The following is a 115,343-nucleotide window of genomic DNA, read 5'->3' as shown; positions in this document are numbered from 1 at the left end:
TGTTACGTTCTTTCAAATACGACTTGTTTTAGCAAGGGGAGGTGGCGATGCATGAATCTGGAGAGGCATTTACAGCAATACTTCGGGTATCGCATATTTCGTCCGGGACAGAAGGAGATCATTTCTTCTTTGCTAGATGGTAAGAATACTTTGGGGATGCTTGCGACCGGGACCGGGAAATCATTATGCTATCAGCTTCCCGCTTATTTATTAGAAAAACCGGTTCTGGTGGTGTCACCCTTGCTTTCATTAATGCAGGATCAGGCGGAGCAATTGAAGAGGAAGGGAGAAAAAAGTGTGCTGACGCTGAATTCTTTCCTCACTCCAAGACAGAAACGCGAAGGTATAGAAAATATCCAAAGGTATCGTTTTATCTATCTGTCTCCAGAAATGCTTGCTGCCCACGATGTGTTGAAGGCGTTAAAAAAATTGGAGATCGGGTTGTTTGTTATAGATGAAGCGCATTGTATTTCTCAATGGGGCTATGATTTCAGGCCGGATTATTTAAGTCTCGGCAAGGCGAGGCGTGAGCTTTCAAATCCGTTAACTCTTGCTTTGACTGCATCCGCAACCGAAGAAGTCAGGAATGATATTATCGAAAAGCTTTATTTAGAAAAGGTTCACAAGGTTGTTTCGTCTGTGGATCGTGAAAATATTACCTTAACCGTGGAAACATGCTTTAGTTATGAAGAAAAGATGCAAAGGCTGCTCCATATCACCCGGGAAATCAATGGGCCTGGCATTGTCTATTTTTCAAGCAAAAAAGCAGCGGAGACGACTGCGTTGTATTTGAAACAGAACGGAATTGCGAATGTTGAATATTATCACGGCGGCATGGAGCAGGAGCAAAGGATGCTGATCCAGCAGCAATTCATTAACGGGCAATTAAGGGTTATTTGCTCTACAAGCGCGTTTGGCATGGGGGTCAATAAAGAAAATGTTCGGTTCGTTGTCCATTTTCACCTGCCATCAAGTATGGAGGCGTATGTACAGGAGACCGGCAGAGCCGGAAGGGATGGAAAACAAAGTGCTGCGATCCTTCTTTATTGCGATGGCGACGAGGGACTTCCTTTGTACCTGATGGAACAAGAGCTCCCGACAGAACCGCAGATAGAGGGTGTGTTTTCTTATCTGGATGTCACGCGAAAAATACCTGCGGCGATTCAAGAAACGATCATGCAACAATTTTCTTTAAGTGACATACAATGGAGGTTTATGCTGCATTTTATCACGACAAAGCCGCGAGTTAATGAATCAGAATTAAAGGAAACGATGAAGAGATATGTGTTCAAGCGTAAGGAATATAAGACGGCAAAAATCCGGGCATTCTTTCATTGGCTAACAGCGGTGAAGTGCAGACGGGAAGGGGTATTGAATTATTTCCAAGAAGAAAAAAATACCCAAAATGAACGATGCTGTGACCGTTGCGGACTGGCAAAGGATTTTTTGCAAATCCTTTCCGAAAGTGAAGCCGCAGTAGCGAAAAAGCCCTATGTCGATTGGCAGCAGGATTTGGCAAAATTATTGTTAAAGGCAGCAGACAATCATGAAAAATAAACAAGCCGAGATCATCAAAAAGCTATCTGATAAAGAGCTACATATCAATTTATTGTTTACTCAAGTTATCCTTTTAGCGCTCTCATTTATTTTAGGTGTGATTTTATTTAATGATGCCGCTTCCTTTATTGACTTATTTCAAATAAGGGACTGGAACATCCTTACAGTAGGCGGAACTGCAGCTATCGTGGTGATTGGCTGGGACTTATTTATGATGAGAATCTTGCCGGAGTCTTTTCAAGATGACGGGGGAGTGAATGAACGGATTTTTAAAAGCTTATCTTACCCAATGATTTTTGTTGTAGCGTTACTTGTTGCCGTGAGCGAAGAGATTCTCTTTCGGGGGGTTATCCAGACCCATCTTGGCTTGTTTTGGACGAGCTTGATTTTTGCATTGGTACATTACCGTTATCTGTTTAATTGGTATTTATTCATTAATATTACCCTATTAAGCTTTTTTATCGGTATCCTTTTTGAAGTGACAAATAATCTATTGGTTACGATTTTCGCGCACTTCCTAATTGATTTTATCCTCGGGATTATTGTGAAGTCGAAAAAGTAAGGTCCTCCTAAAAGGACAAACGCAGAAGGGCAACTACGGCTAATCTCCGCCTTACGGCTCGTCAATCGACGAGTTTTTTCAAAGGCTCTGTTAAATTCCATTGTTGATTTTCAAATGGTCATGGAATCTACTCGCTTTCCGCGGACGAACTGGCAAGCCTCCTCACTCGTACCTCGCTGCGGGGTCTTGCCAGCCCGTTTTTCCGCAGGAGTCTCGCAGATTCCCTTCCCAAAAACAACATTATCGTTTAACAGAGCCTTTTCAAAAGATAAGAAAGTATAAATTTTTCAACATGTATGGATGTCTAGCGTAAGCAGCCCAGCCCCTCGAGGTCATAAGAGGCAGGTGTTCTTCCTGCCCCCCTTCGGAAGGGGGTGACTTATGCTTGTCGGAGGCCCACAGGATGTGGGTCAGAACGACGAAGACATAACGATGTGGCGGTCTTCGTCGTTCTTCTTTACTTGCAGGGCGCTTGCGCTTTTCTTATCAAAAGGAATAATTTGCGGACAAGCAAAATATATATTTGTGAATATATGTTGCTTTTAGAGGGGGACCAATATGGAACCAAGTATTTTATTATTGGATGGGCATACAGACCAGGCAACGAAGAAAATGCTGCAAAATGTAATCGATAGAAAAAGAAAATTCGATAAAGCAAAAAGGAATCACATGATCAGTATTTGGGCTTCCTTAGGGATGGCGGCAATTCTGCTGCTGTATGTATATTTTTATATAGCCCATCCATATTCGTACTCATTTTTTGCCATGTTCAGTGCGTTTGTAAACCAATCCAATCATTTCATTTTTTTAGTCGTGACCATCGGCTTATACGGATACATGAATTTACTTAAATCTAAGCGGGATAAGGCCGAGAAAGAGTATCAAGGGCTTCGCTGTGAAATTGTTGATCGAAGCAAGGATCTTTGGAAGCGAGAAGATGCGTGGCAGAATCGCCACAAAGTATTTGATATGATGAAGAACAATTATGATATCAATTTATATCACGAAAATAAGTAGCCTGGCCATTTCAGAGAAGGAGTTCAAAAGAAAAAAGGAAATCAGCTTTTAGTATGGAATATATAAGGAGTAAAAGCTAGGAGTGAAGCGGATATGTTTGTGAAAAACATTATGATTTCGAAATATCATTGTCATACAGTTCCCTATCATGAGAATCTCGCAGTCGCGCTGCAAAAATTAGAAGAACATCAAATTGATGGCCTTCCGATACTGGACGGCGGGAAATATGCTGGTATAATCACCAGATATGATATTTATAAACAGTATTTTAAAACAGCAGGCGACCAAGAAATGTATTTAAACCATACATTGGTTAGCGAAATTGCCACACATCAGGATGATGTCCTGATCGGGGATGAAATCTTTGAAAAAACGCTGGTCAATTTGAAGGATTTCCCGATTCTTGCCGTCGTGGACGAGGATCGGAATTTTCTTGGGGCCGTCACAAGAAGCGACGTCGTTGAGACTTTCCAGAGCGCTTTCGGAGTGAACCGGCCGGGAGTCAGAATTGCTTTCACTTCTGTTGAAACAGAGGGAAGGCTTGCGCGTTTATCGGAAATTGCCCATCAGTATCATGAGCATATCATCTCTCTTGTTACTTTTGATGAAACCGATAAGCTTGTGCGGCGCATCGTCATGAAGGTAGAGAAAAACCCGAATATGGAGAAGTTCATCAAGAAGGTCGAGAATTCAGGATTCAGAATTTTAAGTATAAATGAAGATGAGTAGAATGGGCGGACACTCCCTCTCATAGTTATATGGGAGGGATTTTTTACGTGGATAAAGGGGTAGATTTAATACAGAATAGCAGATAATTTTTTTCCTCTGGAGGGTAATATGACGTTAATACTATTTAGTGTGGCCGCCATCATTCTTATTATCATCATTCTAATCATGGTCAGGACCGCGTTTCTCGATATAGTGGTTGAGAAGAATTTGTTCTTTGAAGATTTTCCGGATACATTTGGGACTATTAGCATCTTTTTTATTTCTGATATACATAGGCGCACCGTCTCTGCAAAGGTCATTGATGAGGTTCGTAGAAAAGCGGATATTGTCATCGTTGGCGGTGATATGACCGAGAAGGGCGTTCCGTTCGAGAGGGTTGAACGCAATATTGTAAAGCTACGGGAGATTGGACCGCTGTATTTTGTTTGGGGAAACAACGATTACGAAACAGATTATCACATGCTCGACGCGATTCTCTTAAAACACGGCGTAAAAATCCTTGATAATACAAGCTTCGCATTTGAATCAGACCAAGGAGAAAAAATGGAATTGCTTGGAATTGATGATATCGCCATGAAAAAGGATCGTCTTGATCTGGCACTTTCAGAAACCGATCACGCGGCTTTTAAAATTCTCGTCAGCCACAATCCTTTAGTTTCGGAACAGATAAAGGGTGAAGACCATATCCGCCTTATATTAAGCGGTCACACACATGGCGGACAAATCCGGTTTTTTGGATTCGGGCCATACGAACTCGGCGGGATTAAGAAGGTAAAGGAGACCATTCTTTTAACGAGCAACGGTTATGGTACAACCACAATCCCTCTCCGGCTGGGAGCGAAACCAGAAACGCATCTGCTTCATCTGAAAAAATTCTCTACTAACAATTCCTAACTGAATGAGAAGTCATGCAATGGATATGCACTCTGGATAAACACCTTCATATGATGTATGAAGATGTTATCCAGGGGGCATTTTTTTATGAAGCTTGAGCGATTAACCAACAACAAAATAAAAATTTTTTTAACTTTTGACGATTTAATTGACAGAGGGTTAACGAAAGATGATATTCATGGAAATTCGCTTAAGGTTCACAAGCTTTTTCAGGAAATGATTGAAGAGGCATGTGAGGAGCTACAATTAAAGATGAGCGGTTCCATTGCGATAGAAATATTCTCATTGCAGGCTCAAGGCTTAATCATTATCGTCACGAAAGACGATGAAAACAGCATCCTCGATGACTCCGGAGATGAATTCCTCGATTTGCAGGTAAAAGTGGACGAAAATCCGCATATTCTCTATACCTTTACTGATCTGGAGGATGTCATCCAGCTTTGCTATTCATTAAAATCGATTGGAACCTGGCGATCTACATTGTATCGATACGAAAGTAAGTATTATATTCTGATTGATTATGTGAAAGAAAAACAATATGATGCGGTGATCTCCCTGGCAGCTGAATATGGTTCTGTGTCAACGCTGACGCTGTTTCGTATCCAGGAATACGGCAAGTTAGTTATTGCAGATGAAGCGGTCAGGGTCCTTACTAACCATTTTCGCAAATAAATGATAACGCCGCAGAGGTTCACTGCGGGTTCCCGACCTCTGCATAGTTTTCAAATAAAGTTTGGATTAGAAATGACCAGGGAAAGAGAAAAGTATAATGAATCCGCTTTCTTTTATGACGAAAACAGGGGAAAATGACAAGTTTTCTCCTTTGCATAAAAGTGTCAAAAGTGTATACTATGTCATGGAAGGTGACCCTAGCCTATATATGATTTTTTAGGAGGTACACAGATGGTAGCCGAAAAAGGTACTGACCATACTAACCAAGAAGAAAAGCATGATGTGCTGAAATCGACTCAGACTGTTATACATAAAGCACTAGAGAAGCTCGGTTATCCAGAGGAAGTATACGAACTTTTAAAAGAGCCATTACGATTATTGACCGTGAAAATTCCGGTGAAAATGGATGATGGATCCGTAAAGATTTTTACTGGTTATCGCGCACAGCATAACGATGCTGTAGGACCGACTAAGGGCGGCATCAGGTTCCATCCTTCCGTAACGGAGAAGGAAGTTAAGGCGCTGTCTATTTGGATGAGCTTAAAATGTGGAATTGTGGACTTGCCTTATGGAGGCGGTAAGGGCGGAATCGTTTGTGATCCGCGCGATATGTCTTTTAATGAATTGGAAAAACTCAGCCGCGGCTACGTACGCGCGATAAGCCAGATTGTCGGGCCAACAAAAGATATCCCTGCGCCTGATGTATTCACTAATTCACAAATCATGGCATGGATGATGGATGAATACAGCAGGATAGATGAATTCAATTCTCCAGGCTTTATCACAGGCAAACCGCTTGTTCTGGGAGGTTCACACGGCCGGGAATCGGCTACGGCAAAAGGCGTAACCATTTGTATAAATGAAGCGGCCAAAAAGAAAGGCATCCAAATTGAAGGAGCACGCGTAGTGATTCAAGGCTTTGGGAATGCTGGAAGTTATCTGGCCAAGTTTATGCATGACGCCGGAGCGAAGGTAGTCGGCATCTCTGACGCATATGGGGCATTGCATGATCCGGATGGCCTTGATATCGATTATTTATTAGACCGAAGAGATAGTTTCGGAACCGTAACGAAGCTCTTTAAAAATACGATTTCCAATAAAGAATTGCTTGAACTTGAATGTGACATTCTTGTGCCGGCCGCGATTGAAAATCAAATAACAGAAGAGAACGCCCATAAAATACAAGCTAGGATCGTCGTTGAAGCAGCCAATGGGCCGACAACAATAGAAGCCACTCAAATCCTTACGGAACGCGGCATCCTTCTTGTTCCAGATGTTCTTGCCTCTGCAGGCGGCGTAACGGTTTCTTATTTCGAATGGGTCCAAAACAACCAGGGCTATTATTGGTCTGAAGAAGAAGTGGAAGAAAAGCTTGAAAAAATCCTTGTGAAATCGTTCAACAATATTTACGACACAGCACAAAAGCGCAGGATAGATATGCGTCTTGCCGCCTATATGATCGGTGTCAGAAAAATGGCAGAAGCATCACGCTTCCGCGGCTGGATTTAATTAAATCGCAATCATTTAATTGGTCTCCTACCATCATTGGATAGGAGATTTTTCCATTAATCGTATACAATTTTGTATGCATGGAACAAAAAGATGAGCAAACATGAGGAGTGACCTACTATGAATATAGAAGATGTAATCATTGTTGGAGGGGGTCCATGCGGGCTGTCAGCCGCCATTTCATTGAAAGAAGCCGGGAAAGAGGTCTTGGTTATTGAAAAAGGAAACATTGTAAATGCCATCTTTCATTATCCGACCCACCAGACGTTCTTCAGTACAAGCGAGAAGCTTGAAATCGGTGACATTGCCTTTATTACCGAGAACCGCAAACCGGTTCGTAACCAGGCATTGGCCTATTACCGGGAAGTGGTTAAGCGTAAGGAACTGCGTGTCAACACGTTTGAGAAAGTGGAGCGCATCGATAAACAGGATGATGCTTCCTTTATCGTCTTTACGAACAAAGCGGAATATAAGGCCGGACAAATCGTGATTGCAACCGGCTATTATGATAATCCGAATTTTCTCGGGATAAAAGGAGAAGAATTACCAAAGGTTTATCATTATTTTAAAGAAGGGCATCCTTACTTCAATACGGACGTAACTGTTATCGGCGGAAAGAATTCCAGTGTGGATGCGGCCCTGGAACTCGTCAAGGCAGGAGCGAGAGTCACTGTGCTTTACCGTGGAAATGCATATTCGCCCAGCATCAAACCTTGGATTCTTCCTGAATTTGAAGCCCTTGTACGAAATGGTACGATTACCATGGAATTCAACGCTGAAGTGGATGAAATTACGGAGGATAGCGTCATTTATCATGTCGAAGACCAAATAAAGACGATTAGAAATGACTTTGCTTTTGCGATGACAGGCTATCATCCGGACTATTCTTTCTTAACGCAGATGGGGATTCAAATCGAGAAAGAATCAGGCCAGCCTGTTCATGACAATGAGACGATGGAGACAAACGTGGAAGGAATCTATATCGCCGGTGTAATTGCTGCCGGCAATAACGCCAATGAAATTTTCATTGAAAATGGCAGATTTCATGGCGGTGTAATCGCAAAGCATATACTGAATAAAAAATAAGGAAAGAACATTGGTAGGGAGGTGTCAATCATATGGGGCGGAAAATATCGCTGATTACGACAGGCGGAACGATTGCAAGTAAGGAAACGAAAGACGGGATGCTATCTTCCGGAGCATTGAGCGGGAAAGAGTTGGCTGCTCTTTGTAAGCTCCCTGACACCATTGAAATCAAGATTGTAGACTTTCTGCAAGTCCCCAGCATGTTCATGGACTTCGAATCCATGTTGAAACTACGAGATGCAATCAATCGGGAGCTGCAAGACCCAACAGTGACTGGCATTGTTGTCACACATGGTACCGATTCCTTGGAGGAGACTGCTTATTTCCTTGATATTACCGTCAACGATAAGAGGCCAATTGTCGTTACTGGCTCCCAACGTTCGCCACAAGAAGTAGGGACCGATGTATACTCCAATTTAAGAAATTCAATTTTTGCCGCAGCACATGAACTTTTAGAGAATGTCGGAGTCGTTGTCGTTTTCAATGAGAGAATATATTCTGCCAAGTATGTAAAAAAAGTCCATGCCTCCAATCTCCAGGGATTTGAATCATATGGATATGGATATGTTGGAATTATTGATAATAACGTAGTTGGTATCTATCAAAAACCTGTACATAGAGAATTTTATGATATCCAGAGGAAAATACCGAGGGTGGACATTATTAAATGCCATACAGGTACGGATGGAGTTTTCATTGAAGCGTCATTAAAAGCTAGTGCGCAGGGAATTGTGTTAGAAGGAGTAGGCAGGGGGCAAGTCACACCTAGTATGGTTCCCTCCATTCAAAAAGCAATAGATGACGGAGTTGCCATTGTAATGACAACCAGTGCGGAAGAAGGCAAAGTGTATCCTGCTTATGATTATGTCGGGAGCGCGTTTGACTTAAAACAACGAGGCGTCATGCTTGGCTCGGATTACGATAGTAAAAAAGCAAGAATTAAATTGGCGGTCCTTTTAGCCAGTACCGACAAAGTAAATGAAGAAAATTTTGCTTACTAGTACGCAAAAAAATTGCTTTCCGTACCACTAGCTGTTATTATAAAAAAGAATTATTTTTGTTCAGTGTAACAGATAGTATAAGTGTGAACTTTTCGTCTTGATGATCACTTAGAGCAAGGATAGTAATACAATGTGTGTTTACACACTAGGAGGCAACAAAAATGGAACAAGGTAAAGTTAAATGGTTTAATGCAGAAAAAGGTTTTGGCTTCATCGAACGTGAAGGTGGAGACGATGTATTCGTACACTTCTCAGCGATTCAAGGCGAAGGTTTCAAATCACTTGAAGAAGGCCAAGACGTGACTTTTGAAGTAGAACAAGGTCAACGTGGACCACAAGCTTCAAACGTACAAAAAGCATAATAGCACTACCAGATAGACAGGCCCCCTTTTGTGGGGCCTGTTTTTTTAAAAAGATAAGAAAGTATAAAATTTTCAACATGTATTAATGTCTAGCGTAAGCAGCCCAGCCCCGACTCACAGGACGTGCTAGTGCCGACGAAGACATAAGGCCGTGGCGATTTTAGTCGGCATCGAGGTCATAAGAGGCAGGTGTTCTTCCTGCCCCTCTCCGGACTTCCACAGGACGTGGTGACATCAGCGTTCGTAACAGGACGTGACGGATTTTATCTGCTCCAGCCCGTTTTCCCCTAGAGTAACTCCTTTGCGTAAAACAGGACCTTTTGGTGATGTTTTGCCCAGGATTGTCTAACCTCATTATTCAAACCCGAGATTTATCATCCAAACTCCGGATTTATTATCCAAACTCAGATTTTACGAATGATTATTTAAATTTAGAGTGATAGCTTGAATTTACGAACGATTATCCAAATATTCGACTGAAGACGCCAATTTTATTAAATGGGGAACTGTCTGCTCGCGGTTCCTCGGGATAGACTGGCATCGACGTAAGACATAACGATGTAGTCCATGATCCTTACGGTCCGGGTGACTTGTTTTTCCTAAGAATGAAGGGATATCCGTATTGTTCTTTTCCCCTATTCCGTGATACGATTATTAAAAAGATGAAAAGAGGTCAGCCAATGCTGGTCATATTCTCAGCTGGTATGGCTCCGGGTCTGGCCTTGCTCAGCTATTTCTATTTAAAAGACCATTATGAAACAGAACCTATTTCAGTTGTAACAAAATCCTTTCTATTTGGTGTTTTCCTCGTTTTTCCAATCATGTTTTTTCAGTATATATTAGAAACGGAACATATCTTTCAGAGTGATCTGGCACATGCTTTTCTTTGGGCTGCGCTTTTAGAGGAATTTTCTAAATGGTTTATCCTCTTCTTTCTCATTTATTCTCATGTGGCTTTTGATGAACCGTATGACGGAATCGTCTACGGGGTTTCCGTCTCGCTTGGATTTGCGACGATGGAAAATATTTTGTATCTGATTGCAAACGGGGTAGAGCATGCCTTCACAAGAGCCATTCTTCCGGTTTCCAGCCATGCGCTGTTTGGAGTCATCATGGGATACTATCTGGGTAAAGGCAAGTTCACGAAGAAAAGGAAGAAAATGTACGTATCCCTCGCTTTTGCGGTGCCGTTTCTTTTGCACGGAGTATATGATTACATTCTGCTTACGCAGGAATTTTGGCTCTATTGGATTATGCCATTCATGATTTTTTTATGGTGGTTGGGTCTAAAAAAAGTCAAAAAAGCAAGAGTGCTTTCGGATTTCCATGCATCCGGTTCATTATAATAGATCTTTATATTTAAAGGAGACAGACTTATCCATAGTCAGTCTCCTTTTTTAAATGATATTAATTTGAAAAAAATGTTTAGCTACCCCGATGTGGCAGGTTTAGTCGATGTCTTTTACTTACAGGGCGCTTCCGCTTTTCTTATTGAAATTATAAAATATATCCTCTTTCAGTGAAATAGAATAAAAACCTCTTTTAAGAAGAAAATAGGGTTAATGTCAATATAAGAAAAGAGGGAGTGTTTTGATGAAAGGGATTTCGTCAAAGAGCAAATTTTTGCTTTGGTTATTGTGCCTATCAGTCAGTATCTCTCTGACTTCTGAATCTACGGCACATGCATTCTCCGGCCAGGTGATTCAAAGAGGAGCCGTAGGGAATGATGTGATTGAACTTCAGGCACGCTTGCAAAACATTGGCTTCTTTAATGGTAAAATTGATGGCGTTTATGGCTGGGGAACCTACTGGGCTCTTCGGAATTTCCAAAAAGATTTCGGACTTCCCATTGATGGGCTTGCCGGTCTGAAAACGAGAACCAAACTAGTTAACGCTTCTAATTTTAATGGTAAGTTTGTCCATGAGCAAATTGCAAAAGGGAATGAATTTACTTACTACGGTAATGTTCCAATTGAAAAACAGGTAAAACCGAGAAAGAAGACAAATGCTTCCGGGACAGCAAAGGCACCACCGAAACAAGCTGCAAAAGGTGGAGGAGCAAAAACAACACCAACAGCGACAGCTGCAAACGTTCCGGGAGGATATTCCCAGAACGACATTCAACTGATGGCGAATGCAGTTTATGGAGAAGCCCGCGGAGAGCCGTATATAGGTCAGGTTGCCGTTGCTGCAGTTATTTTGAACAGGATTGAAAGCCCATCATTTCCGAATACCATTTCAGGCGTCATCTTTGAGCCGCGTGCCTTTACGGCCGTTGCGGATGGCCAGATTTGGCTGACACCGAATGAAGGGGCTAAGGAAGCCGTTGTTGATGCTATCAATGGCTGGGATCCCACTGGAGAAGCTCAATATTATTTCAACCCTGATACAGCGACAAGCGGGTGGATTTGGACACGGCCACAAATAAAACAAATCGGGAAACATATTTTCTGTAAATAAAGGGGTGAAAAAATGATACGAAATGTAATAATCGGAGTTCTCGCTGTAGCACTAGCCGGTACTGGATTTTGGGGCTACCAGGAACATAAAGAAAAAAGTGCAGTTCTGGTTCAAGCAGAAAATAATTATCAGCGGGCTTTCCATGATTTATCCTATCAGATGGATGTATTGCATGATGAAATAGGGAATACACTTGCCATGAACTCAAGACAGTCACTGAGTCCCGCTCTTACAGATGTCTGGAGAATTACTTCAGAGGCACAGATTGATGTAGGCCAACTGCCTCTTACTCTCATGCCTTTCAATAAAACCGAGGAATTTTTATCAGATATCGGGAAGTTCAGTTACACGACTGCTGTCAGGGATCTCGAGAAAGAACCGTTAAACGACAAAGAATACTCCCGGCTTCAGTCGCTTTATAAAGAAGCCGGGGAAGTACAAGATGAGTTAAGGAATGTTCAGCATCTGGTAATCAAAAACAACCTGAGATGGATGGATGTCGAAACGGCTTTGGCTTCCAATGACCAAAATGCGGACAACACGATTGTCGATGGTTTTAAAACGGTTGAAAAGAAAGTGGCCGGCTACAGCGAGACATCTAATCTCGATCCGAATTTCACAAGCGGCCAAAAGAAGGATGAAAACTTTAAAAATATTAAAGGAAAAGAAATCAGCAAAAAAGAGGCAGTAGCGAAAGCAAAGCAATATGCCAATCTATCTGGTGATGTAAAAACCCGTGTGGAGGAAAACGGCAAAGGTTCCGATTATGGCTTTTATAGTGTTAGCCTGATTAATTCCAAGACCAAAACGGAAGTCAATATGGACATTACAAAAAAGGGCGGCTATCCAATCTGGTATATCAATAATCGGGATGTCAATGACACCAAAATCGATTTGAACACCGCAAGCAATAAGGCTGTGACATTCCTAAAAGACCACAACTTTGATTCTCTTGACTTATATGAAAGTGCCCAGTATGACAATGTTGGTTTGTTCAACTTTGTCACTACTGTAGATGGCGTAAGAGTTTACCCAGATTCAGTAAAAGTGAAAATAGCTTTGGATGATGGCAGTGTGATTGGTTTTTCCGCAGACGAATTCTTGAAATCCCATAAAATAAGAGAGATGGGTGAATTTTCTGTAACAAGTGAGCAGGCCAGGAAAAAAATCAATCCTAAAGTCAAGGTTATGGAAGAGCGGAAAGCGTTAATAGAAGGTGAAACCGGTGAAGAGGTCCTTTGCTATGAGTTCCTCGGCACGATTAATGATGACACATACAGAATTTTTATCAATGCCAACACAGGCCAGGAAGAAAAAGTTGAGAAGCTTAAAAACTCTGAGCCGGTTTATGAGGATTTATTATAAACAGCTCATCACGGGAAAAGTACATTTGTGCTTTTCCTTTTTTAATGTGTATTAATTAATGATTTTTTTGGATATTTAAGGTAAAATATACATAGGACTAAATATTTAGATAAAGAGACCATATTTAACTTGGAGTTGGGGATGAATGATTAAAGTTGGGGATACGTTAGTATTGGAGCCGAAATTTTCACAACAGCATGAACAATATAAATCAACAGTAGTCGAGATTAATGAGCAAAGCATTTTCATTGATTATCCCATCAATGCTTCGACGGGAAAAAGAGCGTTTTTAATCGATGGTACACAACTGAAAATCACACTTGTTGCCGGGAAAAAGGCTATATATGTATTTGATACAGAAGTCCTAGGAAGAGTGAAAGAACGGATTGTCATGATACAATTGTCGCATCCTCCCAAAGACTCGATCATCAAGATTCAAAGAAGGGAGTTTGTAAGGGTGGAAACGGCCATCGATACAGTCGTTCATCCGCTAGCTTCTGAATTTCAGCCTTTTAAAGCGATTACAGAAGATATCAGCGCGGGAGGTACTGCCTTACTGATATCCAAGGACATTATCCTTCAATCTGGTTCAAGTATTTTTGTCTGGTTCGCCCTGCCGCTAAAATCCGGTGAAATTCATTATTTCAAGGTGAAAAGCAAAGTTATCCGCATCAGTGAAGAAAAAGAACGATTTAATGTATTGTCTATAGAGTTCACTGAAATGAGCGAGGGCGACCGTCAGACACTCATACGGTATATCTTCGAACGAGAAGTCGAGATGAAGAAAAAACGTTTGTCACCCTGATTTTTTTAGTAATGTGAATGAAAAGCATGGCTCAGTTCCATACTGTCTAGAAAAGACGGTAAGGATGGGTCGCCATGAAATCCATTGAACGGATCATCATTAAGCTAATACTGATACAGGTGATTTGTCTGCTTGCCTTTCAGGCTGTTTTTCACCGTGCTGATTCCTTTTTAGAACTAAAGAAGCTGGCTGCTTATGAAGGCGTTACAAAAAATAACTATACCAAAATCATTGAAACATTTAATGATGAAAATTAGCAGGGGTCCCTTCCCCTGCTTTTTTTTGTTAAAGTTATTTTAAATAAGTTGTGATAATTGAACAAGGAGTTGATTACATGAAAAGAATTTTAGCTTTTGAAACAGCAGAAGAGGTTCATCAATATCAATCTACTACTGATAAGTATATGAAAAAACTTGAAGATTATCAGAGGATATTAACCGTTCAATTTCAATTAAACACTTTGCCCAAAGGGGTCATTTGGACGAGTACAGAATTGGCAACAACTTTTTATAAAGCAATTAGACGATAAAGAGCTGCACGAAGTACGAAATTTTTATAGGAACTATTCGGAAGAGCATTTATTCGTTGTATTAGCTCACGAACAAACGCATCATATTGATTTATCAAGTATTAGTTCGACTATTGGCGAAGTTATTTAAAAGTGAAAGAGTATATTGAAAAAGCTAATGATGATATCCATAAAGTATTTAACATTTATAGACATGGCATCGAAAAGGACGAACAATTAGCCTAACCATATTTTCAGGCGTATTTTGAAAATGAAATAAATTAAGCAAGTACTATAAAAAACCAAGGAAATTCTGACACCTCTTAAAGCACCACTTTTATTCATAATCATCTAACCTTTTGTGATAAACTAGAAATGCATTAAAAATGACAGCTTGACTGTCTGGATCTTGGGAGGATTTATGGAAAAGAAAATATCAGTTGCAATTGACGGGCCTGCGGCAGCGGGGAAAAGCACTGTCGCGAAAATGGTTGCGGAAAAATTCAATTACATATACGTAGACACAGGCGCTATGTACAGAGCGTTAACATATAAAGCGTTGAACGACGGGATTGATATCGGGAATGAAGCGGCCCTGACTCATTTATTGGATGATACAGCCATTGAGCTAAAGCCGAGTGAATCTGGGCAGCTCGTTTTCTTGGATGACCAAAATGTAACCGAAGCAATTCGCAATAACGAAGTCACTGCGTCTGTTTCAGAGGTATCGAAGCATAAGTCGATACGAAAAGAAATGGTAAGAAGGCAGCAGCTTTTCGGAGAACAAGGTGGTGTGGTAATGGATGGCAGGGACATAGGCACACATGTCCTTCCGAATGCCGAGGTAAAGATATTCCTGATTGCATCGGTGGAGGAGCGTGCATCTCGGCGCCATCAGGAAAATATCCAAAAGGGTTTTTCCTCCGATCTCGAGAAATTAAAAGAAGAGATTGCCTTGCGTGATAAGCTGGATTCCGAGAGGGAGGTAGCTCCGCTAAGAAAGGCTAGTGAAGCGGTTGAAATTGATACAACTTCTTTGTCGATCCAACAAGTGGCGGAAAAAGTAATGGTATTGATTGAAGAAAGGATAAGATGAATTTGAAGTTTTATACATTTGCCAAAAACGTTGTGAAAATAGTTTTAAGTCCCATATATAGGGTTAAAACAATAGGTAAAGAGGATTTTCCGAAAGAAGGCGGTGTTTTGATTTGTGCCAATCACATTGACAATCTGGATCCGCCGATAGTGGGGATCACCTGTCCCCGGGATATTCACTTTATGGCCAAAGATGAGGCTTTTCATGTTCCTTTATTAAAAAATATTCTACCAAAGGTTAATGCTTTTCCGGTGAAAAGGGGAATGAGTGACAGGGAAGCTCTCAGGAAAGGCCTTTCACTTCTTAAGGAAGGGAAGGTTTTGGGCTTGTTTCCTGAAGGAACACGAAGTAAAACGGGCGAACTCGGCGAAGCTATGGCAGGGGCTGGATTTTTCGCGTTGCGCTCTAATGCGAAAATTGTTCCTTGCGCCATAATTGGTCCATACAAAGCTCTTAATCCATTAAAAGTTGTCTATGGAAAACCGATTGATTTCACCGAATACAGGGAGAAAAAGATATCTGCCGATGAAGCGACAAAAATCATTATGGATGAAATCAGGGGCTTAATTTCTGCGCATAAATAATCCTTCTTGCTTGACAATTTCCTTTATTTATTAGAATTTATAAAAAAGGGGATTATTCCGAATTACGAATTTATTAGATAAGAAATTCTGCAGAACAGTCATGGGTTAAGGAGGAGTCGTAATGACAGAAGACATGAACCAAGTAGAGGTAAACAACTATGAAGTTGGCGATAAGGTAAAGGCCAGAGTATCTAAAGTTGAAGAAAAACAGGTGATTGTAGATGTTGAGAACAGCAAAACTGACGGAATCATTCCGATCAGCGAGCTCTCCAGCCTGCATGTCGAAAAGGCTTCCGATGCGATTTCTGAAGGAGAAGAGCTAGAGCTTGAAGTCATTAAAGTGGAAGAAGAGGCTCTTATCCTGTCCAAGCGCAAAATCGACGCATTAAAGGCGTGGGATGAACTGGAAAAGAAATTCGAGTCAGAGGAGGTCTTCGAAGCCGAAGTCAAAGATGTCGTCAAAGGCGGTCTCGTTGTTGACTTGGGTGTGAGAGGATTTGTCCCTGCTTCGCTCGTAGAAGATTATTTTGTGGAAGATTTTGCCGATTATAAGAATAAAACATTAACGTTTAAAATTGTTGAACTGGATAAAGAAAAGAACCGCTTAATCCTTTCACACCGCGCTGTTGTACAGGATCAGAAAGAGCTGAAAAAAGGAGAAGTGCTTGATTCCATTGAAAGCGGCCAGGTTATCGAAGGTACCGTACAAAGAATCACGGACTTTGGAGCTTTCGTTGATATCGGTGGTGTAGATGGGCTTGTTCATATTTCTCAACTCTCGCACGAGCATGTTGAAAAAGCTTCCGATGTCGTGAAAGAAGGAGAAAAACTGAAGGTTAAGGTCCTTTCCGTTGACCGTGATAACGAAAGAATTTCACTTTCTGTTAAAGAAACCCTTCCTGGACCTTGGACGGATATTGCGGATAAAGCCGCAAAAGGGGCCGTTCTTGAAGGAGTTGTGAAACGCCTTGTTTCTTTCGGTGCTTTTGTTGAAATCTTCCCTGGCGTGGAGGGACTTGTCCATATTTCGCAAATTTCTCATAAACACATCGGCACACCGCAGGAAGTCCTGAAAGAAGGAGAAACTGTGCAGGTAAAGGTTCTTGATGTCAATGAAGCGGAGCAGCGTTTATCGTTAAGCATTAAAGAGCTCCAGGAATCACAGGCTAAAGAAGACTCGAATTATGAGCTTCCAGAAGAATCCAATGGATTTCAGCTTGGTGATATGATTGGGGAGCAATTAAAGAAATTTAAATAATGCCAGAAAAGCTGCACCAAATCGGTTCAGCTATAGATTGTCGACAAAAGGGGTTCGGAATGGTCTCATTCCGAACCCCTTTTTAGTGATTATTTCTATTTTTGCTTATTTGGAGTGTGAGTGGACCTCACTTAGCCTTATTTATTAGGTCATTTCTGGACCTTGCCATGTCCAGTTTGCCATCTTCTTCAAATTCATGGCAGCGAAAGTAAGCATCGCCTGCATCGACAATTTTTTAAGTCCCCTTAACTTTGTCCAACGCATGCCATGCTTTTCTTTTGCATCTGCGAATAGGCGTTCTATCGTTTTTGCGTTTCGCATAGATTGGTTTTACATCCTTGTGGTGTCGCAAATGATCTGTTTCCTCTACATAATCCTGCCAAATATGCCTCGTCACCTCAATCATTTTATGTATCCATTTTAAAATAGATGTTAGGAACGTTCCATAGTAAACGTTTAAAAGCCTGTTGATTGGAGTGGAAGGCGCGAAGACTCCTGCGGGAGCAGCGGGACAGGTGAGACCCCGCAGGAGCATGCGACGAGGAGGCTCACCGCCCACCCCGCGGAAAGCGAAGCGCCTGGAACGGAAATCAACAGACCCCATTAACAGGCCAAATAAAAAAATAACTGCAGGCAAACTCGATTTCATCCAGTTTGTCTACAGTCTGAAGCTGCACCAAATCGGTGCAGCTTTTTTTACCTTTTATTTCTGTCGCGTCTATCCGCACTTTCCATTTTCGTTGCCCCCGGTTTATCCAAGGCTTGGTCTCTATCGGATTCCACGGTCCTGCTCTCTCGTAATTTTTTCTCCTGACGATCTTTGCCCATTTTAACACCTCCTAAGTTTAGCGTTGCTATAATAAAAGAATTTATCCCGCTTTAACGGGCAGTAAGACCCCCACTTTAAGACTTGAATGGAAAAACAAGGATAAGTGGGGGAACAACTGCCTGTAAAAGTCCGATTGGTTCAACTAACCATCGGTGGGGGATGAACAAAACCCACACCGATGGAAGTTTCACTTTATCCACCGATTATGGCCGGCTTTCCCGTTTAATTCTCCTAGAAAGAAGACATAATGTTTCCTATAGGAGGAAATAGTATGGATGGATTGTTTTTTTATTGGATTTTATGGATGGCCTGGGTAATCGTGATGTTTTTTATCCCGAAAACATTTCAAGGCCGTTATTGGTTTTTATTCCACTTGCTTGTGGTTATGGTTTTAGCTGCATATGAGCTTCAGGTATACCGTTACGTGATTCATATTTCCTCTATGTACTTATTATTGGTTTGTTGCTTTTATATAAGAAATCAGAGTTTATGGAGAACCATCGAATTTATCGTTAGCAGCTTTATCATTTCTTTAGGGTACGCGTGCTTTCAGCTTTATGCAATGTTGGACCCGGTGTGGCTGATATTCAAGGCGGATTGGATGTTCGGCGTGTTAATTAATTACCTTGTCCTTCTTATTATTCATGAATGGAAGTTACGATTTGGCGCCCTGTTAGTCGGAATGCTCATAGGAGAGACTATTTTTTCGGGATTGTTACTCGGTAACTCGATCCCATATAAAGCAGGGTCTTATGCATGGTTGGATAGTGCTGTCCTTGTTTTATTGATGAATTTGACTTGGGCTTCATTGGAATTTATCAGTCGCTTAATCCAGGGGATGATTGCCAATCAGGGCGCGGCAAAAGGAGCGTCAAGGGTGAGATGATGTAGACAATCATTGTTGGTTCCTGAAAAATTTGATACTATATGATAGTTAGTCAAGGTTATTCTAGGAAAAACAAGAAATCACATGGAAATTAATGAAATTTTAACATAATTAATTGAATTCCATAAACACAGATAAACAGGCTTGAAAGGGTGGAGAAATATGCCGAAACCGGTAGTGGCCATAGTTGGGCGTCCAAACGTAGGAAAATCGACTATTTTTAATCGAATCGTCGGAGAACGGGTTTCCATTGTCGAAGATGTCCCAGGCGTGACTAGAGATCGAATATACAGCTCTGGCGAATGGCTGACACACGACTTTAACATCATAGATACAGGAGGAATTGATATTGGCGATGAGCCTTTCCTCGAACAGATTCGCCAACAGGCAGAAATTGCGATAGATGAGGCGGATGTCATTATTTTTATGACAAACGGTCGGGAGGGAGTGACCTCCGCTGACGATGAAGTGGCGAAAATCCTTTACAAATCAAAGAAGCCGGTTGTTCTGGCGGTAAATAAGGTTGACAATCCTGAAATGAGAGACCAGATATACGACTTTTATGCACTTGGTTTTGGCGATCCGTTTCCCATCTCTGGATCTCATGGTCTAGGGCTTGGCGATCTTCTTGATCAGGTGGCCGCCCACTTCCCGCAGTTTAATGAACAGGATTACGATGACGATGTCATTAAGTTCAGCTTAATCGGGCGGCCTAATGTCGGAAAATCGTCACTTGTCAATGCGTTGCTCGGGGAAGACCGGGTTATTGTAAGCGAAATAGAAGGTACGACAAGGGATGCGATCGATTCACCTTACACATTTAATGACAAAGAATACGTCATTATCGATACGGCAGGAATGAGGAAAAAAGGAAAGGTATATGAAAGCACGGAAAAATACAGCGTGCTTCGAGCTTTAAGGGCGATTGAACGTTCAGATGTGGTTCTTGTCTTATTAAATGCGGAGGAAGGCATTAGGGAACAAGATAAAAAAATCGCAGGTTACGCCCATGAAGCAGGCAGAGGTGTCATCATTGTCGTCAATAAATGGGATGCCATTGAAAAAGACGAGAAAACGATGAAAGAATTTGAAGAAAAAATCCGGGCGCACTTCCTTTTCCTTGATTACGCGCCAATCGTTTATTTATCGGCAAAAACAAAGCAACGAGTGAACTCTTTGTTTCCTATTATCGATCAAGTCAGCGAAGCACATGCGCTTCGTGTTCAAACTAATGTCTTGAATGAAGTAATCATGGACGCAGTAGCGATGAATCCAACTCCCACTCATAACGGCAGCCGGCTAAAAATTTATTATACAACCCAGGTTGCAGTAAAACCGCCGACCTTTGTCGTATTCGTAAACGATCCTGAGCTTCTGCATTTCTCATACGAAAGATTTTTGGAAAACAGAATTCGGGATGCGTTCAACTTCGAGGGGACACCTATTAGAATCTTTGGTCGTCAAAGAAAATAATGAAGAGGTGCTGAACATGACGCAAAAAAAGCAAAAAATTGCCGTAATCGGAGCAGGAAGCTGGGGAACCGCTTTAGCTCTTGTGTTGGCAGACAATGAACATCATGTTAGGCTATGGGGCCATAATGAAGAACGAATTAAAGAAATAAATGAGAATCGTACGAACCGAAAATACCTTCCGGAAATTGAATTGCCGCCTGGAATCACCGGTTACACTTCTTTAGCAGAGACGCTTGACGGAATGACGGACATCATACTTGCTGTACCAACTAAAGCGATCAGGGAAATCCTTAGACAAATCGTTAAAATTGTAAAAACTCCGCTTACGATCGTCCATGTCAGCAAAGGGATAGAGCCTGATACGCTTTTACGCATTTCAGAAATGATCGAAGAAGAAATGCCTGCCGGACTGCTTGATGATGTCGTGGTGCTTTCCGGACCGAGCCACGCCGAGGAAGTGAGCCTGCGTCACCCTACAACCGTTGCAGTGTCTTCTAAGAATATGGCAGCTGCCGAAAGAATTCAGGATTTATTTATCAACCAAAATTTCCGGGTGTACACAAACCCTGATATAGTAGGTGTTGAAATCGGCGGCGCCTTAAAGAACATCATTGCTCTCGCCGCAGGAATAACAGATGGTTTAGGATACGGGGATAACGCGAAAGCCGCACTGATTACGCGAGGCCTGGCAGAGATTTCGAGATTAGGAACCGCGATGGGTGCCAACCCGCTTACTTTTTCAGGTTTGACAGGGATTGGCGATTTAATTGTAACTTGTACAAGCATTCATTCCCGAAACTGGAGAGCCGGGAATATGCTGGGAAAGGGACAAAACCTGATTGAGGTCCTCGAAAATATGGGAATGGTTGTTGAAGGAGTCCGAACGACAAAAGCGGCTTACCAGCTTGCCCAAAAATATGATGTCAATATGCCGATTACAAATGCTTTATATAATGTATTGTTTAACGGCATGAATGTGAAGGATTCAGTGGACACTTTGATGAACCGCACCAAAACCGATGAAATGGAAGACCTGATTCACATTCTCGGATCCAGACTGAATGATTAAGCTGAAGGAAAACAGTTAGGAAACAATTATTTTAGAAAAATAGGCATTAGAGGATGCGTCTCTTTCATATCGTGCATACAATGCAACGTAGTAAACTAGTATTCTGACCTGGTTTTATGGGGGATTTAGTCAAATCGCAGAAGATATTATGTCTTCTGCTTTTTTTATATTCCTGGGAATGCTGTACTCAAAGTTAGTTGTATTCGGAAAAGTCGGCTTGTGTTATAATACTTTCGAATAAAGGAGTGAGGATCTATGACACCAGCATTGCAAAAAATGTGGATTTCATTTGCTGCTATGGGCTTTATGTTTATTTCTATCTTAACCATTTATTTAAGCCGCTATAAGCTTAAAGGGTTCCTTCGGGTCTTTTCTGCCATTTTTGCCTACATATTAATGATATTGGCTGGTTTGATTATATTTTTTGTCGTATTCAGCGGACCGACAGCATAGGTGAGGGAATTAGATATGATAAGAGTTAAATTAACGGCAATCCTGTTGATCGTATCTCTTTTTCTGACAGGATGTTTGTATCCTGATCAGGAAATAGCAGAGAAACAGGTTCCGTATAAAGAGCAGATACAATCTGTTCAAAGCGCGATTAACCAGTTCAAAGAAGACGAAGGCGGGATTCTGCCGATTAAAACGAAGCCGGCGGAAACACCTTATTATCAAAAACATCTTGTGGATTTCAAGAAGATTGCTCCTAGATATATGGCGGAACCACCAGGGAATGCCTTTGAGACAGGCGGGGTTTTTCAATATGTGATCATTGATGAAGAAACAAATCCAACGGCGAAAATATTTGATGTGAGGATTGCCCAGGAGATTCAGGATTTAAACCTTCGCCTGACCGCCTATAGACAAAAAAACGGCTATCCCCCGTATAAAGAGCGCCTCTCTGATGAGGTTTTTACATTGGATTATGAGAAGATGGGACTTAATGATGCACCGACCGTTATGAGTCCTTATTCACAAAAACAGCTGCCGATTATCATCAATTCCGATGTCGAGCTGTATGTGGATTACACCGCTGACCTTTATGATGCCTTGAAAAAAACGAAAAAAGGTTACAAACCCGGTGAGGATATCCGTTCAGTTCTGACGGATGATTCAGAATTTGTACCGGCGTATTCGTTGCCTTATACAATCGATGAAAAAACAAAAAAACCGATATTTTTGAATAAAAAAGCGGAAACACCTTGAATGAAGGATATCGACGTTAGCGTTAAATGGAACCCTTCGGATATACTTAAGGCTTTGACTCTTTGGTGACAACTTGTGCCTTTTAAGGTGAAAATAGTGCGTAGTTGTGTATAATTACTCACTTTCCAAAAAGTCCAAAATGATCGACTGATTCAAAATTTATATGTTCATAACAACAAAATTGGCATAACCCTTTTTCTGCAAAATATATTGTAGGGGAAGGGTTATTTCTTTATTTTATCCGAAAATACTTAACCTTAAAAATAGAAGCGGGGATACGGATTCCAAAAATTCTGGAATATATATTTAGGACAACATCATACACATATACTGTCCTAGATTTTTAAATAACGGATGATGCTATCCCAGGAACTCTAAATATCGGGAGGGGATACCTTGGAAAAGGTAGATATTTTTAAAGATATTGCAGAACGTACCGGCGGAGACATATACTTAGGGATTGTCGGCGCAGTGCGGACCGGTAAATCTACATTCATAAAGAAATTTATGGAACTGATGGTCATTCCGAACATCAGAACAGAAGCTGACAGGGCAAGGGCACAGGATGAACTGCCTCAAAGCGCCGCCGGGAAGACAATCATGACGACTGAACCGAAGTTTGTTCCTAATCAGGCAGCCACCGTGCATGTTGCCGATGGACTTGATGTAAACATCAGGCTCGTCGATTGCGTCGGGTATACCGTGCCAGGAGCAAAAGGGTATGAAGACGAAAACGGGCCGCGTATGATTCATACACCATGGTACGAAGAACCGATTCCTTTTCATGAAGCGGCTGAAATCGGCACCAGAAAAGTCATTCAGGAGCATTCTACGCTGGGAGTTGTGATTACGACAGACGGCACCATCGGTGAGATTCCGCGCTTCGATTATATCGAAGCGGAAGAGAGAGTCATCGAGGAATTAAAAGAAGTAGGCAAACCCTTCATCATGATTGTCAATTCCGTTCAGCCGCATCATCCTGACACGGTTGCTTTAAGGGAAAACCTTCAGACGAAATACGATATTCCGGTTTTAGCGATGAGTGTCGAAGGTATGCGCGAATCCGATGTACTAAGTGTTTTACGTGAAGCATTATATGAATTCCCTGTTTTAGAGGTAAATGTAAACCTTCCGAGCTGGGTACTGGTTTTGAAAGAAGATCATTGGTTGAGAGAGAGCTATCAAGAAGCTGTTAAGGAAACGGTTAAGGATATCAAACGGTTAAGGGATGTCGACCGGGTTGTCGGACATTTTAACGACTTTGAATTCATAGATCGTGCAAGCCTTGCCGGCATTGAAATGGGCCAGGGTGTCGCCGAGATTGATCTGTATGCACCTGATCAACTGTATGATGATATTTTAAAAGAAATTGTCGGTGTTGAAATACGCGGCAAGGATCATTTGCTTTCACTCATGCAGGACTTTGCCCATGCCAAGACGGAATATGATCAATATTCCGATGCGTTAAAGATGGTAAAGCAGACCGGGTATGGAATTGCGGCTCCATCGCTAGTCGATATGAGCCTCGATGAGCCGGAAATAATTCGTCAAGGATCTCGGTTTGGCGTACGGCTAAGAGCAGTTGCCCCTTCAATCCATATGATTAAAGTGGATGTGGAATCAGAATTCGCCCCGATCATTGGGACTGAAAAGCAAAGTGAAGAGCTGGTGCGTTATTTGATGCAAGACTTTGAGGATAATCCTTTATCAATCTGGAACTCTGACATTTTCGGAAGATCGCTGAGTTCGATCGTGAGGGAAGGAATCCAGGCTAAATTGTCCCTAATGCCTGAAAATGCACGTTATAAGCTTAAGGAAACGCTGGAGCGCATCATCAATGAAGGATCAGGCGGATTGATTGCGATTATTTTATAACTGTTCAAAAGCGAAAGAACCAGACCGGTGGGCTGGTTCTTTCGTGCGTGTAAAACCCATATTTGACGCATAATGGACTAATATATGCAATTTTTATGAAAAGATACTCATAATTTCTTGAATTTCCTTGCTTAGGCAAACCCTTTGTGATAATCTACATACAGAAAACGCATTACAGCGCCATTCTGACCCATTTATTAATTTTTCCGATATTATTTTCGGAAGAATTCTAATTATTGTTTGGGATCAAAGGAATTTTCACCTAATAACAAATCTCTATTATACTGTATTGGTAATATTGATTTTTTATACAAATCCTTTTTGAGAGGAGGTGAATGGCATGAACAAGACAGAATTAGTTAACGCAGTTGCAGAAGCAGGAGAACTTTCCAAGAAAGACGCGACGAAGGCTGTTGATGCTGTTTTTGATACAATCCTGGACGCTTTAAAAAGCGGTGATAAAGTACAATTAATCGGTTTTGGTAACTTCGAAGTTCGTGAGCGCGCGGCACGTAAAGGCCGTAACCCGCAAACTGGCGACGAAATCGAGATCGCAGCTAGCAAGGTACCAGCTTTCAAACCTGGTAAAGCACTTAAAGACGCTGTTAAGTAAGTACATACAGTACTTTAGGAAAAGGGGTTCACACGATATGTGTGGGCCCCTTTTTTGCTTATATTTTTCGAAGTATGCTAATATTGGGTTATATGTTTTTGTAGGAGGAAGTAGGATGGCAAACGTTGATCACGCCAAATTGGAAGAAGCGGTAAAAATGATTTTGGAAGCGGTAGGCGAAGATCCGGAGCGTGAAGGGCTTCTGGATACACCTAAACGTGTCGCGAGAATGTATGAGGAAATCTTTTCAGGATTGAATCAGGATCCGAAGGAATATTTTGAAACAATTTTCGGTGAAGATCATGAAGAACTTGTTCTTGTCAAAGACATTCCCTTTTATTCTGTCTGCGAGCATCATCTTGTCCCTTTTTACGGAAAAGCTCATGTTGCTTACATTCCGAAAAACGGAAGAGTGACCGGCTTGAGTAAGCTGGCAAGGGCAGTTGAAGCGGTATCAAGAAGGCCACAGCTGCAGGAGAGGATCACGTCAACCGTCGCTGATTCGATAATGGAAACGCTGGAGCCCCATGGCGTAATGATAGTCGTTGAAGCGGAACATATGTGTATGACGATGCGTGGCGTCAGGAAACCTGGTGCAAAAACGGTGACTTCCGCTGTCCGGGGTGTTTTTGCGGAGGATGCGCGTTCCAGAGCAGAAGTGCTTTCATTCATTAAGGAATAGATAGGCGGAGGCAGACAAATGGAAGAAAAACAGATAAAGGATTTTGTCGTCATAAAAGCAATGGAAGATGGTGTGAATGTAATCGGATTGACTCGTGGAACGGATACCCGGTTCCACCATTCAGAAAAGCTGGATTCAGGTGAAGTGATGATTGCCCAATTTACGGAGCATACCTCCGCGATTAAAATAAGAGGGAATGCGAAGATCTATACCCCGTACGGAGAGATTGAAAGTGAAAGAAAGTAGATCAGGTTCCTTGTCCTGAACCAATCTAAATCTCTGGGGATGGCGATATAGATTGACGTTATTATCGATTACCGGCATGAATCGCCTTTAATAGGCTGTCTTTGCCGGTTTTTTCATTTCTGGATACATAGACTTTCTATAAAAATAGTTACTTCAAACTACCATCACATTATTTTTATGTTATAATGATTTGTGCTTTTATACTGGAAAAACCGCATGCTGCGGATGAAACTTATCTTACGGGGATGCAAAGGTGATCTCATTGTTAAACATAGATACTCTATTGACAGAATTGAAGGAATTGATAGAAACAAAAGCTAATCATCCTTATTTACTCATGTTTTTAGAAAAGCCGAGTATTGATGACGATAAGCTGCTCTTGCTTATGGGTTTGTTTAACGAATTAGAGTTTACAGATGCAGAACGTAAAAAATATATAATATCTACGATGCTTGTGCAAATGGCGTTGGATACACATGAATTGGTGACCAATACAACACTACAGGCTAAGGATAATGGTTCTCAAAAAATCAGACAATTAACGGTGTTGGCCGGGGATTATTATAGCGGCCTTTACTATCAACTTCTCTCCGAAGTTGAAAATATTCCGTTAATCCGGGTTTTGGCAAGCGCAATAAAAGACATCAATGAAAACAAAGTTTTATTGTATCAAAAGTCATTGAATGAAATATCCGGACTTCTCGAGGCTGTAAAAACGATAGAATCGTCTTTAGTCAAGAAAGTGTCGGAATCCTTCAATAAGCCGATTTGGAGTGATCTTTCCGCTGACATCCTTCTCTTGAAACGTCTTCATATAGAAAAAAAACGTTATTTAGAAGGCGGACAATCGATCATTTTCGAATCATTTAAAAAAATTGCTTTTCCAAAGAAAGATAAAGCAGGGTCTTTATCAAAAGAACAGGCCGCTCATGTTCTAAACAAAATGGATCAGTGCATTACGAGTGTGCAAGATTCTCTCAGAAAAAAAGTAGAAAAACTTGGTTCCCAAAATGAAGGCCTGATAATAAGAATAGGCAGCATTTTGGAATATACGGCCGTTACGGCAAATTCAACCGTGGAAGAAGGGTGACCCATGCAGCAGTCAAAAGAACAAAGAGTTCATCAGGTGTTTGAAAAAATCTCTGGCAACTATGACAAGATGAATTCTCTCATAAGTTTCAGGCTGCACATCAAATGGCGCAAATATACGATGGGGAAGATGAACGTCCCAGAAGCTGCGACTGCACTTGATTTATGCTGCGGTACAGCTGACTGGACCATTGCCCTAGCGGAAAAGACGGGTCCAAACGGCCATGTTACGGGCCTTGACTTCAGTGAAAATATGTTGAAAATCGGCCAAGAAAAAATAAAAGATCTAAAAATGGATGACTACATAACATTAATTCAAGGAAACGCGATGGAGCTGCCCTTTGAAGACAACACGTTTGATTATGTGACAATTGGGTTCGGCCTTCGAAATGTTCCGGATTATATGCAAGTATTAAAGGAAATGAACAGAGTCTTAAAACCAGGAGGCATGGCGGTTTGTCTCGATACTTCACAGCCAACCATGATCGGGTATAAACAGATGTATTACTTTTACTTCCGCTTTATCATGCCGGTGTTCGGAAAACTATTTGCTAAAAGCTTTAAGGAATACTCATGGCTGCAGGAATCGGCCCGCGATTTTCCGGGAATGAAGAAGCTGGCCGACATGTTTAAAGCCGCCGGTTTTCAAAATGTAAGTTACAAATCTCATAGCGGCGGTGCTGCCGCAACACATTTTGGCTATAAATCCAAAATAGACTAACATTTTATCATTTCCTAAACGACAAGAAATGCATTTGCAAACTGGGTGGAGTGTAGTATATGAAACTTAAAATGTTGTATTCGTATTTGAATACAGATCTGCAAATAATTGAAAACGAATTAGAAGCTACCATTCAGGCTGATTCACCTATTCTCAGACAAGCATCCTTGCATTTACTGCAATCAGGAGGCAAGCGGATTCGCCCAGTTTTTGTATTATTGGCTGGAAAGTTTGGCAATTATGACATTCATGTCATGAAAAATGCTGCGATTTCATTGGAACTGATCCATATGGCCTCGCTTGTCCATGACGATGTCATTGACGATTCTGATTTGCGGCGCGGGGTCCCCACAATTAAATCAAAATGGGATAACCGAGTCGCCATGTATACAGGCGACTACATTTTTGCCAGGTCTCTTGAAATCATGTCTGAAATTAACAATCCACTCGCCCACCAGCTGCTTGCCCATACAATCGTCGAAGTATGTAAGGGAGAAATTGAGCAGATTAAAGATAAATTTGATTTTACCCAAAACTTGAGAACCTATTTAAAGAGAATTAGACGGAAAACGGCACTCTTAATTGCCTCTAGCTGCCAATTAGGAGCGATTGCCGCAGGAGCAGATGAAAAGGTGCACAAACAGTTGTTCAGATTCGGGTATTATGTCGGGATGACATACCAGATTACGGACGATATCCTCGATTTTACGGCAACCGAAAAAGAACTTGGCAAACCTGCAGGCGGCGACCTTCAACAAGGGAATATCACGCTCCCGGTATTGATTGCCATGGAGCAACCGCATATAAAGTCAATGGTTGAAAAAGTGCATGAAAATATCTCGAAGGATGAACTGACAGCGGTAATCTATGCAATCAATTCATCGGGTGCGATTGAAAAAGCCGCGGAGATGGGAAATGCCTACTTAGAAAAAGCATTCAAGGTACTCGAAACATTGCCTGCGAACCGCGCAAAAACTACACTTTCTGAAATAGCAAAATTCATTGGCAAACGAAAATTTTAAATTTCTCTCTCGTTCAAAGAAATTATAATTTTATTAATTTTGACAGATGTCTAGCTATGTCGCGATTGACGTGGTGATCTTAGTGGCCAGCGCTCAGCTAGTTTTCATCTTCGAGTATCTCCGTAGACTATCTTGTGTAAAACATAAGGACGTGCCGACGTTCTTTAATCAAGGGTACTTTCACTTTTCTTTAAGGTTGCGGAATTTTCAAAACAATGATACTATTTTTGAGGATTGCTTTTAATGAGGCAAAAATATTCATACATAGTAGGAGTGGACACGCATGGAAAAAACATTTCTGATGGTTAAACCAGATGGTGTGCAACGCAACCTTATCGGGGAAATTGTTTCACGCTTTGAAAAGAAAGGCTTCCGCTTAGCCGGGGCAAAATTGATGGCGGTTACAAAGGAACTGGCTGAACAGCATTACGGCGAGCATAAAGAGCGGCCGTTTTTCGGGGAGCTTGTTGATTTCATCACATCCGGACCTGTATTCGCGATGGTTTGGGAAGGTGAGAATGTAATCGGCACCTCACGTCTAATGATGGGTGCAACGAATCCTAAGGACGCTGCTTCTGCTACAATCCGTGGTGACTTCGCTGTAACTGTCGGCAAAAACATCATCCATGGTTCGGATTCTCCGGAAAGCGCAGAACGTGAAATCGGTCTATTCTTCAAAGATGAAGAGCTTGTAAACTACTCAAAATTGATCGGTGAATGGGTATATTAATCCTTCCACATTCAATGAACCTGCTTCGCTATCAGCGAAGCTTTTTATTTTTTTAAAAAACTTAATAATTGTTCCCTAAAGTGTAAAATTATTCTGCTTCTATTCCGATATACGTAGTATGAAGTGGAAATAATTTGCGGGGGAGACGTGTTATGCATCAAGAGTACAACGAATTCATTATCCAAGTTAAAAAATTAACGGGAATCGACTTATTGCTTTACAAAGAAGCACAGATGAAACGCAGGCTGATATCGTTATATGAAAAAAAAGGCTACGCTTCATTCCACGAATATTACAAAGCGATTGAAAAGGATAACAACGTCCTGAATGAATTTTTGGACAGAATGACGATCAATGTGTCTGAATTTTACCGGAATGCAAAGAGATGGGAAGTGCTAGAGAAAAAAATCTTTCCAAGATTGCTAGAGTCTTCGCGAAAATTGAAAATATGGAGTGCAGCGTGCTCAACCGGTGAGGAACCATACACAATCGCCATGGTGCTCTCAAACTTTGTGCCTCTATCCCAGATTGAAGTGCAGGCTACGGACATTGACGAAAATGTACTGGCCCGGGCCAAGTTGGGGCTTTATCCGGAACGCTCCCTTACTGAGGTTCCTGCCGACATTAAAGCTAAATATTTCTCGAAAGATGGGGACTTCTATAAGGTTGCCGATGAAATTAAAAGGACCGTCACCTTCAAAAAACATAATTTGCTGGCTGAACCGTTTGACTCCCAATTTGATTTAATCGTTTGCCGCAATGTGATGATTTATTTTACGGAAGAAGCGAAAATCATTCTATACAATAAATTCAGCGCTTCACTTAAAAACGAGGGAGTTTTCTTTGTTGGAAGCACGGAACAAATCTTTAACCCGTCTCAGTTTCAATTAGATACGGAAGATACGTTTTTCTATAAAAAGCAAGCGATAAAAATTCTTTCATAGTGTCACGTAAAAGACTGAAGGGCTCACTCGTGAGCATCAGTCTTTTTTTTATGGAACTCAAGTAAGTATGTCATTCCTGTTCCCACTTTTCTTAAAATTATGGTATATTGATACATAAATCCTTTAAAGGGCTAAAAGGGGGAAGCGAATATGAGATATTTAACGGCTGGGGAATCACACGGACCACAGTTGACAACCATTATTGAAGGGCTGCCTGCTGGAATGCCGATTGCTCAGGAAGATATAAACAATGAACTTGCGCGCAGGCAAAAAGGTCATGGTCGCGGCAGAAGAATGCAAATTGAAAAAGACCAGGCCTTTATCGCTTCTGGGATCAGGCACGGTTATACATTAGGATCGCCGGTCGCTCTTGTGGTAGAAAATAAGGACTGGTCGCATTGGACGAAAATTATGGGCAGCGAGCCCCTCGATGATACGGAAGCAGAAGAAGTGAAAAGGAAGATCACCCGCCCGAGACCAGGACATGCCGATTTAAACGGTGGAATTAAATATGGCCACCGGGATTTAAGAAATGTCCTTGAGCGGTCTTCGGCAAGGGAAACGACGGTACGTGTAGCTGCGGGAGCCGTCGCGAAGAAGCTATTGTCATTGCTTGGAGTTGAAGTAGCTTCCCAAGTGATCGAAATAGGCGGAATCAAGGCAAATCCGCCAGCATATACATCCATCAGCGAGCTTCAGGAACGTACGGAAGCATCTCCGGTCCGTTGCTTTGACAGCAATGCTGAACAAGCGATGATGGATGCCATTGATGAAGCCAAGAAAAACGGCGACTCCATTGGCGGAATTGTGGAAGTAATCGTCGAAGGAATGCCTGTTGGTGTTGGCAGCTATGTTCATTATGACCGTAAACTTGATGCCAAGCTTGCCGCTGCTATCGTCAGCATCAATGCGTTTAAGGGCGTTGAAATTGGAATTGGTTTCGAAGCGGCCCATCTTCCAGGCAGTGAGGTTCATGATGAAATCATTTGGGAAGAAGGAGCAGGCTACTCCAGAAAAACAAACCGCCTGGGTGGTCTGGAAGGCGGCATGACGACTGGTATGCCAATTGTTGTGCGAGGTGTGATGAAGCCGATCCCGACCTTGTACAAGCCGCTGCAAAGTGTAGATATTGATACGAAAGAAGTGTTTGCCGCAAGCATCGAGCGTTCAGATAGCTGTGCAGTACCGGCCGCAGCGGTTGTCGCTGAAGCGGTTGTAGCCTGGGAGCTGGCATCCGCGCTCATCGATCAATTTCCATCCGACCGTTTTGAAAAGCTAACGGAGGCTATTGCAGCCCATAAGGATGAGGCAAAGGAGTTTTAATCTGCTATGGAAACCGTCGACATTAAAACACCATCAAAGTCTTATCCCGTATTTATCGGACACAATGCCACCGAGTCACTGCCTGACTTTATTAAAAAACAAGATCGCGAAATTGGTAAGATCATGATAATTACAGATGAAAAAGTAGCGACCCTTCATTTGGATACAGTTAAACAGCTGCTTGCGCTGACAAATATCCAGATCTGTGAATACATAGTTCCTGAAGGTGAGCACGCAAAAACCTTTGAAGTATTTTACCAATGTCAAAGCTTTGCCTTGTCGCAGAATTTAAATCGGAAATCGATGATTGTTGCGCTCGGCGGCGGCGCAGTTGGGGATGTGGCTGGCTTTGTGGCCGCCACTTTCATGAGGGGCATTCCATTCATTCAAGTCCCGACAACATTGCTTGCACATGACAGCGCGGTCGGTGGGAAGGTCGCCATCAATCATCCGCAGGGCAAGAATATGATTGGTGTTTTTCATCAGCCGGAAGCGGTATTTTTTGATTTATCCTTTTTAAAGACCCTGCCTGCTAAGGAGCTGCGTTCCGGGTTCGCGGAGGTTGTAAAAGAAGCCCTCATCCAGGATAAAGAATTTTACAAATGGCTAGTAGCTTCTGTGGATAATTTGAATGAGCTGACAGAAGATAAGCTTTTGTATATGGTTAAACGGGGAATCGAAATCAAGGCAGCGATCGTTGCCGAAGATGAGAAAGAAACAGGGGTCCGGGCGTATTTAAATCTCGGTCATACCCTTGGCCATGCGATTGAGGGATTGCGTGGATATGGAAAAATTTTACACGGTGAAGCGGTCATGATTGGAACGATTTTTGCCATACATTTGAGCCAGAAGAAATTAAACCTGGATTTCGATCTAGAGAAATTCATAGACTGGGTCGGGTCTCTTGGCTATGAAACCGTCGTTAGTGAGGAATGCAGTAAAACAGACTTGCTTGCTTTCATGAAACGAGATAAAAAGACGGTCAGAGAAGTGGTCACATTTGTCCTGCTTCAAATGGTGGGCCAGCCTAAACTCGTAAATATTCAAGACAGTGAAATTCTTGAAAATCTTTCTATCATGTACAGACATAAGTAAATGGAGGGGAACACTATGATTAGAGGAGTCAGGGGTGCAACAACTGTCGATAGGGATAATGAGCAGGACATTATTGATGCAACGGAGAAACTGCTCAGGGTAATGATTGCGGAAAATCAGATTGATCCGGATAAAGTCGCTTCGGTCTTTATTTCCGTTACAGACGATCTGAGTTCTGCCTTTCCTGCTAAAGCACTTCGTAAGATCGAAGAGTGGACTTATGTACCTGTCATGTGCATGCAGGAAATTCCTGTACCAAATTCGTTGAAATCCTGTATAAGAATCATGCTGCACCTTAATACCGAAAAAGCACAACACGATATATCCCATGTATACCAGGAAAAAGCAGTCGCATTACGCCCCGATTTAAAACAATAAAGATGGCAGGATAATTTTTGAAAAAAATTGCGATAACCAACCTGCCCGCATAAAGGGTGTGCTATACTATCTTTATACTCTGCCACTTTAAAGCGTTGAATTTATAATAGAGGTGATCATTATGAAATGGAAAAGTGCTGTTCTGTCTTTAAAACCTTACCAGCCTGGAAGATCGATTCAAGAAGTGAAAAAACAATATGGACTTGAAAACATTACGAAGCTTGCTTCCAATGAAAATCCTTTCGGCTGTTCAGCAAATGTTAAAGAAAAGATTCGCGATTTTAATGAGTTTGCGATTTATCCGGATGGTTATGCATCATCGTTAAGGAAGGCCGTTTCCAGTCATTTAGGGGTGAAGGAAACGGAGCTTATCTTTGGCAACGGATCTGATGAGATCATCCAGATAATCTCCCGCAGCCTGTTATATCCGAAACGAAATACGGTAATGGCGACCCCGACCTTTCCGCAATACCGCCATAATGCAGTAATCGAAGGAGCGGAAATAAGAGAAGTGGCGCTCGTGAATGGAGCCCATGATTTGCCGGAGATGCTTAAGCAAATTGACGAAGACACAGCTGTTGTCTGGCTATGCACACCAAACAACCCGACAGGCCTCTATATTACCGCAGAAGAAATGAGTGATTTCTTAACTCAGGTTCCAGAGGACGTGTTAGTCGTTATTGATGAGGCGTATTTTGAATATGTCGAGGCTGAAAATTTTCCAAATAGTCTACAGCTTATCGAAGCCTATAAAAATCTTATTGTGTTAAGGACGTTTTCTAAAATCTATGGACTTGCTAGTTTACGTGTTGGTTACGGGGTGGCAAACGAGGAAATTATCAAGAAGCTCGAACCGGCACGCGAACCGTTTAATACGAATACTTTGGCACAGCTTGCTGCAACGGCCGCTATTGTTGACCAGGAATTCGTAACAAAGTGCAAGCAGGAAAACCGGAAAGGGCTTCAACAATATTACCGTTTTTGTGACGAAGAGAAACTGAGTTATTATCCATCTCAAGGTAATTTCATTTTGATTGATTTTAACGCTGATGCTGATGAAGTGTTCCAATTTTTGCTGGAAAGAGGCTATATCGTCCGATCTGGAAAAGCACTTGGTTTCCCGACATCTGTCAGGATAACGGTTGGATCCTCAGAACAAAACAACGGAATCATTACAATCATGAGGGAATACCTTGCTTCTAAAAACCGTGAAGGTGTGGAAATGTAATATTCCCTAAGAAATTGAGGGTGTGTACAATGAAGGGTAACGTATTTATCATCGGTCTCGGTCTAATTGGCGGATCAGTGGGCCTTGCTATCAAAGATCACCATCGGGATGCTACGATAATCGGTTATGATGTGAATAAAAAAAATGTCCAGTTATCTAAATTGCTCGGCATCATTGACGATGATTCCGAATCCATAGAAGAAGGTGCTACGGGCGCCGATCTGATTATTATTTCCGTTCCGGTCGTCGAGACGGAAAAGGTTCTTCATACCCTTTCATCTATAAGTCTTAAGCAAGATGTCATTATTTCGGATGTTGGAAGCACCAAGAAGAAAATTGTCGATACAGCTACATGTCTGACCGACAAAGGGATATGCTTCATCGGGGGACATCCGATGGCTGGTTCTCACAAAAGCGGTCCGGGTGCCGCAAAAGCGCGGCTTTTTGAAAATGCTTTTTACTTATTGACGCCAAATGAGGAAACCGATCAAGAACAGACTGAAATACTTATGTCTTGGCTTGAAGGGACTCGGGCAAACTTCCTGGTTGTTAAGCCAGAAGAACACGACAGGTTAACGGGAGTCATTAGTCATTTTCCGCATATCATCGCTGCCGGTCTCGTCCGACAGGCTAAAAATTATAGCGCGGAAAACGGTCTTGTTTCCCGTCTTGCAGCAGGAGGGTTTCGGGACATTACGAGAATCGCTTCAAGCAGTCCGGTCATGTGGCGGGATATTTTAATCCAAAACAAAACGGTGCTTCTTTCTCTCATGGAGGATTGGCAGATCGAAATGGAACGGGTCAAGTCGGCGCTTCACCTAGCTGACGACGAAGCCATTCATGACTTTTTTAAAGACGCCAAGGAATTCCGTGATGAGTTGCCGGTGCACGCCAAAGGGGCGATACCGGCATTCTACGATTTGTATATTGACGTACCAGATTATCCGGGGATCATCTCCGAAATTACCGGTTATTTCGCTCAGGAAAGCATCAGTATTACGAATATCAGAATCATGGAAACAAGGGAAGAGGAAATTTACGGAGTGTTGGTAGTAAGCTTTCAGACGGACCATGATAGAATAAAAGCCGAAGAATGCATTAAGCATCACACAAACTATGAAACATTTATCGCATAAGAAGTTATATTTTATCCAAAGGATGATTTTATGGAAAACCTTACTTTGCAGACAAATGTCAAGTCGCTGAACGGCACGATTTCAATACCGGGGGATAAATCCGTTTCCCACAGGTCGATTATGTTCGGGGCTCTTGCCATCGGTGAAACGACCATCAGCAACTTTCTTGCTGGAGCGGATTGCTTAAGTACGATCGCTTGTTTTAGGAAGCTTGGTGTCAAGATTGAAGAAGAAGGATCGCTGATTCGTATATTCGGCAAAGGCTTTAATGGGCTCACGCAACCTGATGAAGCGCTCGATGTCGGCAATTCAGGGACGACGATCCGCCTGATGCTCGGTATTCTGGCCGGCCGTTCGATTACAGTAACGCTCGCCGGTGATAGTTCGATTGCCAAACGTCCGATGACAAGAGTTGTGAATCCACTGAGGCAAATGGGCGCGGTAATTGACGGTGAAAATAATGGCGAATTCACTCCGATTACAAGTCGCGGCGGAAAATTACAGGGAATTACTTATGAACTTCCGATGGCAAGTGCTCAGGTGAAATCAGCTGTTTTGCTTGCCGGCCTTCAGGCTGAAGGAGAAACGGTTATCATTGAGCCATCCAAAACAAGAGATCATACCGAAAGAATGATTGCTCAATTTGGCGGTCAAATTGAAAAGAACGGAAATAAGATAAAGGTAAAAGGAAACCAATCCTTTAAAGCAACACACATTGATGTGCCGGGGGATATCTCTTCAGCAGCTTTTTTTATGGTTGCGGCAGCCATCACGAAAGGCAGTGAAGTGAAGTTGCTGAATGTAGGCTTAAATCCTACGAGATCCGGCATAATCGATGCGATGCAGCAAATGGGCGCTGATATCGAAGTCGAAATGATCAAAACGGATGGAGAACCGTCTGGACACATTACCGTCCGTTCATCGAGCTTACAGGGAATTGAGATATCCGGGGAGCTTATCCCGCGCCTGATTGATGAATTACCAGTAATCGCCTTGCTTGCTACCCAGGCAGAAGGGGATACAGTCATTAAGGATGCCGCAGAATTGAAGGTCAAAGAAACGAACCGCATCGATACGGTTGCAAAAGAACTTTCAGCCCTCGGCGCGGATATTACACCGACGGAAGACGGATTAATTATCAGGGGGGGCGCTAACCTTCATGGCGGCACGGTTTCAAGCCACGGAGATCATCGCATTGGCATGATGCTTGCGATCGCAGGCTTGATTGCGCAGGGAGAAATGAACTTGGAGGACCCTTCGGCGATAGAAGTGTCCTATCCGCACTTTTTTGAACATCTTTCAAAGTTAATAGGTTAATGCCGGGGGATTCATTCCCCGGTTTTTTTATTCTATAATGGAACCTTTCCTTCATAAAGTTCATAAAAATTTCATAACCTTTATTAAGACAAGTTACATGATTGTTTGTACATGCTTTCCGGGTTCACAGTTAATCCTCAATATGGACAACCCTAAAATTTGGATTTTAAAACAAAAAATTGGCATTCATTCACAAAGAGGATATTTGCATGCCAATGGAGAATTAAGCTATAACTCAGTAGCGATAAAGAAAACTCGCCGATTGGTAAGCCTTTTAAGGAGAAGACAGAGACGTAGTTGCCGAAAGGAAAGTCACAAACTCTAATAATGGAATTGTTGCTTTTGATTATGATAAACTAATTGTCACTCACTGTTCAAATAGGGAGTTTTCGTTTCAAATTGTAACTTTTAAAGTTTTATCTCAAGGGAAGGTAAAGACAATGAATATAGTAGAGAAAACCGTACAACTCTTAAAAAAAGGCGAATTTGAAGAAGCTAGAATCCATGTTGAACGCGTAACTGCATCAGAATCCACCGAAGACATGCTTGAGCTTGCTGAAGAAATGCTGCAGCTCGGATTTATAGACGAAGCTAAGAATCTGTATCAGCAATTATTACGCTTATACCCGGGTGTTGGCGAATTGATCTTGTCACTGGCAGAAATTTTGATTGATAATGATCAGGAAGATGAAGCATTTCTGTTGCTCGAGCAAATTGGTCAGGATGATGAAGTGTATCCGAGCGCGCTTCTTCTTGAAGCTGATTTATATCAAATGCAGGGAATGGATGAAGTTAGTGAGCAAAAGCTGCTGAAAGCGAGCACCCTGCTTCCTAAAGAGCCTTTAATCGATTTCGCACTGGGAGAGCTGTATTACCAGCAGGGAAGAGACAATGACGCCATTACTCATTATCTGAAGGTTCTGGCCACAGAGACTGAAATCGCCGGTGTCAATTTGAATCAGCGGGTGGCAGAGGCTTTAAGCGGCTCGGGCAGGTTTGAAGAAGCCCTGGCTTATTTTCAAAAGGCAATAGATGAGAAACTTGAAATCAACACATTGTTCGAATATGGGTTTACTGCGTACCAAGCAGGTCTTTATGAGACAGCCGTTGATAAATTTAAAGAATTAAAAGAGCTTGATCGTGAATATAACTCCTTATATTTATATCTTGCGAAGGCTTATGAGCATCTTGAGGATCTAGAGAGCTCGTTAAGTACTGTAAAAGAGGGGATCAGGGTCGATGAATTTAATAAGGAGCTTTATTTTTATGGCGGAAAGGTCGCACTAAAAAAGGACGAACCCCGCGCGGCGGAGGAATTGTTCAGAGAAGCGCTCGCGATAGATCCTGGCTATTTAGAAGCCGCATTGACATTATTAAAGCTGCTGATGCAGGAAGAACGTTTTGAGGATGTGCTCGACTGCATCGAAGAGGTCAAGAAATATGGGGAAGAAGATCCGCAGTTTGACTGGATCTCTGCTGTAGGTTATCAAAAATTAGAACAATATGATAAGGCATTAAATTACTATCATAAAGCATATAATTCTTTTAAGAACAACGAAGAATTTTTAGAAGACTACGGATTCTTTTTAATGGAAGAAGGAGACCGACCCAAGGCTAGAGAAATATTTAATAAGCTTGTTTTGAAAAATCCATCAAATGACGAGTACATGATGATTTTAGAACGTCTGACAGATGACAAGGATCACTTGTAGATGCCCCAAAGGGACAATATTAATACAGAGGAGGGAACTCATGGTGGCAGCCCCTGTATCTGTGAATGAAAAGAAAGATTTTATTCGCTGGTTTTTGAACCATTATCAACTTAAACGTAGAGAGTGTGTCTGGATTTTGAACTATCTGATGAGCCATGACCAACTCATGAAGAAGGTTCACTTCGTAGAAAACGCACAATATTGCCCCCGAGGGCTCGTTATGTCAACACATTGTGTTGACGAAGCGCCATTCCGGTTTTATAAGTCCAACATCATGACGACAGATGCCGAAAAGTCCTTTCACGATATCAGATTGAATCGCGAGGAGGAAATTTATATCCAGCTTAACTTTAAGTCCGCTTATTCTTCTTATCAATACGCTGCGGTGTTGGAAACGAACCCGTTCATGCCAAAAAGCAGAACAATCAATGAGAGGGATAAGATTGTCGCTGAACAATTTTTAGAAAAAACGATCCTTTCATTCCAGCGGGAAAAAGTGTTAGCGCAGATTGACGATGCTTTAGATCGGCATGATGAAGCGGCATTCCTGGAATTTTCAGCGCAGCTAAGCAAATTAGGCAAACCAAATAAATAATCACAACAATTTTTCTTAAAGCCTTGCCCAAACGGGAAGGTTTTTATTTTTGATTTTATCAGCAGTAAAACCGATTATAATTGGCAAAGATACTATAATCTGAAGAAAAATGTTAATATAGTAAGGAATTTGATTCAACAAGTTTTTAGGAGGTATTTAGCTTGAGATGGACACCAAAGGATATTGATACATTTGAAGAGGCGCGTGAATATATTGACACAGTACTCATTCCGCTTGTGCCTGTTTCAATTGAAAAGGGAATGAAACAATCCGCGTCCATGTATGATTTTATCAACATGTTAACCGCCGCTATTGAAAATCAATTTAAAGGGCGGATCATGCTCCTGCCTTCATTGACATACTTGACCAGTCTTAGTATGGACAAAAGAATGGATCAGGTTAAAGCCTGGATGGCTGAAGTAGACAGTTTTAAAAATATCTGCTTTATCACTTCAGACAATGAGTGGAAAGCGCTTGAACAAGAGCTCGAAGGATCATTGATCTGGATGCCATCCATCCCGCTTGAACATTTAGACGATAACCAGATAAGGGCTATGATCAATGATCAGGCGCGTCAGGTGTTTGATTTGTTTACCCGGAAATGGAATGAATCATAATCTGTTTGTTTGAAATTTTTAAAATTAATACTCTTTAACGGACTTTTATGTTTATCAGGTTGTTGACCTTGGCGAATTATTGATATATCATTGTAATGTCCTAGTTTTATAGTGTTACTATCATGGTCCTTTGGACTTAAGTTTAGTGATAGAGGGGGGAAATGCATGAGTAAGCATAATGTTTCTAGACGTCAATTCCTTAGTTATACACTTACCGGAATAGGTGGGTTCATGGCAGCAGGCATGTTGATGCCGATGGTCAGATTTGCTGTTGACCCTGTATTGAAAGCAGGCGCGGATAGCGATTTTATCGCCACTAACCAAAAGGTGTCTGAATTGACAACCGAACCAAAGCGTGTCGACTTTTCATATGAGCAGGTGGATGCGTGGTACACGTCCGAAATAACCAATACCGCTTGGGTGTACAAGGGTGATAATGGCGAAATCGTAGCTTTATCACCGGTTTGTAAGCACTTGGGGTGTACGGTCGACTGGAATACGGACAAGTCAAATCCCAACCAGTTTTTCTGCCCTTGTCACTATGGCAGATATACAAAAGACGGTATGAACGTAGAGGGAACACCGCCTATATCACCTTTGGATGTTTATGATTTTAGAGAAAAAGACGGAATTCTTTATTTAGGTCAAGTAAAACCGCATAAGGGGGCGTAATAATTGTTAAACAAGATTTATGACTGGGTTGACGAGCGGTTAGACATTACGCCATTATGGCGGGATATTGCTGACCATGAGGTTCCAGAACATGTAAACCCGGCGCATCACTTTTCCGCGTTTGTGTATTGCTTCGGCGGGTTGACATTTTTCATTACGGTCATCCAAATCCTTTCAGGTATGTTCTTAACGATGTACTACGTGCCTGATATTACAAATGCCTGGCAATCAGTATTCTATTTGCAAAATGAAGTTGCTTTCGGACAAATTGTCCGCGGAATGCACCATTGGGGAGCAAGCTTGGTAATCGTTATGATGTTTTTACATACTCTTCGAGTGTTTTTCCAGGGTGCCTATAAAAAACCTCGTGAACTTAACTGGATTGTTGGAGTTTTAATTTTCTTTGTTATGTTAGGCCTAGGGTTCACTGGTTACTTATTGCCATGGGATATGAAAGCGCTATTCGCGACAAAAGTAGGCTTGCAAATTGCTGAATCTGTTCCATTCATTGGTACGGCTATTAAAACATTGCTTGCCGGGGATCCGACGATTATCGGGGCGCAAACGCTGACACGCTTTTTCGCGATTCACGTGTTTTTCCTGCCAGCAGCGCTTCTTGGTTTAATGGCGGCTCACTTCTTAATGATTCGCAAACAGGGTATTTCTGGCCCACTGTAAAAAAACAAATTCATTTGAAATTAATAACCTTTTCATAAAGGAGGGGATGGTTCGATGCTTCGTGGAAAAGGAATGAAGTTCGTTGGAGACTCGCGTATTCCAACGGCTGAACATCGTAAACCGAATATTCCTAAGGATTACTCGGAATATCCAGGGAAAACGGAAGCGTTTTGGCCGAATTTCCTGTTAAAGGAATGGATGGTTGGAGCAGTTTTCCTGATTGGTTATTTATGCTTGACAGTTGCTCACCCGTCTCCATTGGAGAGAATTGCTGATCCGACTGATTCAGCATATATTCCACTGCCTGACTGGTATTTCTTATTTCTTTATCAATTATTGAAATATACTTATGCATCCGGTCCTTATAATGTAATTGGAGCCCTGGTCATTCCTGGTCTCGCTTTCGGGGCATTAATGCTTGCTCCGTTTATCGACAGAGGTCCGGAACGACGTCCCGCTAAACGTCCGTTTGCGGTTGGATTCATGCTTCTGGCAGTTGCGTCGGTTATTTTCCTTACTTGGCAATCCGTCTCTACCCATGACTGGGAAGCGGCTAAGAAACAAGGTCAAATCGTTGCTGAAAGCTCGGTTGATAAGGAAAGTGACGGCTATGCTATATATGAAGCAAATGGTTGTATAAGCTGCCATGGCGCTGAACTCACCGGCGGCGCTTCAGCACCCACACTAGTAGATACCGGCCTTAAGCCTGAAGAAATTGCGGAAATCGCAAAAGAGGGTAGAGGCGATATGCCGGCTGGCATGTTCAAAGGTACTGACGAAGAATTAGAGGTATTGGCTAAATTTATCTCAGAAGCAAAAACAAAAGAATAAAGTATGAAAAACTGACGGAATCTTTTCTGTCAGTTTTTTTGTAATTATAGAAAGTACCTTTGAAAGATGTTCAGCTATGTATGACCTACAGGACGTGACTTGCGCCAGGTTCGCCACACCGATGTAACAGGGGCGTTGCGCTTTTCTTACATGAGAAAAACTTGGATTCAACGGAAAATGAAGGTAGAATGGGTGTATCGTAATTAATGCTTGATTGTGTACAGAAAGAGGGAAGAGAATGAACATCGTTTATGGAGTTCTTGCTAATAAAGCGACGATACTTTTACTTTTCGTCATCAATATAGTCGGTACGATATACGGATACTATTGGTATGGGTATCAATTAGAGGAAACGCCTGGCATCTTTTTGCCTTTTGTTCCTGATAGCCCGACCGCCAGTTTATTTTTTGTGTTTGTCCTGCTTGCTTTTTTATTGAAAACGAATTGGGGACTGTTTGAGGCACTGGCGATTGTGACGCTTTTTAAATATGGAATCTGGGCTGTTGTGATGAACCTATTAACGCTGTATACGACAGGATATTTGCCGTGGGAAGGCTTTATGCTTATGGCTTCACATCTAGGAATGGCGATCCAGGGAATCTTATATTCCCCGTTCTTCCGGATAAAAGTGTGGCACCTGATTATAGCGGCAATCTGGACCGTTCATAACGATATTATTGATTATGTATTCGATATGATGCCTAGGTACAGTGACCTCATGCAATATAATGACCGGATTGGCTATTTTACTTTTTGGTTAAGCATCCTTTCCATTTTTATCGGCTATTATTTTGGCATCAGAAAGAACCGGCACACCCTATCACTATAAGTGGGACGACAACTCTGTCTCTTCCTAAAAGGCTCGCCAATGGGACTTGCCCAGGACGAATACATAAAGATGTGGCAGGTTTTAGTCGATGTTCATTACTACTAGGGCGTTTGCACATTTTTTGAAAATAAGGTCTACTCTGAAATCCTCTCTCATATGGTGTAGTAGAGGAATGAGGAGGGACAAGGTATGATAAAAAAAATCCTGTTGCTGGTTTTCGTACTTTTTGCGGCTTCTTTTTCTAATGTTCATGCAGAATCCTCTTCTAGTTTAATACAATTAGATGAAATTTCTGATGAAGCGCTGCAGCTGACCAAGCTGAAGAGATATGAAGATACAGAAAAAATGCTGACTTATTTTTCAGAACGGTTTTTAAAGGTCACGGCGAAGGAAGAGATTTTTAGTATGGACGAACTTCGGATTATAACCGTGGCCCATAATCAGGCGCTGCAGGCCGTAAACAACAATGAAGCCTCCGTTGTGGAGAAAAATAATGCTGTGACTAAATTCCGGCTGGTGGTTGATGCCATTAAGTCGACACATCAGCCATTATGGACGGCCATGGAAGATCAGATGATGGTTACGTTCAGTCAGACAAGAGCTGCTGTAGAGAAACAGAACCCAGAGGAATTTCATGTACAGCTCAATACGCTGCTATCACAATATGACATGATTTATCCAAGCTTAAAGGTGGATCTCGCACCAGAAAAGATTCAAAAGCTGGATAGCCGCCTGCAATATATCAATCAAAATAGCACCCAGGTTTTTTCTGAGAAGGAAAGCCAAAATGAATTGGATGCACTGCAGCAGGATTTAAAATCTATTTTTGATGAGATGAACGAAGATGAAGCAGATCCTTCTCTTTGGTGGGTCATTATCTCTACAGGGAGCATCATTATTTTAACATTATCCTACGTTGGTTGGAGAAAATATAAAGGCGGCAAGGAAAAAACAATGAAAGAACACAATGATTGACACCTCCCTTCTGAAAACATAAAATTAAGATAAGACTATACAACTAGGAGGAAGACATGTATATTATCTACTTCGCGATTATCATTCTCATTCCGATATATGCCCAAATGAAGGTAAGGAGGGCATATAAGAAATATTCTCAAGTCCCGTCCTCAACAGGGATGACCGGTGCGCAGGTAGCAAGGCAGATTCTAGACGAAAACGGGTTATACAATGTTACAGTCGAAGAGACGCCTGGTGTTTTAAGCGATCATTATGATCCCCGTTCAAAAACAGTCAGATTGTCGTCAGGCAACTATCACGGCCATTCATTGGCTGGGACGGCCGTAGCCTCTCATGAGGTTGGACATGCCATCCAGGACCAGCAGGATTATGCTTTCCTTCGCCTCCGCCATACGTTAGTACCAGTGGCGAGTTTGGGATCCAACTTTTCTTGGATTTTGATCATGATTGGGATATTTGCCAACTTATCAGGGATGTTGCTGTTAGGTATCATTTTTATGGCAGCTGCCGTAGTGTTTCAAATTGTCACTTTGCCTGTTGAATTTAACGCTTCCTCAAGAGCGATGGATCAGGTTGTTTCTTTGGGAATTATCAGAAATGATGAAGAAAAAGAAACGAAAAAAGTTCTTGATGCCGCAGCGTTAACGTATGTTGCCGCAGCCGCTGTCGCCGTTCTTGAATTAGTGAGACTGGTTCTGATGTACACAGGAATGACTCGCAGTGAAGACTAATTAGCACGAAAAAACCAACTTCGGTAGTTAGCCGAAGTTGGTTTTTTATTTTCCGCTTTTTATCGTTCAATGGGATTTTTGTTTTCATCAAGTGTAAATCCTTCTCCCAAAACATCATGTACGATGCTGACAGATACGAAGGCGTGTGGATCTACGGAAGTGATTACGTTTTTGAGCCGGACAATTTCGTTCCTGCCTACGACGCAATAAAGCACTTCTCTTTCCGTTTTTGAAAAAGAGCCATATCCCCTTAGTACTGTGACGCCCCGGTCCATCTGCTTCATGATTTTTTCCGAGATTTCCGTATTTTTATCGGAAATAATCATCGCTCCTCTTGCCGAATAAGCACCTTCCTGCATAAAATCAATCACTCTTGCCCCAATGAAGACAGCTACGATCGTGTACATTGCTTCCCGGTGATCAAGATAGGTCAGGATCGAAAGTGCAATGACTACCGCATCGAATAAAAACATGGTTCTTCCCATGCTCCAGCCGGTATAGCGGAAAGCCAGTCTGGCAATGATATCGACACCGCCTGTCGTGCCGCCGTATCGAAACGTAATTCCGAGACCGATGCCGACACAAGCCCCTGCAAATAGGGCGGCGAGCATCAAATCGTCGTGAAGAGGTATATCAAATTGATATCGTTTGAAAATCCATAGCCATACGGAAAGGCTGACGGTTCCAATTATCGTATAAAAGAAGGCAGTCCTGCCAAGGTATTTCCAGCCGAGAAAGAAGAGAGGTATATTTAAAATTAGGTTTGAGTAGGAAGGGTTTATTCCGGCTAATTGGTAGATGATTAGTGTCAGTCCGGTAAATCCCCCTTCAGCAAGGTTATTTTGAATATTAAAATGAATCAGTCCAAAGCCGAAAATGGCGGAACCGAGCAAAATAAATAATATATTTTTTAACTTTAAGCCAGAAAACATGAAATCAGCTACCTCCCGTGCCATTTGAATTCCAATTCTTCGAATGAACACTATTATAAAGGAATAATCAGCCAGTAGCAATCCGGGCTGCGGCGGCGAAAATGTTTGTCAGAACCGAAAGTTTTCGCTAACATTAGAACAGGATATAGCAGAGAAAAAGGTGATCATTTGGAAAACAGGAAAACATTAAAAGAACTTCAGGCAGAAGTGGATCAATACATAAGCCAATTTAAAGAAGGATACTTCAGTCCGCTCGCTATGCTTGCCAGGCTTTCAGAAGAGTTGGGGGAACTGTCCCGGGAGGTTAACCATTCTTATGGTGAAAAGCCGAAAAAATCGACGGAAGATGAAAATACCGTGGAAGCAGAGCTTGCAGATATGCTATTTGTGATCATATGCTTTGCCAACTCTTTACATATTGATTTACAGTCTGCTCATGATGCGGTCATGAACAAATTCAATACACGTGACAAAGACAGATGGACACGAATCGGGAATCAAACAGAGGGGATCGATGACAGTGGAGAAAATTAAAATTATCATAGCCGGGCCAAGGGGAAGAATGGGCAGCGAAGCCGTTAAACTGGTTCACGAAACAGATGAATTTGAACTCGTAGCCGTCCTTGATCGCAAGCATGACGGGATGAATCTAAAAGATATCGAAGGCTTTCAAGGAATGGATGCACCCGTATTTTCCGATGCGGAGCAATGCTTTTCAAACGTTAATGCGGATGTGCTTATTGATTTAACGACACCCGAAACGGGAATGTTGCATACTGAACTGGCCTTAACTTCAGGTATCCGCCCTGTTGTCGGGACAACGGGATTTTCGAATGAGGATTTAGAACGGCTTGATAGGCTTACAAAGGAAACGGGGCGCGGTTGCATCATCGCGCCAAACTTTGCAATCGGCGCCATTTTAATGATGAAATTCTCACAAATGGCGGCAAAGTATTTCCCTGATGTCGAGATTATTGAACTGCATCATGATCAAAAATTGGATGCACCATCAGGTACAGCCGTTAAAACAGCTGAAATGATCAAGAACGTTAGACAACCGAAAGAACAGGGACATCATGCGGAGAAAGAAACGATAAAAGGTGCCCGCGGCGCCAATATTGAAGGCATGCATATACATAGTGTCAGGCTTCCGGGATTAATCGCGCATCAGCAGGTTATGTTCGGAGCCGATGGACAAATGCTTACGCTGCGTCATGATTCCTTTAACCGTGCCTCTTTTATGTCAGGGGTAAAACTGGCGGTTGAAACTGTGATGAACCTGGATAGCCTGGTATATGGTTTAGAGAATATCATCGAATAGGAGAGGATACGGTTGAAATTAGCTTTGATCGCCCATGATAAAAAAAAGGAAGATTTAATCAGGTTTGTGACTGCGTACAAAGATATTTTTGAACAGCATGAATTATATGCGACCGGGACTACCGGCAAGATGATTTCCGAGGAAGTATCCTTAGGCATACATCGATTCAAATCGGGTCCGCTTGGAGGAGACCAGGAAATTGGCGCGATGATTGCCAATAATCAAATGGACATGATTATTTTTTTCCGTGATCCGCTTACGGCTCAGCCGCATGAGCCGGATGTCACAGCCTTAATCAGGCTGTCAGATGTCTATAATGTACCGCTAGCAACCAATATGGGGACTGCAGAGGTATTGATTCACGGACTGAAGAATGGGTATATGTCATGGAGAGATATTGCCCGGGGACAAGGTAAGACGAATGGGAAATGATGTCGATATTCTGGCTTTTGGCGCGCATGCCGATGATGTTGAAATCGGAATGGGCGGGAGCCTCGCGAAATATGCTGCTCTAGGCAAGAAAATACTCATATGCGATCTGACAAAGGCGGAGCTGTCTTCGAACGGCACGGTCAAGAAACGTATTCAGGAAGCAAAGAGAGCGGCTGCGATTCTCGGTGTTGAAAGAATTTCACTTGACCTGCCTGATCGCGGATTATTTATGAACAAAGATGCGATTGATGAGATTGTTGCCATTATTAGGAGATACAGGCCCAAGCTCCTTTTCGCCCCTTATTATGAAGACCGCCATCCCGACCACGGTAATTGCATGCGCCTGGTAGAGGAAGCGGCCTTCTCAGCAGGCATAAGGAAATATAGAGAAGAAACCGGGCCGGGGGTGGAGGGGCCCCATAAGGCAAATCATTTATATCTGTATATGATAAATGGATTTCATAAGCCTGATTTTTTGATTGATATTTCCGAAACGATCAGTCAGAAGCTTGATAGCCTGCGAGCTTATGAAAGTCAGTTTCAAAAGGATGAAAACGCAGTGGAAACCCCGTTAGTAAACGGCTACATAGAAACGGTGGAAGCCAGGGAGCGATTGTTTGGCCACGGGGCAGGAGTCGCATATGCGGAAGGGTTTATTTCCAAAAAACCGCTCCTGCTCTCAGCTGACTTATTAGGAGATTAATTATGAAACTTAAAATTGGGATTACCTGTTATCCGACTGTAGGAGGCTCGGGAGTCGTAGCGACCGAGCTCGGAAAACTGCTTGCTGAAAAGGGACATGAAATTCATTTCATTTCTTCAAGCATGCCTTTTCGTCTAAACAAGATGTATCATAATATTTACTATCATCAAGTAGAAGTGAATTCTTACTCCGTCTTTCAATATCCGCCCTATGACCTTGCACTTGCGAGCAAAATGGCGGAAATAATCAAAAGGGAGAAACTCGATATCCTGCATGTGCATTATGCGATCCCGCATGCTGTATGCGCGATATTAGCGAAGCAAATGGCTGGAACCGATGTTAAGATCGTAACGACATTACATGGAACGGACATAACGGTTTTAGGTTACGATCCATCCTTGAAGGATTTGATTAAGTTCGGCATCGAAAAATCGGATGCTGTTTCAGCAGTTTCGGATGCATTGGTCACCCAAACGATGGAATTGATCGCCCCTGATAAGGATATTCACACCGTCTATAACTTTATTGATGAACGTGTCTATCAAAAAACGGATTCCCGTCATTTGCGTGAGCAATATGGCATCGCTGATTCGGAGAAGGTATGTATCCATGTCTCCAATTTCCGGGCTGTCAAACGGGTGAATGATGTCGTGCAGGCTTTTGATTTAATAAGAAAAAAAATCCCGGCCAAATTGCTATTGGTCGGAGATGGACCCGAAATGACGGTCGTTTGCAAACTGGTTAAGGATCTCAGCCTGGAAGACCATGTATTGTTTCTTGGCAAACAGGATAATCTGGAAGAATTATATTCAATCAGCGATTTGATTCTGCTGCTTTCTGAAAAAGAAAGCTTTGGCCTTGTTTTGCTCGAAGCAATGGCTTGCGGCGTTCCTGGCATCGGTACAAATGTCGGCGGAATTCCTGAAGTCATTGAGGATGGGAAGACAGGCTATATTTGTGAACTTGGCGATATTGAAGGCGTCGCCGAAAAAGCCGTTGAACTGCTGTCTGATCCTGAGCTGTATCAACGCGTATCCGAAGCGGCCGTGAGTAGGGTGCAAACCAAGTTCAGTTCCGATACCATCACTGCCAAATATGAAGCCATTTACCGTGAATTAGTGTCACAAAAAAATACATGATCAATAAAAGGAGGTTGTCCTCCATGAATCAGACATTTCTAAAAGCTGTACCCATCTTGACAAAAGTTGAAGAAGCGGGCTTTGAAGCTTACTTTGTCGGAGGCTCTGTCCGGGATTACCTTCTCGACAAAGAAATTAATGATGTGGATATCGCCACATCAGCGACTCCGTCGGAAATAAAATCCATTTTCCGAAAAACGGTCGATATCGGCATTGAACATGGTACCGTAATGGTCATTCAAGATGGAGAGGGATATGAGATAACCACCTTCAGGACGGAAACCGGCTACTCAGATTTCCGTAGGCCTGATACGGTCCAATTCATCCGGACGCTTGAGGAAGATTTAAAACGAAGAGACTTCACGATGAATGCGATCGCGATGAATAAAGACGGGGATTTGATTGATCCGTTTCATGGTAAAAAAGACATTGTTGAAAAACGGATCGTTACTGTCGGCAATCCTGATGAGCGATTTCGTGAGGATGCGCTCCGAATGATGCGGGCTATCCGTTTTGTCAGCCAGCTCACTTTTGAATTGGATGGACAAACGCTCGAATCACTGAAAAAAAACGGTTATCTGTTAGAAAATATTGCGGTTGAACGTATTTTCGGCGAGTTTGAAAAAATGTTAAAAGGCAAAGGCAGAAAAAAGGCTTTTGAACTGCTGAATGCAAGCGGCCTTTATACATATTTACCGGGGTTCTCCAGTCAAGGAAAAGCCTTGGAAGCACTTCAAGCCCTGCCGCTTCAGAAGACAGATGATCCGGTTGAATTATGGTCTTTGCTAATGATTCTCTGTCAGATCGATCATATCGAGTCTTTATTGAGAGCGTGGAAAATGCCTCTAAAACAGATAAGGGAAATTCAAAGTATAAGCCGACACGTAACAGCCGGCACGGATTTTACAAACGACAGATTGGCGCTTTTAACAACGGGAATGAAAGAAGCAGTAAAAGTGGTAAGGGTAATGGCGGTTCTTGAAAATAAAGACGAGCGTGAGTCTGAACGAAGGATTAGGGAAGCGGTTGAGAGGCTGCCAATTCATGATATGTCAGAACTTGCGGTCAATGGCAATGATCTTGTAACCTGGTATGGCAGGCGCCCGGGCTCCTGGATTAAGGAAGAATTACAGTTTATTCTAAAATCCATCCTTAACGGGGAAACAGTTAACCGACAAGAAGCGATAAAGGAGTGGCTTATGTTTTGCGATCGGATGTAAGAAGTAAACTCATTGAAGCATTTTCAAAAGCGGGCGGGGAATTTATCTCTGGCCAGGGTATCGCTGAATATATCGGCTGTTCCCGGACTGCGGTATGGAAGCATATCGAAGACTTGCGCAGTGAAGGATATGTACTGGAAGCAATCCGCAAGAAAGGCTACCGGATTGTCAGCAAGCCTGAAAAGGTGACCGCCGATGAAATCCATCTAGGCTTGAACACGAAAACTTTCGGAAAATCTGTCCATTATGAAGACTCAGTGGATTCCACTCAGAAAATCGCACACCGTTTAGCCGGAGATGGAGCTGTGGAAGGTACTCTCGTCGTAGCTGAAGAGCAGACATTTGGCAAAGGGAGACTTTCAAGAAGCTGGCATTCACCCAAATACTCAGGCATTTGGATGAGCTTGATCTTGAAACCGAATATTCCTTTTCAACAAGCGCCTCAGTTAACATTGCTTGCTGCCGTGGCAGTGGCTAAGGGAATCGAGGAAACAATCGATCTCATGCCAGGCATCAAATGGCCGAATGATATACTCATTCATGATAAAAAGGTGACCGGCATCCTGACTGAGCTTCAGGCAGAGGCAGACCGAATCCATTCAGTAATCATTGGTATTGGGATCAACGTAAACCAAACAATCGATGATTTTCCTGAAGAACTAAGGCAGAAAGCATCTTCCCTTTCTATAGAGTCAGGCGAGACGATTTCGCGAGCAAAGCTGATTCAGAACATTCTGGCGACCATGGAAAAACTCTATCAGCTTTATTTGGACAAAGGCTTTGCCCCGATAAAAATTCTGTGGGAAAGCTACGCCGTCTCTTTAGGGAAGGAAATTAAGGCATCCACCCTGACGGAAACGATTTTCGGGAAAGCGCTTGGCATAACCGACGACGGAGTGCTACTTCTTGAAGATGACAATGGAAAAATCCATAGCATCTATTCCGCGGATATAGAGTTGCCCTGACATGCCAGAAAATTTTCAGGTCCATATAAGTAGAACTAAAGAATTACACATTGATCAATAATATTGTTGATTTTTGGCACATTTGTGCTTTAACCTTTCAGCTATGCTGAAAGGCATGTGAAACCCCGGTTTCACATGAATGAGCCAAAAATATATGGGACAACAGCTTTAAATTCATAAACTAAACTTAATATAGTAAAGTATAGTGATAGCATTTTTAAAAGGAAATTGATATAATTTCATTGGGCAGTATCCTTGGAACTGCACCTGCTTGAACTTGAACCTGAAAATAAATTTCTGCCTTGATCCAGTATGCTGGACGGGGACGGAGGGATGAAACTTCTGGATGTTAACAAGAGGTTGACTTGGGTAGCGGTATGAACGGCCCTCCATGACGATATCGATGCAAGTTTTCTTGCTCATTATTGTTATTGCGGTGTTCGTTTATATCCTACTAGAGTCAGTCTCTTTTTTGAACAAACGAAGTAATCATGCGACAGCAGCTCAGGCGCTGGTGTTTCATCTCCTCTAATTATAAAGGAGGAAGAAGAATGAAATTATCCGGGAATTTTATGAAAATGAAGCAAAATGGTGAAAAGATTGCCATGCTGACAGCCTACGACTTTCCGACAGCTAAGCTGGCAGAACAGGCGGATGTTGACATGATCCTTGTCGGTGACTCCTTGGGCATGGTCGTTCTTGGTTATGAATCGACTATACCGGTAACGGTAGACGACATGATTCACCATACGAAAGCAGTTAAAAGAGGGGCGAGGGATACATTCGTCGTCACGGACATGCCTTTTATGAGTTATCACCTTTCGATAGACGAAACATTAAAGAACGCCGCCCGCATTATCCAGGAAGGTCAGGCAGATGCGGTAAAGGTTGAGGGAGCGGACGGAGTGACTGGAAAGATTGCCGCCCTTACAAAAGCAGGGGTGCCCGTTGTCGCCCATCTTGGCCTAACGCCTCAGTCCGTCGGGGTACTTGGTGGATACAAGGTGCAGGGGAAAGATGCGGAAGCGGCCGGGAAGCTGCTTGAAGATGCGAAGAAATGCGAGGAAGCAGGCGCGCTTGCCTTAGTGCTTGAATGTGTACCGCATCAAGTTTCCGAGATGATTACGAAAGCATTGAATATTCCAACAATCGGGATTGGAGCGGGAGTTGAAACAGACGGACAAGTCCTCGTGTTCCATGACGTCGTCAATTACGGGGTGGACCGTGTTCCAAAATTCGTGAAAACATACGGAGACGCAAATGCGTTAATTCTGGCCGCATTTTCCCAATATGTCAAAGAGGTAAAAGCTAAAGAATTTCCTGAAGAGAAACACATGTTTACCATGAAGGAAGAAGAAGTTTCAGCATTGTACGGAGGCAAATAATGAAAATCGTTACTACTGTCCGTGAAATGCAGCAAACGATTCGTGCGGAAAAGAAAACCGGCAAAAGCGTCGGTTATGTCCCTACGATGGGTTTTCTGCACGAGGGGCATCAAAGTCTACTGGCTAATGCCAGAAAAGAAAATGATCTTTTAGTACTCAGTATTTTCGTCAACCCGACGCAGTTCGGACCGAGCGAAGATTTCGAAACTTACCCGCGCGATATGGACAGGGACGAAACAATCGCGGAAGATGCAGGTGTTGATTACATCTTTCTCCCATCTGTACAGGAAATGTATCGTGGCCCGGCATCAGTAAAAATGACAGTTCAAGACCGAACTGATGTCTTATGCGGCAGCAAAAGACCGGGGCATTTCGACGGGGTTGCCACCGTGCTTACGAAATTGTTCAATATCATCAATCCGGACAAGGCCTACTTCGGGATGAAGGATGCGCAACAGGTAGCCGTCGTGGACGGCTTAATCAGGGATTTCCATTTTAACATTGAATTGGTTCCGGTCCTGACCGTTCGTGAAGAAGACGGCCTTGCAAAGAGTTCGCGTAACGTTTACCTCTCAGAGGACGAACGCAAAGAAGCAAAGGCATTATATCAAAGCCTCACGTCTGCCAAACGGGCAATAGAAGATGGGGTGGACAGTCCTGAACGGCTTATCGCCATGATGGGAGAACATATCGAAAACCATACGAGCGGTGAAGTAGATTATATCGAAATCCATTCCTATCCGGAATTAAAACCTGTAAGTAAGCTCCACGGCAAAATAATCATTGCCCTTGCCGTCAAATTCAAGAAAGCAAGATTGATTGACAATATAACCCTAACACTCTAAAAAGGGGGAGAACTTTTATGTTTCGTACAATGATGAATGGGAAAATACACCGTGCTCGTGTAACCGAGGCTAATCTGAACTACGTGGGAAGCATTACGATCGATGAAGATATCCTGGATGCGGTCGGGATGCTGCCAAATGAAAAAGTGGCGATCGTAAACAACAACAACGGAGCAAGACTGGAAACGTATATCATCCCAGGAGAAAGAGCAAGCGGTGTCGTATGCCTGAACGGGGCGGCTGCGAGATTGGTTCAGCCGGATGATATCGTGATTGTCATTTCCTATGTAATTGTCCCGGAAGAAAAGGTTCGCGACCATAAGCCTAAGGTGGCCATAATGGGCGAAAACAATAAAATTGTCGAGCTAATCGCCCACGAGCCTGAAGCGACGATTATGTAAGGATTAAGAGATCCCTCCATCTGAGGGGTTTTTTCTTTTCTGAGAATCACTGCGTTCCATTTGTAGGTATAAAATGATATGGTATAAAAAAGTGAACGAGATTATGATGGTTTTTGAGGTGTACGAAGTATGGCGCAGCGATTTGTAGTGATAGATTTAGAAACAACAGGGAATTCTCCGAAACGAGGCGACCGAATCATTCAATTTGCCGGAGTTGCGATCGAAGACGGCAAATTGGTTGAGACGTTTTCGACCTATATCAATCCGAAACAGGATATTCCAATATTTATTGAAGAGCTTACCGGGATAACGAATGATATGGTCAATGGTGCTCCTGCCTTTGAGGAGGTTGCCGAAAAAATCGCTGATTTCCTAAAGGATTCTTCTTTTGTTGCCCATAATGTATTATTTGATTTATCATTTTTGCAGGAAGAATTAGAACGCTGCGGTTACGCCGGCTTTTATGGATCGACGATTGACACGGTAGAGCTGGCGAAGATAACCAAGCCGACCTCTGATGGGTATAAATTGAATCAGCTTGCCAAGGAAGAAAATCTTGAACATGACCGCCCCCACCGTGCCGATAGTGATGCATATGTAACGGCGCTCTTGTTTTTGGAGCTGAAAAAGAAACTTCAAGCCCTTCCGTTAAACACACTTAAACAGCTGTACAAGCTTTCTTTTTCGTTAAAAAGCGAAATTTCCGATCTATTAGATTTATTGATTGCCGAAAAGCTAACAAAAAAAGAGGTGCGACGGCTTGATATCGAATCGTTCCGCGGCATTGCAATGAAAAAAATGAGGCGCAACCATACATACGATGGAGACGCAACGGCTGATTATCCAGTGAATGATGCGGATAAGTTACGGATAATGGGGCCGGACTTGGACTATAGGCAAGGTCAGCTTAAGATGATGGACACCATTTATGAATCATTTGAGGAAAGCAGCCACGCGATTATTGAAGCGGGTACGGGGATTGGGAAATCCTTGGGCTATCTTTTTCCGGCTGTCTATTTTGCGAAAAGACATAATAAAACAATTGTTGTTTCCACCTATACGATTCAGCTACAGGAACAGCTGCTGCAAAAGGAAGTTCCAAAAATCCAAGAAATGCTCCCGTTTCCGATCACTGCTGTTTTATTGAAAGGAAGAAGCAACTATTTAAGCCTGGCCAAATTCGAGCGGGCTCTGCGCCAAAAAGATGATAATTACGAAACAGCCCTTGCTAAAATGCAAATCCTCGTCTGGCTCACCGAAACGGAAACAGGCGATAAGGATGAACTGAATCTCTCGAGCGGCGGCCAGGCGTATTGGGAAAGGCTCCAGAGTGATGATTACACCTATAGGAGATTGCTCCAGCCTTGGGAAGCTGTCGATTTTTATCAAAGGGCAAGGGGAGTTGCGGAAACAGCGGATATTATCGTAACAAATCATGCCTATTTGATGGCGGATTTGCTTTCGGAAGATCGAATCATTCCGAATGAAGGGTATATCATTTTAGATGAAGCGCATCATTTAGAGCAGTCAGCTTCCAGGTACCTTGGAAAAAGGCTCGATTATATATCTGTAAAAACAGTCTTAAACAGATTAGGGACCTATGACCAGAAGCAGATGTTGTACCGCCTTGAAAAAATGACACGGCAAAACAAACTCGATGCGGCTGCTATTGATCAGCCTCTAAATGATTTTCTTTACGAGTTCGAGCAATTGTTTTATATGCTCGCAAGCAGGGCAGAAAAGCATTTGACAAAAGCTGGCCCTCAGCGCATGGCTTTGAAGGTAAAGGAAAGTGATGAATGGAAGCAGGTTTCCATGCTTGCCGAGAGATTAACTGATCATTTATTCATGCTTAATAAAGGCTTGCGTGAACGGGTGGCTGCTTTAAAGGAAGTTGAATCGTTAGGGAAAAATTCTTTGTTTTTTCTCAATGAATTAGAGCTTCTGGTTCATAGCCTTGAAAAGGTGAGGAGCACGATAGAGGAATTCTTCATTCATCCCTCAAACACATCCATTTACTGGCTTGATTATACACAAACAGCGCCGCATCACGGACTTTCTTTAGCCTCAAGACCCGTTTCAGCCGGCAGACTTTTATGGGAAACCTTCTTTGTTGCCCAAAAAAGCGTTGTAATGACATCAGCGACCTTATCGGTTAGAAAAACGTTCCGCTATTTTAAAAGGCAGCTCGGTATTGAAGACTTGGATATTAAAAGTGAAATCTATCCTTCTCCTTTTGATTATGAGAAGAACATGAAGGCGTTCATTTCAAGTGAGATGCCAGATATCAATGCCGTATCCCAGGAAGAGTTTATCGAGGCCGCTGCCGCACATCTTATTGCTGCAGCGAAGGCAGCCCACGGCAGGATGATGGTTTTATTCACTTCCTATGACATGCTTACGAAAACGTATCAAAATGTGAAAGAATCGGGGATGCTTGAAGAATTCACCCTGCTTGCACAAGGCATAACGGGCGGAAGCAAGATGAGATTGCTGAGGAATTTTCAAAGCTATGAAAAAGCACTGTTGTTTGGGACGACAAGCCTTTGGGAAGGCATTGATATACCCGGTGAAGCACTATCTTGTCTTGTTTTGGTGAGGCTTCCGTTTTCGCCGCCTGATGAGCCGATAACGGCAGCAAAAAGCGCGATTCTGAAAAGCCAGGGTAAAAATCCTTTTTCGGAACATTCATTGCCGGAAGCCGTCCTGAGATTTCGCCAGGGCTTTGGGAGATTGATTAGAACGATTGAGGACAGAGGGGTATTCATTGTCCTAGACCGCAGGATTGCTACTAGCCGATATGGAGAAGAGTTCATTTCGGCGGTGCCAAAGGTTGATTGGGAGGAAGTCACCTTACATGAATTGGAAGAAAAAATCAAGGATTGGTTATAACTCTAAAGAAATATAGGCAATCTATAAATATAGATTGGTATAGGCTGGAGGGATCACAGTGAAGCTGATTTTTTCGTTGATTATGGCAATTTCCGGATGGCTGCCAGGTTTGGGCGATGAACCTGCAATACCTGAAGAAATAGAAAAAATCGATTTAAACTTAACAGATAACGAATACGCCATGACTTTTTTTGCTTTGGATCAAGGAGATGCGGCCATCATCCAAGGAAAAGATTCGACAATCTTGATTAATACAGGACCTGCTACTGCGAGTGCGGAACTGAAAGCATGGCTTACACTTTATGATGTGAAGAAAATCGATGCCGTCATCCTGACCAAGACTGCAGAGAATTTACCGGATATTGTTGCTGATTATGACGTTACAAGAGTCATTGCTGGAAAGAAAATGCAGGAAGATGTAAGTTCTGTGCTGAGCGATTTTCCAGAAGTAGAAATCAACTCTTGGAGCCTCGAGCAATCGAAAGAAATGGTTATGGATGGAATTGAAATCAGTGTAGTTCATGAAAATGATACGGAGGGGTCTGAACTGGATTTGTCGATTAAGATTCAGGATAAACAGCTTCTCTACTTAACATCATCGTCTGAAGAACTAAAAAATAAGTTAATGAAATTAGATGCTTCAGGTATTCATCTCATAAAAGCGCCTATTAAGGGATTGTCGTTTGATGTTGCAAAACATCTGGATCCCCAGGCGGTGATTCTCTATGAACGTTATGAAAAAAAGGCTGAAAAAGAGATGATCCAGAAATTTCATGAACTGTGGATCGAGGTTTTCAATACCGCCGAACAGGGTACAGTGACAGCGAAATTCACGGAAAACAACCACGAAATATTTCCGATTAAAAATTTCGTTCATACAAAGAATTGAAGCATACAAAACACTGTTAAAGATATTGGCCTGAAAACGAAGAAATATTATCGTAAACATAGTCAAGCTGTTATAATGGTAAGGTGAAACGTCACGAACAAAAAAAAGATAGTTTTTTTATTGGAGGAATAACGGATGGAAAGCAAAATTGAAGTGCTTTCGACGGTTACAATTGAGAACTCGCCTGATTTGTATAAAATTGTCGATGCCCTGAACCGCACTTTGAAGGAAAAAGACTTAATGTTTGGGCTTGCGCTCGACTCAGAAGACCAAGATAAAGCGATATTTACGATTTATCGTACATAGAAAGAGTGACTGTACCTTGAAAAAATGGTTGATTATTTCTGCCATCGTTGTGCTTTTAATTTTCGGCATTGCAGCAGGTTCCTACATAACCGCCTTAGGGCCAAAAAATGATGCGAAAAGGGAAGCCTTTCAGTCTGCAAAAGAAGAAAGCGGACTTATCACGATGGACGAGTTTTATATTTATAACGGATTGGATTCCTATCATGTGGTGATTGGCGATACGGAAGCCGGCGAGAAAAAGATCGTTTGGCTGCCAAATGATAACAAAAATGAGCCAGTCACGGAAAATTACAAGGATGGAATACCTAAACAGGAAATACAGCAATTAGCCGAAAAGAAACTGAATCCAGAAAAAATCATTTCCATAAAACCGGGCTTGGAAAACAGCACACCGCTTTGGGAAGTGACATATCTTGATGAATCGAAACGGTATAATTATGCCTATTACGATTTCAAGACAGGGGAATGGCTTAAATATTATCGGAGCATATAGAATGGAGGATTTTTTCATGAAATTAGCTAGCCGCGTGCAGGCGTTAACGCCATCTTCAACGCTGGCCATCACTGCTAAAGCAAAAGAGCTAAAAGCAAAGGGTCAAGATGTGATCGGACTTGGTGCAGGGGAGCCAGATTTCAATACACCCCACCATATCATCGATGCAGCACTCCGCTCGATGAATGATGGACAGACGAAATATACACCTTCTGCTGGTCTTCCTAAACTGAAAGAAGAGATTGCGGGCAAGTTGAAAAGAGATCACGGCCTTGATTATAAGACTTCTGAAATCATCGTGGCTTCAGGCGCGAAACATGCTCTTTATACGTTGTTTCAGGCTATCCTGGATGAAGGCGACGAAGTAATCATACCGATCCCTTACTGGGTAAGCTACCCGGAACAGGTTAAGCTGGCCGGAGGGGTTCCGATTTATGCAGAGGGGAAAGAACAGAACGATTTTAAGCTGACAAAAGAACAGCTTGAAGAAAGCATTACCACTAAGACGAAAGCCCTTATCATCAATTCGCCTAGCAATCCTACCGGGATGATATATTCGCAGGAAGAGCTGCTCGCGATCGGTGAGGTTTGCCTTGAACATGATATCCTCATCGTTTCGGATGAAATCTATGAAAAATTAATATACAGAAACACTAAGCATACATCTATAGCAGAATTATCACCTGAATTAAAGCAGCAGACCATCGTGATTAATGGTGTGTCCAAGTCTTATTCGATGACGGGATGGAGGATTGGCTATGCTGCAGGCAATGAAGCAATCATTAAGGCGATGACCAATCTGGTAAGCCATAGTACATCCAATCCGACGACAACTGCCCAATATGGCGCAATCGCTGCCTACGGGGGTCCTCAGGACGATGTGGAGAAAATGCGCCAGGCTTTTGAAGAACGGCTTAACATCGTTTATGATAAGCTTGTTGCCATACCAGGAGTGACCTGCCTTAAGCCTCAGGGAGCTTTTTACTTGTTCCCGAATGTCAAAGGAGCAGCGGAATTATCCGGCTATAATAATGTTGACGATTTTGTGGAAGCATTGCTTGAAGAAGCGTTGGTCGCCGTCGTTCCCGGCTCAGGATTCGGAGCTGAAGATAATGTCCGCCTATCTTATGCAACAGCTCTAGACCAGCTTGAAAAGGGAGTCGAAAGAATCCATAAGTTTGTAAAAGGAAAGATGGCTTAAAAAGCTGTCTTTTCTCCATTTGGAGGGAAATATTTCATGAAAATTACCATTGCAGAAGTAAACAAATACGTTGATCAGGAAGTCACGATCGGAGGCTGGCTAGCCAACAAAAGGTCCAGCGGGAAAATCGCATTTCTACAGCTTCGGGATGGGTCAGGATTCATTCAGGGTGTAGTCGTGAAGGAAGATGTCGGCGAAGAAATTTTCGCTCGCGCAAAATCCGCAACACAGGAATCTTCACTGTACGCAACAGGAATCGTTCAAAGGGACGAACGTTCCCCTTTTGGTTACGAGCTGGTTGTCAAAAACATTGAAGTGATTCATGAAGCTGTGGATTATCCGATTACACCAAAGGCACATGGACCTGAATTCTTGATGGATAACCGCCATTTATGGCTGCGTTCCAAACGCCAGCATGCGGTCATGAAGATCCGCAATGAAATTATCAGGGCAACGTACGAATTTTTTAATAATGAGGGTTTTGTGAAGGTGGATCCGCCCATCTTAACAGGCAGTGCGCCTGAGGGAACCTCAGAGCTGTTTGCGACAAAATACTTCGACGAAGACGCTTATCTTTCGCAAAGCGGACAATTATATATGGAAGCAGCAGCGATGGCTCTGGGTAAGGTATTTTCATTTGGCCCGACATTCCGTGCAGAGAAGTCAAAAACGAGACGGCACCTGATCGAATTCTGGATGATTGAACCAGAGATGGCTTTCTTTGAATTTAAGGATAATCTCGAGGTCCAGGAGCAGTATGTTTCCTATGTCATTCAATCTGCTTTGAAAAATTGCGGGCTGGAGTTGAATACGCTTGGGCGCGATACGTCTAAGCTTGAACAAATCCAGGCGCCATTCCCGCGCATTACGTACGATGAGGCGATTACATTCCTGCATGAAAAAGGATTCGATGATATTCAGTGGGGCGATGATTTTGGTGCACCCCATGAGACCGCCATTGCCGAAAGCTATGATAAACCTGTATTCATCACCCATTATCCAACATCGATCAAACCATTTTACATGCAGCCGGACCCCAATCGCGAGGAAGTGGTGCTTTGCGCAGATTTAATCGCTCCGGAAGGGTACGGGGAAATCATTGGCGGTTCTGAACGTATCCATGATTATGCGTTGCTTGAAACGCGGATTGAAGAACATGGGCTGAGCAAGGAAGCTTATAAATGGTATCATGAATTAAGGAAGTACGGTTCTGTCCCGCACTCCGGTTTTGGGCTTGGCTTAGAGCGGACAGTCGCTTGGATCAGTGGTGTGGAGCACGTCCGAGAAACGATTCCATTCCCTCGCTTGCTGAACCGACTATACCCGTGACGAATATCATTTAAATATCGTAAAGAACGGTTATGCCCTGGAGAGGGCATGGCCGTTCTTTTTAGATTTTGTAGCCAGACTGGATTTTTGTAGCCGGAATATGGACTTTGTAGCCGACTTGCATCATATTGTAGCTGGAATACCGACTTTTGTAGCCGGAATTTCATTTTTGTAGCCAGGCGGGATTTCTGTAGCTGTTAAAAGTTTCATCTCATTTAGCACTAATCCGCCGGTTACTTTCATGTTATACTTAATTTGAGGTGTCTTAAAATGATAAAGGACAAACTATTTACATGGATGAAGGAAGGCACGATGACAATTCCTTCGTTTCTTTTTAGTAACTATAAATCGATGAATCTTAACGAACAGGAAGTCATGCTTTTATTACAGCTCCAGAATTTCCTTGAAAAGGGGAACAGCTTCCCAACCCCTGATGAAATCGCTGAACGAATGACTTTTGGGGAGTCAGAATGTTTATTTATGATCCAGCGTTTAATTCAAAAAGGGTTCATTGAAATTGAAGAGGAATACGCTGATTCCATCCGCCATGAGAAATATTCGATAGAACCGTTGTACGAGAAGATGATTGATTGCTTCCTGAAAACGATACAGGAAACGGAAAATGTCCAGGCTACTGTTGATAGTGAGAGCCTTTATACCATATTCGAGAACGAATTTGGGCGGCCTCTCTCACCTTTTGAATGTGAAACACTGGCAATGTGGATCGAAGAAAGCCACCACCCTGACATCATTAAAGCAGCATTACGGGAAAGTGTAGTATCAGGAAAATTGAATTTCCGATATATCGACCGCATTTTGTTTGAATGGAAAAAGAACGGCATTAAAACGCTTGAACAGGCGAAGAATCACGGAGAGAAATTCAGAATGCATCAAAGGCGTGAAAGAAAAACTGAACATGCTCCCGCCTCAAAGGATGTTCCATTCTATAACTGGCTGGAACAGTAATGTACGTTTAAAGGAGTAAGGTTATGCTTAATAAAGCGCAAATTCGTAAGTGTCTTGATACGATAGGGGAAATGTTTCCGGATGCCCATTGTGAATTAAACCACTCGAATCCGTTTGAACTGGTTGTCGCTGTGGCTTTGTCCGCCCAATGTACGGATGTGTTAGTCAATAAGGTAACGAAAAATTTATTTGAAAAGTACAAAACGCCCGAGGATTACATAAGTGTCCCGATCGAAGAGCTTGAGCAGGACATCCGCTCCATTGGTTTGTTCCGTAATAAGGCAAAGAATATTCAAAAGCTTTCGCGGATGATTATTGAAGACTATCATTGGAATGTTCCGAGAGACCGCGATGAACTGACCAAACTGCCCGGAGTCGGAAGAAAAACCGCTAATGTAGTTGTGTCCGTCGCTTTCGACATACCGGCAATTGCTGTCGATACCCATGTGGAAAGAGTGAGCAAACGACTCGGTATCTGTAAGTGGAAGGATAGTGTCCTTGAAGTTGAAAAAACGCTAATGGCAAAGGTTCCGAAAGAGGAATGGTCTGTCACCCATCACCGTTTAATCTTTTTTGGAAGATATCATTGTAAAGCCCAATCTCCCAAATGCGAAACATGTCCGCTTCTCGAGTTGTGCAGGGAAGGGCAGAAGCGCATGAAAAGGAAAGAAATGAAATGAGCGGGTTTATCACATGTAAAATTCCAATGGAGATGAAATCTTCGCTGTTTTTTTCGGCAGATGAAGCTAAGCTGTCTTCAGTTTTGTTAAAGGAATGGACCATTACGCGAGGCGCTCCATTTTTTCCTTACGAGTTATTATATTGGAACGATTTGGACGGTTATCGCCCATGGGAAGATCCAGGGAAGCCGATAGAGGAGCTCCTTTGCCAGTGGGAGGCAATCCAGGCAGAGGCTGGCGGCCTATTTGCGGAAAGAAAAGCACAGGAAGCAGAAGAGCTGATGAAAGAAGGGCTTTCTATTTATCTGTCCATTTTATTTTGGATGCATAATGGTCCTGTTGGTTTAAGGGACTGGAAAGATAAGCTGGAGGAGTTTTCTTACAAACCTGTTAACTCGGAAGAGAGATTAAGCTTTATCTTCTCCAGACCGGCCCTTTACCACTCCTTTGTTCAGCTTAGTCAATTATTTACGGAATTAAAAAAACTGTATTCTAAGATGAAAATTATATCCAAAAAAACGTCTAAGCATTGAGCTTAGACGTTTCAGACTGTAGACAAACTGGATGAAATCGAGTTTGCCTGCAGTTATTTTTTTATTTGGCCTGTTAATGGGGTCCGTTGATTTCCGTTCCAGGCGCTTCGCTTTCCGCGGGGCGGGCGGTGAGCCTCCTCGTCGCATGCTCCTGCGGGGTCTCACCTGTCCCGCTGCTCCCGCAGGAGTCTACGCGCCTTCCTCTCCAATCAACAGGCTTTTAAACGTTTACTATGGAATGTTCCTAAAATCTATTTTAAAATGGATACATAAAATGATTGAGGTGACGAAGATGCTTTCGAAAAACAATCCTATCCAGCGAGATCAATTAGAGATGGTTACTTTAGACCAGCTTGTCCCACAGGACCATTCTGAAGTATTCTACAATGAACAAGGGAGGCTATCGTGAGTATAAATCACCTAAGCACATTTGCGCTGGCTGCCCAAACTATCCCAATTACCGGAAGCAAGGACCATCAAAAAGTGGTGACGAGGCATATTTGGCAGGATTATGTAGAGGAAACAGATCATTTGCGACACCGCAAGGATGTAAAACCAATCTATGCGAAACGCAAAGAAACGATAGAACGCGTATTCGCAGATGCAAAAGAAAAGCATGGCATGCGTTGGACAAAGTTAAGGGGACTTAAAAAATTGTCGATGCAGGCGATGCTTACTTTCGCTGCCATGAATTTGAAGAAGATGCCAAACTGGACATGGCAAGGTCCAGAAATGGCCTAATAAATAAGGCTAAGTGAGGTCCATTCACACTCAAAATAAGCAAAAATAGAAATAATCACTAAAAAGGAGTTCGGAATGAGACCATTCCGAACCCTTTTTGTCGACAATCTGAAACGTCTAAGCATTGAGCTTAGACGTTTTTGCTTATACTAGTGATACACGATTACTGGTTACTTTCAACTGGTACGTCCGGCCCTCTTCCATTGCCGCCATTACCTGGGTTGCCACCTTCCTCTGGTTCCTCTTCCTCTTCGTCATCTCTATTATTACCATTACCATTCCCGTTGCCCTGTCCATTGCCATTACCCTGTCCATTCCCGTTACCTTCCCCAGGTGGTAATTCCCCAGGTGGCAATTCTTCTGGATCAGTTTCCGGCTGTTCTTCTTCCTCTTCATTTGGATCAGGAACTTGGACAGCTGCAGAAGCCGGTTCGCTCCTTTGATCGTCAGATATAGCGGTAACGGAGAATGTATATGCACCAGGAGCAGGATTAGCAATGGTTAATTCCATGCCATCATCCACACTCAACACTCTTTCACCCGCGCCATCAACGGCAACCTTGACCTCAAATTCAACATCCTCATCTGATTCAGGATAATCCCATTCCAGCTTAATTTCCTTGGATTCCTCATCAAATGACGCTTTTACATTTTGTGGACCTTCCAGTTTATCGAATTCCTTCGTTACTTGTGTCGGTTCGGTTCCTTTAACAAAGTATTCATAAACGATTCGATCTTTCGGCGTATACTCACTTGGCAGCATTGCCGGATCAGAGCCCTTAACAATGCCGACCTTCACGACACTGCTTGGTTTTTTAAAGTCTTTCGTTTCCTTCCCTTGAGAAACGTGTGACATTAATTTACGGAAGGCTTCTTTCGGGATCGCCTGGGAGCTTTTACCTAAAAAATTTCTTTTATTGTCATAACCGGTCCAAACGGCGGCGGTATAGTTTGTCGTATAGCCGACAAACCATGAATCCGGCGCACCTCCGGGCTCTACATTATAATCCCGCTTTTCTTCCTCGGTATAGTTGGTTGTCCCGGTCTTTCCAGCTACCGGCAACCCCGGTATATTAGCTGCTCTCCCGGTACCGTAGCCGGCTGTTAACACGCTTTTTAGCATGTCGGTGACGATAAAGGCAGTGGAATCTTTCATAACGGCCCTTGATTCCGCTTTGTTTTTAATTGTAGTGGTTTTATCCCTTAAAACGATCTTTTTGACGGTATGCGGTTCATTATAAATGCCGCCGTTTCCAAAGGCGCTGTATGCCCCAGCCATTTGGAGGGAGGAGACACCAAGACCTGCTCCGATGGCACCGGATTCCGTCATCGGTTTCTTGAATGGTATACCCAAATCTTCACCAAATTCCTGAGCCCGTTCCAAACCTACTTCCTGGGCTGTCTTGAGGGCAGGAATATTTAATGAGCGTCCGAGTGCTTCCCGGGCACTCACTTTTCCATAATGCCTTCTCGAAGCGTTATTTATCTTTTGACCAGTCGAGTATTTATAGGGTTCATCAAGAATTTGTTCATAGGTGGACCATTTCAAATGCTCAACCGCCGGCCCGTAATCAAGGATCGGTTTAATGGTTGATCCTGGAGAACGCTTGGTATCCGTAGCAAAGTTGAACCCTGCATTGAATTCATCTTTTCTTGAACCGCCGATGGCGCGGATTTCCCCGGTTTTCGTATCAAGGAGGGTAATCCCAGTTTGTAATTTTTCACTAGGGAATTGAATGACTTCATTCGTTGTCATCATTTTGTGCACATATTCCTGGGCATCCTTATCAATGGTCGTATAAATTTCAAGCCCATCAGCCGAGATATTATAATCACCCATATCCTCAACTTCCTTGATAACCTGGTCAACGAAAACATCGTAAGGAGAGGTATCGGCATTGTTTTTCCCTCGTTTTGCAAGTCCCTGTTCCACTGGGATTTCCTGTGCCTGCTCCATTTGATCCTTGGAGATAAAGCCATGTTTATTCATCAAATGCAGCACAACGTTCCGGCGTTTTTCCGCCCGGTCGGGATGAACATATGGATTATAACGGTTAGGGCTTTGGGGCAAGCCTACGAGCAAGGCCGCTTCTTGCAATTCCAGATCCTTCAAATCTTTTCCATAATAAACATCAGCCGCGGTCGCAATGCCGTTTGCCCGTTCGGAAAAGAAAATTTTATTAATGTACATCTCAAAGATTTCTTGCTTCGTATATTTTTGCTCAAGCTGTATCGAAAGCCACATTTCCTGGGCCTTCCGTTTTAACGTTTTATCTGGTGTTAAATAAGATCGTTTAACAACCTGTTGGGTCAGCGTGCTTGCTCCTTGTGAACCAAAACCGTCGGTGACATTGGCTAACACGGCACCGCCAAGGCGCCTGACATCAACACCGTGATGCTCATAAAAGCGTACATCCTCGGTTGCAAGGAAAGCATTTTCTACAAGCTTTGGGACATCTTCATAAGCTACATATTCCCGTTTTTCAGGGCCTACTTCAGTAATGACATTTCCTTCTTCATCTTTAATAATGGAAGGAACAGGATCCTTCAGCAACTTTTCATCAAGCTCTGGTGCATCACTGATGAAATAGGCGAAAGTTGCGCCTCCTGCAAGCATGCCGATAATTCCCAGAGTGATCAGAAAGAGAAAAATTCGTTTGAAAAGACCTTTTGGTTTTTTCTTCTGTTTCCCTTTTTTTTGCGCCTCATTTTGCTTTCGGCGCTCTTCTCGAGTTTTATATTTTTCAGCCATTACAGCTACCTGCCTTTCTAAAAAAAGAACCTAATTTTTTTCAGCCATAAGCAAGTCTATGACTTTAATATAGTCAATTCGCGGTTGAAATCCAAGCAACACCTTATGAGAGCTATCTTCGACTTCGTCTTTTGTGATCGACTTTCTCCCGCCTGACAACATCCGGTCCCAAAAAAGGGCTAGTGTAGTCGATCCCATCAGATATGTTTCGCTGGAAGCGGTAAATCTTATGATCACAAAAGCAATACCACCTTGCTTTACGACATGATTCATATGCTCTATCTGGTGTTCATGGAAATTTTTAAGCGGAAAGGATGTCGGGCTTTTTGTTTCCTTTGCTTCAAAATCGATATATTTCCCTTGATAGACACCATTGTAATCAGTTGTCGATGCTTGTTTGAAGTACGCCTCCTTAATGACTGCCGCACTTCTTTGCGGATAATGCACATCGACTATTTGAATTGGTACCGGTTTTTTATGGATGACGGCAATGCCATTTGCCAAATAGTATTCATTGCTGTCATTCAAATCATCCTCTAACGTTTTCCCGCGGTTGCTATAGCTCATTTGTTTCAATGGACGTGCATTCGCTTTTGAAGCGGCCTGAACAAACCTTCGTCCATTAGGGTAATGGAAAGCCATAAAACCCCTCCTTAGTTTAACACTCATCTATGATAGCAAAAAAGTAAGCACAGTGTTGAATAAAAGTGTTTACTTCTAAAAACGATAACATTGAACAACGTTTGGAACAAGGATGATTTTAAACGAAAGAAGTGAACCTGAGTGGAGCGTACCAATCCGTATAACGCTTTGACAAGATTTGAACAAAATCTCATTAAGAAAGTAAATACTTTAACAGAAAAATGGAATAAAGACAATATATCTAGAACAAAAGCCTATGAATATTATTTTTCCATCCACCCAGAAATTAAGTGGGCTTTTCTGGCAGGGATGGTATCACGAAATGCCGGCTGGAATATGTGCGATCTTGAAGGCAAATGGATGCCGAAGATCGTTTCCCCACGCTTTCGACATGTGTTGTTCATCACATATGAACGTGCCAATTGGCTCATTTTTCATGATGCGTTCCCCCAACTTTTGCTCTATCATTATTCGACGAAATATAAAGCATCTTTGTTTCACTTATTCAGATATTTTTCTATTTCCGAGTTCTCTGAGGAGGAATGGACATTATTTTGGAATAGCCGCGATGAAAGAAGATTGATCGATGCGCTTATTATCAATGAGCAAAATGTGATAGAGGAACCGGTCATCCGTCATGATTTTTACAATCCGTTTGTGTTTCATTCGCTTCTATTTAATTTTCAGGATTGGATGCATTTTAGCACGGTGCTTTTTCCGACGTGTTCCGGGGATATTTACGGGCTATCTGTATCAGACTTTCGTAATATTGACGCGCGGATTGAACTTGGAAAAAAACTTTCTTTGTTATTATTCGATCCAGAGCTGTTTCCGGCTTTTTATAAATTTGCACGTTCAACAGAGCCGACTGGGTCGAGACATGATTATGAAAAATATCTTCCTTATTATAGGCGAAGGGATACACCGTTGTTACGGATAGCCTACCCCGTTATTACCCATTCATTGCATGCGTGCAATCAATGGGACAGGAAAAAGCGCATCAAGAAAAAGTGGTTTAAAACACCGTCCCTTCCTTCAGCTATCCAACTGAATGACTGGTACCGGAAAAAACAAAAGCAACTACACTTTATGATCTATACAAAGGAATTGCTTTCAATAAAGAAGCAGAACATATGAAAAGCGCAAGTAACCTGGAAGTAAGGAACATCGATTAATATCCGCAACGTGCTGTGGCAAATGTAATCATGAGTTTGGCTAATAAAAGCTGAGTCTGGATAATAAAGTTAGACAATTCTGAGCAAGTCGAGCTGCGTAAGACATCACCTAAAGGTCCTGTTTTTAGGCAATTGATTGAACTGGCTGGCCGCCTATTGACTATGATCGTCCGTTACATCTTATGGCGACGTCGGCACAAGTCAAGTTCTGTACATCTTAGCTAGACATCTTTCAAAGTCAAAAAAGTGCTTCCTATCTGTATAAAAACGGGAAAGACTTCTCAGTCTTTCCCGTTTTATCCCAATTTGATTAAGTTGACGGACGGTCGGGTCCTGACAATTTGGGATTGCCCCGGCCGGCCTTAGTGGCTTCCTGCTTCTTAGCTTTTTTTTCCTTTTGTTGTTTGCTTTCATTCGAATTCATCCAAAACACCTCCTTGGCTTAGTTTTTGTAAAATGCATATAAACATTCCATTGGTTTGTCAAAACGAGTAGAACTTTAAGCAATATCTACTTTCTTTGCCGATTCCCTTCTAGTTTTGTCAGCTGTGAAGGTAAGCGCGTGAAAAGCAAAGAATATACATATAAAGAAAACTCGTCGATTGGCGATCCTAAAAGACGAAGTCAGAGGCGTAGTTAGGCCCACAGGATGTGTGGGTCACACAGGCGAAGACATAAGGACGTGGCGCATTTAGTCTGTGTTCTGCTTTATGCAGATAAGAAAATTTATACTTTCTTATCTGCTAAAACGAGGAGGAGGTTATGATATGGGAACGAGTAAAGCTGCCGTGGATATTTTGGAATTGTTTGGAGAGATTAGTGCCCGCTTGGACCAGTTGGAATCAACAATCGATGAGAGATTAAATACAGAACGCTGTCAGTTATGGGGAAATCAAATGGCGATGGTGAATTCCGTTCAGGAAGCCTTTGAAAAAGCGGAAAAGGATTGGAAAGTAAAGGAATTTGAAGACCAGGCATTTATCTTAAAAAGAGATAGCGTAATTAACAAGCAGTTTCCCATCAACCCTGAATTAGGATATTAGAGTAGGTAGGTTGCAGCTCCTTACAGCTGCTTTTTCTTTTGTAGCTTTCCGACATTTCATATATACTGTAGGCAACTCAAATTCTGGAGGAAAAAATGATTGATAAACCTAAAACACTAATATTGACCGAGACGTTAATCAGCATGTGTGAAAAAGCTGATCAAATATATGAAGAAGCAAGGTCAACCGGGCAGGAAAAAGACTTTTACAGTGAAGTTAAGCCTTTTGCTGATGAAGTCCATCAAACTTGTTTGGAATGGGCGGATAGAGTGAAGAGCTGGATGAATGAAGAAAGCTTCAGGCATCTTTTTCCTCAGCAAATCGACCAGGCGTCACAGAATCTATCTGATGTGGCCGTCCAAGCTTGTTTCCCAAAAACAAGCTATAAGAGATTTAAAAGCCATGTCCAGTCCGTCCATTTTATTCTGATAAGTACTTTAGCGGAAATTAAACGAAAAATGGATATGGAGTAAAGTTCAAGGTATCCATTTACTCACCAAATTTTTCTTTATCACATATAGTATATGAGCCAATGTGATGAGAAGGAGGGAAGTTTTGTGAATATCAGGAACTCCGTTTCCCGCCAGGAAAGACACAACGGTCATTACAGAAATGCAATGCCGGAGTTTTGGGACGGACATCCATACGTGCATGGACAGTATGCAGTACCACAGGAAATGAACATTCTAACACATGCAAACGGGATGGGGTATTACCAGGGCCATATGCACCCACCTCAATATGGGGCTGGAATGGAGATATATCCAGGTTCTCAGCAGGTACTGCAACAATATCCACCTCCGTACAATATGCCGGTGCCGCCCATGCCGTACACTCCGAATCCATTTCAGCAGCCTCCAAAGAAAATAAATTCGTTCAATCCTTTCGAAAATCCGCTGCAGCCGATTCAAAAAAGGCCGCCCGCAGGGGGACCTCAACATTTTGCCAATCCGTATCCAAAGCAGCAATTTATGAAAAAGCCTCATCCTTCCGGCCTTCAATCTGTTCTGAACCAGTTCAAATTGCAGGATGGCTCGATGGATATTAACAAGATGATGAACACAGCTGGACAGATGATGAATACGTTCGGCCAAGTATCGGCAATGGTAAAAGGTTTTGGCGATAAGCTTAAAGTTTAAAAAGATAAAAGGGCCTCAAACCCAGATCAGAAACTCGAAAGCCTAAGCAGGTTTCTCACGGTCTGAAGGGTATGGCCCTTTTACTGTTATTCATTTATGGAAATACGGGTTCCTCTAATTTTAGGAATTTTGATTTCCAGTACCCCGTCACGATGACTTGCTGTAGCTTTCCGTTCATCGATTGGCTTCGAAAGCGAGATGGTCCTCGAACGGCCGCTTGACGTATGTTTCTTTTTGGACAAGCGCTGGTTATCATTCGTTTCAATACCTGTCTCTAGATTCTTCACACTGATAATCACTCCCTGCGAGAGCATCTCTATATCGATTTGCTGTCTTTTTACACCGGGAAGAATGGCTTTAATGAGATAGTCCGTTTTCCTTTCAATAATTTCGACAGGAAAGCTCCGTTCTTGGGACGCACCGAAAAAATCATCCATTGATTGAAGAATCCCTTTCAACGGCTTTTCGGCAAAAATCCGGTCCATCGTCGTCTTGAATTCATTGAATACCTCACTCTGAGAAGGCTTTGGATTTTTTTTGTTTTCTGAATCAGACATATTTAATCTCCTTTCCAATACCGCTACTTATTAGGCTATGTCATGCAGAAATCAAAGGTGAATTCCCCCGCTACTTTTCCGCTCATATCTACGTGGATATTTCTTGGTATAAGGATAAGGATCAAAACATTTATATCTGCTTGAGTGCGACAACGCCTGATCGCCCCCTTAAAGAGGCTCGCCAATCGGCGGATTTTCTCTAAATAGTGTGATGTTCATCACGAAACTTCCATTTTATTGTTGGTATGATGGTTATGTTAATAATTAGGAGAGGGGAATAGATATGTTCTGTCATCAATGCGAGCAAACACCAACTGGTGGCTGTAAAGTGATCGGGGTATGCGGTAAGGATGAGAATATTGCGAGTCTCCAGGATACAATTGTATTTGCGTTGAAAGGTATCGCGGCCTATCGGACACATGCGGCACAGCTTGGCTATACCGATCCATTTGTTGATCAGGTTACACATGAAGCGCTCTACATGACTTTAACCAATTCCAATTTCAATACACAGGAACATATCGATATGGCGATGAAGGTTGGCAAGGCGGCAATTCGGGTTATGGAACTCTTAGATAAAGCGCATATAGAAAGGCTTGGGGTTCCTGAACCAATTAAGGTAAGCCAAAATAGAATTGAAGGAAAATGCATCGTTGTCACCGGACATAACCTGTTCGCGCTTGAAGAGCTGTTGAAGCAGACAGAAGGTAAAGGGATAAACATTTATACCCACTCGGAAATGCTTCCTGCCCATGGCTACCCCGCCCTTAAGAAATTTCCGCATCTGAAAGGAAACATTGGAAAGGCTTGGTTTGACCAGAGAAGACTTTTTGATAAATTCCCGGGGGCTATCCTTGCGACGACCAATTGTGTCATGCCGATTAAAGGCACTTACGCAGACAGATTTTTCTCTTATGAGGTGGCGGGGCTTGAAGGAGTCCGCAAAATTGAAAATGATGATTTTACAGCGCTTATTGAAAAAGCGCTGCGGCTGCCTGAAGCGAATATGCAATCCGATGAGACACTATTAACCGGTTTTCATCATCAAACGGTGCTTGGGATTGCTCCTGAGGTAATCGAAGCAGTCAAGGATGGAAAAATCAAGCGTTTCTTTGTGATTGCCGGTTGTGATGCCCCGGGAAAAGACGGAGAATATTATCGGGAACTGGCGACTTCACTGCCTCCGGAAACGGTGATTCTAACGACCTCATGCGGTAAATTTAGATTTAACGATGTAGACTATGGCACCGTACCCGGCACGAATATTCCGAGATACATCGATCTCGGCCAGTGCAACAATTCGGTGTCTACCGTAAAAATCGCGGCGGCGCTTGCGGAAGCATTCGATTGTCCGATTAATGAATTGCCTGTCAGTATTGTGCTTTCATGGTTTGAGCAAAAAGCGGTCGCTATTTTGCTGGGGCTGTTCAGTCTGGGTATCCAGGATATCCGAATCGGCCCAAAACCGCCTGAATTCATTTCATCGGGTGTATTAACAATTCTGCAAGATACATTCAATCTCAAACTGATTACAAACGCAAAAGATGATATGGAAACCATGCTTTCACTTTAAGAAAGTTGAATGAAACCGTCCGGTAAGCGGACGGTTTTTTCGCGCCTTTGTTTTCAACTTAAAAGGTTCGTCTCTTTAAGTTTGATAATCGATTAGTTTAGAATATAACAAGAAGGGAAGTAGGAAATAAATACCGCCATAAGGAGGAACATATGACTGAACTATCATACGAAGATTATGGAACAGGGACGCCGATTGTGCTTATCCATGGTTTTTGCGGGAACAGGGATTATTGGAAGGATGTCGTTCCATTATTAAAGGAAGATTTTCGGATTATCGCTGTCGATTTAAGAGGACATGGAGAATCATCCTGTGGAACAAATGAATTTGAAATCGAAGATATGGCCGATGACGTATACAAATTATTGAAGCGGCTTGACGTCAAGGATGTGTACCTTTTCGGGCATTCACTTGGAGGTTATATCACGCTCTCGTTCGTCGAACAATTTCCTGAAATGGTGAAGGGCTTCTCACTGGTGCACTCAACTGCATTGCCTGATAGTGAAGAAGCGAAGGCAGGTCGTTTGAAATCGATCGAAACAATCGAAAACGAGGGCATCAAAGCTTTTATCGATGGATTGATTCCGAAGCTGTTTGCGGATAGCGAACATAACCATATCAAGACGGCTAAAGAGATAGGATACAGAACAGGCATAAATGGCGCGACCGGTTCTTTGAAGGCGATGCGAAACCGGGGAGACCGCAACCATGTATTGGAGAATGCTAACGTTCCCGTTCTCTTGATTGCAGGCGGTAAGGACAAGCTGATTGCTCCGGAAAAAACATTTTCGGTTAAAGGCAAGGATTATATTAAAGAAGTCTTGCTCCCGGACAGCGGCCATATGGGTATGCTTGAAGATCCACAGAGAGTAGCCGGTGAAATCAAGGGTTTTGTACGACACTAAAAAGATTCTTACCCTGAGATAGATGACAATCATTTCCTGTATAAGGAAATGATTTTTTTCTTTTTAATCGAACGCTTATTCGGTAGAATGGAAGGGATGGGGTGAGGACTATGAAGTTACGGAAGAATTTACAGGAAATCATATTAGAATTAAAAAATAATGAAGCGTTTAAAGATAATATTGCGCACTGGCATACGATTGAACCGAGGGAAGCGTCAACCGTTCCTTTTCCGGAAAGAATGGATGAGCGGATAAGCAAGGCGCTTGAAAAGAGAGGAATACCTGGCCTTTACACTCATCAGGAGACCGCTTTTAATGCGGCAATCCGGGGGAAAAACCTTGTTGCAGTAACCCCTACAGCATCAGGGAAGACGTTTTGTTACAACCTCCCAGTGCTTCAATCCATTCTTGAAAACGAGAAAACGAGAGCGTTATATATATTTCCAACCAAAGCATTAAGCTATGACCAAAAGAGCGAGCTCCACGAGATGATTGATGAAATGGAAGTGGAGATTAACAGCTATACATATGACGGTGACACACCTTCTAATATCCGCCAGAAGATTCGTAAAGCCGGGCATATCGTCATTACGAATCCGGATATGCTGCATTCGGGGATTTTGCCGCACCATACGAAATGGGTATCGCTATTTGAAAATCTGAAATATGTTGTCATTGATGAGCTTCATATATACCGAGGCGTATTCGGGAGCCATACGGCTAATGTCATCAGGAGGCTGAAACGCATTTGCCATTTTTATGGGAGCGATCCGGTTTTTATTTGCACGTCGGCCACGATCGCAAATCCGAAGCAATTGGCTGAACATCTGACCGAACAAGAAATGGTGCTTGTTGACAACAATGGCGCTCCAAGCGGAAAGAAGCATTTTGTTTTCTACAACCCTCCTGTCGTGAACAAGCCGCTGAATATCCGCAGAAGTGCTGTTTTGGAAGTCAGGAGCCTGGCAATGGAATTTTTGCGGAATAAGATTCAAACGATCGTCTTTGCCCGCTCGCGGGTCAGGGTGGAAATCCTTTTGACTTATTTACAGGAGTTAGTCGCGAAACAGCTCGGGCCAAAATCGATCAGGGGTTATCGCGGCGGGTATTTGCCCAAGCAGCGGCGTGAAATTGAAAAAGGGTTGCGCGAGGGTAGCATCTATGGAGTTGTCAGCACGAATGCCCTTGAGCTTGGCGTCGACATCGGCCAGCTGCAAGTTTGTATCATGACAGGATATCCGGGGTCAATTGCGAGCTCCTGGCAGCAGGCGGGACGCGCAGGGCGCAGACATGAGGAGGCATTGATCATCATGGTCGGGAGTTCCGGCGCGCTTGATCAATACATGATCCAGAACCCTGAGTATTTCTTTTCGCGCAGTCCCGAAACAGCCAGGATCAATCCGGACAACCTGGTCATCCTCGTTGATCATATTAAGTGTGCCGCCTATGAACTGCCGTTTAAAAAGGGAGATACATTCGGCAGGGCGGAAATCATGGAAGTGCTTGAGTTTCTGACGGAAGAAAGGGTTCTTCATCAAAATGGTGACAAATGGTATTGGATGAACGATGCCTTCCCTGCCCATGATATCAGCCTCCGTTCAGCGTCCCAGGAAAATGTCGTCATCATCGATCAGACAGACGCTCCGGATAATAAGGTGATCGGGGAAATGGATACGTTCAGCGCGATGACTTTGCTTCACGATGAAGCGATATATTTGCACCAGGGAGTGCAATACCAGGTTGAACGGCTTGATTGGGAAGAGAAGAAAGCTTATGTCCGCGAAGTGAATGTTGATTATTATACAGACGCCAATTTAGCCGTCCAATTATCCGTGCTTGAAGTGGATAAAAGCAAAACCTACCACACGAATGAAGCAGCTTTTGGCGACGTATCCGTCAGGGCGATGGCAACGATTTTCAAGAAGATCAAATTCGAGAGCCATGATAATATCGGTTCTGGTCCGATCACCTTGCCGGAAATGGAGCTTCACACCAGTTCGGCCATGCTTTCGATACATCCCGGCATTCTTGATTGGAACGATAACCGCATGGAGCAGGGGCTGATCGGTGCCTCCCATGCACTGAACCACATGGTTCCGCTTTTTGTCATGTGCGATCCTCATGATATCCATGTGTATCCTCAGGTGAAAGCTGCCCATAATGAGAAACCGACCATTTTTATTTACGACAGCTACCCTGGCGGCATTGGCCTCAGTGAAAAGGTCTATGAAAATGTCGAGACGATTTTAACCGAGACACGGAATATGGTAGAGCGGTGCCAATGCGAAAGTGGCTGTCCTTCCTGTATCGGCACGGATGCTGCTTCTAAAACCGCGAAGCATGACGCGATACAATTGTTAAGCTTTTATGCTTCAGGTATTGTTTCTTAATAATGAGGTGAAACGATTGTCTTTAAAAAATAAACTGGGCCGGATGAAAAGCCACATGAACCTTTACGCGCAAGAAATAAAAAATAAGGTGGCTTTTCAAGAGGAAGTTTCTGAAAATAGAGCCTTTCCATTCATGGAAGAATGGCAGAAAAATGATACAACAGCGTATTGGTTCGATGGCGAACATTGTTTTATCCGGGAGGTACGCTACCCGATCGACTATCAGCACGGTAACTATTCCTTTAAGGAATTAAACACAGTTATCGATTTGTGGAACCATACATCACTTGACCATCCGCTATCAGCGAAGGGACTTTCAAGCGAGGATTTATTTTTCTTTGATACGGAAACGACTGGTCTTGGCGGCGGTGCCGGAAACACGATTTTTTTGCTTGGCTACGCCTTTCTTGAAGAAAATGAAATTGTTGTGCGGCAGCATGTGTTGCCCCGGCCAGGTAACGAGATTCCGCTTTATCAAAGTTTTTTGGAACATATCAATTATGAAACCTTAGTCACCTATAATGGGAAGGCGTTTGACTGGCCCCAGTTAAAAACAAGGCATACCCTTATCAAGGATCATGTGCCTTTATTGCCTGAGTTCGGACATTTTGATTTGTACCATGCCTCGAGAAGGCTTTGGAAAAATAAATTGGAAAAAGTGAAATTGTCCACGGTAGAAGAGGAAATATTGGGTTTGAAAAGGGAAAATGATATTCCCGGATATTTGGCACCGATGATTTATTTTGATTTTGTCGAGAGAAAGAATCCGGACATATTATTTGGGGTGATTAAACATAATGAATTGGATATTCTCTCGTTGATTACCCTGTACATCCATTTGTCTAGACAAATTCTCCAGGTTGACGGCTATAACGAAGAAACCCTCGAAATTGCGCGCTGGCTTGCTTATTTAGGGAAGAAAGAAGAAGCATTTAAAACGTACGCCCGTATCCTTGCAGATGGGAATGAAGGGGAACAGATCTCGGCGAAGCACGCGATCGCTTACCATAAAAAAAAGAATCAAGAGTACGATTCCGCTTATGGATTATGGTTTGAGGTTGCCGCTAAGGGCTCGGAAAAGCAAAGAATCGAAGCAATACTTGAATTGAGCAAGCTATTGGAGCATCAATATAAGGAATACGCAAAAGCTTTAGAGGTTTCTTCCGGCCTTCTTAGTGAACTAGAGGAGCAGCCAGGCGGGGGCCGGAGCCCCACCAAAGCAATTGAATCGGTAAAAAAGGATCTTATAAAACGCTGTGAACGGTTGCGGCGGAAGTTAGGCTCTTTGCAAGCGTAGCTTCAAATGTAATTGTTGATATAATTGTCATCAAAATGTCATGAAAGTGTAAAAAAAGTTAAATAAGCCATTGTACCGCCCTGAAAATGCGTGTAAAATTATAGTTGAGTGAAAGATTAACTAGACTATAAAATGGGGCGAGAACATGTATAAATCAGTTATGGTATTATTTTTTGTAATCGTATGTTTAACTGTATTTATTTTTTCTACATTAAAGGATAGTGTTTATACTTTATTATTATAAAATTAGGTTTTTGACTAGTACAACTGTACCTCTTAAATCATAGTCTGTTATTGTACCAATAAACTATGAAGAAAGGGGACGCTTTTCTTATGGAATATATGAAAAAACACCACCACATGGGACATCATAAATACGGAATGAAAGACGAAAGTTCTCAAGCAATGGGACCGTACGCAGGCCCAGGTCCTTCGGTAATGGGAGCACAAATGGGACCATATGCAGGTCCAAGTCCTTCGGTAATGGGGGCACAAATGGGACCATACCCTGGCCCAGGAATGGGTCCGCAAATGGTTTCTCCTGCCACTGCCGGTCCTGGTCCATTTGGTCCGACCGGAATGGGACCAACTCAAGTGCATCCAACACAAGTATCGCCCGGCCAGAATAATGTGAACACAATGGTGTTTCCGCATGTAGTGCCACACGTTCATCCATCACACACAACAAATGTTAATAAACATGTGTTTAAGCATCAGCACTATTTTCCACAAACTCAATCTACTGTGAATGAATGTTACAACCAGCATCTCGTTTGCACTGGCAGGCCACCTAGACCGACGACCCATCAACAACCATGCTGCCCTCCAAGAAGGCCGTTTGGTTTTTAACGATTAATACAAGGGCTATAACAGCCCTTGTTCCATTTTATTTCTATCAGAAAGGAAACAATTTCAATTGAATGTCATATACATAACCGGCTATAAAGCTTTTGAATTTGGCATCTTTAAAAATGACCACGAAGGTGTAAAATATATAAAAAAAGCCATAAGGCAACGTTTGCTACCGCTCGTTGAGGAAGGAGTGGAATGGGTCATTATTTCCGGCCAGCTCGGCGTGGAGCTATGGTCCGCGGAAGTTGTCATGGAGCTCAAAACCGAATATGAACAACTGAAGCTTGGTGTTTTAACACCATTTTTGAAACAGGAAGAATCGTGGAATGACGGAAACCGGGAATATTATGAACGTATTTTGTCCCGGGCAGACTTTGTTGATTCCATTTCTAAAAGACCATATGAAGGACCTCAGCAATTGAAAATGAAGAATCTATTCATGGTTCATAAAAGTGACGGTATAATTATTGTGTATGATGACGAAAAAGAAGGCACACCCCAATATGCATACTCTGAAGCGAAAAAATATGCGGAAAACAGGTCATATCCAATTTTTCAGATCTCCTTTGATGACCTTCAGCAGGCTACAGAAGAAGAAACTTGGAATTAACATAACGGTGTATCGTTGACAAATGAAAGTATATTTGAAAAAATAATATAATAACTATGTATGGTGAAAGTATTGAGGTGGTGAATCTTATGCTATCAGATAAGATAAAATTAACGGCTAAAGATATTCTTGAAAAAGATTTTAAAACGGCGATGCGCGGTTATAAACCGGAGGATGTCGATCAATTCCTGGATTTGGTCATAAAAGATTATGAAGCTTTCCACGGAGAAATTGAAGATTTAAAGCAGGAAAACCTGAGGCTGCGGAAACTGGCTGATGATACTCCAAGACGGTCAAGCCAGCCAGCCACAAGTGTTACACCAGGCACGACTAACTTTGATATCCTTAAAAGGATATCCAACCTTGAAAAGCATGTTTTTGGAAGTAAGCTTTATGATTAATCATTGATGAACAGGATTTGCCATTGATGTTTGCTAATGTATTTACTATAATAAGATATGTTATGTATAACGTTCAGGTAATTGCTGCAGCATTTTTGCTGTAGAGGAAAGTCCATGCTCGCACGCGCTGAGATGCGCGTAGTGTTCGTGCCTGGTGAAAAAATAAGCCAGGGCAGCAAGCTTCTGCTTGTTGACGGCCGGGAAAATGCCTAAGTTCATTTGGATATGGCATGAATACCGATAAAAGTGCCACAGTGACGTAGCCTTTTCAGAAATGAGAAGGGTGGAACGAGGTAAACCCCACGAGCGAGAAACCCAAATTATGGTAGGGGCGCTTTCTTCCTTGGAAACGAACGAGGAGAAGGACAGATGCTTAAGCGTCTGTAGATAGATGATTACCGCCGAAGTACGAGATGAATAATCGATTGCAGTACTGAGGAACAAAACATGGCTTACAGAACGTTTTCATAATCTAACCATGAATAATTAAGTAACTCTCCTCCTATGAGGAGAGTTTTTATTTTCCTTAAAAGTGAACGGTTGAAAATGGGGAATAATTTCTATATGATAAACGGCAGACAGGTTGGTCTTTTAAAAGAAAGTAGGTGCATCTTTGAACGAGTATAATATTATCGCCACGGCTGCCATGGGGCTTGAAGCCATCGTCGCCAAAGAAGTGCGCGATCTCGGGTATGAATGTGAAGTTGAAAACGGGAAAGTGATGTATAAAGGTGACACAAGGGCGATTGCCAGATCCAATATGTGGCTGAGAACGGCAGATCGGGTTAGAATCAAGGTTGGTGAATTCAAGGCGACATCCTTTGATGAACTGTTTGAAAAAACAAAAGCCCTGAATTGGGAGGATTATCTTTCAGAGGATGCTGAATTTCCGGTAAGCGGGAAATCCGTCAAATCGACATTATTCAGTGTTTCCGACTGTCAGGCAATCGTAAAGAAAGCCATCGTAAACAGATTACAGCACCATTATAAACGCACATCCTGGCTTGAAGAAAACGGTCCGCTGTATAAAATTGAAGTGGCGCTTCATAAAGACATAGCGACTCTCACAATCGACACGAGCGGCACTGGACTGCATAAACGGGGATACCGTACCGGACAGGGTGAAGCCCCGCTAAAAGAAACGCTGGCGGCGGCATTGATCATGCTGACAAATTGGTATCCCGATAAACCGTTCATCGATCCATTCACGGGTTCAGGAACGATCCCGATTGAAGCAGCCTTAATCGGACAAAACATCGCCCCAGGTTTCAACCGGGAATTTCTTTCAGAAGGCTGGAGCTGGATGAGTGAACAAATTTGGGATGAAGTGAGAATGGAAGCAGAAGGTCTTGCCAAGTATGATGAGCCGCTCGACATCGCGGGCTATGATATTGACCACAAAATGATTGAGATTGCCAAAGCAAACAGCATGGAAGCGGGGCTAGGTGACCTGATTAACTTTAAACAAATGCAGATCAGTGATGTGACGACACAGAAGCAATATGGCGTGATTGTCGGAAACCCTCCATACGGTGAACGGATCGGCGAGAAAATAGCCGTGGAGCAAATGTACCGGGAGATGGGACAGGCCTTAAGCAAGCTGGATACATGGTCAATCTACATCATTACCTCGCATCCTGATTTTGAAAAGCTATACGGCAAGCAGGCCACGAAAAAGCGCAAACTGTTTAATGGCTTTATCCGGACTGATTATTATCAGTACTGGGGAAAACGTCCGCCGAAAAATGTAGAATGATTAAACAATTGACCATCATCCATTGGATGATGGTCATGTCTGTTTAAATGCCATCAATCTTGATTTGAATGGCGCATCCTTAATCGCAGGTGATAGAAGTTTTTCTGTGCAGATAAAAGCAATTTTCATTCTTCCTCAATTTCCTTACAATGAGTAAGCTGAACGGATGTAATCTATTTCCTTTACTAACCCATCCCCCAGGGATATCTTTGGTTCATAGTCCAGCAGGCTGGCGGCTTTGGAAATATCTGCCCATGTATGTTTCGGTTCCCCGCTAATACTTGGTAAATAATCTACGTTTGCCTTCTTTCCAGTCTGCATTTCGATGAGGGAGATCACCTTATTAACAGAAGCCCGCTCTTTTCCGCCGATGTTGATCGTCTCTCCAATTACATCATCTTTATACATAATCGCAGCCGTTCCCTCCACACAATCACTCACATAGGTAAAATCCCTCGATTGTGTTCCATCACCAAAAATCGTCAACGGTTCTTCATGAAGGATTTGACGAATAAACCGGTGAAAAGCCATATCGGAACGTTGTCTCGGCCCGTATACAGTGAAAAATCTTACCGTTACAATAGGGATGCCAAAGCTTCTCTGATAAACATTGCACAAATGCTCACCTGTCAGCTTTGTGATGCCGTAAGGGGAAAGAGGAGAGAGGCGCGCATTCTCAGAGACCTTACCGTTCATTTCGCCATAGACGGAAGATGTGGATGCAAAAATGAATTTCTTAATTGGCTTAACCTTGACCGCCTCCAAAAGGTGCTGGGTGACGGCGATATTGTTAGAAAGATAGGGGCCAAAATCTTTCCCCCAGCTCGACCGGACACCTGGCATTCCCGCCAAGTGATAGATAATTGTAATATCTTCTAGCAATTTTGCTAAATCAGCCGTCAATAAATCAGTACTGACCAATGTAAAACGTGACTGGTTCAGCAGCTTGTTCAGATTGATTTGTTTTAGATTTTGGGGTGTCGGTCCAATAAAGGTATCGACTCCGATTACCTCATTATTTGTATCTGTTAAAAGCTTTTCGCAAAGATGTGAACCGATAAATCCGGCTGCCCCGGTGACGAGTATCTTCATGGCCTGGCAACCCCGATGTATTTAAATCCATGTTGCCGAACCGCATCCGGATCTATGCAGTTACGGGCATCCAAGATATAATCGCCTTTCATAAGCTTTTTCACTTGTGACCAGTTCAAATCTTTAAATTCATCCCAATCGGTAGCAATGATCACACAATCAGCATTTACGACGGCCGTTTCTATTTTGTCATGCTGAATTACATTTTTCTTATCGGTGAATGGAAGATGCGCTTGTGGATCATATGCGTGTACAATACAACCAAAGTCACTTAATTTCCCAATTAAAGAAACGGCAGGGGAGTACCTTATGTCATCGGTGTTTGGTTTGAATGCAATCCCCAAAACGGAGAACGTTTTTCCTGATAAATCCTTCATAAGCGACTTAAGCTTTTCGATATAAAGCTCAACCTGGGTGGAGTTTATCACCTGGACAGCCTGCAAAATATGCGGGGTAACATTCTTTTTCAAGGCACTATGCTCTAAAGACCTGACATCCTTTGGAAAGCATGAGCCTCCATATCCAATTCCTGAAGTAAGGAAATGAGGGCTTATTCTCGGATCCTTGCCAATTCCTTTTTTTACATCCTCTATGCTTACACCGTATTTATCACATATTCGGGCAATTTCATTAATAAACGAGATTTTTGTAGCCAAAAAAGCATTTGAGGCATATTTAATCATTTCGGCACCAGTTAAGCTTGTAATCACATAAGGGGCGTCTATTTTTTGATAAATTTCTTCAATAACGTGGAGGGACTTATCATCATCTCGTTGTTTGCCTACAACGATTTTATCGGGATGCATCATATCAAAGAGAGCCGATCCTTCTCTTAAGAATTCCGGATTCGAAACCACATTGAAAAGCTGCGGGTCGATTCCTTTTCGGATGAGGGAATGATAAATTTCTTCATTTGTTCCAGGAGGGACTGTACTTTTCATAACAATTGCTTTGTAGGATTCTATCGCTTCAGCAATTTCATCAATTACAGAAAATACATAGGTTAAATCAGTCCTGCCATCTGGCAATGGAGGGGTTCCCACGGTAATGAAAAGAATTGAAGAATTTTTTATATGTTCAGTGGTCGATGAACTGAAGGTCAAATTTCCTTTATTTTTCCTAATTAAGTCTGTTAGGCCCGGTTCATAGATTGGCACTTTCCCGCTCTGCAGCTGTTTAATCTTCTCCGTGTTTGAATCCACACAACAAATAGAATGTCCTAGGTCAGCTAGAACAGTTGCAGTGGTTAAGCCGACATATCCCGCCCCTATCACACAGATTTTCATGCCGATTCTCCCCTCTAATGCTCTAAGTTTCTATACCATATGAATGGAGAGTCCAAAATGAAAAGGCGTTTGCCCAAAATGAAAAGAATGTATGAACTGGTGCCTGATTATTAGTCGGACAAATTTCCTCAGGCAAAAGAAGGGAATACAATATAGGGAGTTAGAGCGAAGAAAGTGAGGAAACGAATGATAAAGAAAGCAATAATACCCGCGGCAGGTATTGGTACTAGGAGTCTTCCAATTACGAAGGTCATTCCTAAAGAAATGTTCCCAATCGGACTGAAACCCGCCATCGAATATATTGTTGATGAAGCTATATCATCAGGTATAGAACAAATATTGATAATAGTTTCCCGTTCGAAAAATTTGATCGTCGATTATTTTGATCACTCTTTTGAGCTTGAAATGTTTCTTGAACATGCAAATAAATCAGCACTGTTAAGTAAATTAAAGCTTCCAGATATTCAAATACTCTATACTCGACAGCCATTTGCTAGAGGATTAGGTGATGCAATAAGAATCGGAAAAAATTTTGTTGGAAATGATCCTTTCGCAGTATTGCTTCCTGATGATATTATCATCTCACAAAAAGGCGGTGGATTAAGCGAATTAATTGAAGTATATGAAAAGAACAAATCAACGGTAATAGGATTAACCAAAGTAGAAAAGGATCGTTTAGCAGATTATGGAGTGGTTAAAGGCCAATTGGTGGAAAATGCACTCTATAAAATACTTGATATCGTTGAAAAACCTCAAAAAAACCCGCCATCGAACCTTGCAGTAACAGGGAGATATGTATTTTCTTCGGATATAATGCCAATCCTGGAGAACTTAGAACCGGATATAGGAGGAGAAATTCAGTTAACTGATGCAATCAAATTATTGCTTAAAAGGAAGATCTGTTATGGGAAATTAATTTCTGGAGAGAGGTATGATATTGGTAAGGAAATAGATTATCTTGCTTTATTAAATTATGTGTATAAAGATTATGACAATTAAAACAGTTAAATGTTATTGCTCCACACTTATACTTGGTTTATCTCCTTGCGCCATTTATATTTATATCAGTTGGCAGAAAGCAATGATTGATATCATTCTTTCTGCTTTACATAACTTAGTTTATATATTAACTTAACAGAAAAAACTTATAAAATTTCAGTTTTCAAATAAATGGGGATAATTAGTGTTTCTTAATACTATTGTGTGAAACTTGTGAGACACGTTTAAAAGATATTGTTCTATGGATCTTCATCCGAAACTTTTTGATGATTAGGTAGTAGATTGATCTATACCATTTTATTACATGATATAGGAATTAGGAGACCCTTCAATTCATAAAATTGATCAATTTAAAGTAACCACTCTTTTTTTGGTGGTTATTTTTCCAAAAATAGAATTCTAATATTTTTTTAAATCAAGATTATTAAAAAGTTAAGTAAGTTGTACTAAAACGTTAGGTTCTCTGAAAACATATGATAGTACCATAAATGACCGCCGTTGTATCCCAACAGCAAACGTGCTGAAACATAGATGTGGAAAATGTATTTTTTTAGTCAACAACACTGACCATTATTCATTCATTTAAACTATTGTAGCTTTGGATAAAACAGAAAGTTTTCGGAAATTAAGGACTACTCTATAATAGACAGCTTTCCGGAAGATAAAAACCCGATATTCCAGGGTTATGGAAAATCGGGTATGGGATGATTATTAGTTGTCAAAAAGGTTTTTCAATTCGATGTTCACCTCCAAATATAGGAATATATGGCTCAGTTTGTTAACCTGATGAATCAATTCGACTTTAGTTCACATTCTGATTGATTCTCTAATCGATTCCCTGAGTGCTTCTCTAAGCATCCTTTTTATGGGTTCTCTAGTTGTCACTTTCTTCGACTTACTACGTGAATGTCTAGTTGATTTTTTTACCGATTTTGTACCCCTCTCTTTAACCGAGTCTTTAATCGGTTCACTACTACTGGTCTCTTTAATCGGGTTTATTGCTTCTCTATATAAGTTAATATTCAGCATTGTCATTTCCCTAAATAGGCTTATTAAATGTGTTTTCTTCAATTTTCTACTATTGGGTTTATGAATGGGTCTAATTACAGATTCATTTAATGATTCATTATTTAATTGATATTCTGATTCAGCGTTAGTTTGGTACTCTAATTCATTGTTTGAAAGGTATTCTGATTCATCGTTAGTTTGGTACTCTAAGTCATTGTATAGTTGATAATCTAATTCATAATCCAGATTAGTTGCGGAGTCATCGTTAGATTCATTATTAAATTGATATTCTGATTCATCGTTAGTTTGGTACTCTAATTCATTGTGTGGAAGGTATTCTGATTCATCGTTAGTTTGATACTCTAAGTCATTGTATAGTTGATAATCTAATTCATAATCCAAATTAGTTGCGGAGTCATCGTTAGATTCATTATTAAATTGATATTCTGATTCATCGTTAGTTTGGTACTCTAAGTCATTGTTTGGAAGGTATTCTGATTCATCGTTAGTTTGATACTCTAAGTCATTGTATAGTTGATAATCTAATTCATAATCCAGATTAGTTGCGGAGCCATCCTCAGATTCATTTTTGTTGAATACTTCCGTAGTTTCATTCAAGTCAGCCTTAGCAACAGGGGCAATAACCATCTGTTTCGCTTGCTCCCAAACATCCATTATTTCCGAAGCTACCCTGTCCCAACTATAACGGGAAATGGCAAGTTTTCTACCGGTTTCGCCCATTCTTTTCATTAGTGATTTGTTTGATAATAATTCTGATATTTTTTCAACAAAACAATCTGGATCCTCTGGCCGATCTACGATTAGTCCGTTCTCATTAGTCATTATAACTTCCGGATTTCCTCCGCGTGCCGTTGTAACGATGGGAAGACCTGCCGCCATTGCTTCATAATGGACCCGTGCCAGAGGTTCTTGCCATTGTGAGGTACAGACAAATAAATCAGCTGCTGCAAACCAGTTTTGGATTTCATCTGGTGCCACAAAACCCGTTGCTACGACTGGAATCGGAAGTTTTTTTGCCAAGGACTTAACATAGGCGATAAAATCGGTAACTTCATCTTGACTGAACCATTTACTCCCTACGATAACCAATGCTAAGTCTTTAAATTTTTTAGAAAGCTCTGGCAATGCCCTAACTAACTTATCGACTCCTTTGTTATGAGAAAGCCTCCCAGCATATAAAATCACTGTTTTATTCTCTAAACCGTGTGATGAACGAATTTCGTTGCGGATTTTTTGCATTTTTGGATGTTTTCCCGGTAAAAATCGTTCACTATCCACCCCTGAATAAATGGTTCGTATTTTTGAAGCGGCTTGTGGATATAAATTACGAATTACATTTCCAACATAATTACTGACCGTCACGATTCCTGAAACTTCTTCTAGTACTGTATTTGCTTCATCCGAATCAATTTTATCCGTGTTGAACATATCGTTATGCATGCTTAAGGTGATTTTTGCTTGAGGCGCTGCAGTGCGAACCGGTATTACGAGGCGTGGTCGGTTAAAGATGTGGATCAGATCAAATTGATGTGATTCAACATAGCGTACTACACCTTCACGATAGATTTCTAATATTTTTCCAGGAACACGTATATAACGAACTCCATCTATTGTTTCTTGGTCTGGAAGTGTGGGATCACTAATGCCAAGTATTGTAATATCGTGAATCTTGCTTAAATAAGGAATGTTGCCAGAAATATATGTTTGGATGGCGCCTCCTAAAACCGGAGGTACAGGCAGTTTTTCTGTACAAATCATCAATACTTTCATATTTATTCCATTCCCTCCCAATCGTGTTGAATTTCATTCAGTACAGGCCATTTTGTCTGATCAGTTTCAACAATCGTTTGAATTAATTGGGTAGTTTGGTCATTTAGAAATAATTCAGGTTCATAGACAACTTCTTTAATATTTTTGTAAAATTCATTGGGCAAGGACAAATCAATCATTAAAATTTCATATAGTTGAGACGTTATTGGATTTGCTTCATGGTAGGCCAAAATCATTTCCCGTACCCACTTTGCATCCCATCTGTATAAATCTGCCATTGTTCCGGAAATCAATTTTCTTAAATCGCGAATTGGAAGGTCAAACGCTACCCCATCCAGGTCGATTATCCACATTCCATCAGCTCCCATTTGACCATTGGACCATCCGTAATCCTGGTGAACAAGTCCCCAATATTGATTTCCTTGTTGTACTAGATCTAAATAGCAGGATTGATTGAGCCTTTCAAGACTTGTTCTGGCTTGCTCCTCAAATTTATCAATTACGTTCAATAAGGGTACACTTGCCGGCATTTCATCATAAGCTTTGGAAATATTTCGAAACCAATCCATTTTAGCTATCGTCTTTTCATAATTTTTTGGCCATTTATGCAGCCTTGAGGCAATCTCCGCTTGTTTTGGAGGAATATAACCTTTACTTAAGCGATGGAATTCACCAAGGGCAAGGCAAAGGTGTTTTGCCCCATCAAGATCTTTCGATACCGGTTGTAATGGCTCAATCCACTCAGCAACGAACCATAATTTATCTCCTGCCTCAACATAATTTGTTCCATCCTTAGTCGGCACAATTGCAGGTACTCTTGCGCCTTGGACATCAACTAAATATTCCTGAGCTCCTAAGCTAAACAAGCTTCTAGTCGGTCTTCGGTGAAGCAGCTTCAAGCTTTTTGGCCCTTCATTTGTTTCGAGCTTCCAAATAGCACCGCCCTTATCTGGCTTTGTTGTGATGACCTGCATGCTCTGTACCGAAAAGCTGTAATATTGAAGGACTTCAATACCTAAATTTTCAATGTATTCAGGAATAAAAAAATCATCAACAAGTTCATCAACTTCCCAGGGTACAATTGTTTGTGTCTCCACAGTATCCCTCCTTGGATATGAAAAGTAAATTGACTTCCAGAAATTCAATATGCACTTATGCTCTGTCTCAGCTCTTTGGACATCGCTTCATAAATCATGGTGGTGAAAAATGGATTAAAAGAGATATGACGGAGTCGCTAATCAATGCGTATTGAATATTTATATTAGACTATGCACCAGAGAAACATTTGTATAGGACAGCTCAACTATATAATATGCAATAAAAAAATGTACGGGCAATTTTAGATAATATCGTTGCAACGGACAGAAGGATTCTAGTGCAAGGTGAGCCTGTAAACAATATGATTAGACCCAACGCGGGAAAAGAAAACAACAAGCCTGTTAACGAGGGCTTGTTGTTTTGAGAAAATTGCCGGAAAACGGACTTTATTTTAAAAAAACTCTGTCAAGTCATAATTAACCATTTCATTCCTCTCTTATCCTTTGATATATCTTATTTAGAGTATAAGACAGGGGGTCTCCAATGCTATCTCCGGAAATTGTTGTATTATAATCTAAGTTTTCGAGTTCGAAGCAAATGAAAAAACCGCAATGTAAATGCCAAAAATCCTTAAACTAGTCTTGTTTGTAGAACCTTAGGCTAAGCACTAACATAACCAGATTTCTTATAATAAGTACTACCTTTCGCTATTAATCTTCAAAATGAGTATAAAAATAAATTTATACTTAAACACTGTTTTTTATGTTAACTAGATAAAATAATGGATAAATTGTCAATTGAATTATCAATCAAGTTCACATTCAATGAATTTGGCAGGAAATTCTCTTTATATGCCATGATTGAGTATTTTCCATTAGGAATGTCGTTAAAAGAGAAATTTCCTTCAATATCTGTTCTTGTAGTGATCAATAAAATATTTGAATGATCTATCAGATGCACAGAAGCCTGCTCAATCCCATGATGAGCGGCATCCACAACTATCCCTTTAATATTGCCATTCTGAATGGAACTTAAGATGGATCCTTGGGGTGTGTGAGTTGCTTCCAATGCTGAAAGAAAGGCCATATCAATTATATCGATGCCCTGATGTTTTATTTGTTCAGATGCAATGTTTTTCATTGTGTGCTCATAAATCTCTACCGTCTTATCGACCATCCTATCTAGCAACCAAGTTTTTTCTGCCCATTGCCTGGCAGCGGCACCTATTTCTTCCCTAAGCTTAGCTGAATGCAGCAATTGGCTCAAATATGTTGTCAGCGGTTCACTGTCCCCTGGTTTTACCAAAAAACCGGTCACTTCATGTTCGATCATGTCAGGAATACCTCCTACATTGGTAGCGACAACCGGTTTTCCAGCCATTTGGCCCTCCATTACACTGAACGGTAGTGTATCGTGAATGGAGGACAGCACAACAATATCCGAAGCGGAAAGTAGGGCAGGGACATCATCCCTTTTACCTAAAAAAAGGACTTCATTGGTTAAATCGAGTGAGTTTACTTCCTTCATCAGATAATCCATAAACATGCCGTCCCCTATAATCCAACATACAAAAGAGTGGCCCGTATCTTTCAAATCCTTTAGTGCATGCAACAAGTAGGAATGGCCTTTAATGGGAACAAGGCGTGCTGGACAGGATATGACAGGCCTGTTATCACTAGTAGGAGTCAAGACATGTGCCTCAGATAGACTTGTATATGTTGAATCATCAATGCCATAAGGGAGTATGGTGATTTCTGAATTTATTTCCCCTAAATTGTTGAACTCATTACGTAACCAATGGCACGGCAAAATCACATGATCTGCAGAACGAGCGCTGAAAAGTTCTTCAGACGCAATGTAATGTAATTCTGTCTCTGTCTTCCTTTCATGCTCACCATTGGAGAACCATTCTCTCGTTTTACAGTTATGGAAAGTAGTAACTAAAGGGATATGAGGAGATTTTATTTTATGGAAAACTCTAGTGGAGATAATGTCTTGAGTATGGATAATATCATATTTATCAAGATTAATTTTCCGCACCACTTCCTGAAAAGTATATACCTCCAATTCCCTCCATATCATCCATTTAGTAAAATGAGGGAATTTTGTATTGTACATTTTCGTGAGCAGATTCTCTAATTCTCTCCGGATCGGTTCTTTTTCCAAAGTAGTCATGCCTAAAAATATTTCGTTCATACCTGGCTTATGCGCAACAATATCAACTTCATGACCTAAGCTGGATAATTTGTTACTAAGATTATAGAGATAGCTTGCAACACCACTAGCACGGGGATAAGATTTGTAGTTTGCCAATAATATTTTCATCAGGTTAATCCTTCCTTATGCTTCATACATCCGTATGGTAAATAAATTGCATTTAGTTCATCCCTAAATACATACGTATTTTTGATAGGAGTCCTTATCGTTTATAATATGGAACCGTTAAGAAAAATGATTAAGCGTTTGCCACTGCCATACCGCATTTTAGTTCTAATAGGTACAGATATACAGTACGTTTCGATTTTTTCGGCATACATTGATGATAAAATGCTAGGAGGCCGGAATTCATGACCTGTACAATTCTCTTGATCAGGCACGGGGAAACAGAATGGAACTTACAGCGGCGCTTTCAAGGGAGGGCGGATATTTCTTTAAATGATAGGGGTTACATTCAAGCTGAAAAAGTAGCGCATGCCTTGGTAGGGCAGCAAATCAATCTAATATATACAAGTCCTCTTACCAGAACAAAGCAGACGGCAAAAGTGATTGGCCATAAGTTGAAAGTCGATGTTTTGGTAAGACATCCATTAATCGAGCGTTCTTTTGGTACTTTGGAAGGAATGCTACGAACGGAAGCGGAGGAAAAGTGGGGAGGAATAACGGATAAAATAATCGTAAAATGCGGTGGGGAAGCGGTTGAAGATGTTCAGACAAGAGGTTGGGCTGTATTACAGGAAATAAGGAAACGGCATATAGATCAAATCATTGTAGCAGTGTCCCATGGAGCTTGGATAAGCGCCATTACAAGCAAATTAAGATCTTGCCTGAACGAAATTGTTTTTGGTAACTGTAGCATTACCAAATTGGTTTGCAATGATCATGATGAATGGAATATTTCTACCGTAAATTTGTTACTCAGCTAATTTGTGTATGTTATTTGAATCGTATCCAAGTAGATTTTACCTAAATTTAATATAAGGACTGTATTTCAATTGCTGTCTTTGCAAGAAAGTGATTTCCATATATATTGCTTTTTTTTTTTGCAGTGGAAAAGCATGGTAATCAATTACCTTTCTTGTTGAGAAATGTTCCAATATTTATAAACAGCTTGTACAAAAAATGGGCGGTCAAATTTAGAACCAATACATAGAATAAAATATGCCACTGTACTCGTCCCTAAATGGATAGCGCCAGCTCAAGCAAGCTTTAAATGGGAAACAGCAACTTCAATTCAGATAAATTAATTGCTTAGGACAAACTTGATCAGCGAAAAAGATCCGTTAATGGAGCAACTAACCGATGCTCACCTATCAACTAAGGAACGGGGATTGAATGATGTATCCACGAATAAATAATCTTAGGCCTGATCCTCCGAGAATCAGTGAAAATTAGGGAAAAACCGGTTTAATAAGGAGGGACAAAACTTGAAAATATTATTAGCCACCTATTGGTTTATGCCACATGTTGGTGGAGTTAATGAATATGTCAATCTATTAAAAAAGGAACTTGAACTTCTGGGCCATGAAGTAGATGTTCTGGCACATCACCCAGACATGGTCGATTATTATCTAGTTAATGGCGATAAAAAAGAGGGTAAAATGAAAATAAAAGCCATCGTATACGAAAAGGTCAATCAATTTTATCAAAGATTTTTACCCCATGTAGAGCCATGGGTCCGATGGAGAGATATTGAGCGTTATACAATGGAGCTATGTGCTGTATTATTTGATTTGGACCAGTATGATTTGATTCATACCCAAGATATCATTTCCACGAGAGCATTATGGAGAGTGAAACCTAAGCACGTTCCATTAATATCAACGATTCATGGATTATTGGCCAATGAACATGTCATTGCGGAGGATATTCCCGGCAAAGACAGTGTCCATTGGGTTTATGTAAGTGATGAGGAATTTTATGGTGCCACTTCCTCCGATAGGACAATCGTACCTACATCATGGCTGCATGGTGAATTGACCAAAAACTTCCAGGTACCCTCTGAACATCTCGGAGTCATTCCATATGGCATGGATATTGAATCATTTATGAAACGCTATCGTGAGCCTAATGAGTTTGAACATATGAAAAAAGAAAATAGCTGGCTCATTTTGTGTCCGGCACGTCTAGTTCCTGTAAAAGGGCATAAAACTTTGTTACATGCCTTACATTCACTAAAAAATACAAGGACCGACTTTGTTTGCTTGTTAGCAGGAGATGGGGATTTAAGGGAGAGACTGGTCACAATCGTTGAGGAGTTAGATTTAGAAGCACATGTCAAATTTTTAGGGGATCGAGACGATGTCCCATCTTTAATGAGAATTGCTGATATCATGATCTTACCATCCTTACAGGATAACTTACCGTTCTCCATTATGGAGGCACAGGTCGTAGGACTACCCGTGATCGCTTCTACTGCAGGTGGCATTCCGGAAATGGTCATAGATGGCGAAACAGGATTATTATTTGAAAAAGAAGATAGTGACGCATTGAGGGAACAAATTGTAAGACTTATAGGGGATAGACAGCTATATCAACATTTACATGATATGGAAAAGCGTATCGGCCGCAAAAAATGGTCCTCCAAAGCATTAGCTGTCAATACGATAAAAGAATATATCAAAGTTCTCAAAGGCTTTCAAGAATTACCTTCTTCTAATGAAAAGAAAGCTGGGATGTGAGATTTTGAAAAAAAATATATTTGCTTATTCTTTCGATAAGAAGCCTGATCCGAGACAGTGGACAGCATTAAAGAATAGACTTTCTTCTTCCTATTCCCTGCCTGATACAGAGATGCTTTCGAATCTACATCGATCCACGATTCCAATAACAACTTTGCCGGTTCACGAGTGGCTGGAAAATGATAAGGAAATCACCTTTAAAGATGAGGAAGAGCTTTTAAAACAAATAGGGCATCTACTGCCAGAGGATTATATAATCCCTGATGTCATACGTTTAAAAAACATTTTTATAAAATAAAAGCTTTGAAGCTTTTCACTGTAATGCAGCATAGTCTACTATTTGGAATGTCTCCATTTGGTATACTATGTTTTTTTATACAGTCTTTTATACCAATTCAAAGAATAAACAAACGTATGCCGCGTATAATTTGTCCAAGCATATGGAAGGTCATAGACATATCCTATTAAAAGACAATACCTATTTAATTAATAGGCATTGTCGTCATTAATATTACAAGGAGGAATACAGTTAATGACTGAAAGAAGTACACACAGTACCAAGGAACTTGAGAAACAAATCCTCGAATTCTTGCAAGCTGAACTAGATTCAATATCAGGACATTACCATGAGCTCATTCCATCCCAATTATTACCCGAAGACAAATTAGGATGGATCTTCAGGGCTAAAAAAGCTGGCTTATTTTCCGGAGGCATGAATCAATATTATATGACACCAGCCGGGAATAACAGGAAGGGAGATTTATCCTTTTTGTCAGAATCCTTTGATTCAAGGGATGAAAAACTAAAAAGGTTGATTGATTACGTTTTGGACACTGAGCTTCAAAACATTCCCCTGCATATTCAAGAATTAATCCCGCTACACTCCACTGTTGAAGAAAAACTAGCATGGATCCGCAAGGTAAAGGAAAAAGGAGCTCTTTCATTCGGAATGGCTAAAACTCCTAATATGCCCCAAAATAAAGGATTAGGGACGGCCCCTTTTACAGGGCCTGGAACTGCTCCAGGGACAGGGCCTGGAACTGCACCTTGGCTAGAAATCCAAAATACAGACATGTACATGAACATGCCTTCTGGAGCAACAAATGTCCAAAAAATATCTATAGTAAAAGTGGATAATGACGAAGATGCAGATATGGAAGAGGATGCTGAACAGTTTGATAGTGAATTGTCCCGGCTGAATGAAGTTTTAATATTACAAAGTAAAAATAAAAGAGAGCCTGAAAAGCATGAGGAAAACCATACAGAAACAATTCGGGAAAACGATGCAGAAAAAAATTTGGAAAACCATGCAGAAACAATTCAGGAAGACGATGCAGAAAAAAATTTGGAAAACCATGCAGAAACAATTCAGGAAGACGATGCAGAAGAAAATTTGGGAAACTACCCAGAAGCACAATAGAAACAACCAAAAACAGAGTAAGGGGACTGAACCAAAAGACAGTCCCCTTACTCTGTTTAATTTTACTTTTTGGGATTTATGAATTTCCCTTTCTTATGATATTGATGGTCTGTAGTGAATAAAGAGATGGCACCTTTTAATACACCCTCATGTCGAGTGGCTAACGAGCTTATCAGTAATTCTGCTTGTTTATCTCCATTGATATCCCCAGCTGCTATAGAAGCACTAAAGAATACGTTGTCTTCCCCGTATATTTTTTTGATGGCCTTACCGGTTGTCCCGTCTAGAATGATTACATAGCTTCCACTGGTTCCGCCTATAATTTCTTTGACGCCATCACCATCCAAATCATATAAAAGGATTTTTTTCCCGAGCGATAATTGATGATAGTCACCAGAAACTCCAAACAGTAATTCACCTTGACCTGAAAAGGCTAGAATATTTCCGTTTTGAATAAATCCATTGGAGCTTGTCAAACCACTGCCGATGATAATCTCCGCTCGTTGATCACCGTTTACATCAGCAGCTCCTAAGGATGTACCAAGGCGATCCCTTGATTTTGTACCTTCGAGATGAAACAGTAATTCCCTATTTATTCCTGAATATACATAAACCTTTCCACATCTTATCTTTTCTTCAGTGGATGCTTCGGGAGCCCCTATGATGATGTCTTGGTGGCCATCATTATTAATATCAGCGACCGCAAGAGAGTAACCAAATTGTTCCTTCTCAGAAATTGAAAAAGAATGAAGGAGAGAAGCATCCTTACCAGAATATACCTCTACTTTACCTGTATCCCTTTTGCCTTCTTCATCAAAGAGGGAGGATGAAATGATTATGTCATCAAAGCCATCCCGGTTAATATCCCCCGCAGCCAAGGTGTAACCTAATCTTTGATAGCTTTGACTTCCAAAGATAGTTGTTAATAGTTTACCTGTTACACCCGAGAATACACGAACTGCCCCGCATTCTATCGATTCTTCATTTCCCTCATATGGGGAAGAGATCATAACTTCTGGAATACCATCACCATTTACGTCACCAAGTGCTACGGCATACCCAAAGTGGACATAATTATCCTGTCCGCCCCATTCAAATAGAACACGTTTATCTTTACCCTTCATCACGGTTACCTTACCAGAGCTAATTCGCTCTTCTGGGTTAACGCTATTTTTACCAGTAATAACTGTAGCTGTCGGGGAAGAAACAATAATTTCATCGATCCCGTCTCCATCAATGTCCCCAACTTCTATATGGTTTCCAAATAAATCTATGCTTTGCTCTCCGTACCAGATATCCATAAGATAAAAAGGCTTATGTTTCACTTAATGATTCCTCCTGACGGTATCTGGGTCCCATAAAAATGGAATTTAGATCCGTGATTATCTTCATGCCATCACCCTAAAGCGTGGACAAAGTGTTGCTTGAATATTTTATGCAACCTACTCTCACTATTTGATAGGTTAGAAGACTATTTTATATGTGCAGTTACCACATTTTGATAGTGAATATTGTTATATTTGGCAAAACCTAGGATGTTACCAAAGATCTTAATACATCATTTACGGAGGAATTTACTTTGATCGTTTAGAAGGATTAAACAGAAGCAAGGTGACACAAAAGGGTTAAATATGACAGTAAAACATTTTAGATAGATCCGTCTTGCTGCGACCAGTCAAAAAGTCGATAAATGATGGAGGTGAACTTTTTATGTCGGAAAAAAGGCATTAAGCATAAAAAAAGCGCACTCCTTACAAGTTGTATACACCGATGACGAGTCTCTTACGCTGACGGTTAAGCAAATTTATGCGAGCCAACCGTATATTTTGTAAGGTATAAAAAAAGCACTCTCCTTAAGGAAGAGTACTTTTTAAATATATTCATTATTATTGTGCAATTAGTCCTCTTCGCTATCGTCATCATCATCATCATCATCATCGTCATCATCATCATCATCATCACTATTCGCAGCAGCGGAATCATCATCATCGTCATCATCGTCGTCATCGTCATCGTCATCATCGTCGTCATCATCACTATTCGCAGCAGCGGAATCATCATCATCGTCATCGTCATCATCGTCATCGTCATCATCGTCATCGTCATCATCGTCATCGTCATCATCGTCATCGTCATCGTCATCGTCATCATCGTCGTCATCGTCATCGTCATCATCGTCATCATCATCGTCGTCATCGTCATCATCATCATCATCATCGTCATCGTCATCATCATCATCGTCATCGTCATCATCATCATCGTCATCATCATCATCGTCATCATCATCATCGTCGTCATCATCGTCATCGACATCATCATCGTCATCATCATCGTCATCATCGTCGTCATCGTCATCGTCATCGTCATCGTCATCATCGTCATCATCATCGTCATCGTCATCATCATCGTCATCATCATCGTCATCGTCATCATCGTCATCATCATCGTCATCGTCATCGTCATCATCATCGTCATCATCATCGTCATCGTCATCTTCGTCGTCATCATCATCATCGTCATCGTCATCGTCATCATCATCATCATCGTCATCATCATCATCGTCGTCATCGTCGTCATCATCATCATCGTCATCGTCGTCATCGTCATCATCATCATCATCATCACTATTCGCAGCAGCGGAATCATCATCATCGTCGTCATCATCACTATTCGTAGCAGCGGAATCATCATCATCGTCGTCATCATCACTATTTGTAGCAGCGGAATCATCATCATCATCATCATCATCATCGTCATTATCACTATTCGTAACAGCGGAATCATCATCATCATCGTTAGGGTTAAGGGCTTGGTTGTTCACTTGATCGTTCTCTTCTTCATCTTCCTCTTTATCTTCTTGTTCGCTTTCTGCTTCAGAGACAGATACAGCACCGTCGGTATAAATAACTTTTGATATTAGTTTTTCAATATTTTTTTTCATTAGTGCCTCTGAAATCTTTATTACGGCTTCTTCAAGAGTCAGCTCTTCGTTCAACAATAATTTATTTTTTTCATTATTTTCTTCCATTGATTTTCCTCCTATATTTTATAAGCTCAATTAATAGCTATCAGTTCATAAGTATTCATTAGGGGGAATTTTGTATAATGAAATAGCGGAGAAATGAGAAGTTATTAATGCGGGCACAACATGTCTATCTTCTACAGACTGATTATTATTTAAATAAAGAAGGGTATTTTTCGATTTAATCGTACTTTACAAAAAAAGCAATAAAATGTTTTATCAAAACAGGATAAGCCGTAAATCCGGTGAAATTCATTAAAGTTAATCATATTTTCTAAAAGGTATTTATGAGTCTGCTTCTGCTTATTCAAAATAAAACTTGATTACGCAACAAATTAGACAACTTTGTATAAAAGCCTCGGTAGAGTATTATCAGCCTGGTCATAATTATAAAAAGACGGTAAAGAATAACCTCCTCATCTTCAGCATAAAATGAATGTATCTTTTTTTGAGGAAGAGGGGTTAATGACTGTGAATGAAAAACTAGTGGATTTTGAATTAATCACAAAAGCTTTACATACTTCTTTTGAAACGATAAAACGAGATGGAGAAAACAGTAGTAGTTTGATTCAATTAAAAGATGCAGAAAAAAATCTTTACCAAGCACTATCATTCTATCTCCAGAAAGAAAATGGTAAAAATAGTTAACCTATATCTTTTGAATCATGCAGTTCCTAAAGGAGATAAGTGTAAATGCCATTAGCCATCTGGGAACTAGGATGGCTTTTGTCTTGACGTCTCCCTTATAATAGGTGATAATTAAATGTTGCTATTCAACATAATTTGAGCAGCTAACTTTTTTCAAATTAGCTGGTATGATAGATAAAAAAGGGGAGAACCACAATGCTGCAGACGCTGCCTTTTCCAATCACGAAGGACGATTCTTTTTATGATAAGCTTTCCGAGTGGATTGGGGATGTATTTTACGATATTCTGCCTGAAAAAGGATTTGAAGAACGCGATGAGCAGATTTTTATGGCGTTTCAGCTTGAAAAGGCTTTTAAAGAAAAAAACATTGCTTTTGCCGAAGCAGGTGTAGGGACTGGGAAAACGCTTGTTTATCTGCTTTATGCAATTTGTTACGCCCGATACACAAACAGGCCGGCCATTATTTCATGTGCCGACGAAACATTGATTGAACAGCTTGTTAAAGAAGAGGGCGATATCCAGAAAATCAAAAATGCACTCGGCATTTCGGTAGATGTCCGTCTTGCCAAACACCATGATCAATATGTTTGTCTGAAGAAGCTTGAACATGCAGTGGAATCTGTGGATTCCGAAGGGATTGACCAGCTTTTTGATGAGCTTCCAAAATTCGTTTATGACGGTAGCTCGATGTCGTCTTACACTCCCTACGGTGACCGCAAGCAATACCCGTACTTGAACGATGAAGACTGGTCAAAGGTCGGCTGGGATCAGCTCCAAAACTGTTTTACATGTGATTTGCGCCATCGCTGTGGCCAAACGCTTTCAAGAGACCATTACCGGAAATCAGCCGATCTGATCATCTGCTCACATGACTTTTTTATGGAGCATGTATGGACGAAGGATAAACGAAAGCGTGAAGGACAGCTACCGCTGCTTCCTGAGCATAGCTGTGTTATTTTTGACGAAGGACATTTGCTTGAATTTTCCGCACAAAAAGCATTGACCTATAAGATTGGCGAGCAGACGCTGGCTACGGTCCTGCAATCGTTAACTAGCAATGATGTCCGGGATGAAACGCTGTACATCATCGAGGAATTAATTGACTTGAATGAGGAATTCTTCAACTTCCTTGGCAAAATCGCCATACCAGTACTTGGTTCCAACCGATATCAAATCCCTGCCAACGACAAAGTGGGCGAACTTGCCCAAAGGCTTCATGAACTGGTTGAAAAGCTGGAAGAAAACCTTGTATTTGAAGCGGAAATGTATACGATTAATGAATACGATTTGAAGGTCACGGAAGAATATATAGAACAGCTCGGCTATTCACTTTCGCTGTTTTTACGGAAACAGCAGGCTGTGACCTGGTTCGAGGAACATGAAGGATCGAAAACATTAGTGATCATGCCCCGGTTGGTGAAGGATATTTTGGCCGAAGAGGTCTTTTCGAAAAAAATGCCTTACATCTTTTCATCTGCGACGCTTTCCGAAGATAAATCCTTTGATTACATTGCGGATAGCCTTGGCATTAAAAATTATACCAGTTTCTCCGTGGATTCTCCGTTTGGCTATGATGAAGTAATGAGCATTTCCATGCCGGTTTTCGATAATAATAATTTTGCCGAAAAAATGGCGTACACCTTAAAATGCGCGGAGGAAGGAAAAGGGGGAACACTGGTTTTATTCCGTTCGAAAGAAGAACTGCAATGGTTTAAAGATAATGCACCACCATCTAATCAGCCATTCTATTATGAAGGTGAATCAGAGATCAGTGATCTCGTGAAAAAATTCCAGGATGAGAAGAAATCCGTGTTGCTTTCCTATCATTTATGGGAGGGACTTGATATTCCCGGAGATTCTTTGAAGAATGTCGTGATTTTCTCGTTACCTTTCCCGCCGCATGATCCTGTATTTGAAGCAAAGCGCGGGGCAAGCGAGAAACCTTTTGAACAAGTGGACCTGCCTTACATGCTGCTTCGTTTGCGTCAGGGAATCGGCCGCTTAATCCGGACATCGCAAGATTCAGGGACCGTGCACATTCTCACTGAAAAAAACCTCGATGAGAGTGTTTTGAACAAGATTGTTGCGGTCTTGCCTACAACTGTAAATGTTTAAAGGTAACTCGTTAGGCTGTCGATATAATCGGCAGCCATATTTTTAATAGGATATTTACTGAATACTATTGACTTGAGAATGATTATCATTATAATTGAGAATGAAAGTCATTATTAATATACATAAAGGAGAAAATAATATGAAAAAAATATGGTTTGGATTTTTGTTTATCCTTTCGTTCGCTCTATTAGCCGCCTGTTCAGGTGGAAATGACGAATCACAACCGAACGGTAATGATTCGAAAAAGGAAGACAAGGGGGCCGTCAACCTTTACACAAGCCGGCACTATGAAGCAGATGATGAAATTTACGCTGCTTTTACCGAGGAAACCGGCATCAAGGTGAATGTGGTTAAAGGAGAAGAGAATGAATTAATCGAGCGCCTTTCCAGAGAAGGGGCGGCTACCGAAGGCGATCTGTTTATGACATCTGACGCGGGAAGGCTGCATTGGGCGAAAGATAAAAACCTATTGCAAAGCGTTGACAGTAAAACACTTTCGAACAATATCCCCGAAAACCTCAGGGATAAAGACAACCAATGGTTCGGGCTAACCAAACGGGCGCGTGTTATCGTATATTCCAAAGATCGCGTTCAACCTTCTCAGCTGTCTACGTATGAAGATTTGACAGAAGCAAAATGGAAGGACAAAGTTTTGGTTCGACCTTCAGAGAATGTTTATAATCAGTCTCTTTTAGCTTCTTTTATTTCCTTGAACGGTGAGGAGAAAGCGAAAGATTGGGCAGAGGGAATCGTAGGAAATATGGCAAGAGATCCGCAGGGGAATGACCGCGACCAGGCAAAAGCAATCGTAGCCGGTGAGGGTGACGTTGCGATCATGAATACGTATTATATCGGCGTTATGGCAAACTCCGAGGATCCGGAAGAAGTGAAAGTTGCTGAACAAGTCGGTGTCTTTTTCCCGAACCAGGAGACAAATGGGACACATATTAATGTGAGTGGCGTTGGGTTAACTAAGCACGCGAAAAACAAAGAAAATGCGATTAAACTTATGGAATTCTTATCAAATGAAAAATCGCAGGGCAAATTTGCCGAGACGAATTTCGAATACCCGGTAAATCCAAATGTCGAACCTTCTGAATTGCTGAAATCATGGGGTGACTTTAAAGCCCAGGAACTCAATTTATCTGAGCTTGGGGAAAACAATGCGGCCGCAGTGAAGTTATTCAATGAGGTTGGCTGGAAATAATTCGTCTTTCCTTTTTTCCTTGTCACAGGTACAATATACTTATAAAATAGAGCCGTATCTCATATTTGTGATACGGCTCTATTTTTTAGATGATTGAATTTTTATAAATTGGTTGGGAATGATTGAATTTGATTCGGCAAATAAAGAAACATGTAAGCTCATGGGCATTAGCTAGTTTTTTATTAATTATCATCATCATGTTGCCTACCCTGTTTATCGGGGTTCAATTTTTTTCAGAAACAAGTGAAAACTGGCAGCATATTAAAGAGTTTCTATTAACTGACTATATTCTTAACACAATGATTCTTGTATTAATTACAGGATTTTTTACGATCATAATCGGTGTAAGTATGGCGTGGTTTATTTCGGCCTATGATTTTCCTTTTAAGAACTTTTTTAAATGGGGCATCATTCTACCGCTGGCGATCCCCCCTTATATCGGGGCTTATACCTATCATGGGATTTTAAATTACACCGGCGTTCTCCAGGCCACTCTGAGAAACAATTTTGATGTTGGAGTGAACCAAAAATACTTTACTATCATGAATATGCCGGGAGCCATCTTCATTTTCACGATGTTTTTGTTTCCTTATGTATATATCATTACGAAAAGCTTTTTGGAAAAACAATCGGCCTCACTCGTTGAAAATGCTCGACTGCTAGGAAGGAATTCCTTTGCTATTTTCTTTCGGATCGTGTTGCCTATATCTAGGGCATCGATCATAGGTGGGGTTAGCTTAGTGATGCTAGAGGTGTTGAATGATTACGGTGTTGTAAAATATTTCGGCATTCAGACCTTCAGTACAGCGATCTTCCAGACATGGTTCGGCATGGCTGACGTTGGCTCTGCAATCAAGCTATCAGGAATTTTGATGTCTATCGTAATTTTTATTTTACTTATAGAAAAGCTGATCAGAGGACGGAAACAATTCAGCTATTCGACTTCGAAGGTCCGCCCGCTCCAAGCAATGAAATTAAGCGGGATCAAAGGTTGGCTGATGTTTTCTTATTTCATTGTCGTGTTTTCTTTAGCCTTTTTAATCCCGTTTGTGCAATTGATCCAGTGGACGGTGATGACTTATGAAAAAGTAATAAGCGAGGAGTTCATTACTTTAATATGGAATTCAACCTTTGTTGCTTTTGTGGGTGCCTTTTTCATAGTATTCACCGCCTTGATCATCGCTAATTTCAATCGTTTAAATCACGGACTTATCGCTAATCTATTTTCTAAAATAATTGTGTTCGGCTATTCCATACCCGGGGCAGTGATCGCAATCGGGGTGCTTACTCTTTTTATCGCCCTTGATCGCCAACTCTTTGCATTTTATCATGCTATCGGAATCCAGCCGACCTTAATATTGAGCACGAGCATTGCCATGCTGATATTCGCTTATGTGATCCGTTTTTTAGCCTTAGGATATAATTCAATAGACTCGGGATTTGAGAAAGTCGGACTCACGTTCACAGAAGCATCCAGGACGCTTGGAATGACGGTCACGCAAACTTTCTTTAAAGTCGATCTTAAAATGATCAAAGGTGCTGTGTTCGGTGCATTCATTCTCGTCTTTATTGATATTTTAAAAGAATTGCCGCTTACCTTGATTTTACAGCCATTTAATTTCTATACCCTTGCCACTAAGGCATTCCAGTATGCCGGGAATGAGATGATCCATGAAGCAGCGCTGGCATCGATTTTGATCATCATAATCAGTGGAATGTCCATCTACTTCTTTCATAAGGTTTTAGAAAAGGAGCCGAGCTAATGTTTGTACATGTTAACAACTTACAATTTCAATATAAAAATGCTACGGAACAAACGATTCATGACTTTTCGCTTGCGATTGAAGAAGGGGAAATTGTCTCTATCCTTGGAAATAGCGGGAGCGGAAAGAGTACGATTCTTCGATTAATAGCCGGTCTTGAAGTTCCAAAAAGCGGCTCCATTATAATAAACGATCATATCATGTCTGACGGTATCCATTTTGTACATCCTGAAAAACGGGGAGTGGGTATGGTTTTTCAGGATTATGCCCTATTTCCTCATATGACCGTTGCCGACAATATCAAGTTTGGACTTAAAAGAATCAACAAAAAGCAAAAAAAAGAGCGGTTGGACGAAGTGCTTAATTTAGTCGGATTAACTAACTTTAGTAAACGTTATCCATATGAATTGAGCGGCGGTCAGCAGCAGCGGGTTGCCTTGGCACGGGCGTTGGCTCCCAATCCATCGTTGCTAATGTTCGACGAACCTTTCAGTAATCTCGATGCAGAGCTGCAGCTCAAAATTCGGGATGAGCTGCGTACCATTATCAAAAAAACAGGTATCACATCCATTTTTGTTACACATGACCGGGAGGATGCGAGATCCCTCGCGGACCGAATTGTCATCATGCAAGAAGGTACAGTCGCACAAGAAGGAAAGCCGTGTGATTTGCTTGTCGAAGATATGAAACAAAGTCCTGTATTCAGGTGATAGAGTATCTATATACTTTGGAAGAGTATATAGATACTTTTTTAGAAGATAAGTATACCTTTTTTAATTAAAAAGATTTCCAACTACGCAGGATTTATAATCCAAACTGGAGATTTATCCAAACTCGGGATTTTTTATCCGAACTCAAGATTTATTGTCCAAACTCAGCCTTTATTATCCGACTTCAAGATTTATTATCCAAATACCAGAATTACGTTTGCCACAGAACGTGGCAGTTTTTAGTCGATGTTCCATACTTGCAGGGCGCTTACGCTTTTCTAATTTAAAAGAAGTCGTAGAAGAATGGGTGCCGTTTTGGAAGCAGTGATTCCAATTTTTGAATCTCTTCCGAAGAACCGGATACCCTGCCAATTTCTTGTAAGGCGATAGGCCGCATATAGCTCAGCATAGCAGCAGCTAAAGCGTTGATATCCATATGAATTCCTTTTTGTTTAGAATCAGAGTTATTCTCATTGTTCAATACGGTGATTTTGCCGTCCTTAAGCAGAACAGACTGATTATTCCATTCCGCAAAGGAATCCGTAATATGTAAAACAATTTCATCTTCAACATTCTCCCATTGAAAATCATATTGCTGGAAAAACGAGCTAATATCCACGATTCTGATCATAAAGTAAGGAACAACTTCCATTTTGACCCTCGGTTCCTTCAAGCTGAACATCAGCGGGTCATTTTCATAAGTGGTCATCTCTACCTCCTGCAGCATGGAATCATGCTGGCAGATGAAATTCCATAAACCGCTTCTCGCTTCATTGTCCACGACAACAAATTCAGCAATCGTCATTTTTCTGTCTTTGATTTCATAGATCATGTAGCCGGTTGCGTTGCTTTCTTTATTGAAGTAAACGGCCCCCTTGCTACCTCCATAAATGGCGTTGGTCCACCAGTCCTTGTCTCGCGCAAGCATCCCGTTAAATGGTTTCGCAAATTGGTTATACACCCGCTCGATTGCTTCAGGATGCGATTCTTCATCGAAACGATTTACGATACCGGTGACCTGTTCTTTCATAACCAGATCAGCTTTTTTGAGCGTCACCTTTAATCTGTTTGCAAAAAGCTCCCACCCGTACTTCCTATAGAATGGCACAGAAAAAGGATGTAGCATCGATATGCTGTGGCCGTTATCTTTCATAAATTGCAGCGAATGGGACAGCAGTTCGTTTACATGTCCTTTTCTCCTGTGTTCAGGATAAGTCGCAACGCCGGCAATTCCACCCATTTTCAGGGCTTTCTCGCCCATGAAAACCTCAAGCGAAAGCAGGTGAAGCTTTGCTGCAACGCTGTCATTTTCCAATACCCCGAATAATTTGTGTTTTTCAAGATTACGCAATCGCTTTTCGATCTCTTCTTCAGGCACTTTATATTGAAAGGCATATTCAGATAAAGCAATGGCCTCCCGGTAATGACTTTTCTGTAATGAAATGACATTCATCCAATCAGTCCTTTCGTTTAGTAATACTAGTCTTTCAGATTCATATAGCCCTATCCTTTTGATACAGGCTTGTTCTTATTCACGCAATCAAAACATAACAGCGTTTTTCCATCGGTAACGCCATCCAGAAAGCCATCGCGGCAATAGATCTTTTTATTGCAGTCACTGCAACATCCAATAAGTTCGACCATATGTTAACCACTTCCTTTTCTTGTAGTTAGTTAAAAATGGCAATCTCTTATTCATTATATGATAAAATTAAGCCGTAATCCAAAAGGAGGGATAGGTATGAGTGCCGGAATTGAAAAAAATGAAACAGAGTTTTTGGAGTATGTTAAAAAAATATCTTCCTATGGCGAAGCACTTGGACTCATTTATTGGGACTTGCGGACAGGCGCTCCCAAAAAAGGGGTCGAACAGCGCTCAGAAGTGGTCGGCATGCTTTCATCTGAAATATTTAATCTATCTACAAGCGAAAAAATGGCAGGGTTTATTGCCAGCATGTCTTCTGCAGAGGCGAGAAAGACACTCTCCGATACCACGACTAAAATAGTTGAGGAATGCAAAAAAGAGTATGAAAGAAACAAGAAGATTCCTGCTGAGGAATATAAGGAATTTGTTGTGCTGCAATCGAAAGCGGAAAGTGTCTGGGAAGATGCGCGGGCGGCTGATGATTTCGCGATGTTCCAACCATACCTTGAACAGATTGTGGCTTATACTAGAAAATTCGTGGGCTACTGGGGCTATGAGGGCAATCCATATAACACACTCCTTGACATGTATGAACCAGGAGTTACCGTAGACGTGCTTGATCAAGTATTCGGCGAGCTGCGCGAAAGAATCGTTCCGTTAGTCAAGAAGATCTCAGAAAGTGAAAACAAGCCTGAAACCTCATTTCTGTTTAAAAGGTTCCCCAAGGAAAAACAAAAGGAATTCAGCCTTGAAATCCTGAAGCAGCTTGGCTACGACTTTGAAGCCGGCCGTTTGGATGAGACGGTCCATCCGTTCGCCACCGGATTAAATGTTGGCGATGTACGCATCACCACCCGTTATGACGAACATGATTTTAGGGGTGCGATCTTCGGAACGATTCATGAATGCGGCCACGCCATATATGAACAAAATATCTCCAAAGAATTGACAGGTACACTTTTGGATGATGGCACATCGATGGGGATCCATGAATCCCAATCGCTTTTCTTCGAAAATTTTATCGGCCGCAATTATAGCTTCTGGAAAAAGCAATATCCGCTCTTGAAGCAATTTGCTCCGGGACAATTCGAACATGTAGAACTCGATGATTTTTATCGGGCCATTAATGAATCGAAACCCTCTCTTATTCGAGTAGAATCCGATGAACTTACATATTCACTGCATATTATGATTCGCTACGAGATTGAGAAGGCGTTATTCAATAATAAATTGGAAGTCAAGGACTTGCCGGAAGTATGGAATCGGAAATATGAAGAATACCTGGGAATTACCCCGGAAAACAATGCAGTCGGAGTACTTCAGGATGTACACTGGTCGGGCGGCAGTTTTGGTTACTTCCCGTCGTACGCGCTTGGCTATATGTATGCTTCACAAATAAAGCAGACGATGCTTAAGGATATTCCAGAATTCGATCAGCTTCTTGAAGAAGGAAATATTGTACCAATCAAAGGGTGGCTGAATGAAAAAATCCATCGCTTCGGAAAAACGAAAAAGCCATTGGAAATCCTTGAATCGATAACAGGCGAAGGCTTAAACGCAAAGTATCTGATTGATTATCTTGAAGAGAAATACGGGCGGATCTATCAATTAAGTTAAGGAGATGGGGGATGAGCAATCATCCCTCTGCTGCGTTTTTATAAGAAGATCACAGAAGGAGATAAATATGGTACCGATACTTGCAGTTGTTGCAGCTGCTTTTTTATGGGGAATAATCGGCCTTTTTGTAAAAGGCTTAACCGAGGCAGGGTTTTCACCAATGGAAATCGTAACCATCCGCGTTGTTTGTGCCAGTCTCTTTTTATTGCTCATCGGAGCATTTAAAAATAGGAACCTATTAAAAATAAGGGCAAAGGACACCTATTTATTCATCGGCACTGGGATTGTCAGCATTGTTTTCTTTAATTGGTGCTATTTCACGGCGATGAATATGCTTTCGATTTCAACTGCCGTTATTTTACTATATACGTCCCCGATATTTGTCATGTTATTTTCCAGCTTTTTTTTCAAAGAAAAAATCACGTATACAAAAATCATCCTGATTGGCTGTACGGTTTTAGGTAGTATGTTAATAGCGGGAGAAAGCGGCTTGGAAGTTTCGGGCGGGGAGAATTTAGGCTACATAATCGGGATAGGAGCCGGAATCGGTTACGCGCTATACAACATTTTCGGGAAGCTGGCGCTGAGAAAGTATGAGAGCTTTACGATCACTGCTTATACATTTATAACAGCTTCGGTTTTCTTATTACCGATAACGCGGGTTTGGAATAAAACGGAGACCATCATGGTGCCAAACACAATCCTGCTGATTCTAGGGCTAGGTCTTTTTTCGACCGTTATTGCTTATTTACTGTATACCTGGGGATTAGGCAAAATGGAAGGAAGCAAGGCAGCCGTGATTGCGACCGCAGAGCCGGTTACAGCCATGTTTCTTGGGTTCCTTTTCTATGATGAGAGGCTGTCTTCGATACAGCTTGTCGGTGCGATCATTATTATAGGGGCCATGATTTTTTATAATAAGAATCCAAGGAAAGGCTTACAAACCAATAATTAAACAAATGGTATGAAATTAAGTAATTGACAGAATTTGCGGTATGTTTTAATTAATACAACTTATAAAGTAACAGGAACATTTCCAGCCTTCAAGAATATAATAAAATAATATATCGAGAAGGAAAGTGGACCTGTTGGAAAAAAAATATTGCATTCATTGCCGGACTATCTATGTTGATGCCGAGGTTTGTGAAGTTTGCGGGAAGGACGAGTTCAAAGCAATTATTATCGATGTACAGTCCCATCCAGAGAAAGGGAAATAGGCAAAGTTTTAAAAAAAGTTCTTTTTATTCTAAATGCTTAATTAAATAATCATTTATGATATTAAGCATCATCATTCAATTACTCTCATCTTTCATCTCTACGAGCAAAGGGTTTGATTGAGTTTAAGATAATTATATTTAAAAACGGAGTCATTCCTGAGGTCGGGGTTACGATAAAACGCTTATTTAAATATGGAAGGTACCGGTGCAAAATAAGTTATAGCCTTTAATTTTCGCCATGATTCCACAGCGTTTTCGCTTATCATAAACAGACGAACTACCGTTATCATAAAAGCTATAGTAAGAATATCTCATACATCCGTATAGCTGCACATAAGAGTGGGTGTCCCAGGACACCCTTTTTGCGGTAAAATTAAAAGAATCGTCCTTCAAAACGATCGAGGGAACGATTCTTTTTGTGTGGTCTAGTCGATCTTTGCCATATTGTCTTTAATAGAAGGAAGCAATCACGATTATGAAGATGGTTCCACCTCTTACAGCTTTCATCAGTCATCGAATCAATTATCTACATAAAGTTGAAGAGGCATAATACATAGTAATTGAATATCCGGTCCGTTATTTCTTAAGTCAATACATCTTAAAAATTTGGAAACAAAAGGTCAGCCATTCCCCAAACAAATAGGCCACCACTACATTTCATTTTTTCTTCTAATTTATAACAACCTGCATTTAATGTTCCTGCATTACAAAATCATAAGTTTCCTGTAATCCTTCATTAATACTGTAAAGAGGTGTCCACTGCAGCAGCCGTTCTGCTTTGTTGTTTTCAAGGCAACTATGCATTATATCGCCCGGCCTTCCGTCTGAATGCGTTATAACAACTTTCGAACCATGAAGTTTAGTTAGAGTGTATGCCAATTGATTCACTGATGTTGGTGTAGCAGTACCAATATTTATAACTTCATTATCGCCTTGTTGAATCGCACAGAGATTTGCTCTTACTACATCTTTTACATAAACAAAATCGCGTGTTTGCCCTCCATCACCGTGTATAACTAATGGGAGTCCTTTTTTTATACGATCCAAAAAAATAGCTACAACTCCACCTTCGCCCTTAGGTGTCTGGTTAGGACCGTATACATTTGCATATCTTAATACCGTATAAGAAAGTCCATAAAGCTGGTGATAAATGCGCAAATAATGCTCAGGAGCGAATTTGGAAACACCATAATAGGAAATGGGTTCTGTTAAATTATTTTCAGTAAGACGAGCCACTTTAATGTCTCCATAAACGGCACTAGAAGAAGAATAAATGATTTTTTTTACGGAAGATGACTCGCGACAAGCTTCAAGTATATTAACGGTTCCCAAAATATTCACTTGTGCGTCATATTCAGGATTATGAATGGAACTTAACACATCCACTTGTGCAGCCAGATGAAAAACAATATCTGGCTGTTCCTTAACAATCAAATCTCTAACATCACTGCTTTGAACATCTAAAACGTGTAAAATCGCCCGGGGATGGATCTGTTCCCGTTTGCCACTCGCCAAATTATCAATAATATGCACAGTGACACCTTCTGAAATCAATTCCCTGACCAGGTGCGACCCGATAAATCCCGCACCTCCTGTAACAACGGCTTTCATATAATCAGCCCCCATTATTTCCTATTATATTCTGGCGATACCACTCAATTGTTGTTCGAAGCCCATCTTCAAGCCCGGTCTTTGGTTCATACCCCAGTATGAATTTTGCACGCTCTAAATCCGGCATACGTGCCTGCATATCTTCATAACCAGGTCCGTAAGCCTCCTCATACGGCACTCGAATGATTTTTGATGAGGATCCGGCAAGACGCCGGATCATTTCAGCCAGTTCTTGTATGGTAATTGTGCGGTCTGTCCCAATATTGAAAATGAAGCCATTCGCTTTTTGTGACAACGTTGCTGTAGTGCCTGATACCGCGTCACCGACAAATGTAAAGCATCTGGATTGTGTTCCGGTACCATACACCTCAATCGGTTGATGGTTTAAAGCAGCTTTTATGAACCGTGAAACTACACCGCCATATTCTGAAGAAGTCTGTCGGGGGCCATACGTATTAAAGTATCTTATTACTGTTACAGGCAAGCCTTTCTCCTTATAGGCAAAACACAAGTGTTCGTCAAGTGCTTTAGCCGTGGCATAACACCAACGGTGAGTCGAGGTTGCACCTAATACCCGATCCGCATCCTCTTTGAAAGGCAGCACTGTATTCTTGCCATAAACTTCGGACGTTGAGGTGAAAATCACTTTAATCCCCTTTTGATAGGCAACTTCCAGTACGTTTCTTGTACCGTCTATATTACCTTCAATTACTTTTAAAGGATTCTCTACAGTATTTTTAACTCCTAGCATCGCAGCTAGATGGAATACTGCGTCACATCCATCCATAGATACTTCCACCAATTTTCTGTGGTTTACAGAGCCAGGGATAAACGTATAATTTTTATTAGATATTACTTGGTTCGAGAAGTCCCTACTCCCTGTAGATAAATCATCCAAAACCAACACCTGATGCCCTTCTTGTAAAAGACGTTCCACTAAATGCGATCCAATAAAACCAGCACCGCCAGTAACCAGAATTTTCATATCGGTTCCCCCTTATATAAGAACAATGTTTTTATAACCATGTAAGCTTTTCATTGCGTTTCGAGTATCAATTACCAAAGACGATTCCTGTGCAATCAATTCATAGGGTAGGCAGCTATGATCCGTAAGTATCAGGGTGCAATCAGCTTGTTTAATTTCGCTGCTCGACAGATTGATACTTTTCATAGTGGAATTGCCTGATTTAATTTCACTTACAAAAGGGTCATGGAATTCAACATGAGCCCCTGCGTTCTTCAACTGCTCAATTACTCTAAGTGCCACCGACTCTCTCAAGTCATTGACGTCTTTTTTGTACGTCACGCCTATCGCCAAAATATGGCTCATTTTAAGGGGTTTATTCAGTGTTTTTTCAACTTTGGTGCGGATAAACTGCGGCATTTGTTCGTTAATTTTATGGGAGAGACTGATAAATTCCAGATCTATATTGTATTGTCCGGCTTTCCATAGGAGGTATAGGGGATCTACCGGAATACAGTGTCCACCAATCCCAGGACCTGGATAATAAGGGGTGAAACCATATGGTTTTGTGCTAGCAGCGGCGATGACTTCCCATAGGTTAATGTCCATTTCATCACATAGCAGGAGCAATTGATTCATGACAGAAATGTTAACGAAACGTTGGTAATTCTCCAGAATTTTTGTGAGTTCGGCAACTTTTGGGGAAGATACGACCACTACCGTGTCAAAGATAGATTCATAGACAGTTTTGGCTAAGTTGGTACAAGCTGACGTTACTCCACCTACCACTTTTGGGATTGTGCTTATCATCGTTTTATCTCCAGGATTGATCCGTTCTGGTGAATAGGCAACGAAAACCTGATTTCCTACTTCAAAACCATTGGACTGAATGAGTGGGACAATCTCTTCCTCTGTGGTTCCTGGATAAGTGGAACTCTCGAGGACGACCAGCTGACCTGGTTTTAAGAATGGCTGGGAATTCGTTATTGCTGATCGTATAAACCTTAAGTCGGGTTTTGTATCCTTATCGAGAGGAGTCGGCACGCAGATGATCACGACGTCTACGTCATTAATTACCTGAAATGAACTCCCTACATGGAAATTTTTCTGTGAAAACATTTTTTCAATGTCTTCATCGGAAAAATCGGATAAGTAACTCTGATTGTTTGAAAGCAAGTTTATCTTATTGGTGTCAACATCGATTCCATATACGGTGTGCCCTTTTTGGACAAACATATTGGAAAGCGGGAGGCCGACGTACCCAAGACCGATAACTGCAATTTTAAATATAGAATTTTCGTTCAATAGCTTTTCCTCCTTGTACAAATCTATAAACATGCTATGTCGTCTACATTTAAATGCACCCGTATAGAAGCCCTTATTTGATAAAAAAGGTAATAGTCTATTAATTTTTAATAAACTAGTGAAATGCCCCAACCAAATGTCAGCGCAACACATAGGATATACAGAAATTTGATTAGGAGAGGAAGAAGTGAATGAAAATTCTGTTGGCCACTTATTGGTATCTCCCGCATGTGGGAGGAGTATCAACCCACGTATATGGGTTGAAGCGGGAACTGGAACGTTTAGGTCATGAGGTGGATATTTTGGCGCATCATCCAGATATGCAAAAATATTATATGCCGAACAATGGGCGGTTTCTTGAAAAGCCAAAGGTAAAAGATTTGATTTATGAAAAGGTTCTCGCATTTTACAAGGAGAACATTTCACAGGTGGATCCGTGGATTAGATGGAGAGAGATTGAGCGCTACAGTTTCGAAGCAGCAGCATCCGTATTTGGTTTGACAAAATACGATTTGATTCATACACATGATATAGTTTCCACCCGGGCACTGTGGCGGGTGAAACCAAAAGAAGTTCCATTAATTGCAACCATCCATGGTTGTCTGGCAACGGAATTCATTATTTCAGGAGAGGTAAAGAGCAGAGAAAGTCTCCAATGGAAATATGTCGAAGCTGAGGAGTTGTATGGAGGGACCTCTAGTAACATTACTATTGTCCCTACTCAGTGGCTTAAAGATTTGATGGTTAACGACTTTAAAGTCCCAGCAGATCATATATCCGTTATTCCTTATGGAATGGATATAGACGGATTCATTGAGAAAACGGAAAAATTTCCAAAGTTGGATCGTCCTACTGACAAGAAAGTAATTGTCTGCCCTGCACGTCTGGTTCCAGTAAAAGGCCAACAGTATCTTTTAGATGCACTGGCCCGACTTAAACAAGAAAGATCTGATTGGATCTGCTGGATAATTGGCGATGGGGAGTTACGCCGATCTTTGGAACAGCAGGCACAGAAGTTGAATTTAAATGAAGAAGTTATATTTTTGGGGAATCGTGAGGATGTTCCGAGCCTTCTGAAGCAAGCTGATATTTTCGTCCTTCCAAGCCTTCAGGATAACCAGCCTTTTTCCGTTATGGAGGCTCAACTGGCAGCGAAACCGGTAGTTGTTTCGGATGCAGGTGGAATTCCTGAAATGGTTGAGCACGGCAAGACAGGTTTAATAGTACCTGCTGGCGAAAGTAAACCACTTTACAAAAATCTGGAGCAACTTCTTGCAAATGATGTTCTTAGAAATCAATTGGCGGAGAATGCTCAGAAATTTGCCATGGAGCAATGGTCGCTGCACACCATGATGGAAAGGATATTTGAAGTTTATAAAAACATTGCCGGGAGGAAGGTTCATTGACTGATAAACGGAAAGATATCAAAATGAGGTTATTCGACATTCTACGGGCAGATCAAAACGATAATATTAAAACACTTAGGGATCTGAAAACGAATAAGCAGTTTTTGAAACCCGAAACAGAAGAAAAGAAGAGCATGGCTGCGGTTATCAATTCAGGAAACCCATTAATTCGGGATAAAAACACGAATTCGAGAGCGGAAAACGAGGACATGAAAAGAAAAACCGGAAGTATAGCGGCAAAAAATGAGAAACTAATGGCAAAGACCGCGAATTTGAAAGCTCAAAACGAAGAACTTAAAAGAATGGCCGAGGCTCTGAAAAAAGATAACCAAAAATTGATGGCAGAGACCGCGAATCTGAAAGCCAACAACAACAGTAAAGCATTGAAAGAAACGATTCAAGTCTTGCAAAGTACTATTAAAAAGCTGAAGAGTGAAAATTACTCGATACACGCAGAATACGAAAAAATGAAAAGTAACTCGAAGATATTGACAACAGAAAAAGAGAAACTACAGACAGAAAATGAGAATCTGCAAGCTAACAATTTTAAAAGTGAAAACTTAAAAGAAAAAACTCGAAATCTGCAAAGTGCTATTCAAAAGTTGAAGAGTGAAAATAACTTAATAAACGCAGAATACAAAGAAATGAAAAGGAAGGCAGGGGAACTAACAAAAGAAAATGAGAAACTGCAGACAGAGAATGAGAACCTAATAGTTAATAGTATCAACAGTGGAAACTTAAAAGAAGAAATTCAAAACCTGCAAAGTGCTGTTCAAGAGCTGGAAAGAGAAAATAAGTCGTTAATTACCGAACACGAAGAAATGAACAGAAGGGCTGGTGAACTGACAGCAGATAACGAGCGACTGCAGTCAGAAATTGAAAATCTACAAGCTAACTATGTCAATAGTGAAAACTTGAAAGAAGAAGAAGTTCAAAACCTGCAAAGTGCTGTTCAAGAGCTGGAAAGAGAAAATAAGTCGTTAATTACCGAACACGAAGAAATGAACAGGAGGGCTGGGGAACTGACAGCAGATAACGAGCGACTGCAGTCAGAAATTGAAAATCTACAAGCTAACTATGTCAATAGTGAAAACTTGAAAGAAGAAGAAGTTCAAAACCTGCAAAGTGCTGTTCAAGAGCTGGAAA

111 protein-coding genes, 1 other RNA gene and 2 pseudogenes (1 of these 114 running past the window's edge) are annotated in these 115,343 nt (G+C 41.6%); 97 read left to right on the top strand and 17 right to left on the bottom strand.

The features are described 5' to 3' along the window. The 20 genes from LQ216_RS09015 to rpsA all read left to right on the top strand — a co-directional run. Positions 1-55: the end of a helix-turn-helix domain-containing protein gene (locus LQ216_RS09015; RefSeq protein WP_230129115.1), read on the top strand. It extends 1,022 nt beyond the left edge of the window; the window shows 55 of its 1,077 coding nt (coding positions 1,023-1,077); its start codon lies off the left edge, out of view; it ends in the stop codon at positions 53-55. After that, positions 52-1,557: an ATP-dependent DNA helicase RecQ gene (locus LQ216_RS09010; RefSeq protein ID WP_230128972.1), complete on the top strand. Its 1,506-nt coding sequence runs from the start codon at positions 52-54 to the stop codon at positions 1,555-1,557. The genes LQ216_RS09015 and LQ216_RS09010 overlap by 4 nt, the downstream gene beginning before the upstream one ends. Then, positions 1,547-2,119 carry a CPBP family intramembrane glutamic endopeptidase gene (locus LQ216_RS09005; RefSeq protein ID WP_230128971.1) on the top strand — a complete coding sequence of 191 codons (573 nt, stop codon included), beginning with the start codon at positions 1,547-1,549 and terminating at the stop codon, positions 2,117-2,119. The genes LQ216_RS09010 and LQ216_RS09005 overlap by 11 nt, the downstream gene beginning before the upstream one ends. Before the next feature lie 558 nt (positions 2,120-2,677). Then, entirely contained in the window at positions 2,678-3,136 is a 459-nt protein-coding gene (locus LQ216_RS09000) for a YpbF family protein (protein WP_230128970.1), read from the top strand. A gap of 93 nt (positions 3,137-3,229) precedes the next feature. After that, entirely contained in the window at positions 3,230-3,865 is a 636-nt protein-coding gene (locus tag LQ216_RS08995; protein WP_230128969.1) for a CBS domain-containing protein, read from the top strand. 108 nt (positions 3,866-3,973) lie between these two features. Next, complete coding sequence (locus LQ216_RS08990; RefSeq protein WP_230128968.1) at positions 3,974-4,759, top strand: metallophosphoesterase; 786 nt, start codon at positions 3,974-3,976, stop codon at positions 4,757-4,759. Between the two features lie 87 nt (positions 4,760-4,846). Then, positions 4,847-5,431: a genetic competence negative regulator gene (locus tag LQ216_RS08985; protein WP_230128967.1), complete on the top strand. Its 585-nt coding sequence runs from the start codon at positions 4,847-4,849 to the stop codon at positions 5,429-5,431. Positions 5,432-5,662: 231 nt separating this feature from the next. Beyond that, positions 5,663-6,940 carry a Glu/Leu/Phe/Val dehydrogenase gene (locus LQ216_RS08980; RefSeq protein WP_230128966.1) on the top strand — a complete coding sequence of 426 codons (1,278 nt, stop codon included), beginning with the start codon at positions 5,663-5,665 and terminating at the stop codon, positions 6,938-6,940. A gap of 120 nt (positions 6,941-7,060) precedes the next feature. Beyond that, positions 7,061-8,026, top strand: a complete 966-nt coding sequence (locus tag LQ216_RS08975; RefSeq protein WP_230128965.1) for a YpdA family putative bacillithiol disulfide reductase — start codon at positions 7,061-7,063, stop codon at positions 8,024-8,026. 32 nt (positions 8,027-8,058) lie between these two features. After that, positions 8,059-9,027, top strand: coding sequence for an asparaginase (locus LQ216_RS08970; RefSeq protein ID WP_230128964.1), 969 nt, complete (start codon positions 8,059-8,061; stop codon positions 9,025-9,027). Between the two features lie 161 nt (positions 9,028-9,188). Beyond that, entirely contained in the window at positions 9,189-9,389 is a 201-nt protein-coding gene (locus LQ216_RS08965; RefSeq protein WP_117305052.1) for a cold-shock protein, read from the top strand. A 680-nt stretch (positions 9,390-10,069) separates the two neighbouring features. Then, a complete protein-coding gene (gene prsW, locus LQ216_RS08960; RefSeq protein ID WP_230128963.1) occupies positions 10,070-10,735 on the top strand; it encodes a glutamic-type intramembrane protease PrsW in 666 nt (221 codons plus the stop codon). A 247-nt stretch (positions 10,736-10,982) separates the two neighbouring features. Further along, positions 10,983-11,849 (top strand): spore cortex-lytic enzyme, encoded by an 867-nt coding sequence (gene sleB / locus LQ216_RS08955; protein WP_230128962.1) that lies wholly within the window; start codon positions 10,983-10,985, stop codon positions 11,847-11,849. A gap of 12 nt (positions 11,850-11,861) precedes the next feature. Continuing rightward, positions 11,862-13,214 carry a germination protein YpeB gene (gene ypeB, locus LQ216_RS08950; RefSeq protein ID WP_230128961.1) on the top strand — a complete coding sequence of 451 codons (1,353 nt, stop codon included), beginning with the start codon at positions 11,862-11,864 and terminating at the stop codon, positions 13,212-13,214. A gap of 145 nt (positions 13,215-13,359) precedes the next feature. After that, positions 13,360-14,019, top strand: coding sequence for a flagellar brake domain-containing protein (locus tag LQ216_RS08945; RefSeq protein ID WP_230128960.1), 660 nt, complete (start codon positions 13,360-13,362; stop codon positions 14,017-14,019). 74 nt (positions 14,020-14,093) lie between these two features. Further along, complete coding sequence (locus LQ216_RS08940) at positions 14,094-14,276, top strand: YpfB family protein (protein WP_117305063.1); 183 nt, start codon at positions 14,094-14,096, stop codon at positions 14,274-14,276. 77 nt (positions 14,277-14,353) lie between these two features. Next, the gene (locus LQ216_RS08935) at positions 14,354-14,548 is read left to right on the top strand and encodes a hypothetical protein (protein ID WP_230128959.1); all 195 of its coding nucleotides are present in this window, start codon (positions 14,354-14,356) and stop codon (positions 14,546-14,548) included. A gap of 400 nt (positions 14,549-14,948) precedes the next feature. Next, the gene (gene cmk / locus LQ216_RS08930) at positions 14,949-15,623 is read left to right on the top strand and encodes a (d)CMP kinase (RefSeq protein ID WP_230128957.1); all 675 of its coding nucleotides are present in this window, start codon (positions 14,949-14,951) and stop codon (positions 15,621-15,623) included. After that, positions 15,620-16,207: a lysophospholipid acyltransferase family protein gene (locus LQ216_RS08925; RefSeq protein WP_230128955.1), complete on the top strand. Its 588-nt coding sequence runs from the start codon at positions 15,620-15,622 to the stop codon at positions 16,205-16,207. The genes cmk and LQ216_RS08925 overlap by 4 nt, the downstream gene beginning before the upstream one ends. 121 nt (positions 16,208-16,328) lie before the next feature. Continuing rightward, on the top strand, positions 16,329-17,465 hold the full coding sequence (gene rpsA / locus LQ216_RS08920) for a 30S ribosomal protein S1 (RefSeq protein WP_230128953.1): 1,137 nt from the start codon (positions 16,329-16,331) through the stop codon (positions 17,463-17,465). Positions 17,466-17,609: 144 nt separating this feature from the next. Here rpsA and LQ216_RS08915 read toward each other — a convergent pair. Together LQ216_RS08915 and LQ216_RS08910 are read right to left on the bottom strand one after the other, a co-directional pair. Next, positions 17,610-17,862, bottom strand: a pseudogene (locus tag LQ216_RS08915) (transposase); the annotation flags it as partial. 299 nt (positions 17,863-18,161) lie between these two features. Then, a complete protein-coding gene (locus LQ216_RS08910; protein ID WP_230128952.1) occupies positions 18,162-18,293 on the bottom strand; it encodes a YpzI family protein in 132 nt (43 codons plus the stop codon). A gap of 272 nt (positions 18,294-18,565) precedes the next feature. Between LQ216_RS08910 and LQ216_RS08905 the strand changes: the two genes are divergently transcribed. From LQ216_RS08905 to LQ216_RS08765, 29 genes are all read left to right on the top strand, one after another. After that, a complete protein-coding gene (locus LQ216_RS08905) occupies positions 18,566-19,180 on the top strand; it encodes a hypothetical protein (RefSeq protein WP_230128950.1) in 615 nt (204 codons plus the stop codon). Between the two features lie 162 nt (positions 19,181-19,342). Beyond that, a complete protein-coding gene (der, locus tag LQ216_RS08900; RefSeq protein ID WP_230128949.1) occupies positions 19,343-20,653 on the top strand; it encodes a ribosome biogenesis GTPase Der in 1,311 nt (436 codons plus the stop codon). Positions 20,654-20,669: 16 nt separating this feature from the next. Further along, a complete protein-coding gene (locus LQ216_RS08895; RefSeq protein WP_230128948.1) occupies positions 20,670-21,722 on the top strand; it encodes an NAD(P)H-dependent glycerol-3-phosphate dehydrogenase in 1,053 nt (350 codons plus the stop codon). A 255-nt stretch (positions 21,723-21,977) separates the two neighbouring features. After that, positions 21,978-22,175, top strand: a complete 198-nt coding sequence (locus tag LQ216_RS08890) for a DUF2768 domain-containing protein (RefSeq protein ID WP_117305081.1) — start codon at positions 21,978-21,980, stop codon at positions 22,173-22,175. 15 nt (positions 22,176-22,190) lie between these two features. After that, positions 22,191-22,928: a hypothetical protein gene (locus LQ216_RS08885; RefSeq protein WP_230128947.1), complete on the top strand. Its 738-nt coding sequence runs from the start codon at positions 22,191-22,193 to the stop codon at positions 22,926-22,928. A gap of 396 nt (positions 22,929-23,324) precedes the next feature. Further along, a complete protein-coding gene (gene spoIVA, locus LQ216_RS08880) occupies positions 23,325-24,803 on the top strand; it encodes a stage IV sporulation protein A (RefSeq protein ID WP_230128946.1) in 1,479 nt (492 codons plus the stop codon). A 340-nt stretch (positions 24,804-25,143) separates the two neighbouring features. Beyond that, positions 25,144-25,416 (top strand): HU family DNA-binding protein, encoded by a 273-nt coding sequence (locus LQ216_RS08875; RefSeq protein ID WP_230128945.1) that lies wholly within the window; start codon positions 25,144-25,146, stop codon positions 25,414-25,416. 115 nt (positions 25,417-25,531) lie between these two features. Continuing rightward, positions 25,532-26,098, top strand: coding sequence for a GTP cyclohydrolase I FolE (folE, locus tag LQ216_RS08870; protein WP_230128944.1), 567 nt, complete (start codon positions 25,532-25,534; stop codon positions 26,096-26,098). 18 nt (positions 26,099-26,116) lie between these two features. Further along, complete coding sequence (mtrB, locus tag LQ216_RS08865; RefSeq protein WP_230128943.1) at positions 26,117-26,344, top strand: trp RNA-binding attenuation protein MtrB; 228 nt, start codon at positions 26,117-26,119, stop codon at positions 26,342-26,344. Positions 26,345-26,597: 253 nt separating this feature from the next. Beyond that, positions 26,598-27,434 carry a heptaprenyl diphosphate synthase component 1 gene (locus LQ216_RS08860; protein WP_230128942.1) on the top strand — a complete coding sequence of 279 codons (837 nt, stop codon included), beginning with the start codon at positions 26,598-26,600 and terminating at the stop codon, positions 27,432-27,434. Positions 27,435-27,437: 3 nt separating this feature from the next. Further along, entirely contained in the window at positions 27,438-28,154 is a 717-nt protein-coding gene (locus LQ216_RS08855; RefSeq protein ID WP_230128941.1) for a demethylmenaquinone methyltransferase, read from the top strand. A gap of 59 nt (positions 28,155-28,213) precedes the next feature. Further along, on the top strand, positions 28,214-29,176 hold the full coding sequence (gene hepT / locus LQ216_RS08850) for a heptaprenyl diphosphate synthase component II (protein WP_230128940.1): 963 nt from the start codon (positions 28,214-28,216) through the stop codon (positions 29,174-29,176). Positions 29,177-29,459: 283 nt separating this feature from the next. After that, on the top strand, positions 29,460-29,906 hold the full coding sequence (gene ndk / locus LQ216_RS08845; RefSeq protein WP_230128939.1) for a nucleoside-diphosphate kinase: 447 nt from the start codon (positions 29,460-29,462) through the stop codon (positions 29,904-29,906). Positions 29,907-30,058: 152 nt separating this feature from the next. Further along, complete coding sequence (locus LQ216_RS08840) at positions 30,059-30,850, top strand: protein-glutamate O-methyltransferase CheR (RefSeq protein WP_230128938.1); 792 nt, start codon at positions 30,059-30,061, stop codon at positions 30,848-30,850. A 150-nt stretch (positions 30,851-31,000) separates the two neighbouring features. Further along, positions 31,001-32,173 (top strand): chorismate synthase, encoded by a 1,173-nt coding sequence (gene aroC, locus LQ216_RS08835; protein WP_230128937.1) that lies wholly within the window; start codon positions 31,001-31,003, stop codon positions 32,171-32,173. 6 nt (positions 32,174-32,179) lie between these two features. Continuing rightward, positions 32,180-33,268, top strand: coding sequence for a 3-dehydroquinate synthase (aroB, locus tag LQ216_RS08830; RefSeq protein WP_230128936.1), 1,089 nt, complete (start codon positions 32,180-32,182; stop codon positions 33,266-33,268). Between the two features lie 15 nt (positions 33,269-33,283). After that, on the top strand, positions 33,284-33,646 hold the full coding sequence (gene aroH / locus LQ216_RS08825) for a chorismate mutase (protein ID WP_230128935.1): 363 nt from the start codon (positions 33,284-33,286) through the stop codon (positions 33,644-33,646). A gap of 121 nt (positions 33,647-33,767) precedes the next feature. Next, the gene (gene hisC, locus LQ216_RS08820; RefSeq protein ID WP_230128934.1) at positions 33,768-34,874 is read left to right on the top strand and encodes a histidinol-phosphate transaminase; all 1,107 of its coding nucleotides are present in this window, start codon (positions 33,768-33,770) and stop codon (positions 34,872-34,874) included. Between the two features lie 29 nt (positions 34,875-34,903). Continuing rightward, positions 34,904-36,010 carry a prephenate dehydrogenase gene (locus LQ216_RS08815; RefSeq protein WP_230128933.1) on the top strand — a complete coding sequence of 369 codons (1,107 nt, stop codon included), beginning with the start codon at positions 34,904-34,906 and terminating at the stop codon, positions 36,008-36,010. 30 nt (positions 36,011-36,040) lie between these two features. Further along, complete coding sequence (aroA, locus tag LQ216_RS08810) at positions 36,041-37,327, top strand: 3-phosphoshikimate 1-carboxyvinyltransferase (RefSeq protein ID WP_230128932.1); 1,287 nt, start codon at positions 36,041-36,043, stop codon at positions 37,325-37,327. A gap of 440 nt (positions 37,328-37,767) precedes the next feature. Then, positions 37,768-39,039 carry a tetratricopeptide repeat protein gene (locus tag LQ216_RS08805; RefSeq protein WP_230128931.1) on the top strand — a complete coding sequence of 424 codons (1,272 nt, stop codon included), beginning with the start codon at positions 37,768-37,770 and terminating at the stop codon, positions 39,037-39,039. A gap of 43 nt (positions 39,040-39,082) precedes the next feature. Next, on the top strand, positions 39,083-39,634 hold the full coding sequence (locus tag LQ216_RS08800; protein WP_230129114.1) for a ReoY family proteolytic degradation factor: 552 nt from the start codon (positions 39,083-39,085) through the stop codon (positions 39,632-39,634). A 161-nt stretch (positions 39,635-39,795) separates the two neighbouring features. Further along, a complete protein-coding gene (locus LQ216_RS08795; RefSeq protein ID WP_230128930.1) occupies positions 39,796-40,251 on the top strand; it encodes a YpiF family protein in 456 nt (151 codons plus the stop codon). A gap of 165 nt (positions 40,252-40,416) precedes the next feature. Further along, the gene (locus LQ216_RS08790; RefSeq protein WP_230128929.1) at positions 40,417-40,923 is read left to right on the top strand and encodes a ubiquinol-cytochrome c reductase iron-sulfur subunit; all 507 of its coding nucleotides are present in this window, start codon (positions 40,417-40,419) and stop codon (positions 40,921-40,923) included. Positions 40,924-40,926: 3 nt separating this feature from the next. Next, the gene (gene qcrB, locus LQ216_RS08785; RefSeq protein WP_230128928.1) at positions 40,927-41,601 is read left to right on the top strand and encodes a menaquinol-cytochrome c reductase cytochrome b subunit; all 675 of its coding nucleotides are present in this window, start codon (positions 40,927-40,929) and stop codon (positions 41,599-41,601) included. A 54-nt stretch (positions 41,602-41,655) separates the two neighbouring features. Then, complete coding sequence (locus LQ216_RS08780) at positions 41,656-42,432, top strand: menaquinol-cytochrome c reductase cytochrome b/c subunit (RefSeq protein WP_230128927.1); 777 nt, start codon at positions 41,656-41,658, stop codon at positions 42,430-42,432. A gap of 238 nt (positions 42,433-42,670) precedes the next feature. Then, positions 42,671-43,261: a DUF1405 domain-containing protein gene (locus tag LQ216_RS08775; RefSeq protein ID WP_230128926.1), complete on the top strand. Its 591-nt coding sequence runs from the start codon at positions 42,671-42,673 to the stop codon at positions 43,259-43,261. Positions 43,262-43,450: 189 nt separating this feature from the next. Continuing rightward, complete coding sequence (gene ypjB, locus LQ216_RS08770) at positions 43,451-44,236, top strand: sporulation protein YpjB (protein ID WP_230128925.1); 786 nt, start codon at positions 43,451-43,453, stop codon at positions 44,234-44,236. A gap of 56 nt (positions 44,237-44,292) precedes the next feature. After that, positions 44,293-44,970, top strand: a complete 678-nt coding sequence (locus LQ216_RS08765; RefSeq protein ID WP_230128924.1) for a zinc metallopeptidase — start codon at positions 44,293-44,295, stop codon at positions 44,968-44,970. 59 nt (positions 44,971-45,029) lie between these two features. On the opposite strand, the gene LQ216_RS08760 is transcribed toward LQ216_RS08765, so the two are convergent. Then, positions 45,030-45,902, bottom strand: coding sequence for a YitT family protein (locus LQ216_RS08760; protein WP_230128923.1), 873 nt, complete (start codon positions 45,900-45,902; stop codon positions 45,030-45,032). 168 nt (positions 45,903-46,070) lie between these two features. On the opposite strand from LQ216_RS08760, the gene LQ216_RS08755 reads away from it, so the two are divergent. From LQ216_RS08755 to LQ216_RS08655, 21 genes and pseudogenes are all read left to right on the top strand, one after another. Continuing rightward, positions 46,071-46,436: a nucleotide pyrophosphohydrolase gene (locus LQ216_RS08755; protein ID WP_230129113.1), complete on the top strand. Its 366-nt coding sequence runs from the start codon at positions 46,071-46,073 to the stop codon at positions 46,434-46,436. After that, positions 46,423-47,223 carry a 4-hydroxy-tetrahydrodipicolinate reductase gene (gene dapB, locus LQ216_RS08750; RefSeq protein WP_230128922.1) on the top strand — a complete coding sequence of 267 codons (801 nt, stop codon included), beginning with the start codon at positions 46,423-46,425 and terminating at the stop codon, positions 47,221-47,223. The genes LQ216_RS08755 and dapB overlap by 14 nt, the downstream gene beginning before the upstream one ends. 12 nt (positions 47,224-47,235) lie before the next feature. Beyond that, positions 47,236-47,655: a methylglyoxal synthase gene (gene mgsA, locus LQ216_RS08745; RefSeq protein ID WP_230128921.1), complete on the top strand. Its 420-nt coding sequence runs from the start codon at positions 47,236-47,238 to the stop codon at positions 47,653-47,655. Further along, positions 47,645-48,358: a bacillithiol biosynthesis deacetylase BshB1 gene (gene bshB1, locus LQ216_RS08740; protein WP_230128920.1), complete on the top strand. Its 714-nt coding sequence runs from the start codon at positions 47,645-47,647 to the stop codon at positions 48,356-48,358. Before mgsA ends, bshB1 begins: the two co-directional genes overlap by 11 nt. 2 nt (positions 48,359-48,360) lie before the next feature. Next, positions 48,361-49,497 carry an N-acetyl-alpha-D-glucosaminyl L-malate synthase BshA gene (gene bshA, locus LQ216_RS08735; protein WP_230128919.1) on the top strand — a complete coding sequence of 379 codons (1,137 nt, stop codon included), beginning with the start codon at positions 48,361-48,363 and terminating at the stop codon, positions 49,495-49,497. 23 nt (positions 49,498-49,520) lie between these two features. Further along, on the top strand, positions 49,521-50,717 hold the full coding sequence (locus tag LQ216_RS08730) for a CCA tRNA nucleotidyltransferase (RefSeq protein ID WP_230128918.1): 1,197 nt from the start codon (positions 49,521-49,523) through the stop codon (positions 50,715-50,717). Continuing rightward, positions 50,702-51,682, top strand: a complete 981-nt coding sequence (locus LQ216_RS08725) for a biotin--[acetyl-CoA-carboxylase] ligase (RefSeq protein ID WP_230128917.1) — start codon at positions 50,702-50,704, stop codon at positions 51,680-51,682. The genes LQ216_RS08730 and LQ216_RS08725 overlap by 16 nt, the downstream gene beginning before the upstream one ends. Before the next feature lie 551 nt (positions 51,683-52,233). Beyond that, positions 52,234-53,067 carry a 3-methyl-2-oxobutanoate hydroxymethyltransferase gene (gene panB / locus LQ216_RS08720; RefSeq protein ID WP_230128916.1) on the top strand — a complete coding sequence of 278 codons (834 nt, stop codon included), beginning with the start codon at positions 52,234-52,236 and terminating at the stop codon, positions 53,065-53,067. Beyond that, a complete protein-coding gene (gene panC / locus LQ216_RS08715; protein WP_230128915.1) occupies positions 53,067-53,912 on the top strand; it encodes a pantoate--beta-alanine ligase in 846 nt (281 codons plus the stop codon). Before panB ends, panC begins: the two co-directional genes overlap by 1 nt. Before the next feature lie 17 nt (positions 53,913-53,929). Further along, positions 53,930-54,313, top strand: a complete 384-nt coding sequence (gene panD, locus LQ216_RS08710) for an aspartate 1-decarboxylase (RefSeq protein ID WP_230128914.1) — start codon at positions 53,930-53,932, stop codon at positions 54,311-54,313. Positions 54,314-54,442: 129 nt separating this feature from the next. Continuing rightward, a complete protein-coding gene (gene dinG / locus LQ216_RS08705) occupies positions 54,443-57,205 on the top strand; it encodes an ATP-dependent DNA helicase DinG (protein ID WP_230128913.1) in 2,763 nt (920 codons plus the stop codon). Positions 57,206-57,263: 58 nt separating this feature from the next. Continuing rightward, positions 57,264-58,094: a hypothetical protein gene (locus LQ216_RS08700; RefSeq protein WP_230128912.1), complete on the top strand. Its 831-nt coding sequence runs from the start codon at positions 57,264-57,266 to the stop codon at positions 58,092-58,094. A 135-nt stretch (positions 58,095-58,229) separates the two neighbouring features. Beyond that, positions 58,230-58,400: a YpmA family protein gene (locus LQ216_RS08695; RefSeq protein ID WP_230128911.1), complete on the top strand. Its 171-nt coding sequence runs from the start codon at positions 58,230-58,232 to the stop codon at positions 58,398-58,400. Positions 58,401-58,416: 16 nt separating this feature from the next. After that, entirely contained in the window at positions 58,417-58,893 is a 477-nt protein-coding gene (locus LQ216_RS08690) for a DUF5590 domain-containing protein (protein WP_230128910.1), read from the top strand. A gap of 16 nt (positions 58,894-58,909) precedes the next feature. After that, positions 58,910-60,094, top strand: coding sequence for a pyridoxal phosphate-dependent aminotransferase (locus tag LQ216_RS08685; RefSeq protein WP_230128909.1), 1,185 nt, complete (start codon positions 58,910-58,912; stop codon positions 60,092-60,094). Positions 60,095-60,130: 36 nt separating this feature from the next. After that, positions 60,131-61,423: an asparagine--tRNA ligase gene (asnS, locus tag LQ216_RS08680; protein ID WP_230128908.1), complete on the top strand. Its 1,293-nt coding sequence runs from the start codon at positions 60,131-60,133 to the stop codon at positions 61,421-61,423. A gap of 270 nt (positions 61,424-61,693) precedes the next feature. Beyond that, on the top strand, positions 61,694-62,389 hold the full coding sequence (locus LQ216_RS08675; protein WP_230128907.1) for a DnaD domain-containing protein: 696 nt from the start codon (positions 61,694-61,696) through the stop codon (positions 62,387-62,389). A gap of 23 nt (positions 62,390-62,412) precedes the next feature. Continuing rightward, positions 62,413-63,069: an endonuclease III gene (gene nth / locus LQ216_RS08670; protein WP_230128906.1), complete on the top strand. Its 657-nt coding sequence runs from the start codon at positions 62,413-62,415 to the stop codon at positions 63,067-63,069. Further along, the gene (locus LQ216_RS08665; RefSeq protein WP_230128905.1) at positions 63,066-63,602 is read left to right on the top strand and encodes a YpoC family protein; all 537 of its coding nucleotides are present in this window, start codon (positions 63,066-63,068) and stop codon (positions 63,600-63,602) included. The genes nth and LQ216_RS08665 overlap by 4 nt, the downstream gene beginning before the upstream one ends. 43 nt (positions 63,603-63,645) lie before the next feature. Then, complete coding sequence (locus LQ216_RS08660; RefSeq protein ID WP_230128904.1) at positions 63,646-64,011, top strand: hypothetical protein; 366 nt, start codon at positions 63,646-63,648, stop codon at positions 64,009-64,011. Continuing rightward, positions 63,971-64,343, top strand: a pseudogene (locus LQ216_RS08655) (transposase); the annotation flags it as partial. The gene LQ216_RS08660 and the pseudogene LQ216_RS08655, both read left to right, overlap by 41 nt. 163 nt (positions 64,344-64,506) lie before the next feature. Here LQ216_RS08655 and LQ216_RS08650 read toward each other — a convergent pair. Continuing rightward, entirely contained in the window at positions 64,507-67,095 is a 2,589-nt protein-coding gene (locus LQ216_RS08650; protein WP_230128903.1) for a PBP1A family penicillin-binding protein, read from the bottom strand. Positions 67,096-67,125: 30 nt separating this feature from the next. Further along, entirely contained in the window at positions 67,126-67,737 is a 612-nt protein-coding gene (gene recU, locus LQ216_RS08645; RefSeq protein ID WP_230128902.1) for a Holliday junction resolvase RecU, read from the bottom strand. Between the two features lie 141 nt (positions 67,738-67,878). Here recU and LQ216_RS08640 point away from each other — a divergent pair, with 141 nt between their 5' ends. The 4 genes from LQ216_RS08640 to LQ216_RS08625 all read left to right on the top strand — a co-directional run bounded on the left by LQ216_RS08640 (position 67,879) and on the right by LQ216_RS08625 (position 71,094). After that, complete coding sequence (locus LQ216_RS08640; RefSeq protein WP_230128901.1) at positions 67,879-68,874, top strand: DUF2515 family protein; 996 nt, start codon at positions 67,879-67,881, stop codon at positions 68,872-68,874. A gap of 805 nt (positions 68,875-69,679) precedes the next feature. Further along, positions 69,680-69,955 carry a hypothetical protein gene (locus LQ216_RS08635; RefSeq protein ID WP_230128900.1) on the top strand — a complete coding sequence of 92 codons (276 nt, stop codon included), beginning with the start codon at positions 69,680-69,682 and terminating at the stop codon, positions 69,953-69,955. A gap of 95 nt (positions 69,956-70,050) precedes the next feature. Continuing rightward, a complete protein-coding gene (locus tag LQ216_RS08630) occupies positions 70,051-70,428 on the top strand; it encodes a YppE family protein (RefSeq protein ID WP_230128899.1) in 378 nt (125 codons plus the stop codon). Positions 70,429-70,512: 84 nt separating this feature from the next. Further along, complete coding sequence (locus LQ216_RS08625) at positions 70,513-71,094, top strand: YppG family protein (protein WP_230128897.1); 582 nt, start codon at positions 70,513-70,515, stop codon at positions 71,092-71,094. Positions 71,095-71,180: 86 nt separating this feature from the next. Here LQ216_RS08625 and LQ216_RS08620 read toward each other — a convergent pair whose 3' ends face one another. Continuing rightward, complete coding sequence (locus LQ216_RS08620) at positions 71,181-71,651, bottom strand: Hsp20/alpha crystallin family protein (RefSeq protein WP_230128896.1); 471 nt, start codon at positions 71,649-71,651, stop codon at positions 71,181-71,183. Between the two features lie 283 nt (positions 71,652-71,934). On the opposite strand from LQ216_RS08620, the gene hcp reads away from it, so the two are divergent. The 9 genes from hcp to LQ216_RS08575 all read left to right on the top strand — a co-directional run bounded on the left by hcp (position 71,935) and on the right by LQ216_RS08575 (position 81,435). Continuing rightward, positions 71,935-73,224, top strand: coding sequence for a hydroxylamine reductase (hcp, locus tag LQ216_RS08615; RefSeq protein ID WP_230128894.1), 1,290 nt, complete (start codon positions 71,935-71,937; stop codon positions 73,222-73,224). A 152-nt stretch (positions 73,225-73,376) separates the two neighbouring features. After that, on the top strand, positions 73,377-74,129 hold the full coding sequence (locus LQ216_RS08610; protein ID WP_230128892.1) for an alpha/beta hydrolase: 753 nt from the start codon (positions 73,377-73,379) through the stop codon (positions 74,127-74,129). Positions 74,130-74,239: 110 nt separating this feature from the next. Beyond that, complete coding sequence (locus LQ216_RS08605; RefSeq protein ID WP_230128890.1) at positions 74,240-76,519, top strand: DEAD/DEAH box helicase; 2,280 nt, start codon at positions 74,240-74,242, stop codon at positions 76,517-76,519. A gap of 16 nt (positions 76,520-76,535) precedes the next feature. After that, positions 76,536-77,816, top strand: coding sequence for a ribonuclease H-like domain-containing protein (locus LQ216_RS08600; protein ID WP_230128888.1), 1,281 nt, complete (start codon positions 76,536-76,538; stop codon positions 77,814-77,816). 579 nt (positions 77,817-78,395) lie between these two features. Beyond that, complete coding sequence (locus tag LQ216_RS08595) at positions 78,396-78,665, top strand: CotD family spore coat protein (RefSeq protein ID WP_230129112.1); 270 nt, start codon at positions 78,396-78,398, stop codon at positions 78,663-78,665. A gap of 67 nt (positions 78,666-78,732) precedes the next feature. Beyond that, a complete protein-coding gene (locus tag LQ216_RS08590) occupies positions 78,733-79,278 on the top strand; it encodes a DUF1273 domain-containing protein (protein ID WP_230128886.1) in 546 nt (181 codons plus the stop codon). A gap of 89 nt (positions 79,279-79,367) precedes the next feature. After that, a complete protein-coding gene (gene gpsB / locus LQ216_RS08585) occupies positions 79,368-79,679 on the top strand; it encodes a cell division regulator GpsB (RefSeq protein WP_230128884.1) in 312 nt (103 codons plus the stop codon). A 69-nt stretch (positions 79,680-79,748) separates the two neighbouring features. Further along, an RNA gene (gene rnpB / locus LQ216_RS08580) (RNase P RNA component class B) lies at positions 79,749-80,139 on the top strand. A gap of 153 nt (positions 80,140-80,292) precedes the next feature. Continuing rightward, a complete protein-coding gene (locus LQ216_RS08575; RefSeq protein ID WP_230128881.1) occupies positions 80,293-81,435 on the top strand; it encodes a class I SAM-dependent RNA methyltransferase in 1,143 nt (380 codons plus the stop codon). Positions 81,436-81,579: 144 nt separating this feature from the next. Here the strand turns inward: LQ216_RS08575 and LQ216_RS08570 are convergent, their stop codons facing one another. Both LQ216_RS08570 and LQ216_RS08565 read right to left on the bottom strand, forming a co-directional pair. Continuing rightward, the gene (locus LQ216_RS08570) at positions 81,580-82,527 is read right to left on the bottom strand and encodes an NAD-dependent epimerase/dehydratase family protein (RefSeq protein ID WP_230128879.1); all 948 of its coding nucleotides are present in this window, start codon (positions 82,525-82,527) and stop codon (positions 81,580-81,582) included. Then, positions 82,524-83,813 carry a UDP-glucose/GDP-mannose dehydrogenase family protein gene (locus LQ216_RS08565; protein WP_230128877.1) on the bottom strand — a complete coding sequence of 430 codons (1,290 nt, stop codon included), beginning with the start codon at positions 83,811-83,813 and terminating at the stop codon, positions 82,524-82,526. Before LQ216_RS08565 ends, LQ216_RS08570 begins: the two co-directional genes overlap by 4 nt. 186 nt (positions 83,814-83,999) lie before the next feature. Here LQ216_RS08565 and LQ216_RS08560 point away from each other — a divergent pair, with 186 nt between their 5' ends. Further along, positions 84,000-84,812, top strand: a complete 813-nt coding sequence (locus tag LQ216_RS08560) for a UTP--glucose-1-phosphate uridylyltransferase (protein WP_230128875.1) — start codon at positions 84,000-84,002, stop codon at positions 84,810-84,812. 807 nt (positions 84,813-85,619) lie between these two features. Here LQ216_RS08560 and LQ216_RS20505 read toward each other — a convergent pair. The 3 genes from LQ216_RS20505 to LQ216_RS08545 form a co-directional block, all read right to left on the bottom strand. Beyond that, a complete protein-coding gene (locus LQ216_RS20505) occupies positions 85,620-87,611 on the bottom strand; it encodes a glycosyltransferase family 4 protein (protein ID WP_354958730.1) in 1,992 nt (663 codons plus the stop codon). A gap of 2 nt (positions 87,612-87,613) precedes the next feature. Further along, complete coding sequence (locus LQ216_RS08550; protein ID WP_230128873.1) at positions 87,614-88,708, bottom strand: CotS family spore coat protein; 1,095 nt, start codon at positions 88,706-88,708, stop codon at positions 87,614-87,616. Positions 88,709-89,414: 706 nt separating this feature from the next. Then, a complete protein-coding gene (locus LQ216_RS08545) occupies positions 89,415-90,974 on the bottom strand; it encodes a glycosyltransferase (RefSeq protein WP_230128871.1) in 1,560 nt (519 codons plus the stop codon). 242 nt (positions 90,975-91,216) lie between these two features. Here LQ216_RS08545 and LQ216_RS08540 point away from each other — a divergent pair, with 242 nt between their 5' ends. From LQ216_RS08540 to LQ216_RS08525, 4 genes are all read left to right on the top strand, one after another. Continuing rightward, a complete protein-coding gene (locus LQ216_RS08540; protein WP_230128870.1) occupies positions 91,217-91,792 on the top strand; it encodes a histidine phosphatase family protein in 576 nt (191 codons plus the stop codon). A 501-nt stretch (positions 91,793-92,293) separates the two neighbouring features. Next, entirely contained in the window at positions 92,294-93,547 is a 1,254-nt protein-coding gene (locus LQ216_RS08535; RefSeq protein WP_230128868.1) for a glycosyltransferase family 4 protein, read from the top strand. Between the two features lie 4 nt (positions 93,548-93,551). Further along, positions 93,552-93,845, top strand: coding sequence for a hypothetical protein (locus LQ216_RS08530; protein ID WP_230128866.1), 294 nt, complete (start codon positions 93,552-93,554; stop codon positions 93,843-93,845). Between the two features lie 234 nt (positions 93,846-94,079). Beyond that, positions 94,080-94,967, top strand: coding sequence for a hypothetical protein (locus LQ216_RS08525; RefSeq protein ID WP_230128864.1), 888 nt, complete (start codon positions 94,080-94,082; stop codon positions 94,965-94,967). Positions 94,968-95,029: 62 nt separating this feature from the next. On the opposite strand, the gene LQ216_RS08520 is transcribed toward LQ216_RS08525, so the two are convergent. Beyond that, positions 95,030-96,292: an FG-GAP-like repeat-containing protein gene (locus LQ216_RS08520; protein WP_230128862.1), complete on the bottom strand. Its 1,263-nt coding sequence runs from the start codon at positions 96,290-96,292 to the stop codon at positions 95,030-95,032. A 572-nt stretch (positions 96,293-96,864) separates the two neighbouring features. Next, positions 96,865-97,995: an ATPase gene (locus LQ216_RS08515; RefSeq protein ID WP_230128860.1), complete on the bottom strand. Its 1,131-nt coding sequence runs from the start codon at positions 97,993-97,995 to the stop codon at positions 96,865-96,867. A 459-nt stretch (positions 97,996-98,454) separates the two neighbouring features. On the opposite strand from LQ216_RS08515, the gene LQ216_RS08510 reads away from it, so the two are divergent. From LQ216_RS08510 to LQ216_RS08490, 5 genes are all read left to right on the top strand, one after another. Continuing rightward, positions 98,455-98,637: a hypothetical protein gene (locus LQ216_RS08510; protein ID WP_230128858.1), complete on the top strand. Its 183-nt coding sequence runs from the start codon at positions 98,455-98,457 to the stop codon at positions 98,635-98,637. A gap of 195 nt (positions 98,638-98,832) precedes the next feature. Next, positions 98,833-100,752: an ATP-dependent DNA helicase gene (locus LQ216_RS08505; RefSeq protein WP_230128856.1), complete on the top strand. Its 1,920-nt coding sequence runs from the start codon at positions 98,833-98,835 to the stop codon at positions 100,750-100,752. A gap of 139 nt (positions 100,753-100,891) precedes the next feature. Next, on the top strand, positions 100,892-101,959 hold the full coding sequence (locus tag LQ216_RS08500) for a Fe(3+) ABC transporter substrate-binding protein (protein ID WP_230128854.1): 1,068 nt from the start codon (positions 100,892-100,894) through the stop codon (positions 101,957-101,959). A 131-nt stretch (positions 101,960-102,090) separates the two neighbouring features. Next, positions 102,091-103,722, top strand: a complete 1,632-nt coding sequence (locus LQ216_RS08495; RefSeq protein WP_230129111.1) for an iron ABC transporter permease — start codon at positions 102,091-102,093, stop codon at positions 103,720-103,722. Continuing rightward, entirely contained in the window at positions 103,722-104,432 is a 711-nt protein-coding gene (locus tag LQ216_RS08490) for an ABC transporter ATP-binding protein (RefSeq protein ID WP_230128852.1), read from the top strand. Before LQ216_RS08495 ends, LQ216_RS08490 begins: the two co-directional genes overlap by 1 nt. Before the next feature lie 283 nt (positions 104,433-104,715). On the opposite strand, the gene LQ216_RS08485 is transcribed toward LQ216_RS08490, so the two are convergent. Continuing rightward, the gene (locus LQ216_RS08485) at positions 104,716-105,885 is read right to left on the bottom strand and encodes a GNAT family N-acetyltransferase (RefSeq protein ID WP_230128850.1); all 1,170 of its coding nucleotides are present in this window, start codon (positions 105,883-105,885) and stop codon (positions 104,716-104,718) included. Between the two features lie 288 nt (positions 105,886-106,173). On the opposite strand from LQ216_RS08485, the gene LQ216_RS08480 reads away from it, so the two are divergent. After that, the gene (locus tag LQ216_RS08480) at positions 106,174-107,694 is read left to right on the top strand and encodes a carboxypeptidase M32 (protein ID WP_230128848.1); all 1,521 of its coding nucleotides are present in this window, start codon (positions 106,174-106,176) and stop codon (positions 107,692-107,694) included. 67 nt (positions 107,695-107,761) lie between these two features. Continuing rightward, positions 107,762-108,649 carry an EamA family transporter gene (locus tag LQ216_RS08475; RefSeq protein ID WP_230128846.1) on the top strand — a complete coding sequence of 296 codons (888 nt, stop codon included), beginning with the start codon at positions 107,762-107,764 and terminating at the stop codon, positions 108,647-108,649. Between the two features lie 952 nt (positions 108,650-109,601). Here the strand turns inward: LQ216_RS08475 and LQ216_RS08470 are convergent. From LQ216_RS08470 to LQ216_RS08460, 3 genes are read right to left on the bottom strand one after another with little or no spacing between them, the layout of a single operon-like run. Beyond that, positions 109,602-110,522, bottom strand: a complete 921-nt coding sequence (locus tag LQ216_RS08470; RefSeq protein ID WP_230128844.1) for an NAD-dependent epimerase/dehydratase family protein — start codon at positions 110,520-110,522, stop codon at positions 109,602-109,604. 4 nt (positions 110,523-110,526) lie between these two features. After that, entirely contained in the window at positions 110,527-111,507 is a 981-nt protein-coding gene (locus LQ216_RS08465) for an NAD-dependent epimerase/dehydratase family protein (RefSeq protein WP_230128843.1), read from the bottom strand. Between the two features lie 12 nt (positions 111,508-111,519). Further along, entirely contained in the window at positions 111,520-112,791 is a 1,272-nt protein-coding gene (locus tag LQ216_RS08460) for a nucleotide sugar dehydrogenase (RefSeq protein ID WP_230128841.1), read from the bottom strand. Between the two features lie 191 nt (positions 112,792-112,982). On the opposite strand from LQ216_RS08460, the gene LQ216_RS08455 reads away from it, so the two are divergent. Together LQ216_RS08455 and LQ216_RS08450 are read left to right on the top strand one after the other, a co-directional pair. After that, positions 112,983-114,197 carry a glycosyltransferase family 4 protein gene (locus LQ216_RS08455; RefSeq protein WP_230128840.1) on the top strand — a complete coding sequence of 405 codons (1,215 nt, stop codon included), beginning with the start codon at positions 112,983-112,985 and terminating at the stop codon, positions 114,195-114,197. Next, on the top strand, positions 114,194-115,343 hold a 1,150-nt coding region (locus LQ216_RS08450; RefSeq protein ID WP_230128837.1), incomplete at its 3' end, for a hypothetical protein. The genes LQ216_RS08455 and LQ216_RS08450, both read left to right, overlap by 4 nt.

The organism is Bacillus sp. CECT 9360 (assembly GCF_918741275.1).
Taxonomy (GTDB): Bacteria; Bacillota; Bacilli; order Bacillales; family DSM-1321; genus Peribacillus.
Note: the sequence above shows the minus strand (reverse complement) of the source record. Positions and strands in the feature narration are given on the sequence as shown.

What these genes read in the sequence shown, in the direction of transcription:
- LQ216_RS09010 (WP_230128972.1), top strand. Translation starts at nt 52, where the DNA reads ATGAATCTGGAGAGGCATTTACAGCAATACTTCGGGTATCGCATATTT.
- LQ216_RS09005 (WP_230128971.1), top strand. Translation starts at nt 1,547, where the DNA reads ATGAAAAATAAACAAGCCGAGATCATCAAAAAGCTATCTGATAAAGAG.
- LQ216_RS09000 (WP_230128970.1), top strand. Translation starts at nt 2,678, where the DNA reads ATGGAACCAAGTATTTTATTATTGGATGGGCATACAGACCAGGCAACG.
- LQ216_RS08995 (WP_230128969.1), top strand. Translation starts at nt 3,230, where the DNA reads ATGTTTGTGAAAAACATTATGATTTCGAAATATCATTGTCATACAGTT.
- LQ216_RS08990 (WP_230128968.1), top strand. Translation starts at nt 3,974, where the DNA reads ATGACGTTAATACTATTTAGTGTGGCCGCCATCATTCTTATTATCATC.
- LQ216_RS08985 (WP_230128967.1), top strand. Translation starts at nt 4,847, where the DNA reads ATGAAGCTTGAGCGATTAACCAACAACAAAATAAAAATTTTTTTAACT.
- LQ216_RS08980 (WP_230128966.1), top strand. Translation starts at nt 5,663, where the DNA reads ATGGTAGCCGAAAAAGGTACTGACCATACTAACCAAGAAGAAAAGCAT.
- LQ216_RS08975 (WP_230128965.1), top strand. Translation starts at nt 7,061, where the DNA reads ATGAATATAGAAGATGTAATCATTGTTGGAGGGGGTCCATGCGGGCTG.
- LQ216_RS08970 (WP_230128964.1), top strand. Translation starts at nt 8,059, where the DNA reads ATGGGGCGGAAAATATCGCTGATTACGACAGGCGGAACGATTGCAAGT.
- LQ216_RS08965 (WP_117305052.1), top strand. Translation starts at nt 9,189, where the DNA reads ATGGAACAAGGTAAAGTTAAATGGTTTAATGCAGAAAAAGGTTTTGGC.
- prsW (WP_230128963.1), top strand. Translation starts at nt 10,070, where the DNA reads ATGCTGGTCATATTCTCAGCTGGTATGGCTCCGGGTCTGGCCTTGCTC.
- sleB (WP_230128962.1), top strand. Translation starts at nt 10,983, where the DNA reads ATGAAAGGGATTTCGTCAAAGAGCAAATTTTTGCTTTGGTTATTGTGC.
- ypeB (WP_230128961.1), top strand. Translation starts at nt 11,862, where the DNA reads ATGATACGAAATGTAATAATCGGAGTTCTCGCTGTAGCACTAGCCGGT.
- LQ216_RS08945 (WP_230128960.1), top strand. Translation starts at nt 13,360, where the DNA reads ATGATTAAAGTTGGGGATACGTTAGTATTGGAGCCGAAATTTTCACAA.
- LQ216_RS08940 (WP_117305063.1), top strand. Translation starts at nt 14,094, where the DNA reads ATGAAATCCATTGAACGGATCATCATTAAGCTAATACTGATACAGGTG.
- LQ216_RS08935 (WP_230128959.1), top strand. Translation starts at nt 14,354, where the DNA reads ATGAAAAGAATTTTAGCTTTTGAAACAGCAGAAGAGGTTCATCAATAT.
- cmk (WP_230128957.1), top strand. Translation starts at nt 14,949, where the DNA reads ATGGAAAAGAAAATATCAGTTGCAATTGACGGGCCTGCGGCAGCGGGG.
- LQ216_RS08925 (WP_230128955.1), top strand. Translation starts at nt 15,620, where the DNA reads ATGAATTTGAAGTTTTATACATTTGCCAAAAACGTTGTGAAAATAGTT.
- rpsA (WP_230128953.1), top strand. Translation starts at nt 16,329, where the DNA reads ATGACAGAAGACATGAACCAAGTAGAGGTAAACAACTATGAAGTTGGC.
- LQ216_RS08910 (WP_230128952.1), bottom strand. Translation starts at nt 18,293, where the DNA reads ATGGGCAAAGATCGTCAGGAGAAAAAATTACGAGAGAGCAGGACCGTG.
- LQ216_RS08905 (WP_230128950.1), top strand. Translation starts at nt 18,566, where the DNA reads ATGGATGGATTGTTTTTTTATTGGATTTTATGGATGGCCTGGGTAATC.
- der (WP_230128949.1), top strand. Translation starts at nt 19,343, where the DNA reads ATGCCGAAACCGGTAGTGGCCATAGTTGGGCGTCCAAACGTAGGAAAA.
- LQ216_RS08895 (WP_230128948.1), top strand. Translation starts at nt 20,670, where the DNA reads ATGACGCAAAAAAAGCAAAAAATTGCCGTAATCGGAGCAGGAAGCTGG.
- LQ216_RS08890 (WP_117305081.1), top strand. Translation starts at nt 21,978, where the DNA reads ATGACACCAGCATTGCAAAAAATGTGGATTTCATTTGCTGCTATGGGC.
- LQ216_RS08885 (WP_230128947.1), top strand. Translation starts at nt 22,191, where the DNA reads ATGATAAGAGTTAAATTAACGGCAATCCTGTTGATCGTATCTCTTTTT.
- LQ216_RS08875 (WP_230128945.1), top strand. Translation starts at nt 25,144, where the DNA reads ATGAACAAGACAGAATTAGTTAACGCAGTTGCAGAAGCAGGAGAACTT.
- folE (WP_230128944.1), top strand. Translation starts at nt 25,532, where the DNA reads ATGGCAAACGTTGATCACGCCAAATTGGAAGAAGCGGTAAAAATGATT.
- mtrB (WP_230128943.1), top strand. Translation starts at nt 26,117, where the DNA reads ATGGAAGAAAAACAGATAAAGGATTTTGTCGTCATAAAAGCAATGGAA.
- LQ216_RS08855 (WP_230128941.1), top strand. Translation starts at nt 27,438, where the DNA reads ATGCAGCAGTCAAAAGAACAAAGAGTTCATCAGGTGTTTGAAAAAATC.
- hepT (WP_230128940.1), top strand. Translation starts at nt 28,214, where the DNA reads ATGAAACTTAAAATGTTGTATTCGTATTTGAATACAGATCTGCAAATA.
- ndk (WP_230128939.1), top strand. Translation starts at nt 29,460, where the DNA reads ATGGAAAAAACATTTCTGATGGTTAAACCAGATGGTGTGCAACGCAAC.
- LQ216_RS08840 (WP_230128938.1), top strand. Translation starts at nt 30,059, where the DNA reads ATGCATCAAGAGTACAACGAATTCATTATCCAAGTTAAAAAATTAACG.
- aroC (WP_230128937.1), top strand. Translation starts at nt 31,001, where the DNA reads ATGAGATATTTAACGGCTGGGGAATCACACGGACCACAGTTGACAACC.
- aroB (WP_230128936.1), top strand. Translation starts at nt 32,180, where the DNA reads ATGGAAACCGTCGACATTAAAACACCATCAAAGTCTTATCCCGTATTT.
- aroH (WP_230128935.1), top strand. Translation starts at nt 33,284, where the DNA reads ATGATTAGAGGAGTCAGGGGTGCAACAACTGTCGATAGGGATAATGAG.
- hisC (WP_230128934.1), top strand. Translation starts at nt 33,768, where the DNA reads ATGAAATGGAAAAGTGCTGTTCTGTCTTTAAAACCTTACCAGCCTGGA.
- LQ216_RS08815 (WP_230128933.1), top strand. Translation starts at nt 34,904, where the DNA reads ATGAAGGGTAACGTATTTATCATCGGTCTCGGTCTAATTGGCGGATCA.
- aroA (WP_230128932.1), top strand. Translation starts at nt 36,041, where the DNA reads ATGGAAAACCTTACTTTGCAGACAAATGTCAAGTCGCTGAACGGCACG.
- LQ216_RS08805 (WP_230128931.1), top strand. Translation starts at nt 37,768, where the DNA reads ATGAATATAGTAGAGAAAACCGTACAACTCTTAAAAAAAGGCGAATTT.
- LQ216_RS08790 (WP_230128929.1), top strand. Translation starts at nt 40,417, where the DNA reads ATGAGTAAGCATAATGTTTCTAGACGTCAATTCCTTAGTTATACACTT.
- LQ216_RS08780 (WP_230128927.1), top strand. Translation starts at nt 41,656, where the DNA reads ATGCTTCGTGGAAAAGGAATGAAGTTCGTTGGAGACTCGCGTATTCCA.
- LQ216_RS08775 (WP_230128926.1), top strand. Translation starts at nt 42,671, where the DNA reads ATGAACATCGTTTATGGAGTTCTTGCTAATAAAGCGACGATACTTTTA.
- ypjB (WP_230128925.1), top strand. Translation starts at nt 43,451, where the DNA reads ATGATAAAAAAAATCCTGTTGCTGGTTTTCGTACTTTTTGCGGCTTCT.
- LQ216_RS08765 (WP_230128924.1), top strand. Translation starts at nt 44,293, where the DNA reads ATGTATATTATCTACTTCGCGATTATCATTCTCATTCCGATATATGCC.
- LQ216_RS08760 (WP_230128923.1), bottom strand. Translation starts at nt 45,902, where the DNA reads ATGTTTTCTGGCTTAAAGTTAAAAAATATATTATTTATTTTGCTCGGT.
- bshB1 (WP_230128920.1), top strand. Translation starts at nt 47,645, where the DNA reads ATGGGAAATGATGTCGATATTCTGGCTTTTGGCGCGCATGCCGATGAT.
- bshA (WP_230128919.1), top strand. Translation starts at nt 48,361, where the DNA reads ATGAAACTTAAAATTGGGATTACCTGTTATCCGACTGTAGGAGGCTCG.
- LQ216_RS08730 (WP_230128918.1), top strand. Translation starts at nt 49,521, where the DNA reads ATGAATCAGACATTTCTAAAAGCTGTACCCATCTTGACAAAAGTTGAA.
- panB (WP_230128916.1), top strand. Translation starts at nt 52,234, where the DNA reads ATGAAATTATCCGGGAATTTTATGAAAATGAAGCAAAATGGTGAAAAG.
- panC (WP_230128915.1), top strand. Translation starts at nt 53,067, where the DNA reads ATGAAAATCGTTACTACTGTCCGTGAAATGCAGCAAACGATTCGTGCG.
- panD (WP_230128914.1), top strand. Translation starts at nt 53,930, where the DNA reads ATGTTTCGTACAATGATGAATGGGAAAATACACCGTGCTCGTGTAACC.
- dinG (WP_230128913.1), top strand. Translation starts at nt 54,443, where the DNA reads ATGGCGCAGCGATTTGTAGTGATAGATTTAGAAACAACAGGGAATTCT.
- LQ216_RS08695 (WP_230128911.1), top strand. Translation starts at nt 58,230, where the DNA reads ATGGAAAGCAAAATTGAAGTGCTTTCGACGGTTACAATTGAGAACTCG.
- LQ216_RS08685 (WP_230128909.1), top strand. Translation starts at nt 58,910, where the DNA reads ATGAAATTAGCTAGCCGCGTGCAGGCGTTAACGCCATCTTCAACGCTG.
- asnS (WP_230128908.1), top strand. Translation starts at nt 60,131, where the DNA reads ATGAAAATTACCATTGCAGAAGTAAACAAATACGTTGATCAGGAAGTC.
- LQ216_RS08675 (WP_230128907.1), top strand. Translation starts at nt 61,694, where the DNA reads ATGATAAAGGACAAACTATTTACATGGATGAAGGAAGGCACGATGACA.
- nth (WP_230128906.1), top strand. Translation starts at nt 62,413, where the DNA reads ATGCTTAATAAAGCGCAAATTCGTAAGTGTCTTGATACGATAGGGGAA.
- LQ216_RS08665 (WP_230128905.1), top strand. Translation starts at nt 63,066, where the DNA reads ATGAGCGGGTTTATCACATGTAAAATTCCAATGGAGATGAAATCTTCG.
- LQ216_RS08650 (WP_230128903.1), bottom strand. Translation starts at nt 67,095, where the DNA reads ATGGCTGAAAAATATAAAACTCGAGAAGAGCGCCGAAAGCAAAATGAG.
- recU (WP_230128902.1), bottom strand. Translation starts at nt 67,737, where the DNA reads ATGGCTTTCCATTACCCTAATGGACGAAGGTTTGTTCAGGCCGCTTCA.
- LQ216_RS08635 (WP_230128900.1), top strand. Translation starts at nt 69,680, where the DNA reads ATGGGAACGAGTAAAGCTGCCGTGGATATTTTGGAATTGTTTGGAGAG.
- LQ216_RS08630 (WP_230128899.1), top strand. Translation starts at nt 70,051, where the DNA reads ATGATTGATAAACCTAAAACACTAATATTGACCGAGACGTTAATCAGC.
- LQ216_RS08620 (WP_230128896.1), bottom strand. Translation starts at nt 71,651, where the DNA reads ATGTCTGATTCAGAAAACAAAAAAAATCCAAAGCCTTCTCAGAGTGAG.
- hcp (WP_230128894.1), top strand. Translation starts at nt 71,935, where the DNA reads ATGTTCTGTCATCAATGCGAGCAAACACCAACTGGTGGCTGTAAAGTG.
- LQ216_RS08610 (WP_230128892.1), top strand. Translation starts at nt 73,377, where the DNA reads ATGACTGAACTATCATACGAAGATTATGGAACAGGGACGCCGATTGTG.
- LQ216_RS08605 (WP_230128890.1), top strand. Translation starts at nt 74,240, where the DNA reads ATGAAGTTACGGAAGAATTTACAGGAAATCATATTAGAATTAAAAAAT.
- LQ216_RS08595 (WP_230129112.1), top strand. Translation starts at nt 78,396, where the DNA reads ATGGGACCAACTCAAGTGCATCCAACACAAGTATCGCCCGGCCAGAAT.
- gpsB (WP_230128884.1), top strand. Translation starts at nt 79,368, where the DNA reads ATGCTATCAGATAAGATAAAATTAACGGCTAAAGATATTCTTGAAAAA.
- LQ216_RS08570 (WP_230128879.1), bottom strand. Translation starts at nt 82,527, where the DNA reads ATGAAGATACTCGTCACCGGGGCAGCCGGATTTATCGGTTCACATCTT.
- LQ216_RS08565 (WP_230128877.1), bottom strand. Translation starts at nt 83,813, where the DNA reads ATGAAAATCTGTGTGATAGGGGCGGGATATGTCGGCTTAACCACTGCA.
- LQ216_RS08560 (WP_230128875.1), top strand. Translation starts at nt 84,000, where the DNA reads ATGATAAAGAAAGCAATAATACCCGCGGCAGGTATTGGTACTAGGAGT.
- LQ216_RS20505 (WP_354958730.1), bottom strand. Translation starts at nt 87,611, where the DNA reads ATGAAAGTATTGATGATTTGTACAGAAAAACTGCCTGTACCTCCGGTT.
- LQ216_RS08545 (WP_230128871.1), bottom strand. Translation starts at nt 90,974, where the DNA reads ATGAAAATATTATTGGCAAACTACAAATCTTATCCCCGTGCTAGTGGT.
- LQ216_RS08540 (WP_230128870.1), top strand. Translation starts at nt 91,217, where the DNA reads ATGACCTGTACAATTCTCTTGATCAGGCACGGGGAAACAGAATGGAAC.
- LQ216_RS08525 (WP_230128864.1), top strand. Translation starts at nt 94,080, where the DNA reads ATGACTGAAAGAAGTACACACAGTACCAAGGAACTTGAGAAACAAATC.
- LQ216_RS08515 (WP_230128860.1), bottom strand. Translation starts at nt 97,995, where the DNA reads ATGGAAGAAAATAATGAAAAAAATAAATTATTGTTGAACGAAGAGCTG.
- LQ216_RS08510 (WP_230128858.1), top strand. Translation starts at nt 98,455, where the DNA reads ATGACTGTGAATGAAAAACTAGTGGATTTTGAATTAATCACAAAAGCT.
- LQ216_RS08505 (WP_230128856.1), top strand. Translation starts at nt 98,833, where the DNA reads ATGCTGCAGACGCTGCCTTTTCCAATCACGAAGGACGATTCTTTTTAT.
- LQ216_RS08500 (WP_230128854.1), top strand. Translation starts at nt 100,892, where the DNA reads ATGAAAAAAATATGGTTTGGATTTTTGTTTATCCTTTCGTTCGCTCTA.
- LQ216_RS08490 (WP_230128852.1), top strand. Translation starts at nt 103,722, where the DNA reads ATGTTTGTACATGTTAACAACTTACAATTTCAATATAAAAATGCTACG.
- LQ216_RS08485 (WP_230128850.1), bottom strand. Translation starts at nt 105,885, where the DNA reads ATGAATGTCATTTCATTACAGAAAAGTCATTACCGGGAGGCCATTGCT.
- LQ216_RS08480 (WP_230128848.1), top strand. Translation starts at nt 106,174, where the DNA reads ATGAGTGCCGGAATTGAAAAAAATGAAACAGAGTTTTTGGAGTATGTT.
- LQ216_RS08475 (WP_230128846.1), top strand. Translation starts at nt 107,762, where the DNA reads ATGGTACCGATACTTGCAGTTGTTGCAGCTGCTTTTTTATGGGGAATA.
- LQ216_RS08470 (WP_230128844.1), bottom strand. Translation starts at nt 110,522, where the DNA reads ATGAAAGCCGTTGTTACAGGAGGTGCGGGATTTATCGGGTCGCACCTG.
- LQ216_RS08465 (WP_230128843.1), bottom strand. Translation starts at nt 111,507, where the DNA reads ATGAAAATTCTGGTTACTGGCGGTGCTGGTTTTATTGGATCGCATTTA.
- LQ216_RS08455 (WP_230128840.1), top strand. Translation starts at nt 112,983, where the DNA reads ATGAAAATTCTGTTGGCCACTTATTGGTATCTCCCGCATGTGGGAGGA.